This is a genomic window from Pseudomonas salicis, assembly GCF_057128705.1.
In genome coordinates this window covers 120414-220182 of the sequence record NZ_JBSKHU010000010.1, presented here as the reverse complement: position 1 = coordinate 220182, position 99769 = coordinate 120414, and the positions used below count along the sequence as shown (strand labels likewise).

At 58.6% G+C, this 99769-nt stretch carries 106 protein-coding genes and 4 tRNA genes (1 of these 110 running past the window's edge); 79 read left to right on the top strand and 31 right to left on the bottom strand.

The window, feature by feature from the left end; genetic code table 11:
• The first annotated feature begins 165 nt into the window (after window positions 1-165).
• The 47 genes from birA to bfr all read left to right on the top strand — a co-directional run bounded on the left by birA (window position 166) and on the right by bfr (window position 33330).
• Window positions 166-1125, top strand: a complete 960-nt coding sequence (gene birA, locus ACWKWE_RS28920; RefSeq protein ID WP_166598566.1) for a bifunctional biotin--[acetyl-CoA-carboxylase] ligase/biotin operon repressor BirA — start codon at window positions 166-168, stop codon at window positions 1123-1125.
• Window positions 1126-1182: 57 nt separating this feature from the next.
• Window positions 1183-1620, top strand: a complete 438-nt coding sequence (locus ACWKWE_RS28915; RefSeq protein ID WP_256665500.1) for a hypothetical protein — start codon at window positions 1183-1185, stop codon at window positions 1618-1620.
• Between the two features lie 141 nt (window positions 1621-1761).
• A tRNA-Tyr gene (locus tag ACWKWE_RS28910) sits at window positions 1762-1846 on the top strand.
• A 25-nt stretch (window positions 1847-1871) separates the two neighbouring features.
• Window positions 1872-1945 (top strand) — tRNA-Gly (locus tag ACWKWE_RS28905).
• Window positions 1946-1972: 27 nt separating this feature from the next.
• Window positions 1973-2048, top strand: a tRNA-Thr gene (locus ACWKWE_RS28900).
• Window positions 2049-2227: 179 nt separating this feature from the next.
• Window positions 2228-2303 (top strand) — tRNA-Trp (locus tag ACWKWE_RS28895).
• A 46-nt stretch (window positions 2304-2349) separates the two neighbouring features.
• A complete protein-coding gene (gene secE / locus ACWKWE_RS28890) occupies window positions 2350-2718 on the top strand; it encodes a preprotein translocase subunit SecE (protein ID WP_166598565.1) in 369 nt (122 codons plus the stop codon).
• Between the two features lie 9 nt (window positions 2719-2727).
• Window positions 2728-3261 (top strand): transcription termination/antitermination protein NusG, encoded by a 534-nt coding sequence (gene nusG, locus ACWKWE_RS28885; RefSeq protein ID WP_166598564.1) that lies wholly within the window; start codon window positions 2728-2730, stop codon window positions 3259-3261.
• Window positions 3262-3380: 119 nt separating this feature from the next.
• Window positions 3381-3812, top strand: a complete 432-nt coding sequence (rplK, locus tag ACWKWE_RS28880; protein WP_020290713.1) for a 50S ribosomal protein L11 — start codon at window positions 3381-3383, stop codon at window positions 3810-3812.
• Window positions 3812-4507, top strand: a complete 696-nt coding sequence (gene rplA, locus ACWKWE_RS28875; protein ID WP_341961587.1) for a 50S ribosomal protein L1 — start codon at window positions 3812-3814, stop codon at window positions 4505-4507. Before rplK ends, rplA begins: the two co-directional genes overlap by 1 nt.
• A 199-nt stretch (window positions 4508-4706) precedes the next feature.
• Complete coding sequence (rplJ, locus tag ACWKWE_RS28870; RefSeq protein WP_081569202.1) at window positions 4707-5207, top strand: 50S ribosomal protein L10; 501 nt, start codon at window positions 4707-4709, stop codon at window positions 5205-5207.
• Window positions 5208-5285: 78 nt separating this feature from the next.
• Window positions 5286-5651: a 50S ribosomal protein L7/L12 gene (gene rplL / locus ACWKWE_RS28865; protein ID WP_166598562.1), complete on the top strand. Its 366-nt coding sequence runs from the start codon at window positions 5286-5288 to the stop codon at window positions 5649-5651.
• A gap of 220 nt (window positions 5652-5871) precedes the next feature.
• Window positions 5872-9945, top strand: coding sequence for a DNA-directed RNA polymerase subunit beta (rpoB, locus tag ACWKWE_RS28860; RefSeq protein ID WP_166598561.1), 4074 nt, complete (start codon window positions 5872-5874; stop codon window positions 9943-9945).
• Between the two features lie 63 nt (window positions 9946-10008).
• Window positions 10009-14208 (top strand): DNA-directed RNA polymerase subunit beta', encoded by a 4200-nt coding sequence (rpoC, locus tag ACWKWE_RS28855; protein ID WP_166598560.1) that lies wholly within the window; start codon window positions 10009-10011, stop codon window positions 14206-14208.
• A 204-nt stretch (window positions 14209-14412) separates the two neighbouring features.
• Window positions 14413-14784, top strand: coding sequence for a 30S ribosomal protein S12 (gene rpsL, locus ACWKWE_RS28850; RefSeq protein WP_003186084.1), 372 nt, complete (start codon window positions 14413-14415; stop codon window positions 14782-14784).
• Window positions 14785-14896: 112 nt separating this feature from the next.
• Window positions 14897-15370, top strand: a complete 474-nt coding sequence (gene rpsG, locus ACWKWE_RS28845) for a 30S ribosomal protein S7 (protein ID WP_007970418.1) — start codon at window positions 14897-14899, stop codon at window positions 15368-15370.
• A 30-nt stretch (window positions 15371-15400) separates the two neighbouring features.
• Entirely contained in the window at window positions 15401-17530 is a 2130-nt protein-coding gene (gene fusA / locus ACWKWE_RS28840) for an elongation factor G (protein WP_166598559.1), read from the top strand.
• A gap of 31 nt (window positions 17531-17561) precedes the next feature.
• The gene (gene tuf, locus ACWKWE_RS28835; RefSeq protein WP_166598558.1) at window positions 17562-18755 is read left to right on the top strand and encodes an elongation factor Tu; all 1194 of its coding nucleotides are present in this window, start codon (window positions 17562-17564) and stop codon (window positions 18753-18755) included.
• A 141-nt stretch (window positions 18756-18896) separates the two neighbouring features.
• Window positions 18897-19208, top strand: a complete 312-nt coding sequence (rpsJ, locus tag ACWKWE_RS28830; protein ID WP_003186070.1) for a 30S ribosomal protein S10 — start codon at window positions 18897-18899, stop codon at window positions 19206-19208.
• Window positions 19209-19289: 81 nt separating this feature from the next.
• Window positions 19290-19925 carry a 50S ribosomal protein L3 gene (gene rplC / locus ACWKWE_RS28825; protein WP_166598557.1) on the top strand — a complete coding sequence of 212 codons (636 nt, stop codon included), beginning with the start codon at window positions 19290-19292 and terminating at the stop codon, window positions 19923-19925.
• A 12-nt stretch (window positions 19926-19937) separates the two neighbouring features.
• Window positions 19938-20540, top strand: coding sequence for a 50S ribosomal protein L4 (gene rplD / locus ACWKWE_RS28820; protein ID WP_037017717.1), 603 nt, complete (start codon window positions 19938-19940; stop codon window positions 20538-20540).
• On the top strand, window positions 20537-20836 hold the full coding sequence (gene rplW / locus ACWKWE_RS28815) for a 50S ribosomal protein L23 (protein ID WP_008374165.1): 300 nt from the start codon (window positions 20537-20539) through the stop codon (window positions 20834-20836). The genes rplD and rplW overlap by 4 nt, the downstream gene beginning before the upstream one ends.
• Window positions 20837-20850: 14 nt before the next feature.
• Window positions 20851-21675, top strand: coding sequence for a 50S ribosomal protein L2 (gene rplB, locus ACWKWE_RS28810; RefSeq protein ID WP_166598556.1), 825 nt, complete (start codon window positions 20851-20853; stop codon window positions 21673-21675).
• A 16-nt stretch (window positions 21676-21691) separates the two neighbouring features.
• Window positions 21692-21967, top strand: a complete 276-nt coding sequence (gene rpsS, locus ACWKWE_RS28805; protein WP_002555486.1) for a 30S ribosomal protein S19 — start codon at window positions 21692-21694, stop codon at window positions 21965-21967.
• A 13-nt stretch (window positions 21968-21980) separates the two neighbouring features.
• A complete protein-coding gene (rplV, locus tag ACWKWE_RS28800; protein ID WP_003103908.1) occupies window positions 21981-22313 on the top strand; it encodes a 50S ribosomal protein L22 in 333 nt (110 codons plus the stop codon).
• Between the two features lie 13 nt (window positions 22314-22326).
• Window positions 22327-23013: a 30S ribosomal protein S3 gene (rpsC, locus tag ACWKWE_RS28795; protein ID WP_008065719.1), complete on the top strand. Its 687-nt coding sequence runs from the start codon at window positions 22327-22329 to the stop codon at window positions 23011-23013.
• A gap of 12 nt (window positions 23014-23025) precedes the next feature.
• Window positions 23026-23439 (top strand): 50S ribosomal protein L16, encoded by a 414-nt coding sequence (rplP, locus tag ACWKWE_RS28790; RefSeq protein ID WP_003228729.1) that lies wholly within the window; start codon window positions 23026-23028, stop codon window positions 23437-23439.
• Window positions 23439-23630: a 50S ribosomal protein L29 gene (rpmC, locus tag ACWKWE_RS28785; protein WP_002555481.1), complete on the top strand. Its 192-nt coding sequence runs from the start codon at window positions 23439-23441 to the stop codon at window positions 23628-23630. The genes rplP and rpmC overlap by 1 nt, the downstream gene beginning before the upstream one ends.
• Before the next feature lie 2 nt (window positions 23631-23632).
• The gene (rpsQ, locus tag ACWKWE_RS28780) at window positions 23633-23899 is read left to right on the top strand and encodes a 30S ribosomal protein S17 (RefSeq protein WP_003194644.1); all 267 of its coding nucleotides are present in this window, start codon (window positions 23633-23635) and stop codon (window positions 23897-23899) included.
• 23 nt (window positions 23900-23922) lie between these two features.
• Entirely contained in the window at window positions 23923-24291 is a 369-nt protein-coding gene (rplN, locus tag ACWKWE_RS28775; RefSeq protein ID WP_002555479.1) for a 50S ribosomal protein L14, read from the top strand.
• Window positions 24292-24302: 11 nt separating this feature from the next.
• On the top strand, window positions 24303-24617 hold the full coding sequence (gene rplX / locus ACWKWE_RS28770) for a 50S ribosomal protein L24 (RefSeq protein WP_002555478.1): 315 nt from the start codon (window positions 24303-24305) through the stop codon (window positions 24615-24617).
• 20 nt (window positions 24618-24637) lie between these two features.
• A complete protein-coding gene (gene rplE / locus ACWKWE_RS28765; RefSeq protein ID WP_037017720.1) occupies window positions 24638-25177 on the top strand; it encodes a 50S ribosomal protein L5 in 540 nt (179 codons plus the stop codon).
• Between the two features lie 13 nt (window positions 25178-25190).
• Window positions 25191-25496 (top strand): 30S ribosomal protein S14, encoded by a 306-nt coding sequence (gene rpsN / locus ACWKWE_RS28760; protein WP_003228726.1) that lies wholly within the window; start codon window positions 25191-25193, stop codon window positions 25494-25496.
• A gap of 213 nt (window positions 25497-25709) precedes the next feature.
• Complete coding sequence (gene rpsH, locus ACWKWE_RS28755; RefSeq protein WP_020290698.1) at window positions 25710-26102, top strand: 30S ribosomal protein S8; 393 nt, start codon at window positions 25710-25712, stop codon at window positions 26100-26102.
• 13 nt (window positions 26103-26115) lie between these two features.
• The gene (gene rplF, locus ACWKWE_RS28750; protein ID WP_074758964.1) at window positions 26116-26649 is read left to right on the top strand and encodes a 50S ribosomal protein L6; all 534 of its coding nucleotides are present in this window, start codon (window positions 26116-26118) and stop codon (window positions 26647-26649) included.
• A gap of 10 nt (window positions 26650-26659) precedes the next feature.
• Window positions 26660-27010, top strand: a complete 351-nt coding sequence (rplR, locus tag ACWKWE_RS28745; RefSeq protein ID WP_037017727.1) for a 50S ribosomal protein L18 — start codon at window positions 26660-26662, stop codon at window positions 27008-27010.
• A gap of 3 nt (window positions 27011-27013) precedes the next feature.
• Window positions 27014-27514 carry a 30S ribosomal protein S5 gene (gene rpsE / locus ACWKWE_RS28740; RefSeq protein WP_093468883.1) on the top strand — a complete coding sequence of 167 codons (501 nt, stop codon included), beginning with the start codon at window positions 27014-27016 and terminating at the stop codon, window positions 27512-27514.
• A gap of 2 nt (window positions 27515-27516) precedes the next feature.
• Entirely contained in the window at window positions 27517-27693 is a 177-nt protein-coding gene (gene rpmD, locus ACWKWE_RS28735; RefSeq protein WP_093468886.1) for a 50S ribosomal protein L30, read from the top strand.
• A gap of 3 nt (window positions 27694-27696) precedes the next feature.
• On the top strand, window positions 27697-28128 hold the full coding sequence (gene rplO, locus ACWKWE_RS28730; RefSeq protein ID WP_037017733.1) for a 50S ribosomal protein L15: 432 nt from the start codon (window positions 27697-27699) through the stop codon (window positions 28126-28128).
• Complete coding sequence (gene secY / locus ACWKWE_RS28725; RefSeq protein ID WP_062384496.1) at window positions 28129-29460, top strand: preprotein translocase subunit SecY; 1332 nt, start codon at window positions 28129-28131, stop codon at window positions 29458-29460.
• 28 nt (window positions 29461-29488) lie between these two features.
• Entirely contained in the window at window positions 29489-29605 is a 117-nt protein-coding gene (rpmJ, locus tag ACWKWE_RS28720) for a 50S ribosomal protein L36 (RefSeq protein WP_002555468.1), read from the top strand.
• 131 nt (window positions 29606-29736) lie between these two features.
• Entirely contained in the window at window positions 29737-30093 is a 357-nt protein-coding gene (gene rpsM, locus ACWKWE_RS28715; protein WP_004883692.1) for a 30S ribosomal protein S13, read from the top strand.
• 30 nt (window positions 30094-30123) lie between these two features.
• The gene (gene rpsK / locus ACWKWE_RS28710; protein WP_002555466.1) at window positions 30124-30513 is read left to right on the top strand and encodes a 30S ribosomal protein S11; all 390 of its coding nucleotides are present in this window, start codon (window positions 30124-30126) and stop codon (window positions 30511-30513) included.
• A gap of 18 nt (window positions 30514-30531) precedes the next feature.
• On the top strand, window positions 30532-31152 hold the full coding sequence (gene rpsD, locus ACWKWE_RS28705) for a 30S ribosomal protein S4 (protein ID WP_002555465.1): 621 nt from the start codon (window positions 30532-30534) through the stop codon (window positions 31150-31152).
• 22 nt (window positions 31153-31174) lie between these two features.
• Window positions 31175-32176: a DNA-directed RNA polymerase subunit alpha gene (locus ACWKWE_RS28700; protein ID WP_007970428.1), complete on the top strand. Its 1002-nt coding sequence runs from the start codon at window positions 31175-31177 to the stop codon at window positions 32174-32176.
• Between the two features lie 42 nt (window positions 32177-32218).
• A complete protein-coding gene (rplQ, locus tag ACWKWE_RS28695) occupies window positions 32219-32605 on the top strand; it encodes a 50S ribosomal protein L17 (protein WP_166598553.1) in 387 nt (128 codons plus the stop codon).
• A 260-nt stretch (window positions 32606-32865) separates the two neighbouring features.
• Window positions 32866-33330 (top strand): bacterioferritin, encoded by a 465-nt coding sequence (gene bfr / locus ACWKWE_RS28690; RefSeq protein WP_166598552.1) that lies wholly within the window; start codon window positions 32866-32868, stop codon window positions 33328-33330.
• 67 nt (window positions 33331-33397) lie between these two features.
• Here the strand turns inward: bfr and uvrA are convergent, their stop codons facing one another.
• Window positions 33398-36232, bottom strand: coding sequence for an excinuclease ABC subunit UvrA (gene uvrA / locus ACWKWE_RS28685; protein ID WP_166598551.1), 2835 nt, complete (start codon window positions 36230-36232; stop codon window positions 33398-33400).
• Window positions 36233-36419: 187 nt separating this feature from the next.
• Here uvrA and ACWKWE_RS28680 point away from each other — a divergent pair, with 187 nt between their 5' ends.
• Both ACWKWE_RS28680 and ssb read left to right on the top strand, forming a co-directional pair.
• A complete protein-coding gene (locus ACWKWE_RS28680; protein WP_483852450.1) occupies window positions 36420-37814 on the top strand; it encodes an MFS transporter in 1395 nt (464 codons plus the stop codon).
• Window positions 37815-37823: 9 nt separating this feature from the next.
• Window positions 37824-38351, top strand: coding sequence for a single-stranded DNA-binding protein (ssb, locus tag ACWKWE_RS28675; protein WP_483852449.1), 528 nt, complete (start codon window positions 37824-37826; stop codon window positions 38349-38351).
• A gap of 91 nt (window positions 38352-38442) precedes the next feature.
• Here the strand turns inward: ssb and ACWKWE_RS28670 are convergent, their stop codons facing one another.
• Both ACWKWE_RS28670 and ACWKWE_RS28665 read right to left on the bottom strand, forming a co-directional pair.
• Window positions 38443-38919, bottom strand: coding sequence for a nuclear transport factor 2 family protein (locus ACWKWE_RS28670; RefSeq protein WP_341961655.1), 477 nt, complete (start codon window positions 38917-38919; stop codon window positions 38443-38445).
• A gap of 53 nt (window positions 38920-38972) precedes the next feature.
• Window positions 38973-39551: a TetR/AcrR family transcriptional regulator gene (locus ACWKWE_RS28665; RefSeq protein WP_483852452.1), complete on the bottom strand. Its 579-nt coding sequence runs from the start codon at window positions 39549-39551 to the stop codon at window positions 38973-38975.
• A 188-nt stretch (window positions 39552-39739) separates the two neighbouring features.
• Here ACWKWE_RS28665 and ACWKWE_RS28660 point away from each other — a divergent pair, with 188 nt between their 5' ends.
• Window positions 39740-41896, top strand: a complete 2157-nt coding sequence (locus ACWKWE_RS28660; protein WP_483852448.1) for a mechanosensitive ion channel family protein — start codon at window positions 39740-39742, stop codon at window positions 41894-41896.
• A 6-nt stretch (window positions 41897-41902) separates the two neighbouring features.
• On the opposite strand, the gene ACWKWE_RS28655 is transcribed toward ACWKWE_RS28660, so the two are convergent.
• Window positions 41903-46207, bottom strand: coding sequence for a DEAD/DEAH box helicase (locus ACWKWE_RS28655; RefSeq protein ID WP_483852447.1), 4305 nt, complete (start codon window positions 46205-46207; stop codon window positions 41903-41905).
• A gap of 160 nt (window positions 46208-46367) precedes the next feature.
• Here ACWKWE_RS28655 and ACWKWE_RS28650 point away from each other — a divergent pair, with 160 nt between their 5' ends.
• The gene (locus tag ACWKWE_RS28650) at window positions 46368-47252 is read left to right on the top strand and encodes a sugar nucleotide-binding protein (protein ID WP_166597421.1); all 885 of its coding nucleotides are present in this window, start codon (window positions 46368-46370) and stop codon (window positions 47250-47252) included.
• A complete protein-coding gene (locus tag ACWKWE_RS28645; RefSeq protein WP_483852446.1) occupies window positions 47245-48174 on the top strand; it encodes an NAD-dependent epimerase/dehydratase family protein in 930 nt (309 codons plus the stop codon). The genes ACWKWE_RS28650 and ACWKWE_RS28645 overlap by 8 nt, the downstream gene beginning before the upstream one ends.
• Before the next feature lie 68 nt (window positions 48175-48242).
• Here the strand turns inward: ACWKWE_RS28645 and ACWKWE_RS28640 are convergent, their stop codons facing one another.
• The 5 genes from ACWKWE_RS28640 to ACWKWE_RS28620 form a co-directional block, all read right to left on the bottom strand.
• Window positions 48243-48929, bottom strand: a complete 687-nt coding sequence (locus ACWKWE_RS28640) for an OmpW family outer membrane protein (RefSeq protein ID WP_483852445.1) — start codon at window positions 48927-48929, stop codon at window positions 48243-48245.
• Window positions 48930-49188: 259 nt separating this feature from the next.
• Window positions 49189-49710 carry a DUF3299 domain-containing protein gene (locus tag ACWKWE_RS28635; RefSeq protein ID WP_166597424.1) on the bottom strand — a complete coding sequence of 174 codons (522 nt, stop codon included), beginning with the start codon at window positions 49708-49710 and terminating at the stop codon, window positions 49189-49191.
• 10 nt (window positions 49711-49720) lie between these two features.
• Window positions 49721-50986: an ABC transporter permease gene (locus ACWKWE_RS28630; protein WP_483852444.1), complete on the bottom strand. Its 1266-nt coding sequence runs from the start codon at window positions 50984-50986 to the stop codon at window positions 49721-49723.
• A gap of 1 nt (window position 50987) precedes the next feature.
• Complete coding sequence (locus ACWKWE_RS28625) at window positions 50988-51698, bottom strand: ABC transporter ATP-binding protein (protein ID WP_483852443.1); 711 nt, start codon at window positions 51696-51698, stop codon at window positions 50988-50990.
• A 63-nt stretch (window positions 51699-51761) separates the two neighbouring features.
• Window positions 51762-52337, bottom strand: a complete 576-nt coding sequence (locus ACWKWE_RS28620; RefSeq protein WP_341961673.1) for a DUF2796 domain-containing protein — start codon at window positions 52335-52337, stop codon at window positions 51762-51764.
• A gap of 247 nt (window positions 52338-52584) precedes the next feature.
• Here ACWKWE_RS28620 and ACWKWE_RS28615 point away from each other — a divergent pair, with 247 nt between their 5' ends.
• A complete protein-coding gene (locus tag ACWKWE_RS28615; RefSeq protein WP_483852442.1) occupies window positions 52585-52938 on the top strand; it encodes a hypothetical protein in 354 nt (117 codons plus the stop codon).
• Window positions 52939-53102: 164 nt separating this feature from the next.
• Here the strand turns inward: ACWKWE_RS28615 and trxA are convergent, their stop codons facing one another.
• The 3 genes from trxA to ACWKWE_RS28600 form a co-directional block, all read right to left on the bottom strand.
• Entirely contained in the window at window positions 53103-53975 is an 873-nt protein-coding gene (gene trxA / locus ACWKWE_RS28610) for a thioredoxin (RefSeq protein WP_166597429.1), read from the bottom strand.
• 111 nt (window positions 53976-54086) lie between these two features.
• Window positions 54087-54740: a class I SAM-dependent methyltransferase gene (locus ACWKWE_RS28605; RefSeq protein WP_483852441.1), complete on the bottom strand. Its 654-nt coding sequence runs from the start codon at window positions 54738-54740 to the stop codon at window positions 54087-54089.
• The gene (locus ACWKWE_RS28600) at window positions 54737-55189 is read right to left on the bottom strand and encodes a YbaY family lipoprotein (RefSeq protein ID WP_166597431.1); all 453 of its coding nucleotides are present in this window, start codon (window positions 55187-55189) and stop codon (window positions 54737-54739) included. The genes ACWKWE_RS28605 and ACWKWE_RS28600 overlap by 4 nt, the downstream gene beginning before the upstream one ends.
• Before the next feature lie 163 nt (window positions 55190-55352).
• Between ACWKWE_RS28600 and nrdR the strand changes: the two genes are divergently transcribed.
• The 12 genes from nrdR to ACWKWE_RS28540 all read left to right on the top strand — a co-directional run bounded on the left by nrdR (window position 55353) and on the right by ACWKWE_RS28540 (window position 64126).
• A complete protein-coding gene (nrdR, locus tag ACWKWE_RS28595; protein WP_065988433.1) occupies window positions 55353-55817 on the top strand; it encodes a transcriptional regulator NrdR in 465 nt (154 codons plus the stop codon).
• Between the two features lie 2 nt (window positions 55818-55819).
• On the top strand, window positions 55820-56959 hold the full coding sequence (gene ribD, locus ACWKWE_RS28590) for a bifunctional diaminohydroxyphosphoribosylaminopyrimidine deaminase/5-amino-6-(5-phosphoribosylamino)uracil reductase RibD (RefSeq protein ID WP_483852440.1): 1140 nt from the start codon (window positions 55820-55822) through the stop codon (window positions 56957-56959).
• 46 nt (window positions 56960-57005) lie between these two features.
• A complete protein-coding gene (locus tag ACWKWE_RS28585; RefSeq protein WP_166597433.1) occupies window positions 57006-57677 on the top strand; it encodes a riboflavin synthase in 672 nt (223 codons plus the stop codon).
• A gap of 16 nt (window positions 57678-57693) precedes the next feature.
• Window positions 57694-58785: a bifunctional 3,4-dihydroxy-2-butanone-4-phosphate synthase/GTP cyclohydrolase II gene (gene ribBA, locus ACWKWE_RS28580; RefSeq protein WP_483852439.1), complete on the top strand. Its 1092-nt coding sequence runs from the start codon at window positions 57694-57696 to the stop codon at window positions 58783-58785.
• A 112-nt stretch (window positions 58786-58897) separates the two neighbouring features.
• On the top strand, window positions 58898-59374 hold the full coding sequence (gene ribH, locus ACWKWE_RS28575) for a 6,7-dimethyl-8-ribityllumazine synthase (RefSeq protein WP_074756916.1): 477 nt from the start codon (window positions 58898-58900) through the stop codon (window positions 59372-59374).
• Window positions 59371-59871 (top strand): transcription antitermination factor NusB, encoded by a 501-nt coding sequence (gene nusB / locus ACWKWE_RS28570; RefSeq protein WP_483852438.1) that lies wholly within the window; start codon window positions 59371-59373, stop codon window positions 59869-59871. Before ribH ends, nusB begins: the two co-directional genes overlap by 4 nt.
• Before the next feature lie 36 nt (window positions 59872-59907).
• Complete coding sequence (gene thiL, locus ACWKWE_RS28565) at window positions 59908-60873, top strand: thiamine-phosphate kinase (protein ID WP_166597436.1); 966 nt, start codon at window positions 59908-59910, stop codon at window positions 60871-60873.
• A complete protein-coding gene (locus ACWKWE_RS28560; RefSeq protein WP_166597437.1) occupies window positions 60870-61379 on the top strand; it encodes a phosphatidylglycerophosphatase A in 510 nt (169 codons plus the stop codon). Before thiL ends, ACWKWE_RS28560 begins: the two co-directional genes overlap by 4 nt.
• A gap of 10 nt (window positions 61380-61389) precedes the next feature.
• Window positions 61390-62193, top strand: a complete 804-nt coding sequence (locus tag ACWKWE_RS28555) for a substrate-binding periplasmic protein (RefSeq protein WP_483852437.1) — start codon at window positions 61390-61392, stop codon at window positions 62191-62193.
• Window positions 62194-62304: 111 nt separating this feature from the next.
• Complete coding sequence (gene ribA, locus ACWKWE_RS28550; RefSeq protein WP_483852436.1) at window positions 62305-62922, top strand: GTP cyclohydrolase II; 618 nt, start codon at window positions 62305-62307, stop codon at window positions 62920-62922.
• Window positions 62919-63341 carry an MFS transporter gene (locus ACWKWE_RS28545; RefSeq protein ID WP_166597439.1) on the top strand — a complete coding sequence of 141 codons (423 nt, stop codon included), beginning with the start codon at window positions 62919-62921 and terminating at the stop codon, window positions 63339-63341. Before ribA ends, ACWKWE_RS28545 begins: the two co-directional genes overlap by 4 nt.
• Entirely contained in the window at window positions 63341-64126 is a 786-nt protein-coding gene (locus ACWKWE_RS28540) for a cobalamin-binding protein (RefSeq protein ID WP_483852435.1), read from the top strand. Before ACWKWE_RS28545 ends, ACWKWE_RS28540 begins: the two co-directional genes overlap by 1 nt.
• 87 nt (window positions 64127-64213) lie before the next feature.
• Here ACWKWE_RS28540 and ACWKWE_RS28535 read toward each other — a convergent pair whose 3' ends face one another.
• From ACWKWE_RS28535 to ACWKWE_RS28515, 5 genes are all read right to left on the bottom strand, one after another.
• On the bottom strand, window positions 64214-66097 hold the full coding sequence (locus ACWKWE_RS28535; RefSeq protein ID WP_483852434.1) for a TonB-dependent receptor domain-containing protein: 1884 nt from the start codon (window positions 66095-66097) through the stop codon (window positions 64214-64216).
• A gap of 166 nt (window positions 66098-66263) precedes the next feature.
• Window positions 66264-68153, bottom strand: a complete 1890-nt coding sequence (dxs, locus tag ACWKWE_RS28530; protein WP_483852433.1) for a 1-deoxy-D-xylulose-5-phosphate synthase — start codon at window positions 68151-68153, stop codon at window positions 66264-66266.
• 207 nt (window positions 68154-68360) lie between these two features.
• Complete coding sequence (gene ispA / locus ACWKWE_RS28525) at window positions 68361-69248, bottom strand: (2E,6E)-farnesyl diphosphate synthase (protein WP_166597443.1); 888 nt, start codon at window positions 69246-69248, stop codon at window positions 68361-68363.
• Window positions 69245-69487, bottom strand: coding sequence for an exodeoxyribonuclease VII small subunit (locus tag ACWKWE_RS28520; RefSeq protein WP_062384761.1), 243 nt, complete (start codon window positions 69485-69487; stop codon window positions 69245-69247). Before ACWKWE_RS28520 ends, ispA begins: the two co-directional genes overlap by 4 nt.
• 429 nt (window positions 69488-69916) lie before the next feature.
• Window positions 69917-70924 (bottom strand): zinc-binding alcohol dehydrogenase family protein, encoded by a 1008-nt coding sequence (locus tag ACWKWE_RS28515; RefSeq protein ID WP_483852432.1) that lies wholly within the window; start codon window positions 70922-70924, stop codon window positions 69917-69919.
• 114 nt (window positions 70925-71038) lie between these two features.
• On the opposite strand from ACWKWE_RS28515, the gene ACWKWE_RS28510 reads away from it, so the two are divergent.
• On the top strand, window positions 71039-71944 hold the full coding sequence (locus tag ACWKWE_RS28510; RefSeq protein WP_166597445.1) for a LysR family transcriptional regulator: 906 nt from the start codon (window positions 71039-71041) through the stop codon (window positions 71942-71944).
• Window positions 71945-72113: 169 nt separating this feature from the next.
• On the opposite strand, the gene ACWKWE_RS28505 is transcribed toward ACWKWE_RS28510, so the two are convergent.
• The gene (locus ACWKWE_RS28505; RefSeq protein WP_483852431.1) at window positions 72114-73898 is read right to left on the bottom strand and encodes an IlvD/Edd family dehydratase; all 1785 of its coding nucleotides are present in this window, start codon (window positions 73896-73898) and stop codon (window positions 72114-72116) included.
• Between the two features lie 66 nt (window positions 73899-73964).
• On the bottom strand, window positions 73965-75146 hold the full coding sequence (locus ACWKWE_RS28500; RefSeq protein ID WP_483852430.1) for a fumarylacetoacetate hydrolase family protein: 1182 nt from the start codon (window positions 75144-75146) through the stop codon (window positions 73965-73967).
• A 120-nt stretch (window positions 75147-75266) separates the two neighbouring features.
• Between ACWKWE_RS28500 and ACWKWE_RS28495 the strand changes: the two genes are divergently transcribed.
• From ACWKWE_RS28495 to ACWKWE_RS28470, 6 genes are all read left to right on the top strand, one after another.
• The gene (locus tag ACWKWE_RS28495; RefSeq protein ID WP_483852429.1) at window positions 75267-76208 is read left to right on the top strand and encodes a LysR family transcriptional regulator; all 942 of its coding nucleotides are present in this window, start codon (window positions 75267-75269) and stop codon (window positions 76206-76208) included.
• Between the two features lie 132 nt (window positions 76209-76340).
• Window positions 76341-77726: an MFS transporter gene (locus tag ACWKWE_RS28490; protein ID WP_483852428.1), complete on the top strand. Its 1386-nt coding sequence runs from the start codon at window positions 76341-76343 to the stop codon at window positions 77724-77726.
• Between the two features lie 290 nt (window positions 77727-78016).
• Window positions 78017-78769, top strand: coding sequence for a maleate cis-trans isomerase family protein (locus ACWKWE_RS28485; RefSeq protein ID WP_166597450.1), 753 nt, complete (start codon window positions 78017-78019; stop codon window positions 78767-78769).
• 56 nt (window positions 78770-78825) lie between these two features.
• Window positions 78826-79722, top strand: coding sequence for a LysR family transcriptional regulator (locus tag ACWKWE_RS28480; protein WP_483852427.1), 897 nt, complete (start codon window positions 78826-78828; stop codon window positions 79720-79722).
• Between the two features lie 166 nt (window positions 79723-79888).
• Entirely contained in the window at window positions 79889-80152 is a 264-nt protein-coding gene (locus tag ACWKWE_RS28475) for a helix-turn-helix domain-containing protein (protein ID WP_483852426.1), read from the top strand.
• Entirely contained in the window at window positions 80149-81492 is a 1344-nt protein-coding gene (locus ACWKWE_RS28470) for a type II toxin-antitoxin system HipA family toxin (RefSeq protein WP_483852425.1), read from the top strand. Before ACWKWE_RS28475 ends, ACWKWE_RS28470 begins: the two co-directional genes overlap by 4 nt.
• Window positions 81493-81560: 68 nt before the next feature.
• Here ACWKWE_RS28470 and yiaY read toward each other — a convergent pair whose 3' ends face one another.
• The 8 genes from yiaY to exaC all read right to left on the bottom strand — a co-directional run bounded on the left by yiaY (window position 81561) and on the right by exaC (window position 89634).
• On the bottom strand, window positions 81561-82709 hold the full coding sequence (gene yiaY / locus ACWKWE_RS28465; RefSeq protein WP_341961713.1) for an L-threonine dehydrogenase: 1149 nt from the start codon (window positions 82707-82709) through the stop codon (window positions 81561-81563).
• Window positions 82710-82921: 212 nt separating this feature from the next.
• On the bottom strand, window positions 82922-83383 hold the full coding sequence (locus ACWKWE_RS28460) for a YccF domain-containing protein (protein WP_166597455.1): 462 nt from the start codon (window positions 83381-83383) through the stop codon (window positions 82922-82924).
• 375 nt (window positions 83384-83758) lie between these two features.
• Entirely contained in the window at window positions 83759-84484 is a 726-nt protein-coding gene (locus ACWKWE_RS28455; protein ID WP_483852424.1) for a LexA family transcriptional regulator, read from the bottom strand.
• Between the two features lie 441 nt (window positions 84485-84925).
• Complete coding sequence (ppa, locus tag ACWKWE_RS28450) at window positions 84926-85453, bottom strand: inorganic diphosphatase (RefSeq protein WP_166597457.1); 528 nt, start codon at window positions 85451-85453, stop codon at window positions 84926-84928.
• 148 nt (window positions 85454-85601) lie between these two features.
• Window positions 85602-86393, bottom strand: coding sequence for a M90 family metallopeptidase (locus ACWKWE_RS28445; protein ID WP_483852423.1), 792 nt, complete (start codon window positions 86391-86393; stop codon window positions 85602-85604).
• 3 nt (window positions 86394-86396) lie between these two features.
• Window positions 86397-87044 carry a DedA family protein gene (locus tag ACWKWE_RS28440; protein ID WP_166597459.1) on the bottom strand — a complete coding sequence of 216 codons (648 nt, stop codon included), beginning with the start codon at window positions 87042-87044 and terminating at the stop codon, window positions 86397-86399.
• A 324-nt stretch (window positions 87045-87368) separates the two neighbouring features.
• Window positions 87369-87821, bottom strand: coding sequence for a GNAT family N-acetyltransferase (locus tag ACWKWE_RS28435; protein WP_166597460.1), 453 nt, complete (start codon window positions 87819-87821; stop codon window positions 87369-87371).
• A gap of 292 nt (window positions 87822-88113) precedes the next feature.
• Complete coding sequence (gene exaC / locus ACWKWE_RS28430; protein WP_166597461.1) at window positions 88114-89634, bottom strand: acetaldehyde dehydrogenase ExaC; 1521 nt, start codon at window positions 89632-89634, stop codon at window positions 88114-88116.
• 297 nt (window positions 89635-89931) lie between these two features.
• Here exaC and ACWKWE_RS28425 point away from each other — a divergent pair, with 297 nt between their 5' ends.
• The 4 genes from ACWKWE_RS28425 (at window position 89932) to ACWKWE_RS28410 (ending at window position 94311) form a co-directional block, all read left to right on the top strand.
• Window positions 89932-91851 carry a sigma-54-dependent Fis family transcriptional regulator gene (locus ACWKWE_RS28425; RefSeq protein WP_483852422.1) on the top strand — a complete coding sequence of 640 codons (1920 nt, stop codon included), beginning with the start codon at window positions 89932-89934 and terminating at the stop codon, window positions 91849-91851.
• Between the two features lie 201 nt (window positions 91852-92052).
• Window positions 92053-93402, top strand: coding sequence for a UDP-N-acetylmuramate:L-alanyl-gamma-D-glutamyl-meso-diaminopimelate ligase (gene mpl / locus ACWKWE_RS28420; protein ID WP_483852421.1), 1350 nt, complete (start codon window positions 92053-92055; stop codon window positions 93400-93402).
• Window positions 93399-94028, top strand: coding sequence for a flavin prenyltransferase UbiX (gene ubiX / locus ACWKWE_RS28415; RefSeq protein ID WP_166597464.1), 630 nt, complete (start codon window positions 93399-93401; stop codon window positions 94026-94028). The genes mpl and ubiX overlap by 4 nt, the downstream gene beginning before the upstream one ends.
• Window positions 94021-94311 (top strand): YceK/YidQ family lipoprotein, encoded by a 291-nt coding sequence (locus tag ACWKWE_RS28410; protein WP_166597465.1) that lies wholly within the window; start codon window positions 94021-94023, stop codon window positions 94309-94311. Before ubiX ends, ACWKWE_RS28410 begins: the two co-directional genes overlap by 8 nt.
• Before the next feature lie 162 nt (window positions 94312-94473).
• Here ACWKWE_RS28410 and ACWKWE_RS28405 read toward each other — a convergent pair whose 3' ends face one another.
• The 3 genes from ACWKWE_RS28405 to ACWKWE_RS28395 all read right to left on the bottom strand — a co-directional run bounded on the left by ACWKWE_RS28405 (window position 94474) and on the right by ACWKWE_RS28395 (window position 97518).
• Window positions 94474-95115, bottom strand: coding sequence for an oxidoreductase (locus ACWKWE_RS28405; protein ID WP_166597466.1), 642 nt, complete (start codon window positions 95113-95115; stop codon window positions 94474-94476).
• A gap of 112 nt (window positions 95116-95227) precedes the next feature.
• Entirely contained in the window at window positions 95228-96922 is a 1695-nt protein-coding gene (locus ACWKWE_RS28400) for a C13 family peptidase (protein ID WP_483852420.1), read from the bottom strand.
• 140 nt (window positions 96923-97062) lie between these two features.
• A complete protein-coding gene (locus ACWKWE_RS28395; protein WP_166597468.1) occupies window positions 97063-97518 on the bottom strand; it encodes a MaoC family dehydratase in 456 nt (151 codons plus the stop codon).
• Window positions 97519-97833: 315 nt separating this feature from the next.
• On the opposite strand from ACWKWE_RS28395, the gene ACWKWE_RS28390 reads away from it, so the two are divergent.
• Genes ACWKWE_RS28390 through ACWKWE_RS28380 form a run of 3 tightly spaced genes read left to right on the top strand, consistent with a single transcriptional unit; the run spans window position 97834 to window position 99524 of the window.
• Entirely contained in the window at window positions 97834-98196 is a 363-nt protein-coding gene (locus ACWKWE_RS28390; RefSeq protein WP_166597469.1) for a CidA/LrgA family protein, read from the top strand.
• On the top strand, window positions 98193-98909 hold the full coding sequence (locus ACWKWE_RS28385; RefSeq protein WP_483852419.1) for an LrgB family protein: 717 nt from the start codon (window positions 98193-98195) through the stop codon (window positions 98907-98909). The genes ACWKWE_RS28390 and ACWKWE_RS28385 overlap by 4 nt, the downstream gene beginning before the upstream one ends.
• A gap of 24 nt (window positions 98910-98933) precedes the next feature.
• The gene (locus ACWKWE_RS28380; RefSeq protein WP_341961733.1) at window positions 98934-99524 is read left to right on the top strand and encodes an LON peptidase substrate-binding domain-containing protein; all 591 of its coding nucleotides are present in this window, start codon (window positions 98934-98936) and stop codon (window positions 99522-99524) included.
• Window positions 99525-99642: 118 nt separating this feature from the next.
• Here the strand turns inward: ACWKWE_RS28380 and ACWKWE_RS28375 are convergent, their stop codons facing one another.
• Window positions 99643-99769, bottom strand: the final stretch of a protein-coding gene (locus ACWKWE_RS28375) for a bifunctional DedA family/phosphatase PAP2 family protein (protein WP_483852418.1). Its footprint extends 1190 nt past the window's final position; 127 of the gene's 1317 nt are visible here — the last part of the coding sequence; its start codon lies off the right edge, out of view; it ends in the stop codon at window positions 99643-99645.

Sequence of the window (99769 nt, the reverse complement as noted above, 5' to 3'; positions counted from 1 at the left end):
TAGGTCATCGTCAAGATTAAATTCCAGAACCCCATTTGCGAAAGCAGATGGGGTTTTGTTTTTGCGCGCGGAAAAACATCTCAACAGACCAGGTCGCGATTTGGCTTCTATGCATTGATGGTGCGCGCGGATATTATGCGTCCCTCATTGCAAGGCGTATGACAAATGCAGACGTTGTTGAGGCTTCTGGGGGATGGTGCGTTCCATTCTGGTGAAGACTTGGGGCAAGTGCTCGGGGTTAGTCGCAGCGCCGTATGGAAAAAGCTCCAGCAGCTGCAAGTCGAAACAGGAATCGAGATTCATAAGGTGCGCGGTCGGGGATATCGCTTGGCTAGACCCATTTCCCTATTGAACATGAAATGGCTCAATGACAATCAGGGTGTCGCTGGCTGGGATATTCGAGTCTACGAAACCATCGATTCTACGAACGCGGAAGCCATGCGGCTGGTGGCTCAAGGGGTGTCTTTGCCTTTGCTAGTTCTAGCGGAGCAACAGACAGCAGGGCGCGGGCGGCGCGGGCGCAAGTGGGTCAGTCCTTTCGCCCAAAATCTCTATTACAGTTTGGCGCTACGGGTTGAGGGTGGGATGCGGCAATTAGAGGGCTTAAGTCTCCTTGTGGGCCTTGCCGTCTTGAAAATGCTCCGGGAAATGGGAGTTGAAGACGCTGGGCTAAAATGGCCCAACGATATTTTGGTAGGGCGACAAAAGCTCGCCGGTGTTTTGCTGGAGCTCACTGGTGATCCAGCTGATGTTTGTCATGTCGTGGTTGGCATTGGTATCAACGTCAATATGCAGTCTTCCGATCAGGTCGACCAGTCCTGGACTTCCATGGCGCTTGAGGCGGGGGTGGATATGGATCGCAACCAAGTTGTAGCCCGCTTGAGTGTGGCCCTGGCCGAATATCTGGAGGCGCATAGTGAGAAAGGCTTTGGCGCTTTTAGAGATGAGTGGGAGCGCAATCATTTGTGGCAAAACAAACCTGTGACATTGCTTTCGGGTCCAAACGCCATTGAGGGTACGGTGCTTGGGGTGGATGCGGTTGGCGGGCTCCGGTTGCGAGTGGGCGAGGATGTTCGCGTATTTAGCGGTGGGGAGTTGAGTCTGAGACTGCGTGAGCAGTCCTAGGTAAGGCCGTAGTGCGGATGACAGCTGTCCTGGCATCTGAGGGTTTGTGAGGTCGTCATGCGGTGGGTATTTTTGCTGTTGGTTATGTTGAACGCATTTTATTACGTGTGGCATCGACAGGAGGCTCCTCTCAGGCCCAAGGAGATCACGCCCCTGTCCCTCTATAAGGGCGCTCAGCAGGATATTCGACTCCTCAGCGAATCTGGAGCGGGTCGGCTGGAGGGGGGCACGAAAGCGGTGGGCGCCCAATGTATCTACTTGGGGGGTGGGGTCTCGCAAGGTGATGCCAGGACAATGGAGCAGCGACTAACGAGCCTTGATATACAGACCCAATTTGGTCGGTGGCAGGACGATTCGGGAGAGGTGTTTTGGTTGAAAGTAGCTCCTGAAAGTAGGCGTCTTGTGGATGATGTGCTGGTAGGAAGGTTAAGGCAGGATTTTCAGCAGTTAAAAAGTAAAATAATGTCGTGCGAAGGCATTGCAACTACAGAATAGTTTGCATAGAATGGCGCCCGCTTCGCAGTGCAAGACAAGTTGGAATGCACGCGAAGCTTGAGTCAGCGTTTGTAACCTCAAGATTTTATTGAGAAAAAGGTTGACAGAAGGTCGGCATCATATAGAATGTCGGCTCGCTTAGGAGGGGTTCCCGAGCGGCCAAAGGGATCAGACTGTAAATCTGACGTCTACGACTTCGAAGGTTCGAATCCTTCCCCCTCCACCAAATTTGAGCGTAAGCAGCAAGCTCAGCGGGTATAGTTTAGTGGTAGAACCTCAGCCTTCCAAGCTGATGATGCGGGTTCGATTCCCGCTACCCGCTCCAGGTTTTGTTGGTTGTGCAACGTGGTTTGCTCTTGTAGCTCAGTTGGTAGAGCACACCCTTGGTAAGGGTGAGGTCAGCGGTTCAAATCCGCTCAAGAGCTCCATTACTAAGGCAGATATGAAAGTATCTGCCTTTGTTTTAGGTGTCGCGAGTCGCCTGGTTTCGTTGTATTCAGGTGGCAGGTGAAGGCCTGCGGTTGTTTGATGAGTCAAAAAGGTTCGTCGAATAGCTGTTGAAATCTTCTTGTCAGGTCCGCATAATGGTCGGCCTGATTTTGCTTTTAGGTCAGTAGCTCAATTGGCAGAGCGACGGTCTCCAAAACCGTAGGTTGGGGGTTCGATTCCCTCCTGACCTGCCAGATTCGGTTCAACGTGTCTGGCTTTCTTTTCACAGGATTTTAGTAGATGAATCCAAAGGCTGAAGCCCAAGACTCCCGTTTTGATCTCGTAAAGTGGCTCGTCGTAGTCCTTTTGGTCGTTGTGGGTGTCGTCGGAAATCAATACTACTCGGCGCAGCCAATCCTGTATCGCGTGCTCGCTCTGCTCGTAATTGCTGCTGCTGCTGCTTATGTAGGGCTGCAGACGGGTAAGGGCAAAGCTTTCTTCGTGTTGGCCAAGGAAGCTCGCGCTGAGATTCGTAAAGTCGTATGGCCTACTCGTCAAGAAACCACTCAGACTACCCTAATCGTGGTGGCTGTGGTTTTGGTTATGGCGCTGCTGTTGTGGGGGCTCGACTCCCTGCTCGGCTGGCTTGTTTCCTTGATCGTCGGCTAAGGGTGTCCCGTGGCTAAGCGTTGGTACGTAGTGCATGCCTACTCGGGTTACGAGAAGCATGTTATGCGCTCTCTGGTCGAGCGTGTAAAGCTGGCAGGCATGGAAGATGGTTTTGGCGAGATTCTGGTCCCTACTGAAGAAGTGGTAGAGATGCGTAACGGCCAGAAGCGCAAAAGCGAACGTAAATTCTTCCCTGGTTATGTGCTTGTTCAGATGGACATGAATGAGGGTACTTGGCACTTGGTCAAGGATACTCCGCGTGTCATGGGCTTCATTGGTGGGACGGCTGATAAGCCAGCCCCAATTACCGATAAAGAAGCCGAAGCGATACTGCGTCGTGTGGCCGATGGCAGCGACAAGCCTAAGCCGAAGACTCTGTTTGAGCCGGGTGAAGTTGTTCGCGTGACCGACGGTCCGTTCGCGGACTTCAATGGTACGGTTGAAGAAGTTAACTACGAAAAGAGCCGGATCCACGTGGCTGTGCTCATTTTCGGTCGCTCCACTCCGGTGGAGCTCGAGTTCAGCCAGGTCGAAAAGGCATAGCTGAGCTGGAAATCCCATACCCCGCAGCCCTGGGCTGTGGGGTTTTGTCGTCACTGGGATAAACGCGCAAGTAACCGGGGAGCCTTTCGAGGCGTTTGAACCCGTAATTGGAGTGCCTCATGGCCAAGAAGATTACCGCTTACATCAAGCTTCAAGTGAAAGCCGCTCAGGCTAACCCAAGCCCACCTGTTGGTCCTGCTCTGGGTCAGCACGGTGTGAACATCATGGAATTCTGCAAGGCCTTCAACGCCCGTACTCAGGGTCTTGAACCAGGTCTGCCGACTCCAGTGATCATCACTGTATACAGCGACCGTAGCTTCACTTTCGAAACCAAAAGCACACCTGCTTCGGTTCTGCTGAAAAAAGCAGCTGGTCTGACCAGCGGTTCGGCTCGCCCGAACACCGTCAAAGTTGGCACTGTTACCCGTGCTCAGCTGGAAGATATCGCGAAAGCTAAAAACGCGGATCTGACTGCTGCTGACATGGAAGCAGCCGTGCGCACTATCGCCGGTTCTGCTCGTAGCATGGGCCTTAACGTGGAGGGTGTGTAATGGCTAAGCTGACCAAACGCCAAAAGGCAATCGCTTCGAAAGTTGAAGCTGGCAAGTCCTATAGCTTCAACGACGCGGCAGCTCTGCTGACCGAACTGTCCACCGTAAAATTCAGCGAGTCCGTTGACGTTGCTGTAAACCTCGGTGTTGACCCACGTAAATCTGACCAGGTTGTTCGTAGCGCTACTGTGCTGCCACACGGCACTGGCAAGACCGTTCGTGTAGCAGTGTTCACCCAGGGTCCAGCGGCTGAAGCTGCGCTGGCAGCGGGCGCTGATCGCGTTGGTATGGACGATTTGGCTGCTGAAATGAAAGGCGGCGACCTGAACTATGACGTCGTGATTGCCTCCCCGGATGCAATGCGTGTTGTAGGTCAGTTGGGTCAGATCCTCGGTCCACGTGGTCTGATGCCTAACCCGAAAGTTGGTACTGTAACTCCAGATGTCGCCACTGCGGTTAAAAACGCCAAGGCGGGTCAGGTTCGTTATCGCACTGACAAAAACGGCATCATCCACACCTCCGTTGGCAAAGTCGGCTTTGATGCGGACAAGCTGCGTGAGAACGTTGAAGCACTGATCGCAGACCTGAAGCGTATCAAGCCAGCTTCCTCGAAAGGTATCTATGTCAAGCGCGTTACCCTGAGCACCACTATGGGCCCAGGTTTGGTCATCGATCAAGGTTCGTTGAACGCGTAAGACCGCCAAGGTGCAGGGAACTGCGCCTTAGCAAAAAAATTGGGGTCCCTGCCTGGCGGGGGCTATCCAAGACCGTAGGCGACGCAAGTCTTAAACCACAAGCCTACGCAGATGGTGCTCCCGGTTCCTTACCGAATCAGACACCAAAACGACATCCGGCTCCGGCCAGATGAAACGGTAACAAGCAGGAGTTAAACCCGTGGCAATTAAACTCGAAGACAAGAAGGCCATCGTCGCTGAAGTCAACGAGGCTGCCAAAGTCGCTCTGTCTGCTGTCGTGGCTGATGCCCGTGGCGTGACAGTAGGCGCGATGACCGGACTCCGTAAAGAGGCTCGTGAAGCTGGCGTATACGTACGTGTTGTACGTAACACCCTGCTCAAGCGCGCTGTTGCTGACACTGAATACAGTGTCCTCAACGACGCGTTCACTGGCCCGACCTTGATCGCTTTCTCCAACGAACACCCAGGCGCTGCTGCCCGTTTGTTCAAAGAGTTCGCCAAAGGTCAGGACAAGTTCGAGATCAAGGCAGCTGCGTTTGAGGGCAAGTTCCTCGCAGCTAATCAGATCGACGTACTGGCAACCTTGCCGACCCGTAACGAAGCAATTTCTCAGCTGATGAGCGTGATTCAAGGCGCTACCAGCAAATTGGCTCGTACTCTGGCGGCAGTTCGCGAACAGAAAGAAGCTGCAGCAGCCTAAGGGCTCGCACTCTCTCTCGCGTATTTTTGTTTATTTCGAAGGCCGCTTAGGCCCTCACACAATTCAGGAATTAGAGTCATGTCTATCTCTCAAGACGATATCCTCAACGCCGTAGCTGAAATGTCCGTTCTGCAGGTTGTTGAGCTGATCAAAGCTTTTGAAGAAAAATTCGGCGTTAGCGCTGCTGCTGCATCGGCTGGTCCAGCTGCTGCTGCCGCTGTTGTTGAAGAGCAAACCGAATTCAACGTCATGCTGACCGAAGCTGGCGAGAAGAAAGTCAACGTCATTAAAGCTGTCCGTGAGCTGACCGGTCTGGGCCTGAAAGAAGCCAAGGCAGTAGTTGACGGCGCTCCAGCCATTGTTCTGGAAGCAGTAGCAAAAGACGCTGCTGACAAAGCCAAAGCAACTCTGGAAGAAGCAGGCGCTAAAGTCGAGCTGAAGTAAGCATCGACCTTGCGTCTCCAGCCCAAGCGTTGAGCGAAAGGCTGATGGCTGGTGGCTTCTGCCACCGGCCTTTTTCCGTTATTGGCATCCGATCAGATCGGCGCCACTAACGTGCTTCAACCACCTCGAACGGTGGCGCAAACCATGGGGTTTGCACGATTTTCTGGTCGCTCCCGTCGGGGGAGGCCAAACAAGCAGGTGACCAAGCTGGGGAACGCTGATGGCTTACTCATATACTGAGAAAAAACGTATCCGCAAGGACTTTAGCAAGTTGCCGGACGTCATGGATGTGCCTTACCTCCTGGCCATCCAGCTGGATTCGTATCGTGAATTCCTGCAAGCGGGAGCGACTAAAGATCAGTTCCGCGACGTGGGCCTGCATGCGGCCTTCAAATCCGTTTTCCCGATCATCAGCTACTCCGGCAATGCTGCTTTGGAGTACGTCGGTTATCGTCTGGGCGAACCGGCTTTTGATGTCAAGGAATGCGTTCTGCGCGGTGTGACGTACGCAGTACCGTTGCGGGTAAAAGTGCGCCTGATCATTTTCGACAAAGAATCGTCGAACAAAGCGATCAAGGACATCAAAGAGCAAGAAGTCTATATGGGTGAAATCCCCCTGATGACTGAAAACGGTACCTTCGTTATCAATGGTACCGAGCGTGTTATCGTTTCCCAACTGCACCGTTCGCCAGGCGTGTTCTTTGACCACGACCGCGGCAAGACGCACAGTTCTGGCAAGCTGCTGTACTCCGCACGCATCATTCCTTATCGTGGTTCCTGGCTGGACTTCGAGTTCGATCCCAAGGACTGTGTATTCGTCCGTATCGACCGTCGCCGTAAGCTTCCTGCTTCGGTTTTGCTCCGCGCTCTTGGCTACACCACTGAAGAAGTGCTGGACGCTTTCTATACCACCAACGTTTTCCACGTACAGGGCGAATCCCTGAGCCTGGAGTTGGTGCCTCAGCGTCTACGTGGTGAGATTGCCGTTCTGGACATCCTGGATGACAAGGGCAAGGTCATCGTCGAGCAAGGCCGTCGTATTACTGCGCGGCACATCAACCAGTTGGAAAAAGCCGGCATCAAAGCGCTGGAAGTTCCGCTCGACTACGTCATTGGCCGCACCACTGCCAAGGCGATCGTGCACCCGGCCACCGGCGAAATCATTGCCGAGTGCAACACCGAGCTGAACCCTGAAATCTTGGCCAAAATTGCCAAGGCGCAGGTTGTCCGTATCGAAACGTTGTATACCAATGACATCGACTGCGGTCCGTTCATCTCCGATACGCTGAAGATTGATTCGACTGGCAACCAGCTGGAAGCGTTGGTCGAAATCTATCGCATGATGCGTCCAGGCGAGCCGCCGACCAAGGATGCAGCCGAAACGCTGTTCAACAACCTGTTCTTCAGTCCAGAGCGTTACGATCTGTCTGCTGTAGGTCGTATGAAGTTCAACCGTCGTATCGGTCGTACCGAGATCGAAGGGTCGGGCGTGCTGTGTAAAGAAGATATCGTTGCGGTCCTCAAGACCCTGGTCGATATCCGTAACGGCAAAGGCATCGTCGATGACATCGACCACCTGGGTAACCGTCGGGTCCGTTGCGTCGGTGAGATGGCCGAAAACCAGTTCCGCGTAGGTCTGGTGCGTGTTGAGCGTGCAGTCAAAGAGCGTCTGTCGATGGCGGAGAGCGAAGGCCTGATGCCTCAGGACCTGATCAACGCCAAGCCGGTCGCCGCTGCGGTCAAGGAGTTCTTCGGTTCCAGTCAGCTGTCGCAGTTCATGGACCAGAACAACCCACTGTCCGAAATCACCCACAAGCGCCGGGTTTCTGCACTGGGCCCTGGTGGTCTGACACGTGAGCGCGCGGGCTTTGAAGTTCGTGACGTACACCCGACCCACTATGGTCGCGTTTGCCCGATTGAAACTCCGGAAGGCCCGAACATCGGTCTGATCAACTCGTTGGCAGCCTATGCCCGCACCAACCAGTACGGCTTCCTGGAAAGCCCGTACCGTGTGGTGAAAGAAGGTCTGGTGACTGACGAGATCGTCTTCCTGTCCGCTATTGAAGAGGCCGATCATGTGATCGCGCAGGCTTCGGCGACCATGAACGACAAAGGTCACCTGATCGACGAACTGGTAGCTGTTCGTCACTTGAACGAGTTCACCGTCAAGGCGCCGGAAGACGTCACTTTGATGGACGTTTCGCCGAAGCAGGTCGTTTCGGTTGCAGCCTCGCTGATTCCGTTCCTCGAGCACGACGACGCCAACCGTGCGTTGATGGGCTCGAACATGCAGCGTCAGGCTGTACCAACACTGCGTGCCGACAAGCCGCTGGTAGGTACTGGCATGGAGCGCAACGTTGCCCGCGACTCCGGCGTTTGTGTCGTGGCTCGTCGGGGCGGCGTGATCGACTCTGTTGATGCCAGCCGTATCGTGGTTCGTGTTGCCGATGACGAAGTTGAGCCGGGAGAAGCCGGTGTCGATATCTACAACCTGACCAAATACACACGCTCGAACCAGAACACCTGCATCAACCAGCGTCCGCTGGTGAGCAAGGGTGACCGCGTCCAGCGTAGCGACATCATGGCTGACGGGCCGTCCACCGATATGGGTGAACTGGCTCTGGGTCAGAACATGCGCATCGCGTTCATGGCATGGAACGGCTTCAACTTCGAAGACTCCATCTGCCTGTCTGAGCGTGTTGTTCAGGAAGATCGCTTCACCACGATCCACATCCAGGAACTGACCTGTGTGGCGCGTGACACCAAGCTTGGTCCAGAGGAAATCACCGCTGACATCCCGAACGTGGGTGAAGCAGCGCTGAACAAGCTTGACGAAGCCGGTATCGTTTACGTAGGTGCTGAAGTTGGCGCAGGCGACATTCTCGTCGGTAAGGTCACTCCGAAAGGCGAGACCCAGCTGACTCCGGAAGAGAAACTGCTGCGCGCGATCTTCGGTGAGAAAGCGAGCGACGTTAAAGACACTTCCCTTCGCGTACCGACCGGTACCAAAGGTACTGTCATCGATGTTCAGGTGTTCACCCGTGACGGCGTTGAGCGTGATGCTCGTGCATTGTCCATCGAGAAGAGCCAGCTGGACGAGATCCGCAAGGATCTGAACGAAGAGTTCCGCATCGTTGAAGGTGCAACCTTCGAGCGTCTGCGTCAGGCGCTGGTTGGTCGTTCTGTCGAAGGTGGTGCTGGCCTGAAGAAAGGTCAGGAAATCACCAACGAAGTCCTCGACGGTCTCGAGCATGGGCAGTGGTTCAAACTACGCATGGTTGAAGACGCGCTGAATGAGCAACTCGAAAAAGCTCAGGCTTATATCGTTGATCGTCGTCGTCTGCTGGACGACAAGTTCGAAGATAAGAAGCGCAAGCTGCAACAGGGCGATGACCTGGCTCCGGGTGTGCTCAAAATCGTCAAGGTTTACCTTGCCATTCGTCGCCGCATTCAGCCGGGCGACAAAATGGCCGGTCGTCACGGTAACAAGGGTGTGGTCTCCGTGATCATGCCGGTTGAAGACATGCCGCACGATGCCAATGGCACACCGGTGGATATCGTCCTTAACCCGTTGGGTGTACCTTCGCGTATGAACGTTGGTCAGATTCTCGAAACTCACCTGGGCCTCGCGGCCAAAGGTCTGGGCGAGAAGATCAACCGTATGCTCGAGGAGCAGCGTAAAGTCGTTGAGTTGCGCAAGTTCCTGAACGAGATCTACAACGAGATCGGCGGCCGTCAGGAAAATCTGGACGACCTGTCTGATCAAGAAGTTCTGGATCTGGCGAAGAACCTGCGTGGCGGCGTTCCGATGGCAACTCCGGTATTCGACGGTGCCAAGGAAAGCGAAATCAAGGCGATGCTGCGCCTGGCGGACATGCCGGACAGTGGCCAAATGCAACTGTTCGACGGTCGCACCGGCAACAAATTTGAGCGTCCGGTAACTGTTGGCTACATGTACATGCTGAAGCTGAACCACTTGGTGGACGACAAGATGCACGCGCGTTCCACTGGTTCTTACAGCCTGGTTACCCAGCAGCCGCTGGGTGGTAAGGCACAGTTCGGTGGTCAGCGTTTCGGGGAGATGGAGGTCTGGGCGCTGGAAGCATACGGCGCGGCATACACTCTGCAAGAAATGCTCACAGTGAAGTCGGACGATGTGAACGGTCGTACCAAGATGTACAAAAACATCGTGGACGGCGATCACCGTATGGAGCCGGGCATGCCCGAGTCCTTCAACGTGTTGATCAAAGAAATCCGTTCGCTCGGTATCGATATCGATCTGGAAACCGAATAACACGTGACGCGAATCGAGAGTGGGTCGGTATGACCACTCTCTGCTCCGCCAGGAGGAAAGGCCTTGAAAGACCTACTGAATTTGCTGAAAAACCAGGGTCAAGTCGAAGAGTTCGACGCCATCCGTATCGGGTTGGCATCGCCTGAGATGATCCGTTCGTGGTCGTTCGGTGAAGTTAAAAAGCCGGAAACCATCAACTACCGTACGTTCAAGCCTGAGCGCGACGGCCTGTTCTGCGCCAAGATCTTTGGCCCGGTCAAGGATTACGAGTGCCTGTGCGGTAAGTACAAGCGCTTGAAGCATCGTGGCGTGATCTGCGAGAAGTGTGGCGTTGAAGTTGCACTGGCCAAGGTTCGTCGTGAGCGCATGGCTCACATCGAACTGGCATCGCCGGTTGCTCACATCTGGTTCCTGAAATCGCTGCCGTCCCGTATCGGCCTGCTGATGGACATGACCCTGCGTGATATCGAACGCGTTCTCTACTTCGAGAGCTACGTCGTTATTGATCCAGGCATGACCACTCTTGAAAAAGGTCAGCTGCTGAACGACGAACAGTACTTCGAAGCTCTCGAAGAGTTCGGTGACGACTTCGACGCCCGCATGGGTGCTGAGGCTGTCCGCGAACTGCTGCACGCTATCGATCTGGAGCACGAGATTGGCCGTCTGCGCGAAGAAATTCCGCAAACCAACTCCGAAACCAAGATCAAGAAGCTGTCCAAGCGCCTGAAGTTGATGGAAGCCTTCCAGGGTTCCGGCAACCTGCCTGAGTGGATGGTGTTGACCGTTCTGCCGGTTCTGCCGCCAGATCTGCGTCCACTGGTCCCGCTGGATGGCGGTCGCTTTGCGACTTCCGACCTCAACGATCTGTACCGTCGAGTGATCAACCGTAACAACCGTTTGAAGCGCCTGCTGGATCTGTCCGCTCCGGACATCATCGTGCGCAACGAAAAACGTATGCTGCAGGAAGCAGTGGATGCGCTGCTCGACAACGGTCGTCGCGGTCGCGCCATTACCGGTTCGAACAAGCGTCCTCTGAAATCCCTGGCCGACATGATCAAGGGTAAACAAGGTCGTTTCCGTCAGAACTTGCTCGGTAAGCGTGTTGACTACTCGGGTCGTTCGGTAATTACCGTAGGTCCGACCCTGCGTCTGCACCAGTGCGGCCTGCCGAAGAAAATGGCTCTCGAGCTGTTCAAGCCGTTCATTTTCGGCAAGCTGGAAATGCGTGGTCTGGCGACCACCATCAAAGCCGCCAAGAAAATGGTCGAGCGTGAACTGCCAGAGGTCTGGGACGTTCTTGCAGAAGTGATTCGCGAACACCCAGTGCTGCTCAACCGTGCACCGACCCTTCACCGTTTGGGTATCCAGGCGTTTGAGCCAGTGTTGATCGAAGGTAAGGCAATCCAGCTGCACCCGCTGGTTTGTGCGGCATACAACGCCGACTTCGACGGTGACCAGATGGCTGTTCACGTACCGCTCACGCTGGAAGCCCAGCTGGAAGCGCGTGCGTTGATGATGTCCACCAACAACATTCTGTCGCCAGCGAACGGTGAGCCAATCATCGTTCCGTCTCAGGACGTTGTATTGGGTCTGTATTACATGACCCGAGAGGCGATCAATGCTAAGGGCGAGGGCCGCGTATTCGCGGACCTGCAAGAAGTCGATCGCGTATTCCGCGCCGGCGAAGCCGCTCTGCACGCGAAAATCAAGGTTCGTATCAACGAGACAGTCAATGACCGCGATGGTGGTAGCGTCAAGAACACTCGTATCGTCGACACGACTGTCGGACGTGCGCTGCTGTTCCAGGTGGTTCCGCCGGGTCTGTCGTACGACGTCGTCAACCAGCCGATGAAGAAAAAGGCGATCTCAAAACTGATCAACCAATGCTACCGCGTGGTTGGTCTGAAAGAGACCGTGATCTTCGCTGACCAGTTGATGTACACCGGTTTTGCCTATTCGACGATTTCGGGTGTCTCGATCGGCGTTAACGACTTCGTTATCCCGGATGAGAAAGCTCGCATCATCGATGCTGCGACCGAAGAAGTTAAAGAAATCGAAAGCCAGTATGCGTCCGGCCTGGTTACTCAGGGCGAGAAGTACAACAAGGTGATCGACCTTTGGTCCAAGGCGAACGACGAAGTCTCCAAGGCGATGATGTCCAACCTCTCGAAAGAGAAGGTTGTCGACCGTCACGGCGAGACTGTGGACCAAGAGTCCTTCAACTCGATGTACATGATGGCTGACTCGGGTGCGCGGGGTTCCGCAGCCCAGATTCGCCAGTTGGCCGGTATGCGTGGTCTGATGGCCAAGCCAGATGGCTCGATCATCGAGACGCCAATTACAGCGAACTTCCGTGAAGGTCTGAGCGTACTGCAGTACTTCATCTCGACTCACGGTGCTCGTAAAGGTCTCGCGGATACCGCGTTGAAAACCGCTAACTCCGGTTACCTGACACGTCGTTTGGTAGACGTAGCGCAAGACTTGGTTGTCACCGAAGTCGATTGCGGTACGGAGCAAGGTCTGCTCATGACGCCGCACATTGAAGGCGGCGACGTTGTCGAGCCTTTGGGTGAGCGCGTACTGGGTCGTGTAATTGCGCGTGACGTGTTCAAGCCGGGTACTGAGGACGTTATCGTTCCGGCTGGCACGCTGGTGGACGAGAAGTGGGTTGAATTCATCGAGCTGAACAGCATCGACGAAGTCATCGTGCGCTCGCCAATCAGCTGCGAAACTCGTTACGGTATTTGCGCGAAGTGCTACGGCCGTGATCTTGCACGTGGTCACCAGGTAAACATTGGTGAAGCTGTCGGTGTAATCGCCGCTCAGTCGATCGGCGAGCCAGGTACACAGCTGACCATGCGTACGTTCCACATCGGTGGTGCGGCCAGTCGTACTTCTGCAGCCGACAGCGTTCAGGTCAAAAACGGCGGTATTGTCCGCCTGCATAACCTGAAGCATGTTGAGCGTCTGGATGGCAACCTGGTGGCGGTATCGCGTTCCGGCGAGCTTGCCATTGCTGACGAGTTTGGTCGTGAGCGTGAACGCTACAAACTGCCTTACGGTGCAGTAATTTCGGTGAAAGAAGGTGACAAGGTTGACGCTGGCTCGATCGTAGCCAAGTGGGACCCGCACACTCACCCGATCGTTACCGAAATGAAAGGTACCGTGACCTACGTGGGCATGGAAGAAGGTATTACGATCAAGCGCCAGACCGACGAACTGACCGGTTTGACCAACATCGAAGTACTGGATGCCAAAGACCGTCCGGCAGCGGGCAAAGACATTCGTCCTGCGGTCAAGATGGTGGGTGTCGACGGTAAGGATCTGTTGCTGCCGGGTACCGACGTTCCGGCTCAGTACTTCCTGCCTGCGAACGCTTTGGTCGGCGTCGCGGACGGCGCTCAAGTGGGAGTGGGTGATGTTATTGCCCGTATCCCACAAGAGACTTCCAAGACTCGTGACATCACCGGTGGTCTGCCACGCGTTGCGGACTTGTTCGAAGCGCGTCGTCCGAAAGAAGCGTCGATCCTGGCAGAGGTCAGCGGTACGATCGCGTTCGGTAAAGAGACTAAAGGTAAGCGTCGCCTGGTCATCACTCCGAATGACGGTAGTGATCCGTACGAAGAGTTGATTCCGAAGTGGCGTCACCTGAACGTCTTTGAAGGTGAGCAAGTTAACCGCGGTGAGGTTATCTCCGACGGTCCTAGCGATCCACACGATATCCTGCGCTTGCTGGGTGTCAGTGCGCTGGCGAAGTACATCGTCAACGAGATTCAGGATGTTTACCGTCTGCAGGGCGTGAAGATCAACGACAAGCACATCGAAACGATTCTTCGTCAGATGCTGCGTAAAGTCGAGATCAGCGAGTCGGGCGATTCAAGCTTCATCAAGGGTGACCAGATGGAGTTGACGCACGTATTGGTCGAGAACGAGCGACTGGCGCAGGACGAGAAATTCATTTCGAAATTCACTCGTGTGCTGCTCGGTATTACCAAGGCATCGCTGTCTACCGAATCGTTCATCTCGGCGGCTTCCTTCCAGGAAACCACTCGCGTTCTGACCGAGGCAGCGGTAACTGGCAAGCGCGATTACCTGCGCGGCCTGAAAGAAAACGTGGTGGTGGGGCGTCTGATCCCGGCCGGTACCGGTTTGGCCTATCACAGCGAGCGTAAGCGCCGTCGTGATGCTGACAAGCCGTTGCGCGTGAGTGCGAGCGAAGTTGAAGCCGCGCTGACCGAAGCGTTGAACTCAAGCAGTAATTGAGAGTAGGGCCCTGATTTTCATGTCCGCCCATCACTGACAGGCTGTTGCTGTGAGGGCGGGTGGTCATGAGGTCGGGGCTTTGTCTTGACTGGGGGAAGGATCGTCTTTAGACTCTTGTACCCCTAAATCTGGCGGGACGAATGTCCTGCCATTTTGCTTTTCTTGTAAGACAATAGCGTCGCAAGACAACAGTGGAGCTAGTAGATGGCAACTATCAACCAGCTGGTACGTCAGCCGCGTAAGCGTATCGTCGAGAAATCCGACGTGCCTGCGCTGCAGAACTGCCCGCAACGTCGTGGCGTGTGCACTCGCGTGTACACCACTACGCCGAAAAAACCTAACTCGGCACTGCGTAAAGTATGCCGTGTGCGTCTGACCAACGGTTTCGAGGTTTCCTCGTACATCGGTGGTGAAGGCCACAACCTGCAAGAGCACAGCGTCGTCCTGATTCGTGGCGGCCGTGTAAAAGACTTGCCAGGTGTTCGTTACCACACCGTTCGCGGTTCGTTGGATACCTCCGGTGTTAAGGGTCGTAACCAGGGTCGTTCGAAATACGGTACCAAGCGTCCGAAGTAATTCGGCCGTCTTGCAGTTGTTCATAAATTTTATTGTGTCGATAAGAGTAAGGTCGGGCGATGCATTTCCTGCGCTGTCCCGAGCGAACCTGAAGACCGTTTGAGGGCTTATCATGCCAAGACGTCGCGTAGCAGCAAAACGTGAGATTCTTGACGATCCGAAGTACGGGTCGCAGATTCTCGCCAAGTTCATGAACCACGTAATGGAAAGCGGTAAAAAAGCCGTTGCCGAACGTATCGTTTACGGTGCCCTGGACACAGTCAAGGCTCGTAAGGCTGGTACCGATCCCCTGGAACTCTTCGAAAAAGCACTCGACGCCATCGCTCCGCTGGTCGAAGTGAAGTCGCGCCGCGTTGGTGGTGCTACTTACCAGGTTCCGGTCGAAGTTCGTCCATCCCGTCGTAATGCTCTGGCAATGCGTTGGCTGGTAGACTTCGCGCGCAAGCGCGGTGAGAAGTCTATGGCTCTGCGTTTGGCTGGCGAACTGTTGGACGCCGCCGAGGGCAAAGGTGCTGCGGTCAAGAAGCGTGAAGACGTGCACCGTATGGCTGAAGCCAACAAGGCTTTCTCGCACTACCGCTTCTAATCTCAGCGTCACTATTTTTGCGAGGGCTTTATGGCTCGTACTACTCCGATTAACCGCTACCGTAACATTGGTATCGTGGCTCACGTGGATGCTGGTAAAACCACCACCACCGAGCGCGTCCTTTTTTACACCGGCGTGAACCACAAAATGGGCGAGGTGCATGATGGCGCCGCGACCATGGACTGGATGGTGCAGGAGCAGGAGCGTGGTATTACCATTACTTCTGCTGCCACCACTGCTTTCTGGCAGGGTTCTGTCAAGCAGCATAAAGACCGCTATCGCTTCAACATCATCGATACCCCGGGCCACGTTGACTTCACCATCGAAGTAGAGCGCTCGCTGCGCGTACTCGACGGCGCGGTCGTTGTGTTCTGTGGTACTTCGGGTGTTGAGCCACAGTCGGAAACTGTATGGCGTCAAGCCAACAAGTACGGCGTCCCGCGTCTTGTTTATGTCAACAAGATGGACCGCGCCGGTGCAAACTTCCTGCGCGTCGTCGACCAGATCAAGAAGCGCCTGGGCCACACCCCGGTGCCGATTCAGCTGGCAATCGGTTCGGAAGACAACTTCCAGGGCCAGATCGATCTGATGACCATGGAAGCGGTTTACTGGGATGACGCCGACAAGGGTATGACTCCTCGTCGCGAAGCTATCCCTGCCGAGCTGCAAGAGTTGGCCGAAGAGTGGCGCAGCAACATGGTTGAGGCGGCTGCCGAGGCCAATGAAGACTTGATGAACAAGTACCTGGAAGGCGAAGAGCTGACTCTCGAAGAGATCAAGGCCGCTCTGCGTCAGCGTACTATTGCCGGTGAAATCGTTCTGGCAGTTTGCGGTTCTTCGTTCAAGAACAAAGGTGTTCCGCTGGTTCTGGACGCCGTCGTCGACTACCTGCCAGCACCTGTCGAGATTCCTGCGATCAAGGGTATCAACCCGGACGATAAGGAACTGGACAAGGACGATCCGGCTATTCGTCACGACGAGCGTCATGCAGACGACAACGAGCCGTTCTCGGCTCTGGCGTTCAAGATCGCGACCGACCCGTTCGTGGGTTCGATCACCTTCGTGCGCGTCTACTCGGGTGCTCTGAACTCCGGTGACTCGGTTCTGAACTCGGTGAAAGGCAAGAAAGAGCGTGTGGGCCGTATGGTTCAGATGCATGCCAACACCCGTGAAGAAATCAAGGAAGTACTGGCTGGTGACATCGCTGCCTTGATCGGCATGAAAGATGTAACCACTGGTGAAACCCTTTGCGCACTGGATAAGCCGATTATCCTTGAGCGTATGGACTTCCCTGAGCCAGTGATCTCGGTTGCTGTTGAGCCGAAGACCAAAGACGACCAGGAAAAAATGGGTATCGCTCTGAGCAAGCTGGCTCAGGAAGACCCTTCTTTCCGTGTCAAAACCGACGAAGAGACTGGTCAAACGATCATCTCGGGCATGGGTGAGTTGCACCTGGACATCCTGGTAGACCGGATGCGCCGTGAGTTCAACGTCGAAGCCAACATCGGTAAACCGCAGGTTTCTTACCGTGAGAAGATCACTAAGAACTGCGAGATCGAAGGCAAGTTCGTTCGTCAGTCCGGCGGTCGTGGCCAGTTTGGTCACTGCTGGATCCGTTTTGCACCTGCTGACGAAGGTCAGGAAGGTCTGCAATTCGTAAACGAAGTGGTTGGTGGTGTTGTTCCTAAGGAATACATTCCTGCCATCCAGAAAGGCATTGAAGAGCAGATGAAGAACGGTGTTGTTGCCGGCTATCCGCTCATCGGCCTGAAGGCTACCGTCTTTGACGGTTCTTACCACGACGTCGACTCCAACGAGATGGCGTTCAAGGTGGCTGCCTCCATGGCGACCAAGCAACTTGCCTCCAAAGGTGGCGGTGTGGTGCTTGAGCCGATCATGAAGGTAGAAGTTGTAACACCTGAGGACTACATGGGTGACGTGATGGGTGACCTGAACCGTCGTCGCGGCATGATCCAAGGTATGGAAGATACGGTTTCCGGCAAGGTTATCCGCGCCGAGGTTCCGTTGGGTGAAATGTTCGGTTACGCGACCGACGTTCGTTCCATGTCTCAGGGTCGCGCAAGCTACTCCATGGAATTCTCCAAATACTCCGAAGCTCCGTCGAATATCGTCGAAGCTCTCGTTAAAAAACAAGGCTGATTCAGCCCCTTTAGGCTAGGAGTTCACTGTCGTGGCTAAAGAAAAATTTGAACGTAACAAACCGCACGTCAACGTCGGCACCATCGGTCACGTCGACCACGGTAAAACCACTCTGACCGCTGCTCTGACCCGTGTTTGCTCCGAAGTTTTCGGTTCGGCTCGCGTTGACTTCGACAAGATCGACAGCGCTCCAGAAGAGAAGGCTCGTGGTATCACCATCAACACTGCACACGTAGAGTACGACTCGCATGCTCGTCACTACGCGCACGTTGACTGCCCGGGTCACGCTGACTACGTAAAAAACATGATCACCGGTGCTGCCCAGATGGACGGCGCGATCCTGGTTTGCTCGGCCGCCGATGGTCCGATGCCGCAAACTCGTGAGCACATCCTGCTGTCCCGTCAGGTTGGCGTTCCGTACATCGTGGTCTTCCTGAACAAGGCTGACCTGGTAGACGACGCTGAGCTGCTGGAACTGGTTGAAATGGAAGTCCGCGATCTGCTGACTACCTATGACTTCCCAGGCGACGACACTCCGATCATCATCGGTTCTGCTCGTATGGCTCTGGAAGGTCTGGACGACAATGAGATGGGCACCACTGCCGTCAAGAAGCTGGTAGAGACTCTGGACAGCTACATCCCAGAACCAGTTCGTGCTATCGACAAGCCGTTCCTGATGCCAATCGAAGACGTATTCTCGATCTCGGGTCGCGGGACTGTTGTGACCGGTCGTGTTGAGCGTGGCATCGTTCGCATCCAGGAAGAAGTCGAGATCGTGGGTCTGCGTGAGACCACCAAGACGACTTGCACCGGCGTTGAAATGTTCCGCAAGCTGCTGGACGAAGGTCGTGCTGGCGAGAACTGCGGCGTTCTGCTGCGCGGCACCAAGCGTGACGACGTTGAGCGTGGTCAGGTTCTGGTCAAGCCAGGCAGCGTCAAGCCTCACACTCAGTTCGAAGCTGAAATCTACGTTCTGAGCAAGGAAGAAGGCGGTCGTCACACCCCGTTCTTCAAAGGCTACCGTCCACAGTTCTACTTCCGTACTACCGACGTAACTGGTAGCTGCGAACTGCCGGAAGGCACCGAAATGGTTATGCCAGGTGACAACGTTAAAGTTTCCGTCACTCTGATCAAGCCAATCGCAATGGAAGACGGCCTGCGTTTCGCCATCCGTGAAGGCGGTCGTACCGTCGGCGCTGGTGTCGTAGCCAAAATCATCGCCTAAGCGTTGATTTGCCAAAAAAGCCCCCGCCTTGCGGGGGCTTTTTTATTGGGTTGACACCCTGATTGCTCGTCTATAGAATTGCGCCTCCTTTTAACGGGCGTATTGCGCTCGCTGGGAATAGCAGCCGGAGTCTGAAATCCAATGCAAAATCAGCAAATCCGTATCAGGTTGAAGGCTTTTGACCATCGCCTGATCGACCAATCCACCCAGGAAATCGTGGAAACCGCGAAACGTACTGGTGCTCAAGTGCGTGGTCCAATTCCACTGCCTACCCGTAAAGAGCGGTTCACCGTTCTGGTTTCTCCGCACGTCAACAAAGACGCGCGCGACCAGTACGAGATCCGTACTCATAAGCGTGTCCTGGACATCGTCCAGCCAACGGATAAAACCGTTGATGCACTTATGAAGCTTGATCTTGCGGCAGGTGTGGAAGTGCAGATCAGCCTCGGCTAAGACTCGGGTCTTAGTCGTGTAACGCTCTGAAATGGGCGGCCATAGCGGGTGAAAGCCCCGTACACTTATGAGGTTTACAACATGACTATTGGTGTAGTCGGTCGAAAAGCGGGCATGACTCGTATTTTCACCGAAGAAGGTGTCTCCATTCCGGTCACGGTCATTGAGATCGAGCCGAATCGCGTCACCCAGTTCAAAACCGAAGAAAGCGATGGCTATCGCGCAGTGCAAGTCACTGTCGGTGAGCGTCGTGCTTCGCGCGTGACTGCTGCTCAAGCAGGTCACTTCGCTAAAGCGAACGTTGCCGCAGGTCGCACCGTTCTGGAATTCCGTCTTGAAGAAGGCGAGTACCAGGCTGGTGATCTGATCAATGCAGAAATCTTCGCCGCTGGTCAACTGGTCGATGTGACCGGTCAGTCCAAGGGTAAGGGTTTCGCAGGTACTATCAAGCGCCACAATTTCCGTGGTCAAGATAATACTCACGGTAACTCCGTTTCCCACCGCGTCCCGGGCTCTATCGGCCAGTGCCAGACTCCTGGTCGTGTATTCAAGGGCAAAAAAATGTCCGGTCATATGGGCGCTGAGCGCGTGACCGTGCAGTCCCTGGAAGTAGTGCGTGTGGACGCTGAACGCAATCTGTTGTTGGTCAAGGGCGCTGTTCCTGGCGCTACTGGCGGCAACCTGGTTGTACGTCCAGCAGCCAAGGCTCGCGGTTAAGGGGAAGCTGACATGCAATTAAATGTAAATGACGCTCAAGCGATCGAAGTTTCCGAACTGACATTCGGCGGCGAGTTCAACGAGACGCTGGTTCACCAAGCAGTCGTGGCCTACATGGCTGGCGGCCGTCAAGGTAGCAAGCAGCAAAAGACCCGTTCCGACGTTTCCGGTGGCGGCAAGCGCCCATGGCGTCAGAAGGGTACTGGCCGTGCTCGTGCCGGTACTATCCGTAGCCCAATCTGGCGTGGCGGCGGTACCACATTCGCAGCACGTCCTCAGGACCACTCTCAGAAGCTCAACAAGAAGATGTATCGCGCAGCACTGCGCTCCATCCTCGCTGAGCTGGTTCGTACTGATCGTCTGGTCGTGGTTCAGGATTTCGCCGTTGAATCGCCGAAAACCAAAGACCTGCTGGGCAAGCTGAACGACATGAGCCTGACCGACGTATTGATCGTGTCGGATGCTGTTGATCAGAACCTGTACCTGGCTGCTCGCAACCTGCCACACGTTGATGTACGTGATGTGCAAGGTTCCGATCCAGTTAGTCTGATCGCATACGACAAAGTGTTGATCACTGTGTCGGCCGTGAAGAAATTCGAGGAGCTGCTGGGATGAACCAGGAACGCGTATTTAAAGTTCTGCTTGGCCCGCACGTTTCCGAGAAGGCTACGGTTCTGGCAGACAAGAAAGGTCAGTTCGTTTTCAAGGTTGCTACTGATGCAACCAAGCTGGAAATCAAGAAGGCCGTCGAAAGCCTGTTCAGCGTGAAAGTAGAGCGCGTCACTACCCTGAATGTTCTGGGTAAGACCAAACGCACTGCTCGCGGTCTGGGCAAGCGTAATGACTGGAAGAAGGCGGTTATCTCCCTTCAGCCAGGCCAAGATCTCGATTTCAGCAGCAGTGCTGAGTAAGGAAGGGGTGCATCATGGCAATCGTTAAATGCAAACCGACTTCCCCTGGCCGCCGTTTTGTGGTCAAGGTGGTCAACAAGGAGCTGCACAAAGGCGCTCCTCACGCACCGCTGCTCGAGAAAAAATCGAAGTCTGGTGGTCGTAACAACAATGGCCGCATCACTACTCGTCACGTAGGTGGTGGTCATAAGCAGCATTATCGTCTGGTCGACTTCCGTCGCAACGACAAGGATGGCATCGCTGCCACCGTCGAGCGCATTGAATACGATCCAAACCGTACTGCTCACATCGCACTGCTGCTGTACGCAGACGGCGAGCGTCGTTACATCATCGCGCCTAAAGGCGTGAGTGCTGGCGACCAGCTGATTGCAGGTGCCTTGGCTCCAATCAAGCCGGGCAACGCTCTGCAACTGCGTAACATCCCAGTTGGTTCCACCGTTCACGGTATCGAACTGAAACCTGGTAAAGGCGCTCAAATCGCGCGTTCCGCTGGTGCTTCGGCTCAGTTGGTCGCTCGTGAAGGTGTCTACGTGACTCTGCGTCTTCGCTCCGGTGAAATGCGTAAAGTCCTGTCCGAATGCCGTGCAACTCTCGGTGAGGTTTCCAACTCCGAGCACAGCCTGCGTTCGCTGGGTAAAGCTGGTGCCAAGCGCTGGCGTGGCGTTCGCCCAACCGTTCGTGGTGTTGCCATGAACCCGGTTGACCACCCACATGGTGGTGGTGAAGGTCGTACCTCTGGTGGTCGTCATCCGGTATCGCCGTGGGGCTTCCCGACTAAGGGCGCGAAGACTCGTGGTAATAAGCGTACCGACAAAATGATCGTCCGTCGTCGCAAGTAAATAGAGGGATACGACAGTGCCACGTTCTCTGAAAAAAGGTCCTTTTATTGATCTTCACCTACTGAAGAAGATCGAAGTGGCGGCGGAAAAGAACGATCGCAAACCGGTTAAGACCTGGTCGCGTCGTTCGATGATCCTGCCACAAATGGTCGGTTTGACCATTGCTGTGCATAACGGTCGTCAGCATGTTCCTGTTCTCGTGAACGAAGACATGGTCGGCCACAAACTGGGCGAGTTTGCCGGTACCCGCACTTATCGTGGGCACGTGGCAGACAAGAAAGCCAAGCGTTAAGGGGTAAGGAACGATGGAAGTAGCCGCTAAGTTGTCGGGCGCTCGAATCTCCGCCCAGAAAGCCCGCTTGGTCGCCGACCAGATCCGCGGGAAGAAGGTGGGCGAAGCGCTCAACCTGTTGGCTTTCAGCAGTAAGAAAGCCGCCGAGATCATGAAAAAAGTGCTGGAGTCGGCCGTAGCCAACGCCGAGCATAACGAAGGCGCAGACGTTGATGACCTCAAGGTCTCCACCGTTTTCGTCAACGAAGGGCGTTCGCTGAAGCGCATCATGCCACGTGCCAAAGGCCGTGCTGATCGCATCGTCAAGCGGTCTTGCCATATCACTGTCAAGGTTGCTGACAAGTAACGGAGTCGAAGAGATGGGTCAGAAAGTACATCCCATTGGCATTCGCCTGGGAATCGTCAAGGAGCACACCTCCGTCTGGTACGCAGACGGTCGGACTTATGCGGACTATTTGCTCGCAGATCTGAAGGTGCGTGAGTATCTCCAAGACAAACTAAAAAGCGCGTCCGTTAGCCGTATCGATATCCATCGTCCGGCTCAAACTGCACGCATCACCATCCACACCGCTCGTCCAGGTATCGTTATCGGGAAGAAAGGTGAAGATGTTGAGAAACTGCGTCAGGACCTGACCAAGCAAATGGGTGTGCCTGTGCACATCAATATCGAAGAGATCCGCAAGCCGGAGCTCGACGGTATGCTGGTTGCTCAGAGCGTAGCTCAGCAGCTGGAGCGTCGTGTGATGTTCCGTCGCGCCATGAAACGCGCCGTACAGAACGCCATGCGCATTGGTGCCAAAGGCATCAAAATCCAAGTGAGCGGTCGTCTCGGCGGTGCTGAAATCGCACGTACTGAATGGTATCGCGAAGGTCGTGTGCCACTGCACACCCTGCGTGCCGACATCGACTATGCCAACTACGAAGCTCACACCACTTACGGTGTGATCGGTGTCAAGGTTTGGATCTTCAAAGGCGAAGTAATTGGTGGTCGCCAAGAAGAACTGAAACCACAAGCACCAGCGCCTCGTAAAAAAGCTGCTAAGTAAGGGGTACGCCAAATGTTGCAACCAAAGCGTACGAAGTTCCGCAAGCAGATGACCGGCCACAACCGTGGTCTGGCGCTGCGCGGTAGCAAAGTCAGCTTCGGCGAGTTCGCGCTGAAGTCTGTTGCTCGTGGTCGTCTCACCGCTCGTCAGATCGAGTCAGCGCGTCGTGCTCTGACCCGTCACGTAAAACGTGGCGGCAAGATCTGGATCCGTGTATTCCCGGACAAGCCTATTTCCAAAAAGCCCCTCGAAGTTCGGATGGGTAAAGGTAAGGGTAACGTCGAATACTGGGTTGCCCAGATTCAGCCAGGCAAAGTCCTGTATGAAATCGAGGGTGTTTCCGAAGAGTTGGCGCGTGAGGCTTTCGCCCTGGCTGCTGCAAAGCTGCCGCTCGCCACCTCCTTTGTTAAGCGGACGGTGATGTGATGAAAGCGAATGAACTTCGTGAAAAATCAGCACAGCAACTGAACGAGCAACTGCTCGGCTTGCTGCGCGACCAGTTCAATCTGCGTATGCAGAAAGCAACTGGCCAGTTGGGGCAGTCTCACCTGCTCTCGCAAGTTAAGCGTGACATCGCTCGCGTGAAGACTGTGCTCAACCAGCAGGCAGGTAAGTAATCATGGCTGAAGCCGAAAAAACCGTCCGTACGCTGACTGGCCGTGTCGTCAGCGACAAGATGGACAAGACCATCACCGTACTGATTGAGCGTCGCGTAAAGCACCCTATCTACGGTAAATACGTTAAGCGTTCGACTAAGCTGCACGCGCACGACGAAACCAATCAATGCCACATCGGCGACAAGGTCACTATTCGTGAAACTCGTCCGATGGCCAAGACTAAATCTTGGGCGCTGGTTGATGTTCTCGAACGCGCTGTGGAAGTCTAAGGGCTAGGGGTCGGAGAAATTATATGATTCAGACTCAATCCATGCTCGATGTGGCCGATAACAGCGGCGCTCGCCGCGTTATGTGCATCAAGGTGCTTGGTGGCTCTCATCGTCGTTACGCTGGTATCGGTGACATCATCAAAGTGACCGTCAAGGAAGCAATTCCGCGCGGTAAGGTGAAAAAAGGCCAAGTGATGACTGCTGTTGTAGTCCGCACTCGCCACGGTGTTCGTCGTGCAGACGGCTCCATCATCCGCTTCGATGGCAACGCTGCTGTTCTGTTGAACAACAAGCAAGAGCCGATCGGCACCCGTATCTTTGGGCCAGTGACCCGTGAACTTCGTACTGAGAAGTTCATGAAGATCGTCTCGCTCGCCCCAGAAGTGCTGTAAGGAGATCCGACATGCAAAAGATTCGTCGTGACGACGAGATCATCGTGATCGCCGGCAAAGACAAAGGTAAGCGCGGTAAGGTGCTCAAGGTTCTCGCTGACGACCGTTTGGTCGTTGGTGGGATTAACCTGGTGAAGCGTCATACCAAGCCTAACCCGATGTCGGGCGTACAGGGCGGTATCGTCGAGAAAGAAGCGCCACTGCACGCTTCCAACGTCGCCATTTTCAACGGCGCAACCAACAAGGCTGACCGCGTTGGTTTCAAAGTTGAAGACGGCAAAAAAATTCGTGTCTTCAAGTCGACCCAAAAAGCGGTTGATGCTTGAACACTGCTAGGTAGAAGACCATGGCACGACTGAAAGAGATTTACTGGAAGGAAATCGCACCGAAGCTTAAGGAAGAACTTAAGCTGTCGAACGTGATGGAAGTTCCACGCGTAACAAAGATCACCCTGAACATGGGTCTCGGCGAAGCAATCGGCGACAAAAAAGTCATCGAGCATGCTGTTGCTGACCTGGAAAAGATCACCGGCCAGAAAGTCGTTGTGACCTACGCTCGTAAATCCATCGCTGGCTTCAAAGTCCGCGAAGGCTGGCCGATCGGCGTCAAAGTGACTCTGCGCCGTGAGCGTATGTATGAATTCCTGGATCGTCTGCTGTCGATCTCCCTGCCTCGGGTTCGCGACTTCCGCGGCCTGAATGCCAAGTCCTTCGATGGTCGTGGCAACTACAGCATGGGTGTGAAAGAGCAGATCATTTTCCCGGAAATCGACTACGACAAGATCGATGCCCTGCGCGGTCTGGACATTACCCTGACCACCACTGCTCGTACGGACGAAGAAGGTCGCGCATTGCTGCGTGCTTTCAAGTTCCCGTTCCGCAACTGATTGGAGTAGGACCATGGCCAAGAAGAGCATGAAAAACCGTGAGCTGAAGCGTCAGCTCACCGTTGCCAAGTACGCCACCAAGCGTGCAGCACTGAAAGCAATCATCGTCGATCTGAACGCAAGTCCAGAAGCGCGTTGGGAAGCTACCGTAGCGCTGCAGAAGCAACCACGTGACGCAAGCGCATCGCGCATGCGTAACCGTTGCCGCCTGACTGGTCGTCCGCACGGCGTTTACCGCAAGTTCGGCCTCGGCCGTAACAAGCTGCGTGAAGCTGCAATGCGTGGTGACGTACCAGGTCTGGTTAAAGCCAGCTGGTAAGCCGAACTTCTCGTGTTATGCGGGCAGGTTTCTTCGGAAACCGACCGGCGTAACACTTGAATTGGAATCAAGCCCCTTTTGGGGCTTGATTCGTTTCTGGCGTACGTCTAGAATTGCCGGCTCGCCAGAGCCCGTGTCCTCACGTGGCCGCGTTTTTTTGGCGACAAGCAGTAGCCGTAAGGCTAATTATTTTGTATTAGGAGCGTCTAGCCCATGAGTATGCAGGACCCGTTAGCGGACATGCTAACTCGTATCCGTAATGCCCAGATGGCCGAAAAGCCCGTCGTAAGCATGCCATCCTCCACTTTGAAGGTGGCTGTAGCCAAAGTCCTGAAGGACGAAGGTTACATTGCGGGTTATCAGATCAGCAGCGAAACCAAGCCCTTGCTGTCTATCGAGCTGAAATATTTCGAAGGCCGTCCGGTTATCGAAGAAGTCAAGCGCGTTAGTCGTCCAGGCCTGCGTCAGTACAAGTCCGTCGATGATCTGCCAAAAGTTCGTGGCGGTCTCGGTGTGTCTATCGTCTCCACCAACAAAGGTGTGATGACGGATCGTGCTGCGCGCGCTGCCGGTGTCGGCGGCGAAGTGCTTTGCACAGTGTTCTAAGGGGGGGATAAGCATGTCACGCGTAGCTAAGAACCCCGTTAAGTTGCCAGCAGGCGTCGAAGTTAAACTCGTCGGTCAGCAGCTTTCGGTGAAGGGTGCAAAAGGCACTCTGGACCTGAACATTCATTCGTCCGTTGAAATTGTTGAAGAAGCTGGTGAGCTGCGTTTTGCTGCTCGTAACGGCGATCAACAGACTCGCGCAATGGCCGGTACCACTCGTGCGTTGGTAAACAACATGGTCCAAGGCGTAAGCCAAGGCTTCGAGCGTAAGCTCCAGCTGGTCGGTGTTGGTTACAAAGCGCAAGCAAAAGGCACGGTGCTGAACCTGGCCCTTGGCTTCTCGCACCCAGTGGACTACGAATTGCCAGCAGGCATCACCGCTGAGACTCCCAACCAAACCGATATCTTCATCCGTGGTATCGACAAGCAGTTGGTTGGTCAAGTGGCCGCTGAGATCCGCGACTTCCGCCGTCCAGAGCCATACAAAGGCAAAGGCGTGCGTTACGCGGACGAAGTCGTCCGTCGTAAAGAAGCCAAGAAGAAGTAGGGCATAGCAAATGACCGTCAAAAAAGTTACCCGACTGCGTCGCGCTCGCAAAGCACGCCTGAAAATGCACGAACTCGAAGTCGTGCGTCTCTGCGTGTACCGCTCTTCGCAGCACATTTATGCCCAGGTCATTTCGGCCGACGGCAGCAAAGTCCTGGCAAATGCCTCGACTTTGGACAAAGAACTGCGTGATGGCGCCACTGGCAACATCGACGCGGCCACTAAAGTTGGCCAGCTGATCGCTGAGCGTGCGAAAGCCGCCGGTGTATCGCAAGTGGCTTTTGATCGTTCCGGCTTCAAGTACCACGGTCGCGTCAAGGCGCTGGCTGATGCTGCTCGTGAAGGCGGGCTGGAGTTCTAAGTTATGGCAAATAACGACCAAAAACGCGACGAAGGCTACATCGAGAAGCTGGTTCAAGTTAATCGCGTAGCAAAAACCGTAAAAGGCGGCCGTATCTTCACTTTCACCGCGTTGACCGTGGTGGGTGATGGTAAGGGCCGTGTTGGCTTCGGCCGTGGCAAGTCGCGTGAAGTGCCTGCTGCGATCCAGAAGGCAATGGAAGCTGCTCGCCGCAACATGATCCAAGTTGATCTGAACGGCACCACTCTGCAGTACGCCATGAAGTCCGCTCACGGCGCTTCGAAGGTTTACATGCAGCCTGCTTCTGAAGGTACTGGCATCATCGCCGGCGGCGCAATGCGTGCTGTCCTGGAAGTTGCTGGCGTTCAGAACGTTCTGGCCAAATGCTACGGTTCGACCAACCCGGTCAACGTTGTACACGCAACGTTCAAGGGTTTGAAGGCCATGCAGTCTCCTGAGTCCATCGCTGCCAAGCGCGGCTTGAACGTTGAGGAGATCATCTGATCATGGCTACCGTTAAAGTTACTTTGATCAAAAGCATGACCGGCCGCATCCCTAACCACAAACTGTGCGTTAAGGGTCTGGGTCTGCGTCGCATCGGTCACACTGTAGAAGTCGCTGATACCCCGGAAAACCGTGGGATGATCAACAAGGCTTACTACATGCTGCGAGTCGAGGGTTAATCGATGAAACTCAATGATCTGAGTCCTGCGCCGGGTTCCCGTCGCGAGAAGCATCGTCCGGGCCGTGGTATCGGTAGTGGTTTGGGTAAGACTGGTGGCCGCGGCCACAAAGGTCAGACCTCCCGCTCCGGTGGCACCATCGCTCCGGGCTTCGAAGGCGGCCAACAGCCGTTGCATCGTCGTCTGCCTAAGTTCGGCTTCGTCTCTTTGAAGGCTATGGATCGTGCAGAAGTTCGCACCTCCGAGCTGGCTAAAGTGGAAGGCGTCGTAACTGTGCAGTCCCTGAAGGATGCCAACGTGATCAACCAAAACGTACAGCGCGTGAAAATCATGCTGTCCGGTGAGGTTACTCGCGCGGTCACCCTCAAAGGTATCGCAGCCACCAAAGGTGCGCGTGCGGCTATCGAAGCAGCTGGCGGCAAATTCGAGGAATAAATGGCTAAGCAAGGTGCTCTCTCAGCGCTCAGCAAAAGCGGCGGGTTGTCCGAGCTCTGGGCTCGTCTGCGTTTTCTGTTCCTGGCGATTATCGTCTATCGGATCGGTGCGCATATCCCAGTTCCAGGTATCAACCCTGACCGGCTGGCGGACCTGTTTCGACAGAATGAGGGGACCATTCTTAGCTTGTTCAACATGTTTTCCGGTGGTGCGCTGGAGCGCATGAGCATCTTTGCGTTGGGAATCATGCCGTACATTTCGGCGTCGATCATCATGCAGCTCATGACCGCTGTCAGCCCACAGCTGGAGCAGTTGAAGAAGGAAGGTGAGGCTGGTCGTCGTAAGATCAGCCAATACACCCGCTATGGCACCGTTGTACTGGCCCTGGTTCAAGCTATTGGCATGTCCATTGGCTTGGCGGGTCAGGGCGTCGCTTTTTCTGCAGATATCGGCTTCCACTTCGTGGCGGTTACCACCTTCGTGGCGGGTGCCTTGTTCATGATGTGGCTGGGCGAGCAGATCACAGAGCGCGGTGTTGGTAACGGTATCTCGATGTTGATTTTTTCGGGTATCGTCGCCGGTCTTCCGAGGGCTATCGGGCAGTCTTTCGAGTCTGCACGTCAGGGTGATATCAACATTTTCGCTCTGGTCGCCATCGGTTTGCTGGCAGTAGCGATCATCGGTTTCGTGGTGTTCATTGAGCGTGGTCAGCGTCGTATCGCTGTTCACTACGCCAAGCGTCAGCAGGGCCGTAAGGTCTTCGCAGCGCAGACCAGCCACTTGCCGCTGAAAGTGAACATGGCTGGTGTAATTCCGGCCATTTTCGCGAGCAGCATCTTGCTGTTTCCGGCTTCGTTGGGTGCCTGGTTCGGTCAGTCTGAAGGTATGGGCTGGTTGCAGGACATCTCGCAGTCGATCGCTCCTGGTCAGCCGTTGAATATTCTGCTGTTTAGTGCAGGGATTATTTTCTTCTGCTTCTTCTATACGGCGTTGATGTTCAATCCGAAAGACGTAGCGGAAAACCTGAAGAAGTCCGGTGCCTTTATTCCGGGTATCCGTCCTGGTGAGCAGTCGGCACGCTATATCGATGGCGTTTTGACTCGTCTGACCATGTTCGGTGCTCTATATATGATGGCCGTGTGCTTGTTGCCCCAGTTTCTGGTGGTGGCTGCAAACGTGCCGTTCTACCTTGGCGGGACCTCGTTGCTGATCGTGGTCGTGGTTGTGATGGACTTCATGTCCCAAGTGCAATCTCACCTCGTTTCGCACCAGTATGAATCCCTGATGAAGAAAGCCAACCTGAAGGGCTACGGCAGCGGCATGCTGCGCTGAAGCACCCATAAGGTTCGAGGAGTTGGTGATGAAAGTTCGTGCATCGGTGAAAAAGCTGTGCCGCAACTGCAAGATTATTCGCCGCGAAGGTGTTGTTCGAGTAATTTGCAGCGCGGAACCACGTCACAAGCAGCGCCAAGGCTGAGTGTGATCTGTGCTAAAAGCCCAGCAGCTAGTGCGCTGCTGGGTTGATTATTTGTTATTACAGCGATATTATCTCGCGCCCTATTTCTTGGCTTCCGGGGCGTAGGTAGCTGTCAATTGGAGTCCCACTGAATGGCCCGTATTGCAGGCGTTAACATTCCAGATAACAAGCATACTGTTATCTCGCTGACCTACATCTATGGTGTTGGTCGCACGACTGCACAGAAAATCTGTGCTACCACCGGGGTTAACCCGGCGGCGAAGATCAAAGATCTGAGCGATGAGCAGATTGAACAGCTGCGTGGCGAAGTCGCGAAGTTCACCACTGAAGGTGACCTGCGTCGCGAAATCAACATGAAAATCAAGCGCTTGATGGATCTCGGTTGCTACCGCGGTCTGCGTCATCGTCGCGGTCTTCCAGTACGCGGTCAGCGTACCAAGACCAACGCGCGTACCCGTAAAGGTCCGCGTAAGCCGATCCGCAAGTAATCGCCCCAGCGAATCGACAGGAATTAAATCATGGCAAAACCTGCTGCTCGTCCTCGTAAAAAAGTTAAAAAGACAGTGGTTGATGGCATCGCCCACATCCATGCTTCTTTTAACAACACCATCGTGACCATCACCGACCGTCAAGGTAACGCTCTTTCCTGGGCTACCTCCGGTGGTTCGGGTTTCCGCGGTTCCCGCAAGTCCACCCCGTTCGCTGCTCAAGTAGCTGCTGAGCGTGCTGGTCAAGCTGCGCTGGAATACGGCCTGAAAAACCTCGACGTTAACGTCAAAGGTCCAGGTCCAGGTCGTGAATCTGCTGTCCGTGCTTTGAACGGCTGTGGCTACAAGATCGCCAGCATCACCGACGTGACGCCAATCCCGCACAACGGGTGCCGTCCGCCGAAGAAGCGCCGCGTGTAATCCAGGAGATTGTAAAGAATGGCTCGTTACATTGGTCCAAAATGCAAACTCGCTCGTCGCGAAGGCACCGATCTCTTCCTGAAGAGCGGCGTGCGCGCTATCGAATCGAAGTGCAACATTGAAGCAGCACCTGGTATCCACGGTCAGCGCCGCGGTCGCCAGTCCGACTACGGCACCCAGCTGCGTGAAAAGCAGAAAGTCCGTCGTATCTATGGCGTTCTCGAGCGTCAGTTCAGCGGTTACTACAAAGAAGCTGCCGGCAAGAAAGGCGCTACTGGTGAGAACCTGCTGCAACTGCTCGAATGCCGTCTGGACAACGTCGTATACCGTATGGGTTTCGGTTCTACTCGTGCCGAATCTCGTCAGCTGGTATCGCACAAGTCGGTTAGCGTAAACGGTAAAACCGTTAACGTTCCGTCCTACCAGGTTCGTGCTGGTGACGTAGTAGCTATTCGCGAAAAAGCGAAAAACCAACTGCGTATCGTCCAGGCTCTCGATCTGTGTGCCCAACGTGGCCGCGTAGAATGGGTAGAAGTAGACACTGAGAAAAAATCTGGCGTCTTCAAAAACGTTCCAGCTCGCAGTGATCTGTCCGCCGACATCAACGAAAGCCTGATTGTCGAGCTCTACTCCAAGTAAGGGCTAGAAAATAGGTGCATCCATGCAGATTTCGGTAAATGAGTTCCTGACACCCCGTCACATTGATGTACAGGTTGTCAGTCCAACCCGCGCCAAAATCACTCTCGAGCCTCTCGAGCGTGGTTTCGGCCATACCCTGGGCAACGCGCTGCGCCGCATCTTGTTGTCCTCCATGCCCGGCTGTGCAGTAGTCGAGGCCGAGATTGACGGTGTACTTCATGAGTACAGCGCCATCGAAGGTGTACAGGAAGATGTCATTGAAATCCTGTTGAACCTTAAAGGTCTGGCTATCAAGCTGCACGGTCGAGACGAAGTTACGCTGACCTTGTCGAAGAAGGGTTCGGGGGTGGTTACCGCTGCCGATATTCAGCTGGATCATGATGTCGAGATCGTCAACCCCGATCACGTAATCGCTAACCTGGCGTCTAACGGCGCCCTGAACATGAAGCTCGTTGTAGCTCGTGGTCGCGGTTATGAACCAGCAGACTCGCGTCAGAGCGACGAAGACGAAAGCCGCAGCATTGGTCGCTTGCAGCTCGACTCCTCGTTCAGCCCGGTACGTCGTATCGCATACGTGGTGGAAAACGCCCGTGTCGAACAGCGTACCAACCTGGACAAACTGGTTATCGATCTGGAAACCAACGGTACTCTGGACCCTGAAGAGGCAATCCGTCGCGCTGCAACCATTCTGCAACAGCAGTTGGCTGCGTTCGTCGACCTCAAAGGTGACAGCGAACCTGTTGTAGTCGAACAGGAAGACGAGATCGATCCGATCCTGCTTCGTCCGGTTGACGATTTGGAACTGACCGTACGTTCGGCCAACTGCCTTAAGGCGGAGAACATTTACTACATCGGTGATCTGATCCAGCGCACTGAAGTGGAACTGTTGAAGACTCCGAACCTGGGCAAGAAATCCTTGACCGAAATCAAGGACGTTCTGGCTTCTCGTGGTCTCTCCCTCGGCATGCGCCTCGACAACTGGCCGCCTGCAAGTCTTAAGAAGGACGACAAGGCGACTGCCTGATCGTCGTAATCACCGAACGTTGTGTTTGGTAAGGAATGAACCATGCGTCATCGTAAAAGTGGACGTCACCTGAGCCGTACCAGCTCTCACCGCAAGGCCATGTTTCAAAACATGGCGGTGTCGCTGTTCGAGCACGAGCTGATCAAAACTACCCTGCCGAAAGCCAAGGAACTGCGCCGCGTTGCCGAGCCGCTGATCACTTTGGCCAAGATCGACAGCGTTGCTAACCGCCGTCTGGCTTTCGACCGTACTCGTTCGAAAGAAATCGTCGGTAAGCTGTTCAACGATCTGGGCAAGCGCTATGCGACCCGTGAGGGTGGCTACCTGCGTATCCTGAAGTGCGGTTTCCGCGCTGGCGACAATGCGCCTATGGCGTACGTCGAGCTGGTTGATCGTCCAGTCGGTGGCTCTGTAGAAGCTGCTGAGTAAGACATCAGTCTTCACAAAAAACCGGGCCTAGTGCCCGGTTTTTTGTTGCCTGTCATTTAGTTAAATACAACGCGTTATCAGTTGAGCGCCAGGTTATTGCGCTGATTCTTAGTGATAAAGAGAACTCACCTCATTTACCCATGTTTTCGGCACCAAATGTCACGTATTCGGTGATTTTCTTCGGTTTTCTGCTTCTTGAAAGGTGACCTGTCGCCAATGTTGGTCCAAACTATCGACTTTCATGAAGGAGATTCACGGCGATGCAAGGCCACCCGGACGTCATCGATTACCTCAACACGCTGCTGACCGGCGAATTGGCTGCACGCGACCAATATTTCGTCCATTCGCGGATGTATGAGGATTGGGGTTTCACCAAGCTCTACGAGCGTATCAATCATGAAATGGAAGAAGAGGCACAACACGCTGATGCGTTAATGCGTCGTATTTTGATGCTTGAAGGAACGCCGCGCATGCGGCCGGACGATCTGGACGTGGGTACTACCGTGCCTGAAATGCTCGCCAGCGATCTTCGTCTCGAATATAAGGTCCGCGCAGCATTGTGCAAAGGTATCGCGCTCTGTGAGCAGCATAAGGACTACGTGAGTCGTGACATCTTGCGTGTTCAACTGGCCGATACTGAAGAAGATCACACCTACTGGCTCGAAAAGCAGATGGGTCTGATCAAATCCATCGGGCTGGAAAACTACCTGCAATCGCAGTTCTGATTCATCAGCTTAAAAAAGCCCCTGTCATGATCGCCATGATAGGGGCTTTTTCGTTTTTACACGGTGATCAGGCGCGATCACGTTCGAGTAAAGGTTTGAGGTAATGCCCGGTGTAAGACTGTTTCATTTCCGCGACTTGTTCTGGAGTACCGGTGGCAATGATTTGCCCGCCTTTGGAGCCGCCTTCCGGTCCCAGGTCGACCAGCCAGTCCGCGGTTTTGATCACGTCCAGATTATGCTCAATCACGACGACGGTGTTGCCGTGGTCCCGCAGGCGGTGCAAGACGTCCAACAGTTGTTGAATGTCTGCGAAGTGCAAACCTGTAGTGGGCTCGTCAAGGATGTAGAGGGTTTTGCCGGTATCTCGTTTGGACAGCTCGCGCGATAGCTTCACTCGCTGCGCTTCACCACCAGACAGCGTGGTGGCCGATTGACCGAGCTTGATATACGAGAGCCCGACATCCATCAACGTCTGCAGCTTGCGCGCCAATGCCGGAACAGCATCGAAGAACGTGCGCGCTTCCTCGATAGTCATTTCCAGCACTTCGTGGATGCTTTTGCCCTTGTATTTGATCTCAAGGGTCTCACGGTTATAGCGCTTGCTCTTGCACACGTCGCACGGCACGTAGATGTCTGGCAGGAAGTGCATTTCGACCTTGATCAGCCCGTCGCCCTGACAGGCTTCGCACCGGCCGCCTTTGACGTTGAACGAGAAGCGGCCCGGTCCGTAGCCCCGAGAGCGAGATTCAGGAACGCCGGAGAACAGCTCGCGAATCGGGGTGAACAGGCCCGTGTAGGTGGCGGGGTTCGAACGCGGCGTCCGGCCGATTGGGCTCTGATCGATGTCTACCACTTTGTCCAGGTGCTGAAGGCCATCGATGCTGTCGTGCGTAGCGGCCTCCAGCGTCGTCGCCCCGTTCAACGCAGTTGCGCTGAGCGGGAACAGCGTGTTGTTGATCAGCGTCGATTTGCCTGATCCGGAAACGCCCGTGACGCATGTCAGCAAGCCGATCGGGATTTCCAGATCGACATTACGCAGGTTATTCCCGCGCGCGCCTTTTAGTTTGAGAGACAGCTTCTTGTTACGCGGGGTGCGCTTCGCCGGTACCTCGATCTTGACGCGACCTGACAGGTATTTACCGGTGAGCGAGTCCGGGTGGGACATGACCTCTTCTGGCGTGCCCTCCGCGACGATATTGCCGCCGTGCACGCCAGCTCCGGGTCCAATGTCCACCACATAATCGGCGAGGCGGATGGCATCTTCGTCATGCTCAACCACGATCACGGTGTTGCCGATGTCACGAAGGTGACGGAGCGTGTCCAGCAGCCTGTCGTTGTCGCGTTGGTGCAGGCCAATGGAGGGTTCGTCAAGGATGTACATCACCCCCACGAGGCCCGCGCCGATCTGGCTGGCAAGGCGAATACGCTGAGCTTCACCGCCCGACAGGGTGTCGGCGCTGCGGTCCAGCGTCAGGTAATCCAGGCCCACGTTCACGAGGAACTGCAACCGCTCGCGGATCTCTTTGAGAATCTTGTCCGCAATCTCGCCACGACGTCCTGTCAGCTTTAGTTCGCCAAAGTATTCAGTGGCGTCACCGATAGGCAGGTTGGTGACGGCCGGGAGCGTTTTTTCGCCCACCCAAACGTGCCGAGCCTCACGACGCAGTCGCGTCCCTCGGCAATCCGGGCAAGGTTGAGTGCTGAGGAATTTCGCCAGTTCTTCGCGCACAGTGGCGGATTCGGTTTCGCGATAGCGACGCTCAAGGTTAGGCACGATCCCTTCGAAGGGGTGAGCGCGCTTGACGATGTCGCCACGGTCATTCAGGTAGCGGAAGTCGACGTTCTGGCTCCCGCTGCCGTTGAGCAGGACTTTTTGGAGATCGGCTGGCAGTTCCTTGAACGGCACTTCCAAACTGAAACCGTAATGACTCGCTAAAGACCCGAGCATCTGGAAATAGTAAACGTTGCGTCGGTCCCAACCACGTATCGCGCCTTCGGCCAACGTCAGTTCGCTATTCACCAGTCGTTTGATATCGAAGAACTGCTTCACACCCAGGCCATCGCAGGTCGGACAGGCGCCCGCCGGGTTGTTGAAGGAGAACAGCTTGGGTTCCAGCTCGCTGATGGCGTGTCCACAGATGGGGCAGGCAAACCGCGCGGAGAAAATCATCTCTTCGCCGGGTTCATCGTCCATCGGTGCGACCAGCGCGATGCCGTCGGCCAGTTTTAGTGCTGTTTCAAACGACTCGGCCAGACGTTGTTGCAGGTCGGCACGGACCTTGAAACGGTCGACGACGACGTCAATGGAGTGCTTCTTCTGTTTATCCAGTTTCGGCAGCTCGTCGAGTTCGCACAGCTTGCCGTTGACCCGTGCACGAACGAAGCCCTGAGCGCGCAGTTCTTCGAATACCGCCAAATGCTCGCCTTTGCGCTCGCGCACAACCGGGGCGAGCAACATCAGCTTGGCGCCCTCTGGCTCCGCAAGCACCAGATCGACCATCTGACTGACGGTCTGCGCTTCCAGCGGGATGTCGTGGTCCGGGCAGCGTGGTGTGCCGACGCGGGCATATAGCAAGCGCAGGTAGTCGTAGATTTCGGTGATGGTGCCCACGGTCGAACGCGGGTTGTGGGATGTGGACTTCTGCTCAATCGAAATCGCAGGCGAGAGGCCTTCGATGGTGTCAACGTCAGGCTTTTCCATCATCGACAGGAACTGGCGCGCGTACGCCGAAAGCGACTCGACGTAGCGGCGTTGGCCTTCGGCGTACAGCGTGTCGAATGCCAGCGACGACTTACCGGAACCAGAAAGGCCGGTAATGACGATCAGCTTGTCGCGGGGCAGGGTGAGGTCGATGTTTTTCAGGTTGTGGGTTCGTGCCCCACGAATCAGGATCTTGTCCAAGGTGGCCTCGCACGGCGGGCGTAAAACGCTGGAGTATACGGCCAAATACTGGATGGATGCACACTATTGAGCAGTCGGCCTACGTACAGGGGAAAAAGAAAATTCCCGCGATGCGCGGCAAAGCGTCGTATGTGCTGTACATCGATGGGACTGGTAGAATCGCCGCCGGTTCACATGAGGTTCTTCCATGCACGATTCTCACAGCGAGCGCATGAGTGGCAGCGAAACCCGCGCAGCGGGCGGTCTGGCGCTGGTGTTCGCGTTCCGTATGCTTGGCATGTTCATGGTGCTGCCGGTCCTGGCGACCTACGGTATGGACCTGGCAGGCGCAAGCCCGACGCTCATTGGTCTGGCGATTGGCGCATACGGCCTGACCCAGGCCGTACTGCAGATTCCATTCGGCATCATCTCCGACCGCATCGGCCGTCGCCCGGTGATTTATCTGGGGCTGGTGGTGTTTGCGCTCGGTAGCGTACTGGCTGCACAGTCCATGTCGATCTGGGGCGTTATCGCCGGGCGCGTTCTTCAAGGCGCGGGTGCTATCTCAGCCGCAGTCATGGCGCTGTTGTCCGATCTGACTCGTGAACAGCATCGCACGAAGGCGATGGCGATGATCGGGATGACGATTGGCGTGTCGTTCGCCATCGCGATGGTGGTCGGGCCGATCCTGACCAGTGCCTTTGGGCTTTCAGGTTTGTTCCTGGCGACAGGGGCCATGGCATTGATCGGTATCGTGATCGTCGCGTTTGTGGTGCCCAAATCCACCGTGACGCTGCAACACCGCGAATCTGGCCTCGCTCGTCAAGCCTTGGGCGCGACGCTCCGACATCCTGACTTGCTGCGCCTGGATTTGGGTATCTTCGCGTTGCACGCGATGCTCATGTCCAGTTTCGTCGCGTTGCCGCTGGCGTTGGTCGAAAAAGCGGGCTTGCCCAAAGAACAGCACTGGTGGGTCTACCTGACCGCGTTGCTCATTTCTTTCTTCGCGATGATCCCGTTCATCATCTACGGCGAGAAGAAGCGTCAGATGAAGCGTATCTTGCTCGGCGCGGTCTCCGTGCTGATGCTCACTGAACTATTCTTCTGGGAGTTCGGCAATACGCTTAGGGCGTTGGTCATCGGGACAGTGGTGTTTTTCACCGCATTTAATCTGCTGGAAGCGTCGCTGCCTTCTCTGATCAGCAAGGTCTCTCCGGCGGGCGGCAAAGGCACTGCGATGGGGATTTACTCCACCAGTCAGTTCCTCGGCTCGGCGGCGGGTGGCATCCTCGGCGGCTGGCTGTTTCAGCACGGTGGGTTGGGTGTGGTCTTCTTGGGAGGCGCAGCGCTGGCCGCCATTTGGCTCGCTTTTGCTGTTACCATGCGCGAGCCTCCGTACGTAACCAGCCTTCGCTTGCCGTTGTCGCCCGAGGCTCAACGCGACACAGGCCTTGCCGATCGCGTGTTGGCCGTACGTGGAGTAACAGATGCAGTAGTGGTAGCCGATGAGGCTGCCATCTATATCAAATTTGACAAAGAACTGTTGGATCGGGCGTCTTTCGACGAAGTGGTCAATCCAGCGTCGGAAACGGTTGAAGCCTAGGAGAACGTTATGGCCCGTGGGGTTAACAAAGTCATATTGGTCGGTACATGCGGCCAGGATCCCGAAGTTCGCTACTTGCCTAACGGTAACGCTGTGACCAACCTGAGTCTGGCCACCAGCGAGCAATGGACCGACAAGCAAACCGGTCAGAAAGTCGAAAAGACCGAATGGCACCGCGTTTCGATGTTCGGCAAGGTCGCAGAGATCGCCGGCGAGTACCTGCGTAAAGGTTCGCAGGTCTACATCGAAGGCAAACTGCAAACCCGCGAGTGGGAAAAAGACGGCATCAAGCGTTACACCACTGAAATCGTCGTGGACATGCAAGGCACCATGCAACTGCTCGGCGGCCGTCCACAGGGCGATGCTCAACAAGGTCAAGGCGGTGGTGGCTATCAGAATTCCGCACCTCGTCCACAACAATCGCGTCCACAGGCTGCTCCACCACAACAGCCACAGCGCGAATCGCGTCCAGCTCCGCAGCAAGCGCCACAACCGGCTCCTGACTTCGACAGCTTTGATGACGATATTCCGTTCTGATCCATCCGAATCAAACGCAATAACGCATTAGAACGAAAGCCCCCGTACAGCTCAGCTGTCGGGGGCTTTGTTGTTTCATCGGCGTTGGCGTTTACAGCCCCAGTTCTGTCAGCCCCGGATGGTCATCCGGACGGCGTCCCAGCGGCCACAAGAACTTGCGCTCGGATTCCTTGATTGGCATGTCGTTGATGCACGCGAAGCGGCGGTGCATCAGGCCGTCTTCGTTGAACTCCCAATTCTCGTTGCCGTAGGAGCGGAACCAGTTGCCGGAGTCGTCGTGCCACTCGTAGGCGTAACGCACGGCAATGCGGTTGTCGGTAAAAGCCCACAGCTCTTTGATCAAACGATAGTCCAGCTCCTTTTTCCATTTGCGGGTAAGGAAGGCCTTGGCCTCTTCGCGATTGGTCGCGAACTCGGCGCGGTTACGCCATTGGGTGTCGAGGGTGTAGGCCAACGAGACTTTTTCAGGATCGCGGCTGTTCCAGCCATCTTCGGCGAGGCGAATCTTTTGAATCGCCGATTCGCGGGTGAACGGGGGAAGCGGCGGGCGAGTTTGGGCAGTGGACATGGCAGAGCCTCCAGGCAAGTTGGATAGATCAGTGGGTGGAGCGTTCTCGAAGCTCAGGCCTCTTGGGGCAAGGCCTGTTTCAGCAACAGCTGCGCAACATCTCTTGCGCTGTCGGCGGCGCTGTAGTCGCCCATGACGCGGGCCATGGTGATGGCGCCTTCCATCAGTATCAGCAACTGCCGGGCGAGTGCTGACGGTTGCTCAATGTTCAGTTGCTCGGTCAGTTCTAGCGTGTAATCCAGCAATTTCTGTTTGTGCAGCTTGGCGATCAGGCGAATGGGGTCGTTTGGATCACCGATTTCCCCTGACGTATTTATGAACGCGCAGCCGTGAAACCCTTTCGATTCAAACCAGCCTTTGAGCACGTTGAACATGTTCAGGATGCGCGCCTGCGGGGTGTCCGCCTTGTCCGATTCGGTTCTGAACCACTGCATCCAGCGCACATCGCGGGCATTGAGCGCCGCGGCGGCGACCTCGTCTTTGGTCGCGAAATAACGGTAGATGCTTTTACGGGCGACGCCGGAAGTCTTCACCAGAAGATCCATGCCCATAGCGTGAATCCCGTTCTGATAGATGAGCTGCTCGGCGGTCGCGAGAATTTTGTCGCGTGTGTCGATGGTCGTCGTATTCATGGGATTTAAGGTAGAACGATCGTTCTCCATCGTCAAGTGCGTTTATGAAAAGGATGTTTTCCGTTGGTCGGGCGAAGCTCAAAGCGGATGAAGGTTGCCGACCGCGCCGAACTTGCGCGGCGAATTTCGATCAGTTTCTGTGGGCCTTGATTTCGCCGTCCCTCATGACCGAAGGAGTGACCTGCGTTTTGTCGAATTTCAAATCTGTCCTGCTGCTGTGTCTGACGATCTGTCTCGGCAGCCTCAACGCGCACGCAGCCAGTGCGCCTCCCACGAGCACCGCCCAGTCAACCGCGCCAGCTGATGCAGCACCCGCAGCCGAACCCCCTAAACCAGAGATTCTGGTGAAGGGCGGATTACTCGGCGTCATCAGCACCAGTATCGACAGCGTCCAGGACAAGCTGGACCTGGACGGCCATTTGCTCGACTCCTGGCGTTTGCGTGCCGACCGCGCGGCTGATGAACTGGGGGCGCTGGTCAACAAGCCGTCTTCCCGCTCGCCTTGGGCAATTGCGGGAGACTTCTTGATCCTGTCGGTGGTCTGGATCGGCGCATTCCTGATCTTGAACCGAATCGGCACGTTCATCGTCAATCGCGTGTCGCGGCATCGGCTGCTGACCCGGCGAGAGCGTGTGCAAGGCGTGCTGAGTTACGTGCTGCCCTTCACGATTCCGGCTCTGATCTCTCTACCGCTGACGCTTTACGTGAGTCATTTCATGCAACTGTCGATTGGCCGGGCGCTGGCGTTGTGTCTGGCGTATTCGACGAGCAGCGGCATTTTCTCCACGTCGGTGCTGATGTCGGTGATCGTGCTCTTCAACTCGGGGCACAAACGCCCGGCGGTTCGCATCATTCGTCACTACGCGCCGCATCCGCTGTTCATCATCGGGTTCTTCGCGGCTTTGAGTGACGCGCTGACCAGCCCACAGATCTCCCGCCAGATCGGTGGCAACGTTACGACCAGCGTCGCAGCGTTTACTGGGCTGATGGCGTCGATCATGTTTTGCATCGTGGTGATTCGCATGCGCCGCCCCGTGGCCCATCTGATCCGCAACCGTCCATTGAGTGCACGGCTGTCGCGACCGGCGTTGCAGCAAACGTTGAAGATTTTTTCGAGCCTATGGCACCTGCCTATTTTGCTGATGATTCTGGTCTCGGGCGTCAACCTGATCGGCGCAGGCGAGGACAGCCAGGAAGCCCTGCGTTGCGCCTTGCTCACGACCGTTTTGCTGATCGGCACGGTGTTTCTCAGCACATTGTTCCAACACATGTTCAAGCCTGCGGAGGAGCGCAGCTCAAGGGTTTACAAGGAGCGTTTGCTGAGCCTGTTGCACGCTGTGCTGCGCATTGCGCTGGCGATTGGGTTCATTGAATTGTTGGGCCGGATTTGGGGTTTTTCGCTGTTCGAATTCGCGCAACGGAATGCGCTGGGCAAAGTAATCAGTGATTCCCTCAGCAGCATCGGGCTGATCTTTCTGGTGACCTGGCTGCTGTGGGTGGTGATGGACACTGCAATTCAGGAAGCCCTCAAGCCGCCGACCAGCACGCGTTCGTCCCGTCAGCCAAGTACGCGGGTCAAGACGATCCTGCCGCTGCTGCGCAACGCGATCAAAATCATTCTGGTGGTGATCTGCACAATCACGACCATGGCCAACCTCGGGATCAACGTCGCGCCGCTGCTCGCGGGTGCCGGGGTGGTCGGTCTCGCCATCGGTTTCGGTTCGCAGCAATTGGTGCAGGACGTGATCACCGGTCTGTTCATCATCATCGAAGACACCATTTCCATCGGCGACTGGGTGGTGCTGGATTCCGGCCACGCGGGCACCGTGGAAAGTCTGACTATCCGCACGCTGCGTTTGCGCGACGGCAAGGGGTTCGTGCATTCGGTGCCGTTCGGTCAGATCAAGGCGGTGACCAACCAGTCTCGCCAGTTCGCTTACGCGTTCTTCTCGTTCCAGTTCACCTACGATTCGGATGTGGATTCTGCGACCTCGCTGATTCGCGAAGCCGGGCAGGCAATCACCGATGATTTCCTGCTGGCCAGCAAGCTGCAAGGGCCGCTGGAAGTGTTCGGGCTGGATCGCATGGACATGAACGGGATCGTGATCACGGCGCAGTTCCGCACGTCGTCGGGCGGGCAGTATGCGGTCAGTCGCGCATTCAACGACAAACTCAAGCGCCTTGTGGATAAGTCCACAGACGTGCGATTTGCGCAAACTTATCCACAACTGGTGATGAGCCCGCACAACGGCCAGTATTCGCAGATGGAGGACGGCGACGAGCAGCAAGCGTTGCCGGGCAAGACGACGATCGTTAACAAAGACGGGTCGCAGAGCCCGGTGTGACCGCGATTATCTAAACAACCGGTCCCGGACCTGCAACATCATCCCGGCGTCCAGTTCGCCCCAGTATTGCGGCTTGCCCGCCACGACCGCCGCGATGGGAACCCCGTCGCGGTAGACCAGCCGGTTGCCGACCACTGCCGCGACTTTCGGCCCTGGCAACAGCGTGCCCGCCAGGTTCAGCGGATCGACGCCGCTGACCCCGATCAAACTGCCATCCAATGGGCGTTTGCGGACCTCCCGCAGCAGGGGAATCGCTTCGGGCAGCGCGAATTGCTCGCCCGCCAACCCCGCAATGAAGCGGCCGCCTCGAATATCCCCTCGCGCCTCCAGCCGGTGAAACGTGCGCAGTAACTCCCGCCAGCTTGGCAGCCAATCGGCTTCACGCTCCAACAGGCGCCAGAACACCACGCCATAGCGGCGCAGCAGGGTCATGGCGATGTGTTCGAGGGTTTCGCTGTCCAACCGTTGCGAAGCGTTGGCGGGTGCCCGACGCAGCAAAGCCCATCGCCCGGCATCGTCCATCCCGCCGATGAACGCCCCGCGATGACGTCGACTGGTGTGCGCTGCGCGTTTGCTGGCTGGGGTAATCAGGGCGCGCAGCCCAGCGAAGCTGTCGGCGTTGACCAACCCTGCACCCACCAGTTCCTGGAGCGCGTTTTCCAGTTCGGTGCGCAGCAGATGGGCTTCGGTTGTGAGTTCATCGAAAAACATCGCGCCTTGGGTCGACAGCACTTCGTGAACCCGTTGCGCCCGCAGTGACAATTCGGTGGGCGCGGGTTGCTCGGTCAGGCCGCTCCACAGTCGAACCTGTGGGCGCGGCAGCAGCACAATCGGCGTGCTGCGCAACGCAGCGGCGCCGACCTTGTTGCGATTTGTCAGACGCATCCACACCACCTTGCCGGACCGGCACAAGTCATCCAGCCAGCTCTGGGAATAATCCTTCAGTCGTGCGGGAAGAATATCGCTGTCCCATGCGCCAGCCGCCGCTGAAAACCCTTCGAGTTGATCGACCACTTCCGGCAGCGCGGCTTTGCCCTGACTCTGAGTGGAGAGAGACAAATGCTGCCAGTCGAACAGAAAACGCATGAAATCCTGCAGCGACACCGGTTCGATTTCCCGGCGCAGGCGCTTGACCGTGTAGCGATGAATGCGCGACAGCAAATGCCGTTCGCACCACTGTTCGTCGCGGGCGCCGGGGCTGAAGCGACCGCGAAGGACATACCCTTCGTTTTCCAGCTGCGCCAGCGCCCGGGCGACGTCAGCTTCGGGCAGCGCGAGCGGTTCAGCGATGGCGGATAAGCTCATTGGGCCAAAACCACTGAGCCGTGCGCGAACGACCTCGACTTTCGCGTCGTCCTCATTCCACGGCTCGTCGAACCCTGTCAGCGCTGCTAATGGCGGGTGCATCTCTGCGGTGGGGTAAACCGTTTGCAGGCAGGTGAGGCGTTCCAACGCAATCCACAACGCTTGATCGGGCGTGACTTGCAAACGGGTGGCGCGACCCGAGCGAGCGAGGCTCTCCAGCCATTTCATCCAGTCTTTCTGATCCCGGGCTTCGGGGCCGCTGACACAGCCCAAGGTCATCAACGCTTCGTGCATTTCGTCGATGTTTTGCGGCTGCGGCCAGGCTTCTTCGGCCACCGCGGCGATGGCATCGGCGTCGAGCGCTCCCAGGTCATCGGCGGATTCCGGGTCGCTCCAGCGTCGATTCAGCACGGCTTGGGTGCGGCGCTCTTCAAGGGGCGCGTCGTCCAGAAAGGTGTAGGGCTTGGCGTTGAGAATTTCCGCCGCCAGCGGGGAGGGTGCAGGCAGGTCGCGGGCGATCAGGCGCACGTCGCCTGATTCCATGCGGCGGAGCAGATTCAGCCAGCCTTCGGCGTCCATGGCTTCGTGCAGGCAGTCGTCCAGCGTTTGCTCGACCAGTGGGTGCTCCGGGACGTCCCGTTCGCCGACGAGGTTTTCCAGGCAGGCGATCTGATCCGGAAACACCGTGGCGATGAGGTCTTCGCTCTTCATGCGTTGCAGTTGCGGCGCGACTTTTCGACCGCCCGCGTAACGAGGCAACGCCAGGGCCACTCCCGCATTCCAGCGCCAACGCACGCCGAACAACGGGGCATCGAGCACGGCCTGTACCAGGATGTGCTCGGCGCTGCTGGAATGCAGGTAGCGCCAGACTTCGTCGAGCGCAAAGCTGTGGCTGGTCGAGAGCGACAGCACGATGGCGTCTTCGCTGGCGGCGGCCTGCAATTCGAAGTTGAAGGTGCGGCAGAAACGCTTGCGCAGGGCCAGCCCCCACGCACGGTTCAGGCGGCTGCCGAACGGCGTGTGAATCACCAACTGAGTGCCGCCGGATTCGTCGAAGAAACGCTCCATTACCAGCGTGTCTTGCGACGGCAATGCGCCCAACGCCGCGTGCGCTCGCGCCAGGTACTCGACCAGTTGTTCGGCACTGTCCGCGCCGAGGCCCAACGTGTTCATCAGCCATTCGATGCATGGCCTGAGCTGGCCGGGGTGTTCGCTGAGCCGCTGATCGATGTCAGCCTGCAAGCGGGCCACGGCAAACGACAGCTCATCGCTGCGTCCCGGCGCTTCGCCCAGCCAGAACGGGATGTTCGGCGGCACCCCTTGCGCGTCCTCGACCCGCACGCGGCCGGACTCGATGCGCAGAATGCGATACGACGTGTTGCCCAGCTGGAAAATATCGCCCGCGATGCTCTCGACCGCGAAGTCCTCGTTGACCGTGCCGATGTTCAGCGCCTGGGGTTCGAGAATCACGCTGTAGTCGGCGTTGTCCGGAATCGTCCCGCCGTTGGTGACGGCCGTGAGCTTGCTGCCCCGTCGTCCGCGCAGGGTGTGGGTCACCGCGTCGCGATGCAGATACGCGGCCCGCACGCCCTGACGCCCGCTGTAGCCTTCGGCGAGCATGCTCAGCAGCGCTTGATAGTGCCGCTCATCGAGGTCGGCGTAGGGTGATGCCTTGCGAAACATCGCGAGCAGCGCCTGTTCATCCCATTCCTGGCAACTGACCTCGGCGATGATCTGCTGCGCCAGCACGTCCAGCGGCGCGCGGGGAATCTGCAAGGTGTCGAGTTCGCCGCGACGTACGCAATCCAGCAACGAAGCGCATTCGATCAGGTCGTCGCGAGAAATGGCGAACAGACGGCCTTTCGGCGTACCGCCCACGTGGTGACCGGAACGGCCAACCCGTTGCAGAAACGCCGCAATAGAGCGGGGCGAGCTGATCTGACACACCAGATCGACGTCGCCGATGTCGATACCCAACTCCAGCGAGGCCGTGGCGATCAGCACTTGCAAATCGCCGCGCTTGAGCCGTTGTTCAGCGTCCAGGCGCTGCTCTTTGGCGAGACTGCCGTGGTGCGCGGCCACGGCCTCTTTGCCAAGGCGCTCGCTCAAATGGCGAGCCATGCGTTCGGCCAGCCGCCGGGTGTTGACGAAAATCAGCGTGGTGCGGTGGTCGCGAGCGAGTTCGGCGAGGCGGTCATACACCAGTTGCCAGACGTCGTTGGCCATGACGGCGGTCAGCGGCACGGGCGGCACTTCAATTGCCAGGTCACGGGGGCGGGCGTGGCCGATATCGACAATGGCACACGGCCGACTGATCGGGTCGCTGCCCACCAGAAAACGCGACACGCGCTCGATGGGTTTTTGCGTGGCAGACAGCCCGATGCGCAGCAAGGGTTTTTCGCACAGCGCCTGCAAGCGCTCCAGGCTCAGCGCTAGATGGCTGCCGCGTTTGCTGGCGGCGATGGCGTGGATTTCATCGACGATCACCGTTTGCGTGTTCGACAGCATGCGGCGGCCCGAATCGGAACCCAGCAACACGTACAGCGATTCAGGTGTGGTCACCAAAATGTGCGGCGCGGTCTTGCGCATCGCGTTGCGTTCTTTTTGCTGCGTGTCCCCGGTGCGCACGGCGGTGCGGATGCGCAACTCTGGCAGCCCTTGCTGTTTGAGCTGTTCGGTGATGCCCGATAACGGGTTTTGCAGGTTTATCTGAATGTCGTTGGACAGGGCTTTCAGGGGCGAAACGTAGACCACGAAGGTCTGATCCGGCAGTTGGCCGCCCATGTCCAGCCCTTGATGCACCAGATCGTCGATCACCGCGAGAAAGGCAGTGAGCGTCTTGCCTGAACCGGTGGGCGCGGCGATCAGGGTCGATTGGCGCCGCTTGATCAGCGGCCACGCCTGCGCCTGCGCTGCGGTCACGGCGGGAAATGTCTGGCTGAACCACGCGCTGACCGCCGGGTGAAAGGCGTCGAGCACCGGATCGAGAGTCTGGGGAAGATTCATGCATGAATTTATGCGGGCGCAGGCGAGCAGATGCAAGGGCCGGTGATCGGTGAGGTCGGCGGAGCACGGGTTGGGACTTACCCGCCCAACGTGTTATGTTTGCGACCGTTTTTTCACCTATCTTCATAACTTGAATTCCAAGACTGAGCCTGCTGACTCTATGCGAATGCGCCTTATGCTGTTGGGCGGCGGGAATGCCCTTGGGCAGGCGTTGATTCGTCTGGGTGCCGAGGAAGACATTGGCTTCCTCGCACCGCGTCCACCGCAAGACGGTTGGGACGCGGCAAGCCTGACGCAACTGCTCGATGACACCCGCCCGGATGCCTTGATCAATCTTGCCTATTACTTCGACTGGTTTCAGGCGGAGAGCGTGAGTGCGGAGAGGCTGGACACCCAGGAACGCTCCGTCGAGCGTCTGGCTGAGCTGTGCCAACATCACAACATCGTGCTGGTTCAACCTTCCAGCTACCGGGTGTTCGATGGCTCGCGCGCGACCGCCTACAGCGAGAAAGACGAACCCGTGCCATTGGGCTCTCGTGGCCAGGCGCTGTGGCGGATCGAACAGAGCGTGCGCGCGACCTGCCCACAACATGTGCTGGTGCGTTTCGGCTGGTTGCTCGATGACAGCGCCGAGGGCGTGCTCGGGCGGTTTTTGAGCCGTGCTGAAACCCCTGATGAATTGCTGCTTGCCGATGATCGCCGTGGCAATCCGACGCCGGTCGATGACGCGGCGCGGGTGATCATTTCAGTGCTGAAACAGCTGGATTGCGCGGCACCGCTGTGGGGCACCTATCACTACGCCGGTCACGAGGCGACCACGCCGCTGGCGTTGGGGCAGGCGATTCTCACCGAAGCCCGGTTGATGAAGCCGCTGGCCATCGAAGCACCGACCGCCCAGGCCCACGCCGCCAGCCCGGATGCCGCCGAAGAGCCGCAGAACGCGGTGCTGGCGTGCAAGAAAATCCTTCACACCTTTGGTATCAAGCCCCGCGCATGGCGTGCCGGTTTGCCCAGCTTATTGGACCGCTACTACCGTCATGTCTGATGCTCCTGTCCTCATCACCGGCGGCGCCGGTTTCATCGGTTCGCACCTGGTCGATGCCCTGCTCGCCAAGGGTTACGCCGTGCGCGTGCTCGACGATTTGTCAGCCGGTAAACGCAGCAACCTGCCGCTGGACAACCCACGGGTCGAATTGATCGAGGGCGATGTCGCCGATGCCGCCCTGGTTGCGCGCGCGGCGATGGGGTGCCAAGCGGTTGCGCATCTGGCGGCCGTGGCGTCGGTGCAGGCGTCGGTGGACGATCCGGTCCGGACGCATCAGAGCAATTTCATCGGCACGTTGAACGTCTGTGAGGCCATGCGCCAGGCGGGCATCAAGCGTGTGGTGTTCGCGTCCAGCGCGGCGGTGTACGGCAACAACGGCGAAGGCGAGGCAATTACCGAAGACACGGCGAAAGCCCCGCTGACCCCTTACGCGTCCGATAAACTGGCCAGTGAGTATTACTTCGATTTCTATCGTCGCCAGCACGGTCTGGAGCCAGTGGTATTTCGCTTCTTCAACATCTTCGGGCCGCGTCAGGACCCGTCGTCGCCGTATTCGGGTGTGATCAGCATCTTCGCCGAGCGCGCCGTGAAGGGCCTGCCGATTTCAGTGTTTGGCGATGGCGAGCAGACCCGGGATTTTTTCTACGTCGAAGACTTGGTCGATCTTGTGGTGCAAGGGTTCGAATTGCCGGTGGTGGGCGAGGGCGCAGTCAACGTGGGCCTGAACGCAACGACGTCGCTGAACGAGCTGCTGGCGGCTTTCGGCGAAGTGGTAGGCAGTTTGCCGCCCGTGACCTATTTGCCTGCGCGCTCGGGGGACATCAAGCACTCCCGCGCTGACAATCAGCGTTTGCTCGAACGCTTCAAGGTGCTTGAGCCGACGCCGTTGAATGTCGGGCTGGCGCGGTTGTTGGGGCGCTGAATCGCAGGCAGCAAAAAGGCACCGATGAGGTGCCTTTTTTGTGCGCGACGCTTCAGGTCAGTGGGGCGTCAGAATTTGTAACCCACACCTACCATGTACACCCACGGGTCGATGTCCACGTCCACTTTGGTTTTGCCGACGCTCAGGGCCGATGGCCCGTCGACACTGGCTTTGGTGTCGATGTCGATGTACCAGACCGAAGCGTTCAGCATGATCTTGTCGGTCAGCATGTAGTCCATGCCGATCTGACCGGCCAGCCCGACCGAGTCCTTGAGTTTCAGGTTGCTGAAGCCCTGGTCCTTGCGATCACCGGCCAGGTCGGTGTCGAAGAATTTGGTGTAGTTCAGACCGACGCCGACGTAGGGCTGGAATTTCGACGACGCTTCCATCGGGTAGTACTGCAGCGACAGGGTGGGCGGCAGTTGCTTCACGTCTGCCAGCTTGCCGTCGAGGCCAGGGCCGAGGCCTTTCACGCCGATGGTGTGGCTGAACGGTGTCGCGGCCAGCAGTTCCAGACCGACATGATCGGTGAGCATGTAGGCGAACGTCAGGCCCAGTTGGGTCGAGTTGTCAGCGGTTGCCTTGGTGCCCGCGACCTTGGTGCCATCGAGCTTCAGGTTACCGCTGTCTTCGTTGGGCACCACCCGCGCCGCGCCCGCGCGCACGATGAAATCGCCCGCCTCATGGGCGTCGGCGACGACCGGGGTACACAGGGCGAGCGCAAGGACGGATGCGCCGAGCAGGGACTTGTTCATGGGGGCTCCAGAAGGGCATTGAAAAGGGATGCCCCCATGTTACGAACAGTACAGATTCGGATTTTTGATGCAGCTCAATGAAAAGTTGATCGATCGGACAATGGACGAATTTGTAGGAGCGTGGCTTGTCCCGCGATCGGCTGCAAAGCAGTCGCAGATTCTCCAAGCACGGTGCTTCAGGATTAACGCGTATTCAGGTTTTAGGACGACTCCGTCGTCCATCGCGGGACAAGCCACGCTCCTACACGCAGGGGGACAATCACTGATCCGGCAGCTCGTAGATCAGGATCTTGTCCGCTTCCATCTGGTACCCGGCATCGGCCAGTTCGCTGGTGGTAGATTTGACCTGCATCGGGCCTTCGATCCAATAGGGTTGGTACAGCTCGTCGACTTTCACGCCCAGTTCGCTGGTGACGTGGACGATCTGGTTCGGCGGCGGGGGCGGGACGTGGATGCAGGCGCCGAAATACGGCACCAGCAGAAACTCCGTCACGCGGCCTTCTTCACTCACTTCCAGCGGCACGATGTACCCTGGCAAGCGCACCATTTGCCCGTCGAGGGATTTCACCACCGGGGCGTGGGGCGCCAGTTGGTGCGCGGCGGGGGCGGATTCCATCGCCAGGGTGTCGGCCATCTTCGACAGGTCGTGGATCGGCGCCGTGACCAGTTTTACCGGTGGCGCATCGGCCGGGATCATCTCCTGCCACGTCAAAACCCGCAGGTCTTGCGCCCACGACGACGTGGCGACCAGCAACGACAACAACACCCACAACCTGCGCATCAGAACGTCCTCATAAGCGAATCGACAGACCGTCCGCCAGCGACTGGCGATAGGCGCGCCAGGCCGGCACGACGCCCATCAGCAGCGCAGCGCCAAGAATGCCGCCCAGCAGCGTCCATTCATACGCAGTCGGCAGCGACAGTGGCAAGTACAGACCGTAATTGGCCTGCACGTAACCCTGAGCCGACGCGATCCCGATGTACAGCAGCGCCAGACCGCTGACCGCCCCGGCGAAGGCCAGCGCAAAGGCTTCGAGGATCAACAGGCTCGCGACATGCCAGGGACGTGCCCCCACCGAACGCAGGATCGCCATCTCCCGACGGCGCTCGTTGAGGCTGGTGAGAATCGCGGTCAGCATGCCGATCAGACCGGTCAACACCACGAACAGCGAGATCATGAACAACGCCTTTTCAGCGGTGCCCATCAGGCTCCACAACTCCTGCAACGCTACGCCCGGCAAGATCGCCAGCATCGGCTCGCCACGGAAATCATTGATCTCCCGTTGCAACGCGAAGGTGGAAATCTTGCTGTTCAGCCCGAGCATGAACGCGGTGATGGCCGTGGGCGTGAGGTCCATGTTGCGTGCCTGATCCGCGCTGATCCGACCTGCTCCTTGAGCGGGCACGCCGTTGTGCCAGTCGATGTGGATCGCCTCCATGCCGCCAAGACTGATGTGCAGCGTACGGTCCACGGGCGTGCCGGTGCGCTTGAGAATCCCGACCACGGTGAACGGCTTGTCATCGTGTTTGACGAGGCTTACCACCGCCACGCCATGGGCCAGGACCAGCTTGTCGCCGAGCTTGTAATGCAGCGCATTGGCGACTTCGGCCCCCAGCACCACTTCGAACGGGTCGGTGGCGAACGGTCGGCCCTCGGCCATTTCCAGGTGCTGCTGGCGCCCGTACTGGTAATGCTCGAAATACGATTCGTTGGTGCCCATCACTCGATAGCCGCGATGGCTGTCGCCGAGGGAAATCGGGATCGCCCACTTCACCTGCTTGCTGTTGGCGAAGTGCTGGAAGCTGTCCCAGCGGATGTTGTTGGTGGCGTCACCGATGCGGAACACCGAATACAGCAGCAGGTTCACCGAGCCGGAACGTGCGCCGACGATCAGGTCTGTGCCGCTGATGGTGCTGGCGAAGCTGGCGCGGGCTTCGGTGCGCACCCGTTCCACGGCCAGCAGCAGGCAGACCGACAAGGCAATGGCGAAGGCCGTGAGAAACGCGGTGAAGCGGCGGTTGGCGAGACTGGCCAGCGCCAGGCGAAGAAGATACATCTCAAACCTCGGGAGCGACGGCGGCGTGGTTGAGTTCGGCCAGCGACAGGTTGCGGTCGAACAGCGGCGCCAGGCTCTGGTCATGGCTGACGAACAACAGGCTGGCACCCGCCTCGCGGCATTCGGCGAACAGCAGTTGAATGAACGCCTCGCGAGCGTCGGCGTCCAGCGCCGAGGTCGGCTCGTCGGCGATCACCAGCTCAGGTTGGCCAATCAAGGCCCGTGCGGCAGCGACCCGTTGTTGCTGGCCGATGGACAGCGAATCGGCACGACGTTCGAGCAGTTGCGGGTCTTTCAAGCCCAGGTGCGCGAGCAGCGTGGCGGCAGCTTTATCGACGCTGCCATGGCGTTGAGTTGCACGCTGGGCACGCAGCTTTGAAAAGTGGCAGGGCAGTTCGACGTTTTCCCGCACCGAGAGAAACGGCAGCAGGTTGAACTGCTGAAAAATGTAGCCGGTGTGATCGACACGAAAGCGGTCGCGGGCGCCTGCCGAAAGCTGCGTCAACTCCTGGCCGAGCAGGCGAATGCTGCCGCGATTGGGTTTCTGCACGCCGCCGAGCAGGCCGAGCAAGGTGGTCTTCCCGCTGCCGCTGGGGCCTTTGAGAAACAGCGTTTCGCCCGGTTCCAAGCGGAAGGCCGGGATGTCCAGCAGCGGCGCGTGTCCTGGCCAGGCGAAGCCCAGTTCGGACAGTTCAATAAGTGCTTGAGTCATGGCCTGAGTCACGTTGGAAAGTGAACGGCCGGGAAAACCCCGGTCGCAGGTGCAGGCGCAGGTTTAGAACTTGACGACCGGGTTGCTGGGACGCACTTCGGCGCCCATCTGACGTTTCGGCGTCACCAGCTGGACCTGAATGGTCTGGGTGGCGGGGAAGCTCTGGAACAGTTGCGTCAGGTCGAGTTTGTTCAGCACGGCGGGCACGCTGCATGTGAACTGGTAATGGCCGTGAATCTCGCTGTGTTCGTGTTCATGCTCGTCCGCATCACCGTCGTCGTGATCGTCGTCCTTGTCACCGAACAGCGGGCTTTCAAGCTTGGCTTTCGTAACGGTGCAGCCTGCGGCTTCCGGAATGCTGAACAGGCCGTGAGGCTTGAGCAAGGTTTCCCGGGCGAGCGCCAGTTTCATCTTGTCGGCGTCGGTGGTGGCGGGGTGTTCGAACCCGACGATGTTCATCGCCGGGCTGTCCAGTTCCAGCTCCAGCGTGCGGCCATCCAGCGCCATGTCCAGACGCGCCACACCGTGCACATGCGCGCCGAGGCTGCCGTGTTCATGATCGTGGTCATGCTCGTCAGCGGCGTGGGCGATGGACAGGGGAAGCAGCGCGAAGGGCAAAGCGAGTAGCAGACGACGCATGAGGAGGGCTCCGGGAGGGGGTCGAAATTTGTTATGTGATCTTATAACAATGTTTCGTAGCGTTTCTTAACTTTTTCAAGCGCTGCAGATAACTGTAGGAGTGAGCTTGCTCGCGATAGCGTTCTGGCTGATACATAAATGCCAGTCGGTAGACCGCAATCGCGAGCAAGCTCACTCCTACAGGGGTGGGTGCAACGCTTCAGGTCCTGTGGGACCATGCCCCGCAGAAAACCAGAGGACACACACCATGCTGAGAATCCGTGGAACCGTCGGCGATTTGCCGGTGGACCTGACTGTGGAAATGGACGACAGCGATTGGGCAAAGTTGGGTATTCAACTGGGCGTGCAATCGGCAGAGCAAAAGCCGGACAGCGCGACGGCTGCCAAACCTCCAGCCAGCCGCAACGACGCTGTTTGGGACATCGCGCAGGATTTGCTGCGCAAGGCCGGGCACATGAGCGGGCCGGATCTGCTGGGGCAGTTGGAGGGTTTGGCGGGAAGTACGGCAGCAGGCAAGCGCCTGATGGTGCGCATGCGCCACAGTTCCAGCGTCAGAGTCGAAAGTCATGGCGATGCGCCGGAGTATCACTGGGTGGAGTAATACTCGGCGCCGACGCTCCTCACCGGTGGGAGCGAATTCATTCGCGAAAAATCGTACATCCGACGGATATAGGCGGGATGTACTGGCCTCTCGTGAATGAATTCGCTCCTACAGCCCAAGGCCGGCATGCCAGAGCAGGGCGTGGCAGGCGTCAAATCGCTGCGTCAGTACAACGCAGCGAACAACTTGCGACGATAGGTCGTGACCAGCGGATGATCGTTGCCCAGCAGGTCGAACACCTGCAGCAGCGTCTTGTGCGGCTGGCCTTCGTTGTAGCTGCGGTTGCGGGTGAACAGCTTGAGCAAACCGTCCAGGGCCGCATCGTATTGCTGGCGAGAGAGTTGCTGGATCGCCAGCTGGTACGCCGCTTCGTCGTCCTGCGGGTTTTGCGCCAGACGGGTTTTCAGGTCGGCGGCGTCCGGCAGGGTTTTCGCTTCGCCGAGGAACGTCAGTTGAGCCTTCGCACCGGCCAATGCGGCCTTGTGGTCATCGCCTTTCACGGCGTCCAGCACGGCACGGGCTTCGGTCAGTTCACCGCGCTCAGCCAGGCAGCGGGCGTACAGAATCAGCGCGGCCGCGTTGGTGTTGTCTTCGGTGAGGATGGTTTGCAGCACCGCCTCGGCTTCCGCGAAGTGACTCTCGGCGAACATCGCCTGAGCGGTTTCCAGCGGATCGGCAGCAGCCGGTGGCGGCAGCTTCACATGAGGTTCGAGCAACTTGCGGATTTCGGATTCAGGCTGCGCACCGGCAAACCCGTCCACCGGCTGGCCATCCTTGAACAGCACCACGGTCGGCAGGCTGCGAATACCGAAGCGGCCTACGATGTCCTGCTCGGCATCGCAATCGACCTTGGCCAGCAGCAACTCGCCCTGATAGCTCTCGGCGATCTGTTTCAACAGCGGCATCAGCACCTTGCACGGCGCGCACCACTCGGCCCAGAAATCCACCAGCACAGGCTTGTGAAAGGAATTCTCGATGACCAACTGATCGAAAGTGGCAGTGGTCGCATCGAAGATGTACGGCGTGTCCTGGCTCATCGCAAGTCCCGAAAGTAAGGCTTAATGGCGGCAACTATAAAGGGCTGGGGAGATTGTCGGAAGCGCGACAGCAGATACCAGTCAGGCATGCGCGCTCCTACAAGACGGTGATCATCTCCGGGCGTGATACAGACTCACCTTGCGAAACTCCCAAGGCTCGGCCAGATCCGGCAGGGTCAGCGCGTCTAGGATGCCGAGACGTTGGTAAGCCGGATGCTGAAAATCCCTCACCCGCGAATCAGCCACCAGCGCTTGCTTGCCACGGCTCAAAAACTGATCCAGTAGGGGCAGGTTGGCGCGGTCGTACAGCACGTCAGCCACCAGAATCAGATCGAAGCGGTCCTCCTCGGCGAAGAAGTCCGTCGAATAGCTCAGCGTCACACCGTTGAGCTGCGCATTGGCCTGGCATGCCTCAATGGCGATAGGGTCAAGATCGCAGGCCACCACTTCCAGCGCTCCGGCCATCACCGCCGCAATCCCCGCCACACCCGAACCTGCGCCGAAATCCAGCACACGCTTGCCCTCGACCCATTCCGGGTGTTCCGCCAGAAAACGCGCGAGTGCCAGGCCGCTGGCCCAGCAGAAACTCCAGTAAGGCGGGTCTTCCAGAATGCGGCGGGTTTCGTCCGGGTTGAAGGCGCGGTCCATGTTGTCCGCGTCGATCAGCCACAGTTTCAGGTCTGTGCCCGGCAACGGCTCGGCGACCAAACGGGCATCGCCCAGCAGTTCGCTCAATGCGCCTTGCAGATGAGCCGGTGGCGTCATGGCATCTTGAAGAGTTGCAGCTGACCGACCGATTGGGTCTCAGGCCTGGCGATCAACACCGATGGCAGGTGCAGGATCAACTGGCCGGATTGGCTGGCCCGACCGCGCAGCTCAACCCGCGCACCCTGTGGAAACGCCTCCGGGTTGAAGCGCAGTTGAAACGGCAGCGACTGATTGTTGCCGGTGAGCTTGGTGCTGCTCAGCAATTTCTGCGGGCGATTGCGCTCGTCAATGACCAGCAACGCCAACTCGACCTCCGCCCCAGCGGGCACGCCCAGCAATTGACCGCTGATTTCGCGCTGATACGGCAGCAGTGGCCCAGGGCCCTCCGGCAACTTGATCGCGTTGGGCGCCGGTTTGGCGGGTGCGGCAGGCTTGGGGGGCTCAGTGGAGCTACAGGCGGCAAGCAGACCGAGCAGGCTGATGACAGCAAGCGAACGTAGCGACATGAACAGCTCCAGCAAAAACAGAATACGGGTGGAAAGACGCAGTATCGCCGAGGCTGACCGATTTCGCTGCACCGAATGCGCGTCTGTATACCTCAAACCCCGAGACTTGTCTTGCGGGCGGGATGCGCTACCATGGCCCTCCCTTTTTTTGTTGCCTGCCACCATGCACTGTCCCTTTTGCGGTGCCAACGACACCAAAGTCATTGACTCGCGCCTCGTTGCCGAAGGCGACCAAGTTCGCCGCCGCCGTGAATGCGTCGCCTGCGAAGAACGTTTCACCACGTTCGAAACCGCCGAACTCGTTCTGCCTCGTCTGATCAAGCAGGACGGCAGCCGTCAGCCCTTCGATGAAGAAAAACTGCGCGCCGGCATGCAGCGTGCGCTGGAGAAGCGCCCCGTCAGCGTCGAACGACTGGAAGCGGCCCTGGCCCACATCAAGAGCAAGTTGCGCGCCACCGGTGAGCGCGAGGTCAAATCGCTGATCGTCGGTGAGCTGGTGATGGGCGAGCTGCAAAAACTCGACGAGGTGGCCTACATCCGGTTTGCGTCGGTGTATCGGCGTTTTCAGGACCTCAACGAATTCCGCGAAGAAATCGACCGACTGGCCCGCGAGCCGGTGAAAGAGTGAGCATGTCCTCTACAGAGCAAAGCGTGCTCGACGCCTTTTACATGGCGCGGGCGCTGGAACTGGCGCGCAAGGGCGTCTACTCGACCCACCCCAACCCTCGTGTGGGCTGCGTGATCGTACGTGACGGCGAGGTCGTGGGCGAAGGCTGGCACGTGCGTGCGGACGAACCTCATGCCGAAGTCCACGCGCTCCGGCAGGCGGGCGACAAAGCCAAAGGCGGCACCGCCTACGTCACCCTCGAACCCTGCAGCCATCACGGACGCACCCCACCGTGCGCCGATGCGCTGGTCAACGCAGGTGTCGGTCGCGTGGTCGCAGCGATGCAAGACCCCAATCCCGATGTCGCCGGACGCGGCCTGTTGCGTCTGATGAGCGCCGGTATCGCCGTGCAGAGCGGCGTGCTGGAGGGCGAGGCGCGGGCAATTAACAAGGGCTTCCTCAAACGCATGGAACATGGCCTGCCGTACGTGCGGGTCAAGCTGGCGATGAGCCTTGACGGCCGCACGGCGATGGCCAGCGGCGAGAGCCAATGGATCACCGGGCCGGAAGCGCGCTCGGCAGTGCAGCGTCTGCGGGCGGAATCCAGCGTGGTCCTGACTGGCGCCGACACAGTGCTGGCCGACGACGCCCGCCTGACCGTGCGCCCGGACGAACTGGGCCTCAATGCTGAGCTGACCGCACTGGCCGTGGCCCGTCCGCCGTTGCGCGTGTTGGTCGATGGTCGCCTGCGAGTGCCCCTTGACGCGCCGTTTTTTCAGGCGGGCAACGCGCTGGTCGCGACCTGTGCAGCTGCTTCGGCTCGCGGGCGTTACCAGGATCAGGGCCACGAACTGCTCGCACTGCCGAGCAGTGGCGGCCATGTCGATCTGCGCAAGCTGCTGGTCGAACTGGTCGGGCGCGGCGTCAACGACGTGCTCGTTGAGGCCGGGCCGAGGCTGGCAGGCGCGTTCACGCGACTCGGGCTGGTCGATGAATTCCAGATTTTCGTGGCGGGCAAGTTCATGGGTTCTTCCGCACGGCCTTTGCTGGACCTGCCGCTGGCGCAGATGAGTGAGGCACTGGAGCTGAAAATCGTCGAAATGCGCGCCGTGGGCAATGACTGGCGAGTCATTGCGATACCTGCGCACGGCCCGAGCGTATAATCCCCCGCCATCGTCTTAACGCTGGCTCTGTTCTCCTGGAGGACCCATGTTTACCGGCATCATCGAATCCATCGGCAGCATCCGCGCCCTGACTCCTAAAGGCGGCGATGTCCGCGTTTATGTTGAGACCGGCAAACTCGACCTTTCCGACGTCAAGCTTGGCGACAGCATTGCGGTAAACGGCGTCTGCCTGACCGCCGTTGAACTGCCGGGCGACGGTTTCTGGGCTGACGTCAGCCGCGAAACCCTGGACGTCACTGCGTTCATCGACCTGAAAACCGGCAGCCGGGTCAACCTGGAAAAAGCCCTGACCCCGACCACCCGACTGGGCGGCCACCTCGTCAGCGGCCACGTCGACGGCGTCGGCGAAGTGCTGTCCCGCGAAGAAAACGCCCGTGCGATCCAGTTCCGCATGCGCGCCCCTCGCGAGTTGGCCAAGTACATCTCGCACAAAGGTTCGATCACCGTCGATGGCACCAGCCTGACCGTGAACGCCGTCAATGGCGCTGAATTCGAACTGACCATCGTGCCGCACACGCTGGCCGAAACCATCATGGGCGACTACCGTCCGGGCCGTAAGATCAACCTTGAGGTGGACCTGTTGGCGCGTTACCTGGAGCGCTTGCTGCTCGGTGACAAGGCCGCCGACCCGACGCCCGCGCAGGGCGGCACCATTACTGAAAGCTTTCTGGCCGCCAACGGCTACCTCAAATCCTGAATGAAGGGGGTGCCGCGTGGCGCTCAATAGCATCGAAGAACTGGTTGAAGACATTCGCCAAGGCAAGATGGTCATCCTCATGGATGACGAAGACCGCGAAAACGAAGGCGATCTGATCATGGCCTCCGAGTGCGTCAAGGCCGAGCACATCAACTTCATGGCGCGTTATGCCCGTGGTCTGATCTGCATGCCAATGACCCGCGAGCGCTGCGAAACCCTGAAATTGCCGTTGATGGCACCGCGCAACGGCTCAGGTTTCGGCACCAAGTTCACCGTTTCCATCGAAGCCGCCGAAGGCGTGACCACTGGCATCTCCGCCGCCGACCGCGCGCGCACCGTGCAGGCCGCTGCCGCGAAGGACGCCAAGGCCGACGACATCGTCAGCCCCGGCCACATTTTCCCGCTGATGGCGCAATCCGGTGGCACGCTGTCACGCGCCGGTCACACCGAAGCCGCGTGCGACCTGGCGCGCATGGCCGGTTTCGAGCCGACCGGCGTGATCTGCGAAGTGATGAACGACGACGGCACCATGTCCCGTCGCGCTGAACTCGAAGCCTTCGCGGCCGAACACAACATCAAGATCGGCACCATCGCCGACCTGATCCATTACCGGATGATCCACGAACGTACCGTTCAGCGGATTGCCGAGCAGCCGCTCGACACCGAACAGGGCCACTTCAACCTGGTCACCTACCGTGATTCGGTCGAGGGCGACGTTCACCTGGCGCTGACCCTGGGCAAGATTTGCGCAGAAGAGCCGACGCTGGTGCGCGTTCACAACATGGACCCACTGCGCGACCTGCTGATGGTCAAACAGCCTGGTCGCTGGAGCCTGCGCGCCGCCATGGCCGCAGTTGCCGAGGCCGGCAGCGGCGTGGTGCTGCTGCTCGGTCACCCGCTCGACGGCGAAGCCGTGCTGGCCCATGTGCGGGAAACTGCGGGCGCTGCGCCGGTGAAAACACCGACCACCTACAGCACAGTGGGTGCCGGTTCGCAGATCCTTCGCGACCTGGGCGTACGCAAAATGCGCCTGATGAGTTCGCCAATGAAGTTCAACGCGATATCCGGTTTCGATCTGGAAGTTGTAGAATACGTGCCCTCCGAATAACACCGGCGGGCTTTTATGCCCGCAGTGATCGATTCGTGGCCTAAAATCCCTGAAAGCGCGCGCCTGATGCGCGCTTTCTTGCTCTTTAATACGAAACACGAGACTCAGCCGAATGACCCTGAAGACCATCGAAGGTACCTTCATCGCCCCCCAAGGTCGCTATGCCCTGGTGGTTGGCCGCTTTAACAGCTTCGTCGTGGAAAGCCTGGTGAGCGGTGCCGTTGATGCCCTGGTTCGCCATGGCGTGAGCGAAAGCGACATCACCATCATCCGTGCACCGGGCGCGTTCGAAATCCCGCTGGTCGTGCAGAAAGTCGCTCAACGCAGCGAGTTCTCCGCCATCATCGCTCTGGGCGCTGTCATTCGTGGCGGCACCCCGCACTTCGAATACGTCGCAGGCGAATGCACCAAGGGCCTGGCCCAAGTCTCCATGGAATTCGGTGTGCCGGTCGCCTTTGGTGTGCTGACCGTCGACTCCATCGAACAAGCCATCGAGCGTTCCGGCACCAAGGCCGGTAACAAAGGCGCGGAAGCTGCCCTGTCCGCCATCGAGATGGTCAGCCTGTTGGCGCAGTTGGAGGCCAAGTGATTAACGACGACAGCGATCGCTTCAACCCACGCGATCCGCGCCCAGCGGACGCCGGCAAGCCATCGAAAAGCGAAAAGCGCCGTGCTGCCCGTCAATTGGCGACTCAAGCGCTGTACCAGTTGCACATGGCCAAGCAGTCGTTGAACGAAATCGAAGCGCAGTTCCGCGTCGATAACGATTTCACCGACGTCGATGGCGCTTACTTCCGCGAAATCCTGCACGGGGTTCCGGCGAAGAAAGACCAGATCGACACCGCGCTGGCGCCATGCCTGGACCTGAGTATCGACGAGCTGGACCCGGTTGAACTGGCCGTTCTGCGCCTGTCCACCTGGGAACTGATGGAACGTATCGACGTACCATATCGCGTGGTCATCAACGAAGGCATTGAGCTGGCAAAAGTCTACGGTTCGACCGACGGCCACAAGTTCGTCAACGGCGTGCTCGACAAGCTGGCTCCGCGTCTGCGCGAAGCCGAAGTGAAGGCTCACAAGCGCTGAGGCGTCTGGATTTCCAGAACCTCTGCGTTTGACGCCATGGGCGAGTTCGAGCTGATCCGCAATTACTTCGCCGCCGCGCCCTGCGCGCAGCCCGGTGAAGGCGTTGCATTGGGGATCGGCGACGACTGCGCCCTGTTGTCGGTGGCCCCTGGCGAACAGCTGGCGGTGTCCACCGACACGCTGGTCGCCGGGGTGCACTTCCCCGACGTCTGCGATCCTTTCCTTTTGGGCCAGCGTGCCCTCGGTGTTTCTGCCAGCGATCTGGCCGCCATGGGCGCCAAGCCCCTCGCTTTTACCCTTGCCCTGACATTGCCCGAGGTTTCCGCCGCCTGGCTGGAAGCGTTCGCCCGTGGGCTAAATGAAATGGCCCAAGGCTGCTCGATGCGCCTGATTGGTGGCGACACCACCAAAGGGCCGCTCAGCCTGACCGTGACGGTGTTCGGCTCGGTTCCGGTGGGCGAGGCGCTGACGCGTGGCGGCGCCCGGCCGGGGGATGTGCTGTGTGTTGGCGGGCCATTGGGCGACGGGGCCGGCGCGCTGCCACTGGTGTTGAACCAGCGCAGCACCGAGGCGTCTACCACACAGGCTTTGCTGGCCCGCTACTGGTCGCCGCAACCGCAGCTTGAACTGGGCGTGGCGTTGCGCGGCAAGGCGACCTCGGCGCTGGACATCTCCGACGGATTGCTCGCTGATTGCGGGCACATTGCGTTGGCATCGGGCGTACGCTTGCTGATCGAGCGGGACAAGGTGCCGATGTCTGACGCGCTGCTGGCCTTTTTCGGCGCAGACGAAGCGTTGAATGCCGCCCTCAGTGGGGGCGATGACTACAGACTGGCGTTCACACTCCCGGCATCATGGCTGGCTACCCTTGTCGATGCGGGTTGGCCTGTCTTCGTGATCGGTCGCGTGGTCGAGGGCCAAGGCGTGGCGCTTATCGACGAACAGGGGCAGGACGTCACTCCGTTGACTCGGGGTTACCAACATTTTCGGGAGACACGGTGACAGATCATCCTAATCAGGTCCCGGCGGAAAACGTTCCGCCGTCGGTGTGGACCAATCCCTGGCATTTCCTGGCGTTCGGTTTCGGCTCCGGCACCTTGCCCAAGGCGCCGGGGACCTGGGGTTCCATGGTCGCCGTGCCGTTCATTCCGCTGTGGCAGATGCTCCCGGACTGGGGCTACTGGCTGATGCTCGGCATCACCATGCTGTTCGGCTTCTGGCTGTGCGGCAAGGTGGCCGACGATCTGCGCGTACACGACCATGAAGGCATCGTCTGGGACGAAATGGTCGGCATGTGGATCACCCTGTGGCTGGTGCCCGAAGGCTGGGTCTGGCTGCTGGTGGGTTTTCTGGTGTTCCGGTTTTTCGACATCCTCAAACCGTGGCCCATCCACTGGATCGACAAACACGTGCACGGCGGTGTCGGCATCATGCTGGACGATGTCCTGGCCGGTGTTTTTGCGTGGTTGGCGATGCAGGGTCTAGTCTGGGTGTGGGGCGTCATATAGGAAACGGTTCATGGGTCGCGTGGGGATGAAATGGCTGCTGTGCCTGTCGATGCTGATGCTCGGCTTCGCGGTGGCTGCGAATCCTGTCCGTGCTGACACGCTGCCCGACGTTTCTGAGGAGAAACCCGCCGATATTGTTCTGGTCAGCGAACACTGGAACGACTACACCGAAGCCAACGGCACGGGGCTTGGGTGGGACCTGATGCGCGAACTGTTCGAACCTGCCGGGATCAAGGTCGAGCCGCGCACCGAACCCTACACCCGTGCAGTCGGGCTGGTGCAGCGGGGCGAAGCGGATGCGTGGGTCGGGGCCTACAAGAACGAGGTCGAGGGTACGCTGTACCCCAAATGGCACTACGATACCGACGAGATCTACGCGCTGGGCCTGGCCTCCAATCCCGCGCCGACCCTCAAGACGCTCGGCAGTTACCGACTGGCCTGGGTGCGCGGTTACCAGTTCCAGAAGTACTTACCCCATGTCGAGCATTTCAACGAGGTCGCCCGCCGTGAGCACATCCTGTCGATGCTGGACCACAGCCGTGCCGATCTCTACATCGACGCCAAGCCGGAAATTGACTTCATTCTGAAGCAGACCCGAGAGCCGCAGCGATTTCGTACGACGTATCTGACCGACATCCCGTTGTATTTAAGCTTCGCTGATAACTCGCGAGGCCGTTTCCTACGAGACCTGTTTGATCAGCGCATGGCGCAACTGGTGCAGTCCGGAAAGCTGCGGCCTATCTTCGCACGTTGGAAACAGCCCTATCCGTTCGAAGCGGGTGATGGTCTCAGCAAGGCGAAGCGTGGGCAATGATCAAACTTCCTGATCTGAATGGCCGACAATTCGACCTAAGCGTCTGCCGGAACCTGCTGTTACAATGCCGCCTTGCTAATTTCCAGTCCTCATACTGATCAGGAGCACACGGTGCCCGTCGTATTTGTCGCGGCTTCCAAGCTGCCTACCCCTTTTGCCACTTTCAAAATGAACGGCTTTCTCGAAGAGGAAACCGGTCGCGAACACATCGTTCTCAGCCTCGGTGACGTATCGGACGGCGCTCCGGTGTTGGGTCGCGTGCACTCCGAATGCCTCACCGGCGACGCGCTGTTCAGTCAGCGTTGCGATTGCGGTTCTCAACTCGAAGCGGCCCTGCGTGCCATTGCCTCTGAAGGCCGTGGCGTTCTGCTGTACTTGCGTCAGGAAGGACGCGGTATCGGCCTGATGAACAAGATTCGTGCGTATGAATTGCAGGACGGCGGTGCCGATACGGTCGAAGCCAACGAGCGGCTGGGTTTTGCGGCCGATCAGCGTGACTACGCGATCTGCCTGCCGATGCTGGAGCATCTGGGCGTGAAATCGCTGCGTCTGATGACCAACAATCCACGCAAGGTCAAGGCGCTGACAGACATGGGCATTACCGTCGCCGAGCGTGTCCCGCTGCACACTGGCCACAACCCGCACAACAAACTGTACCTGGCCACAAAGGCAGGCAAACTCGGCCACATGATGGGCAATGAGCACCAAAGTGAGGTCGATCCGGCGTGACACGGAATAACGTGCGCCGTCGTCTGGCGCTGGCGTGGTGGCGGCAACTGGCATTGACGCTGGGGCCGCTGCTCGTTGTCTGTGTGTTTTTTGGTGGTGATGAGGCGGACAGTCCTTCGGTTTTCGCCTTGCCGTTGTTCGTCGCAGGCATCGCCTCGATGTTCGTCAGCCTCAAACCGTTCGGTGTCTACAAGCGTTCGCTGATCTCCACCGGCAAAGCCCTCGATACGCCCGAAGAACCGGCTGCATGGCTCAGGCTTGCGGCCGACCGGCGCATGGCGTTCCTCGCCGCCGGGTTGCCTGCGTGGATCGCGGCAGTGGCCGTGTTCGCCAACCTCGAAGCGGTGGCACTGGCGCTATTGGCGCTGTCCAGCGTCGTGCTTCTGTACCTCTATCGCATTCCTCGTCAGTTGGCCTGATGCGCCGCTTCATCGCCTGTCTGCTGTTGCTGGCGGCCTGCCCTGTCAGCGCTGCCCAGCGGGTCATTAGCCTGGCGCCTTCGTTGACTGAAATCGTCATTGAACTGGACGCTGCCGATCTGTTGGTGGGCGTACAGGACGGCGGAGAACGCCCGTTGGCTGTCGCGGCGCTGCCTTCAGTGGGCCGCTACGGGCAGCTGGAAATGGAGCAGTTGCTCAGCTTGCGCCCGGATCTGTTGTTGCTGTGGCCGGGGAGTGTCAGCGCGGCTCAGCGTGATCAGTTGCAGCGCCTGAGCATTCCCACTTTCACCGCCGAGCCTCACACGCTGGATCAACTCGCCGATCAGATCGAGCAGATTGGCGAGCGTCTGGGGCGTGCGGAGCGGGGGAGGCAAGTGGCGACAGCGTTTCGTCAGCGATTGACTGACCTGAGAACGCGTTATCACCGGGACACGCCGGTGAGTGTGTTCTATCAGGTGTGGGATCAGCCGCTGTACACCGTGGGCGGCGAGCAGATCATCAGCGATGCACTGAAGGTGTGCGGAGCGAAGAATGTGTTCGACGACCTGAAGCAGCCTGCGCCGCAGGTCAGCCTCGAAGCCGTTTTGCAGCGCAGCCCTGGAGTCGTCGTTGCAGGCTCGACATCGCAGCTCGCGATGTGGAAAGCCTGGCCTTCGCTGAAAGCCCGCTTTGTGGTGGTGCCAGACAAAGGCATCGAACGACCGAGCGGGCAGATGGTGGAAGCGGTGCAGAAACTGTGCGAAACCCTCTCGCCCGACCGTTGAACGCACAGTGTTGATTCTGCCCGAAGGGCGTACGGCCATCTCGCAATTTCGCTTCTGCCCGAAGGCCGTGGGAGCGTTGTTCGTTAGCTAAAGCTCCGGCGTCCACGTCACGCCGAACATCCATGTCCGGCCTTCTTCGCGATAGCCATAATTGCTGCCGTCAAAGCTGTACAGCGTGCGGCTGTAGCGTTTGTCGAGCGCGTTATCCAGCTTGAATTCCAGCTTCACGTCGCGGCTGGCCTTCCAACTGCTGCGCAGGCCTAACAGGGCGTAGCCGCCGATGTCCTGGGTGTTGGCCTCGTCGTTGTAGCTGCTGCTCACCGCCCGCCAACTTGCGCCAACGCCGAGACGGTCGAACTGACGGTCGAGGTCCAGGTTCAGCGTTCGGCGCGCACGGCGATTGAGGGTGTGGCCGGTGTCGCGATCTTCCGGGTCGATGATCGAAGCGCCGAGCTTGCCCGTCCAGCCGAACAGTTGTTGCTCCAGCGACGCCTCAAATCCGTTGATTCGCGCCGAGCCGATGTTCTGCGGGGTGAAGTCGGCATCCAGTGCGATGGCGTCTTTGAGGTCCGTACGGTACAGCGACGCTTCCAGTTTGCGGGTCTCGCTCAACCGGCTGCGCCATTGCACCTCGTAGCTTTTCGAGTGCTCGGGCTTGAGGTTCGGGTTACTGAAACCGGGGTAATACAGGTCGTTGAACGTCGGCGCCCGAAAGCCTTCGGTGTAGGAAAAAAGCACGTCATTGGCGTCGTTGAGCGGGATCGTCAGCGCGCCGCTCCATGTGTTCTGGCTGCCGAATTGCTGGTTCTTGTCGTGACGCAGCCCCAGCTCAGTGGAAAACCCGTCGCCTTTGAAGCGGTGTTGAACGAACACGGCGCGGTTCCAGCGGCTGTCTTCGTCGAACGCCGTGCTGCTGTTGACGCGATCCTCATACCCGTCCGCGCCGAGCATCAGGCTGTTGCGGTCGTCGAGGGTCAGGTCGTTCTGCCAGTTCACCGAATCGCGGTAGGTGTTAAAGACGTAATGATCGTCGCTGAGCTTGTCGGCAGTCTTCTCGCGATTTTCGCTGTGGCCCACTTCGAGACGGGTTTTCCAGCGCTCGTTAATCCGTGCATCCAGGTACGTACCCAAGCTGCTCAACTCGAAATCGCTGTACTGCTGTTGCCCGACGCTGTTGAAAGTGACCGGGTCGAACAGACCGAACGGGTTGTCGAATTCGGTCTTGCCCTTGTTATCCAGCACGTTAACGCCGATTTCCACGTCATCGTTCAGCCAGTGGCTGAGGTTCAGGCTGTAGGACTTATTACGGTAGGCGTCGTGATCAGCGTCACTGGCGAAGGACGGGCCAGTGCGGTCGATGCCGTTGGTCTCGTCAAGGCTGGTGCTCAGGTTGAAATGGGTGCGCTCATCGCCGCCGGACAGCCCCAGACTGTTCTGCGACGTGCCGCGATTGCCGAAACCCGTGTGCAACCGCGCTTGCAGGCCTTGTTCGGCGCCGCGTCGGGTGAAGATCTGGATCACGCCGCCAATGGCATCCGCTCCGTAGACCACCGAACGTGAACCGCGTAGCACTTCCACCCGTTCGATCTGGTCGACGTTGAGGTATTGCAGCGCGCTATCCGCAGACGTGGCGTTGGCAATGCGCTGGCCATCGACCAGCACCAGACTCTGCGCGGCCTTGGTCCCGCGAATGTAAATCCCCGGCAGACTGCCGCGCCCACCGCTCTGCGCCACCTGCACACCGGGCACCCGGTTCAGCAGGTCAGTGACGCTGGTGGGTTGCAGGCGTTCGATGTCGGCTCGTGTGAACACCGTGTTCGCCGCCGTGCTGGCGTCGCGCTGCTCGACTTGGCGATTGGCGCTGATGAGCACGTCGGGGAGTTTCAGGGCGTCTTCGCGGTTGGGGGTATCGGCGAAGGCGTGGGCGGATGGCAGCAGAGATAGAAGGAGAGCGACGCGAGAGAAATTCATGTTATTTCGAGGGCAAAGTCTGTGGGAGCGAATTCATTCGCGAGAGGCCAGTACAGGCGACGCATCTCCATCGACAGAGATACCGCATCGCGAATGAATTCGCTCCCACAGATCATCTGGCATCCTGAATTAGCAGGGTGTCAGATGACCGGGGAGCGTATGGCGTTTAGATTTTGGCCAGACGTGCATTGATCGACGCTTCGATTCCGTCGGCGTCCAGCCCGCATTCCGCGAGCATCTGCGCCGGTTTGGCGTGTTCGACGTAGCTGTCCGGCAGGCCCAGGTGAAGCACAGACTTGAGAATGTTCTCCCGTGCCAGGAACTCGCTCACCGCCGCGCCCGCGCCACCCATGATGGCGTTCTCTTCGATAGTCACCAGCAGGTCGTGATGGGCTGCCATTTCGCGGACCAGTGCCTCGTCCAGCGGTTTGACGAAACGCATGTCGACCACCGTGGCGTCGATTTTTTCCGCAACGACCAATGCCTCGGCCAGTTGCACGCCGAACACCAGCATGGCGACTTTGCTGCCTTGACGGCGGACGATGCCCTTGCCGATTTCAAGCGGCTCCAGGCCGTTGTCGATCACGGCATTCGGGCCAGTGCCGCGTGGATAGCGCACCGCCGCAGGGCCGTTGAACAGGTGGCCGGTGCTGAGCATTTTGCGCAGTTCGTTCTCGTCGCTCGGCGTCATCACCAGCATGCCGGGGATGCAGCGCAGGTACGACAGATCGAAGCTGCCTGCGTGGGTCGGGCCGTCTTCGCCCACCAGACCGGCGCGGTCGATGGCGAACAACACGTCGAGGTTCTGCACCGCCACGTCGTGGATCAGTTGATCGTATCCGCGTTGCAGGAAGGTCGAATAAATCGCCACGACGGGCTTGGCGCCTTCGCAGGCCATGCCTGCCGCCAGCGTCACCGCATGCTGCTCGGCGATGGCCACGTCGAAATACCGCTCCGGGAAGCGCTCGCTGAATTCGACCAGGTCCGAGCCTTCTTTCATGGCCGGGGTGATGCCGACCAGACGCTCATCTGCGGCAGCCATGTCGCACAACCACTGACCAAACACACCGGAATACTTCGGCCCGCTGGCCTTTTTCGGCGCGGCTGGGGCGTTGACCGGGTCGAGCTTGGTGATCGCGTGATAGCCGATCGGATCGACCTCGGCCGGGGCGAACCCCTTGCCCTTTTTGGTGACCACATGCAGGAACTGCGGGCCTTTGAGGTCACGCATGTTGCGCAGGGTGGCGATCAGCGTCGGCAGGTCGTGACCGTCGATAGGGCCGATGTAATTCCAGCCCAGCTCTTCGAACAGGGTGCCGGGAACCAGCATGCCCTTGGCGTACTCTTCGGTGCGGCGGGCGATTTCCCACGCGCCGGGCAGACGCGACAGCACTTTCTTGCTGCCTTCGCGCATGCTGGCGTAGGTGCGGCTGGACAGAATCTTCGCCAGGTAATTCGACAGCCCGCCGACGTTGCGCGAGATCGACATGTCGTTGTCGTTGAGGATCACCAACATATCGGCGTTGACTTCAGGGGCGTGGTTCAACGCCTCAAAGGCCATGCCCGCCGTCAGCGCGCCGTCACCGATCACGGCGATGGCCTTGCGACCGTTGCCTTGCAGGCGATTGGCAACGGCCATGCCAAGCGCGGCGCTGATGGAGGTGCTGGAGTGACCGACGCCAAAGGTGTCGTACTCGCTTTCGCTGCGACGCGGGAAGGCGGCCACACCGCCTTTCTGGCGCAAGGTCGACATCTGCTCGCGGCGACCGGTGAGGATCTTGTGCGGGTACGCCTGATGGCCAACGTCCCAGACCAGCCGGTCGTCGGGGGTGTCGAAGACGTAGTGCAGGGCCACGGTCAGCTCAATGACGCCAAGGCCGGCACCGAAGTGCCCGCCGGTCTGGCCAACGGTGTAGAGCAGCTCCAGGCGCAGTTCGTCAGCCAGGGCTTCGAGCTCGGCTTCACCTAACCGGCGCAGGCCGTCCGGCGTCACTGCCTTGTCGAGCAGTGGCGTGGACGGGCGCTCGCGGGGAATCTCTTTGAACGTCGTGGGCATCAGGCGAATCGTTATAAGTAAAAGAGGCGGCAGTTTACCTGATGCATCGCGAGCTGCCCATGAAACGCAATCGATGGGTGCTCAAATCGGCAGGTTCAAACGGCACATCCCGCTGTAGCCGCGTGGCTTGCTGGCGGTCATGTCCGCAGGATCGCTGCCGCTGGCATACCGTGCTGCCGCAGGGTGGCGTGTTTGGCGGATAGCCTGTCAGTTACGACGTTCAACGATATAGCGCGCCAACGCGCGCAATGGCTCGGCGGCCGCGTCGAAAGGTCGCAGCGCCACCAGCGCCTGATCGCGGAGTTCCAGCGCGTAATGTTTGGCTTCTTCCAGGCCCAACAGCGCAGGGTAGGTCGGCTTGTCGCGAGCGATGTCGGCGCCCTGGCGCTTGCCGAGGGTCGCGGTATCGCTTTCGACGTCGAGAATGTCGTCCTGCACCTGAAACGCCAGGCCGATGGCGCGGGCGTAGATTTGCAGCGAGTCGAGTTGCACCTGGCTGGCATGACCGCTGGCCAGCGCACCGAGACGAACGCTCGCTTCGATCAGCGCCCCGGTTTTATGCCGGTGCATGATTTCCAGCGCGGTCTGGTCCAGCTTGAGGCCGACGGAGCCAAGGTCGATGGCCTGTCCGCCAACCATGCCCGCCGGGCCTGCGGCGTGGGCGAGGGTGGCGACCATTTTCAAACGGGTCTCTGCGTCTTGCGGAGTGAGTTTGCCGTCGCTCAACACGCTGAACGCCAGGCTTTGCAGGCCGTCACCGGCGAGGATGGCACAGGCTTCGTCGAACGCTTTGTGAGTGGTCGGCAGGCCGCGACGCAGATCGTCGTCGTCCATGGCGGGCAGGTCGTCGTGCACCAGCGAATACGCGTGGATCAGCTCGACGGCACAAGCTGCGCCGTTAGCGTGTTCGGCGTTGCCGCCCAGCGCTTCACAGGCTGCGTACACCAGCAGCGGGCGCACGCGCTTGCCGCCATTGGTGACGCTGTAGCGCATGGCTTCGTAAAGACGGTTCAGCTCAGGAGAGGGGGCGTTGAACAGGCTGTCCAGCGCCGCATTGACGCGTGCCTGACTGAGTGCCTGATACTCGGCAATCATTCTGGCTGTTCCGCGTCGAAGGGTTCCTCGGCCAGTTCGCCATCGCGTTCCAGCAACACTTGCACCTTCTGCTCGGCTTGCGCCAGCGCGCTCTGACACTCGCGGGTCAGACGGATGCCTTGTTCGAAAGCGGTCAACGAGTCTTCCAGCGACAGCTCGCCGTTCTCCAGACGCTCAACCAGCGTTTGCAAATCCGTGAGGGACTGTTCGAAATCCAGTGCAGCTTTCTTGCGGGCCATGGCGGCTATCCCGGTAGACGTTAAACCGGCGCGACACTAGCAGAGCGAGGGCATTGGGGCAAATGAGAGGTGCCGGGCGGAGGGCGTTCAGCGCCGGTCTATTGCCGCGACAATTACGCGATATGAGCATGCCACCGAGCATTGTGGGCGCCGACATTGTAGCGGTAGCAGCATGGATTGCCGGTGATGGCGTGCTTGAGATCGTCGTCGCCAGTAAGCCGTGCGCTGATACCCCTGTGGGAGCGAATTTATTCGCGAAGGAGCGTCCGGGCGATGGAGATGTGCCGCCTGTACCGGCTTTTCGCGAATGAATTCGCTCCCTCAGTTGGAGGGTGATCGCCCTGCAGCATGGCCTGCCGGTGGTGGCCTGTTTGAGGCGGCCACCGCCGAAAACCATGCTGCCACAGCGGATGCCCTCCGAACGAGGGCTTAAAAACCTTCGAGAACGATCTTGCCCTTGGCTTTGCCGCTTTCGATCACGGCGTGGGCGCGGCGCAGGTTTTCGGCATTGATGGTGCCGAAGTGCTCGCCCAGCGTGGTTTTCAGCACGCCTTGGTCGATCAGGCTCGAAACCCGGTCAAGCAGTTCGTGCTGGGCGATCATATCTGGCGTTTCGAACAGCGACCGGGTGAACATCAACTCCCAGTGCAACGACAGCGCTTTGCGCTTCATCGGCATCACATCGAGGGCTTTCGGGTCGTCAATCAGCGCCAGTTTCCCCTGCGGGCGCAGTGCCTCGATCAGTTGTGGAAAGTAACTGTCAGTGTGGGTGAGGCTGGCGACATGGCTGACCTGGCCGACGCCGATTTTCTCCAGTTGCGCCACCAGCGGCTGGCTGTGATCAATCACGTGATGGGCGCCGAGGTCTTTGACCCATTCCTGGGTTTCCGGGCGCGACGCGGTACCGATCACGGTCAATTTGGTCAATTGACGCGCCAGTTGCACAAGGATCGAACCCACACCGCCGCCCGCGCCGATGATCAACAGGCTGTCGCCTTCGCCCCCGCCTTCTTTCACGCCCAGACGGTCGAACAGCAGTTCCCACGCGGTGATCGACGTCAGCGGCAGTGCGGCGGCGTGGGCGTTGTCGATACTTTTCGGTTTGCGACCGACGATGCGCTCGTCCACCAAATGGAATTCGCTGTAGTTGCCGGGCCGGGCGATGGAACCCGCGTAGAACACCTCGTCACCTGCCTTGAACAGCGTGACGTCGCTGCCGGTTTCCCGCACGACGCCAACGGCATCCCAGCCGACGACTTTCGGTTCGGTGGTCGCTGAACCTGCGCGGACTTTGGTGTCCACCGGATTCACGGACAGGGCGCGCACTTCCACCAGCAGGTCCCGTGGGCCGGGGACAGGTTTAGGCAGGTCCATGTCCATCAGCGATTTCGGGTCTTTGATGGGCAGGCCGTGTTGGGTAAAGGCGATGGCTTTCATGGCGGTCTCTTAATGAATGCAAATGAATGTTCAGGTCGATGGGCGCATCTTGTTCTTCTCTACCGAAAAGAAAAACCGGCACACTCCACCAACACTTTCACAGCTGGAGTGAAAATGATCCGCATCGACGATCTGACGCTGTTCGTTCGAACTGCCGCGCTGGGCAGTTTTTCCAACGCGGCACGGGAGGTTGATCTGCTGCCAGGGCAAGTGGCGGCGGCGATCAAACGCCTGGAACGCGAACTGGACATTCGCCTGTTCGCCCGTTCGACCCGCAGCCTGCGCCTCACGGCAGAGGGCGAGCAATACCTGCCGACCGCGCGAACGGTGCTCGATGCGTTGAAAGAAGGGCGCGAAAAACTGCGCCGCGAAAGCGCCGAGCTGCAAGGCACGCTGCAAGTGTCCATGCCATCGGATCTGGGGCGCAACGTGATGCTGGAATGGCTGACCGGGTTTCGTCGGCAACATCCTTCGTTGAACCTGCGCCTCTTCGTCTCCGATCAAGTGGCCGATATTTTCCGCGATCCGGTGGACGTGGCGATTCGCAGCGGCGTGATCGAAGACGCCAATTACATCGCGCTGCCGCTGGCCCCCTGGAATCGCCGTGTATTGGTGGCCTCCCCCGATTATCTGGCGCGCAAGGGGCGGCCTGCGGCGTCCGATGATCTGCTGCAGCACGACTGCCTGCTGTACATCATTCATGGCCGGGTTTATGACAAATGGCCGGTGGGCGGGCGGGTGTTCACGGTCGCGGGGCCGCTGCTGACCGACGATGCCGATCTGGTTCGTCGTTGGGCGGTGGCGGGCGAGGGCATCGCTTATAAATCGTGGGTCGATGTGCGCGAGGATGTGCTGGCGGGAAGATTGGAGCTGCTGTTGCCGGATTACCATGGCGAACCAGCGCCGCTGAATTTCGTTTATCCCCATCGTCAGCAATATTCCCCGGCGGTGCAGCAGTTGTATTCGATGTTGAAGAGCCGGTTTGCGGAGTCTGAAAGCGGGTTGCCGACGTTGTTGTAAGCGCAGTGCTCATGTTGTCACTGGGCAAACACGGACTTCCTGTAGGAGCGAATTCATTCGCGAAGGGGTCGCACGCTCAATGCCTTTCGGCGGCCTGATCCATCTTTCACGAATGCATTCGATCCCACAGGTTTTGCCTTTCCACGCGATCAGGGTGTCAGCGAGCAAGTCAATGGGAATGCCGTGGCTCGCCGCTTCTGGCAATTACCCTCAAGTGCAACGTCGCGGGTTCCAGACAGCCGCCTGTGGACAACTGCCCCACCAGCTGACGATACAGCTCCTGCCAAGGTGTCTGCGAGGCAGGCATTTTCGGCTCGAAGCGCGCGCGGCGCTCGGCCATTTCTTCGTCGCTGACCAATACGTTCACGCTGCGATTGTTCAGGTCCACGCGCAGCCGGTCATTGGTTTTCAACAGCGCCAAGCCGCCGCCCACCGCTGCTTCAGGCGACATGTTCAGGATGGAAGGGCTGGCCGAAGTGCCGCTCTGGCGGCCATCTCCCAGGCACGGCAAGGAGTCGATGCCGCGCTTGATCAGTTCGGCGGGAGGGGCCATGTTCACCACCTCGGCACTCCCCGGATAGCCCACGGTGCCTGCGCCACGAATCACCAAAATGCAGCGCTCATCGATTTCAAGCGCCGGGTCATTGATACGCTCGTGGTAGTCCTCTGGCCCTTCGAAGACGATGGCGCGCGCTTCGAAGCTGTTCTCTGCGCCCGGCTCGGACAGATACGTCTTGCGAAACGCTTCGCCGACCACCGACATCTTCATGATCGCGCTGTCGAAGAAATTGCCGCTCAACACGATGAAGCCCGCACGGTGCTTGAGTGGATCGTCGTAGGGGCGAATCACGTCGGCGTCGTGGGCGAGGGTGTTACGCACGATCTCGCCAATGGTTTTGCCCGACACCGAGCCACAGTCCTCATGCAGTTTTCCGGCTTTTTGCAGTTCGTGCATCACTGCCGGTACGCCGCCCGCACGATGGAACCCTTCGCCCAGGTATTTCCCCGCCGGCATGCAGTTCACCAATAGCGGAATGTCCTCACCGATGCGCTGCCAGTCATCCAGACTCAATTCGACCCCCATGTGGCGAGCGATGGCGATCAGGTGCGGCGGGCAGTTGCTCGATGCGCCCAGCGCTGAGGCCACGGCAATCGCGTTTTCAAAAGCTTCACGGGTCATGATCTGCGAAGGCCGCACGTCTTCACGCACCAGGTCGCAGATGCGTTTGCCCGTGAGGTAGGCCATCTGGCCCCGCTCGCGATAAGGAGCCGGAATGCTCGCGCAGCCAGGCAACGACATGCCCAGCGCTTCGGCCAGCGCGTTCATCGACAGCGCCGTCCCCATGGTGTTGCAGTGACCCACCGATGGCGACGCGGCGGTGGTCATTTCCATGAAGCCTTCGTAGTTGATCTCGCCCGCCGACAGCAGATTGCGCGCATGCCAGAGCACGGTGCCAGAGCCGATCAACTCGCCCTTGTGACGGCCGTCGAGCATGGGTCCGCCAGACAAGACGATTGCCGGGAGGTCAGTGGTGGCTGCGGCCATCAGGCAGGCCGGGGTGGTTTTGTCGCAGCCGGTGGTCAGCACGACTCCGTCCAGCGGATAGCCATGGAGGATTTCAACGAGGCCTAAATACGCAAGATTGCGGTCCAGCGCTGCCGTGGGGCGGCGGGTCTGCTCGGCCATTGGGTGCACCGGGAATTCCATCGGGATACCGCCCGCGTCTCGAATCCCCGCCTTCACCCGTTGCGCGAGTTCCAGATGATGACGATTGCAAGGGGCCAGATCACTGCCGGTTTGTGCGATGCCAATGATTGGGCGTCCGGATTGCAGTTCTTCCCGGGTCAAACCGTAATTCATGTAACGCTCGACGTAGAGCGCCGTCATGTCGGCGTGGGAGGGGTCATCGAACCATTGCTGGCTGCGCAGGGGGCGTTTGGGTGATTCGGACATGGTTCGGGCTTCTCTTGTCATTGGAATATCTGGCAACACGACTGCAGCATGACGTCAGCGCGCGAATTAACGCGACAGTAATCCCCGCGCCGCCAGGTTGTGAAACAGCGCGCCGACCCCGAACGTCCACGGCGTTGCGTGGCTGCTGTGGGTGACTTCGTTATGCAGGCCGCCGAGCAACCGGCTGCTGATGCTGACCTGATCCAACAATTTGTGGGTAAAACCACTGCCGACGGTATCCCGGTCTTCGGTCGGGGCGAACAGGGTGCCGAGAAACAGCAGGAAACCGTCCGGGTACTGGTGATTCGCGTTGAGGGTCTGGGCCGCGATGTCTTCCGGGTCGCGGCTGATCTGCGACATGGAACTGGAGCCCTTGAGAACGTAGCCGTCTTCACCTTTGACGCGCAGGTCGACCTCGCAATGGCGCACGTCGTCCATCGAAAACGTCTCGTCAAACAATCGAATGAACGGGCCGATCGCGCAGGACGCGTTGTTGTCCTTGGCTTTGCTGAGCAGCAATGCGCTGCGACCTTCGAAGTCACGCAAATTGACGTCGTTGCCGAGGGTTGCGCCATGAATTTGCCCGCGACTGTTCACCGCCAGCACCACTTCAGGCTCTGGATTGTTCCATTCCGATTTCGGATGAATGCCGATTTGGCTGCCGCTGGCCACGGATGCCAATACGGGCGCTTTCGTGAAAATCTCGGCATCAGGGCCGATGCCGACCTCCAGGTATTGCGACCACATTTTCTGCTCGATCAGCAGTGCTTTGAGGGTTTTTGCCTGATCGGAGCCTGGCCTGATGTTGCACAAGTTATCGCCGATGGCGCCTTGCACGATTGCCCTTACGCTTTCGGCCTTGGCCGGGTCGCCCGCAGCCTGTTCTTCAATGACGCGCTCAATCATGCTGGCGGCAAACGTCACACCCGCGGCCTTGATCACCTGCAAGTCGGCCGGTGCCAGCAGAAAGGCTTTGTCGAGGTCAGGGGTGGCGGTGGAATTGGCGAGCAGGTCTTCGAGGCTGGCAATCAACCTGCCTTGGGTTTCGCGCACCGCCTGGAGGGGGGATTGCGCCTCTAACAACTCGCTCAACGTGGCGAAGCGTTCGGACAGATCGAACACCCCGTCACTGCGCAAAACCACGGGTGAGGGTCCGCTGACCTTGCCGGGCACCCAGGCCCGACCAATCAATGTGCCACTGAGGCCATCAGCAGGCAGCGTGTTCTCGGGAGTCAGTTGAATAGGCATGGCAGTCCTCGAAGGTTCTTGTGCTTTTGCTACCGACCCTAATCAGCGACGGCGATAAACTCCAATGACATCTGCTCAATTATCGATAACACTGGGTTATCAAAAATTGAGGCTGCTCCCATGTCCGATCTGTCCTTTCAGACAGTCTGTAACTGGCTCAAATTCAAGCATCTGGTGTTGATCGACACCTTGGCGCGGACCCGTAACATGCACGCCGCCGCCTTGCACATGAACCTCAGCCAACCTGCCGTCAGCAAGATGCTCCGTGAAATCGAGCGGTTGCTGGGATTCGATCTCTTCGAGCGCCTGCCGCGCAACATGCCGCCCACTGCGTTGGGTGAACACGTCGTGCGTTACGCGCAAATTGCGTTGAATGACGCGAACAAGTTCGTTGACCAGATCAGCAGCCTGCGCGAAGGCGGTCACGGGTTTCTGAAGGTGGGCGCGATCTTCGCTGCCACCGCCGTCGTGCTGCCCAGCGCGATCGTGCAGTTGAAGCAGCGCTGGCCCTTGCTCTCAATCGAGATCGTGGAACAGACCAGCGACCACCTGATGGAAATGCTCGACGACAAGAAGCTTGACTTGGCCGTGGCTCGATACACCAACGAGAACCAACAGCAAGTGTATGACTTCAAGGCATTGGCGCCCGAGCCTTTCTGCATGGTCGTCAACAGTCAGCATCCGCTGAACGCGTTGAAAGAAACGCCACTTGAGGAACTGGGCAATTGGCCCTGGATTCTCTACCCGGTGGGCACGCCGATCCGGGCGCGAATGGAGCAGGCCTTTGCCAAGGCGGGTATCGCGCTGCCGAAAAACACCATCGACACCATTTCGATGCAGACCTTCCTTCAAGTGCTGCAATCGGGGCCGATGATCGCCATGTTGCCAGCGCCGATGGCTCAGCCCCATCTGGAAAGCGGCCTGCTGAAGGTGCTGAACACTCCTTTGAAGCTGGCGCCGCAGGACTACGGAATCCTGACCCGCAAAGGTGAACCGCTGCTCGGCGCTGCGTCAGAGTTTGCCGAAATCCTGCTGGCGCATACGAAGAATGCTCGGGCGTGATTCGATAACCTCGGGTTATCGATCAATGGAAACATCTCATTATTCTTCATCTGTCGGTTGTCAGTACCATCCGCTCGTGTCTTGACCCCCATAACAACAATACAGGCGCGTTCAGTGCCTGGAGGTCCCACCATGGCAACCGCATCCGCTCGCCTGCCCGAATCCTCGGGCGCCGAACAAGCCAGCTTCGAAGATCGCACTTACCGGAAAGTCATTCTGCGCATCCTTCCCGTCCTGCTGCTGTGCTACATGGCGGCGTACCTCGATCGTGTGAACATCGGCTTCGCCAAGCTGGACATGCTCAACGACCTGCAATTCAGCAACACGATCTATGCATTGGGCGCGAGCATCTTCTTCTGGGGCTATTTCATCTTCGAAGTGCCGAGCAACCTCTTGCTGCATCGCTTCGGCGCACGGTTCTGGATCGCTCGGATCATGCTCAGTTGGGCCATCGTTTCAATGGCCGTTGCCTTCACGGTGCCATTGGCGAAGTTTTTCCATATCGAGTCGGAAACCATGTTCTACGTGCTGCGTTTTCTGCTCGGCATATGTGAGGCAGGTTTCTTTCCCGGCGTCATCCTTTACCTCAACTATTGGTTTCCGACCCGTCGTCAAAGCCGAGTAATGTCCGGCTTCCTGATGGCCATGCCGATCAGTCTGACACTGGGCGGGGTGATTTCCGGCTGGCTGATGACTCGCATGCAAGGTGTGCAGGGTATGGCGGGCTGGCAATGGCTGTTGATCATCGAAGGCATTCCGTCGGTGATCATGGCCTTTGTAGTGCTGGCTTTCATGGCCAACAACATCGACGCCGCCAAATGGCTGTCCCCGCAAGAGAAGGCAATGCTCAAGGCCAACCTGCAGACCGATAGCACAGGTAAAGCGTCGAGCTTGCGCGAAGTGTTTTTCAACGGTCGGGTCTGGTTGCTGGTGCTGATTCTGCTGACCTTCAACACAGGTTTCTATGGCCTGGCGTTCTGGATGCCATCGATCATCAAGAGCGCTGGCATCTCCAACCCACTGGACATCGGCCTGCTGACGGCCATTCCCTACGGCATCGCCGTGATTGCCATGACCCTCAATGCGCGTCATTCCAACAAGACCGGTGAGCGTCGGCTGCACGCGGCGATTCCCGCGATCATCGGTGGCATCGGGCTGATCCTCAGCGCGTATTTCGCCAACAACGTCGTGCTGTCGATTGTCTTCCTCAGTGTGTCGGCGTCCGGCGTGCTGAGCCTGATGCCGATCTACTGGACGCTGCCCGGCACGGTGCTGTCAGGTGTCGCGGCCGCTGCGGGCATTGGCATGATCAACGCCATCGGCAATCTCTCGGGCTTCACCGGTTCGATGATTACGGCCGTTGCCGAGAACCTGACAGGCAACATCAACAACGGCACCTACGTGCTGGGGGCCTGCCTGTTCGTCAGCGCGGGCCTGATCCTGTCAATTCCCAAAGCCATGCTGGGCAACCACAAAACCGAGGCAGCGCAGCCTGTCGGTGAACTCTCCAACGCCTGACATCAACCTTGGACTTTTCTGACGCCTCTCTTTCTGTGGGAGTGAATTCATTCGCGATAGGGGCGTTGGGGCGATGCATACCTGTTGCCTGGTCATCTTTCGCGAATGAATTCGCTCCCACAGGGGCATAGGGTTCGGCCCGAAATCTGTGGCGCGCCACTGCACACCTCATCCACCTGCCATCGCCATCCGCGATGGCAGGCTCGCCAATGCCTGATATACGCCCCCACTCTGCACTCCTAACATCGGTCGCCTACCCGGTCGTTGCCGGCGAACTGAAAGGAGAACCCATGAAAAACTTTCGAATCGGCCAAATCGTTCCCAGCTCCAACACCACCATGGAAACCGAAATTCCGGCGATGCTGACCTCGCGTTACGGTCTGTTTCCGGAAGAGCATTTCACCTTCCACTCTTCGCGCATGCGCATGATGCACGTCAGCCCTGAAGAGCTGAAAAAGATGGACATCGACAGCGACCGTTGCGCGCTGGAGCTGAGCGATGCGCGGGTGGACGTCATGGCTTATGCCTGTCTGGTGGCGATCATGTGCCAGGGCGCGGGCTATCACAAAGTCTCGCAGGAGCGTCTGGGCAAAACCGTTGTCGGCAACAAGTCCAACGCCCCGGTGCTCAGCTCGGCGGGCGCTTTGATCGACAGCCTCAACCTGCTCAATTACAAGAAAATCTCGATCATCACCCCGTACATGAAGCCCCTGACCCAACAGGTCATCGACTACATCGAAGCGGCGGGCATTGAAGTGGTCGATTCCATCAGCCTGGAAGTGTCCGACAACCTCGAAGTCGGTCGTCTGGACCCGATGAACCTGGTGGCCCACGCCGACAAGCTCAACATCGGACAAGCCGATGGCGTCGTTCTGTCGTGCTGCGTACAAATGCCGTCGCTGCCTGCGATTCAGGTCGTACAGGATCGTCTCGACAAGCCGGTGCTGTCGGCGTCCGTCGCCACGGTCTACCAGATTCTGAAAAGCCTCGGCCTCAAGGCCCAAGTGCCGAACGCCGGCCATCTGCTGTCGGGCCAGTTCTGACCCACGACATGACGAGGTACTATGGCGGCCACGCAGGCCAACGCCCGGTACCTCTCATGAAGCTCGACCCCGTTTCGCTGCGCCTTTTCGTCAGTGTCGTCGAAGAAGGCACCATCGCGGCCGCCGCCCAGCGTGAACACATCGCTGCGGCTGCGGTGAGCAAGCGACTCAGCGAACTGGAAGAACTGCTCGACTCCAGACTGCTCAACCGCACCAACAAAGGCATCACCCCCACCGACGCGGGGCTGTCGCTGCTGTTCATGGCCCGCAGCGCGCTGAACAACCTCAACGAAATCGTCGTGCAAATGCGCGACTACTCCCACGGGCGGCGCGGCTCGGTCAGCGTTTTGGCCAACATCTCGGCCATCACCCAATTCATGCCCGGCCTGATCAAATCCTTCATGGCCAACTACCCGCTGATCAACATCAGCCTTGAAGAACAGCAAAGCCTGGCCATCACCAAGGCAGTCGCCGAAAACCGCGCCGACATCGGCATCTTCACCCGGCTGCCACACGGCGCCGACATCGAAGTCTTTCCGTTTCGCACTGACCGCCTGGTCCTGCTCGTGCCCAACGACCACCCTTTGGCCGAGCTCGAAACCGTCAGCTTCAACGACACCCTCGACCACCCTTACGTCACTCTGCGCAGCGGCACCCACCTCAACTTCCAACTGATCAAAGCTGCCAATGATCTCGGCCGCTCCCTGAAAATTCGCATGGAAGTCTCCAGCTACGACGCGCTCTGCCTGATGGTTCAGGCGGGTGTCGGCATCGGCATCATGCCCGAGGGCAGTGTCGGGATTTACAAACTCGATGGTGCAAAGGCGGTGCGTCTGGATGAAGCGTGGGCGAGTCGTGAATTGAGCGTTTGCGTGCGGTCGAGAGAAGGACTGTCGACAGCGGCAGGGCTGTTTCTCAAGCACATACTAAAAGCCGAACCGCAGGCGGATTGATGCTCATGGGCTACAAAAAACCGTCTTCTTATTGAGTTGGATGCTCGTGGGCTACAGCCTCAGCTTCTTCGGTTTGCATTCGGATCACGCCTTTGTCTTGAATTGTTGTGTCTCATGGGCTACAAAAGTAGGCATTCCTACGTTTTTGGTGCTTGGGGGCTACAACGTGTCCACTCTTTTCGATATCGCCGAAATGCTCAAGCACGCGCGCAGTCAGGCGCGACTGAGCCAGGAAGCCATCGCCAACCGAGCGGGCGTGTCGCGCTCGACCGTGGCCCGCATGGAAACCCTGGCTAAAGGCGATATGAGCGTTTCAGCGTTAGTCCGCCTGCTCGAAGCAGCAGGGTATGACTTGAAACTGGTGAGGGCCGGTCATCAACGGACGGTTGAGGACATCTTGGCGGAGCAGCGTTCAGGGGCGTTCGAATGATGCGACTGGATGTGCATGTCGGCGCCAATAAGGTCGCCCAGCTTTATCGCGAGCGCGACGAGTATGTTCTCCACTACCTGCCGGGCACCTCCGTTGCAGATTTTGTGAGCCTTGCCCTGCCGGTTCGGGAGGCGCCGTGGCGCTGGCCGCGCGATCTGTTTCCATTCTTCCGGCAAAACCTGCCTGAAGGGTATCTTCTCGGCGTCATTCGGGAAGAGTTTGGGCCGCTTCTGGATGGCACCGATCTGTCCTTGCTCGCTGTCATTGGCGGTGCGGGCATCGGGCGCGTCACGGTGACCCCGGAAGGCGTAGCGCCTGGCGTGGAAATGGCCCCACTGGAAATCGAACAGCTGTTGAAAGCGGAGAACACGACCGAGCATTTCGCAGGGCTGGTTCGACGCTACGCCCGAGCAGCGGTCTCTGGCGTGGTCCCAAAATTCATCGCCCATGACGTCGAGCCGACTGACGTCCCGCTCGGAAAACCGACGATTCGTACGGGCTTTCACATCATCAAGGGCTCGGACGACACCACGCCTTATCTGGGTTTCAACGAGTTCTACACGATGAAGGTGCTTGCGCGGCTACAGGCCGTGCCGGTCGCCACGTGCCGAATGTCCGACGATGGCCGCGTTTTGGTCGTGGACCGTTTCGATGTCGACCAGCAAGGGCGTCCGCTTTACGGTGTGGAAGATGCCTGCGGCCTTCTTGGCCTGCCGCCCCATGAAAAATACGCAACCACTACCGAGCGGGTGTGGAACGCCACTCGACCTTATATCCCCAGCGAACGAATGCGGGATGCGCGGGAGCATTTTGGTTGGCAGATCCTGACCAATTACGTCGTTCGCAATGCTGATTGCCACGCTAAAAACATCGCGCTTTATTACACCTCTCGGGACGACGTGACCTACACGCCAATCTATGACCTCGTCACCACTCAGGCCTATCCCCGTTTCGCGACCAATCCGCCAGGGCTGCCTGTGGGCGGGCGTCAGACCTGGACACCGGGGCGGACGCTGGAGGTTTTTTTCAACAGTGTTCTGGGCATCCCACCTAGGCAATATGCGGCGATGGTCGAGCAGCTTTGCGAGTCTGCTGTTGAGGTGGGTAAAGAGCTGATCCAGGCGTCGAAAAATGAACCTGCCTGGCGGGACGTCGCCAAGCACATGGTTCATGCGTGGAACGAAGGTATGGAAACATTGCGTAGCGCGAAATCTGCGCCGCATCTGCGAGGACTGGATGCCGCAATCAGCGAGGCGGAATTTTCAGGGCCGCGCGCCGCAGAGAGTGGTCGCGTTCAAATCGGGCGTTCGGAATTGCTGGCACCCCGGCGACCCAAATAGCTTGCACGAGCACCATGTAAAGAATGAATAAGGGGCCCATACGGACCCCTTATCAGTGCATCGGCTGCTTACATCGCCGTGCGGAAGATCTCTTCGATCTGGTCCTGGTTCGCCGGGCGTGGGTTGGTGAAGCCACAGGCATCCTTCATGGCGTTGGCCGCCAGAGTAGGGATGTCGTCGGCCTTGGCGCCCAGTTCGCCCAGACCACCCGGAATGCCGATGTCGCCCGACAGTTTGCGGATCGCCGCGATGGCCGCGGCGGCACCGGCTTCGTTGTCCAGACGCTGCGTGTCAACGCCCATGGCCGTGGCCACATCTTTCAGGCGCGCCGGGCAGACGCTGGCGTTGAAGCTTTCCACGTGCGGCAGCAGCACCGCGTTGCACACGCCGTGGGGCAGGTCGTAGAAGCCGCCCAACTGGTGCGCCATCGCGTGCACATAACCCAGCGACGCGTTATTGAACGCCATCCCCGCGAGGAACTGCGCGTACGCCATGTTTTCCCGTGCGGGCATGTCGCTGCCGTTGGCGACGGCGGTGCGCAGGTTGGCAGAAATCAGCTCGACGGCTTTCAGCGCGCAGGCGTCGGTGATCGGCGTTGCCGCCGTCGAGACGTAGGCTTCGATCGCGTGAGTCAGTGCGTCCATGCCCGTCGCGGCGGTCAGGCCTTTCGGCATCGCGGCCATCAGCGACGGGTCGTTCACGGACAGAAGGGGTGTGACGTTGCGGTCAACGATGGCCATTTTTACGTGGCGGGTTTCGTCGGTGATGATGCAGAAACGGGTCATCTCACTGGCCGTACCGGCCGTGGTATTGATCGCGATCAAGGGCATCTGGGGCTTGGCAGATTGATCGACGCCTTCGTAATCGCTGATTTCCCCGCCGTTGGCCGCGACCAGCGCGATGCCTTTGGCGCAGTCATGGGGCGAGCCGCCACCGAGGGAAATGATGAAGTCCGCGCCGCAGAGCTTCAGTTGCTCCAGGCCTTTCTCCACGTTGCTGACCGTCGGGTTGGGCTTGGCGCCGTCGAAGATCGTGGCATTGATGTCCTGCTGTTGCAGCAGCCCGGCCACCTTCGCCGCGACCCCTGCCTTGGCCAGCCCGGCGTCGGTCACGATCAATGCGTGACGAAACCCATACTTGCGGATCGCGTCTGTCGCCTCGTCGAGACTGCCGATGCCCATCATGTTCACAGACGGAATGAAGAATGTGCTGCTCATTGATTAATCCTCTTCTTATGGTTATTTGGCCGGGAGGCCGGAGGTCCACTCATCAAGTGAGGGTCATCCTAGGAGCATGAAGAGGGGGGCTAAATGGTTCTTTAGGGGGCAGGAGTGGGGGTCTTTGGTCGTAGTGGCGGTTTGGGTAAGGCGCCGGGCAGGCAAGTGTTGTGAGAGAAGGGAGCGGTCAGATACCGCCCCCGCCAGGCCACTTACGCGCCAGCTCGCAACACTCTCACCGACTCTTCAGCATTCGCCTTCCTCGCCATCTCGGCAACTTCCTTGGCTACGATGGTCTTCCCGATCGGTGCGAGAGCGATGCCAGCCAGTTTCAAATGCTGAATTCCGAAGGGGATGCCGATGATGGTGATGAAGCACGCGAGAGCCGACATCACATGCCCCAATGCCAGCCACAATCCACCGAGGACAAACCAGACGATGTTGCCCAGCAGGCCAAGGCCGCCGGTGCCAATGTCGTCTTTCAGGTGCAGTTCTTTGCGGCTGATGGCTTCTTTGCCAAACGGGAAGAAGGAAAACTGGCCGATCACAAAGCAGGCTCTGCCCCATGGGATGCCGATGATAGTTACAAAGGCGAGGACGCCGATGATCCACCAGGCCAGGCCCATGAAAAGACCACCGAGAATGAACCACAGAAAGTTGCCGATAGCGCGCATTGCTTACTCCTTGTTTGAGAACTCAGTCCATTGAGATACAGCGGGGACGGAAGGCTAGCACGGTGCATGCATCTGGAAAAGCTGCTGAAACGTGCAAAGTCCCAGTAAGCGGGCATTAAAAAGCCGGCTTGTGGCCGGCTTCTCGGTGACAGGTTTGGTTAGTTTTTGGCTATCCGCACCCATCCGCAAAAGTGCGCGCTGCGTGCAGGCGCTTGTCAGGTAGACGAGGCGTCGCACAGGGCGGCGTCTGGTCGATCACCCATTAGCGGGTAGCCGATGGGTGTTGAAACGAAGGCGTGCAGGATACTCACTCTTGCTCCGTCTGCCCAGTCCTGGTGCGCTGCCATGAGTCTTTCAGGCGCCGCTTTTTATCCGTCAGGGCAAGGTGGCGGGGTGGCGGCGGTTGTTGAGGGTGGACCACCAGAAGATCCAGCCGAGAATGTGGATGTGTTGGTCCTGTATCTGTTCGGCGCTGAAGATTTCATCGGGGTATTCGCTGGCGTTGTGGCTGCGCAGTCGCAGGCCACCGCCGGGAAGACGATAGAGGTATTTCACCCTGAGCATGCCGTCGTGTTCGAGGGCGTAAATTTCGCCGTCGATGACGTTAATGCGGCCGCGGTCTACGCCGATGAGCGAGCCGTCCTGAATCTTGTCGGCCATGCTGTTGCCGACCATGGCGACGCAGATGGCGTTATGCAGTTGGACGTCCATGGCATCGAGAACGCGGCGCGCCAAGCGCACTTCGTGACCATGGATTTCGCCGATGCTGGTCTGGCCGGGGGGCTGTGTCACGAGTTCGCTGTAGAATGGCATGTCCAGTTCATCGCGAGCACCTGTGCGTTCGGGCCGTGTTTTAGTTGGGACGTTCAGTCCGATGTTGCTGCAGTCTTCTCCGGGGTGTTTTGGACCTTCGCCGCTGCGCAGCCAGCGAACGTTGACGCTGAGCAGTTCGGCCACTTCTTCCATGCGCGCCATGGGGATGCCGCGTTTGAACCAGTTGTTCACGTGTTGCGGCGTTACCTTGCGGTTGGCGGCGAAGTCCGTTGCGGAGAGATGGCACTCCCGCAGAAGTACGCGTAGTCGATCACCTGATGTATTCATGGTGCAAAGTTTACGTGCGGTTCAAGTTTGTTTAAATGAACGAAGTGTTCAAATGCGCAGGCAGTCAAAGAGTTTGGGGATTATTTAAGTTATGACATCTGACTGTTTCTGTAGGGGGATTCATTCACTGTTTTGCAGTGGCTCAACAATGCCTGGAGAGCCTGAGTAGCGCGGCTCAGGGCTGTTCGGCCGAAAGCGTACGGAATAGAGCCGCAACTTCGAACATTCTTGAAAACTCTGTTGCCGAAAAGAGGCGTGCCGTTTGATGCGCTAAACAAAATGTTTGAAGGGCCAACGTTTTAAACATTTTTGTCGGCCGGACGGACGAAAAAAACAGAAAAAGACAAATATTGAGACACCGGGAGCGGCGTAGCGAGTATCGCGAGAAGGAAGTTGTTGCCACCTTCGAAGCGGCAGGCGCTTCGGAGGTGGCGAACCGGATCAGCCTTTGTAGGCAGCGACCGATTTGGTGATGGCTTCACGAGCGGCGTCTGCGCCTGCCCAGCCTTCGATCTTGACCCATTTGCCTTTTTCGAGATCTTTGTAGTTCGCGAAGAAGTGCTCGATCTGTTGGATCAGCAGCGGTGGCAGGTCGGTGTATTCCTTCACGTCGACGTACAGCTGGGACAGCTTGTCGTGTGGGACTGCGATGACCTTGGCATCGCCGCCGCCGTCGTCGGTCATGTTCAGCACGCCGACTGGACGGGCGCGGATGACCGAGCCTGGCGCAACCGGGTAAGGGGTCACGACCAGCACGTCGAGGGGGTCACCGTCATCCGCCAATGTGTTCGGAATGAAACCGTAGTTGGCCGGGTAAAACATCGGGGTGGCCATGAAACGGTCAACGAACAGAGCGTCGCTTTCTTTGTCGATTTCGTATTTGATCGGCGCGTGGTTAGCCGGGATCTCGATTGCGACGTAGATGTCATTCGGCACGTCTTTACCGGCCGGAATCTTGCTGTAGCTCATTGGGCTTTGCCCCTCTTGGTTGACCATTCAGAATCTGGCGTCCAGCGCCAAAAGTGGCCCGGATTATAGGCACATTCCGGAAGCGATGCCACGCGTGGCGGGCGTCTTCCGGACGTTGTGACAAGCCTGATAGACCGGCGTTTGCGACTTAAGTGCCAGCTGAAAGCGCCATAAGTCGTACCAGAGGGTCCTGCCGATAGAAGGCCTTGAGTTGGGCGTAGACCTCGGGGTAGGCCTCAACCAGCAAGTCCGGCGCACTGAAGAAGTATTCGCTGGTGACGGCAAAAAACTCGGCAGGGTTTTCGGCCGCGTAAGGGTCAATGGCGGTTTCCGTGTCCGGGTTGGCGTCCAGCTGGCGGTTCATGTCATCAAACGCAGCTTGCATCACGCGCGCCCAGTCGGCGACGCGCATGTCGTTGTGCAGCGGCGGATGACCGTTGGCTTCGCCGTTGAGCATGTCGAGCTTGTGTGCCAGTTCGTGGATGACCAGGTTGTAGGCCTCCCAGCCGCCACTCGACAGCACGCCCGGCCATGCAAGAATCACCGGGCCTTGCGACCAGGCTTCGCCGCTGTGTTCGCCATCCCACTCGTGTTCAATGCCGCTGGCGTCGCGATGCCGCTGCGGGCTGATGAAATCGTCGCCATACAGGACGATTTCGTGAAACCCCTGATACCAGTTCAAATCCCCCAACGCCAGCAGTGGCAACTGCGCCTGCGCAGCCAGGAACAGGCGCGACTCATCGTCCAGCTCGACGCCTTCCAGCGCGGTGAGGTGTTTGGCGTGGAGAAACAGCACGCAGCTGTCGAGCAGGTAACGATCCTCTTCAGCGGTCAGGCCATCAAGGATCGGCAAGCGCTGACGGACCCGGCCCCACAGGCCCGGGTCGATCGGGTTCCGCGCCAGCGTGCGACGTTTGAGCCAGCCGCCCAATGACCACATGGTTTAGCGCGCGGCGGCGGAATTGCCCCGGCGGCTGCGGATCAGGCCAATGATCATCGGCAGCAGCGAGATCAGGATGATCGCGAGCACCAGCAGGGTCAGGTTTTTCTTGATGAAGGGGATGTTGCCGAAGAAATAGCCCAGCGTGACCAGGCTGCCGACCCAGAGGATCGAACCCAGCACGCTGAATCCCAGGAAACGGAAATAGTGCATTTTGCCCAGGCCTGCGACGAAGGGGGCAAAAGTGCGGATGATCGGCAGGAACCGCGCAAGGGTTACGGTCTTGCCGCCATGGCGTTCGTAGAATTCGTGTGTCTTGGTCAGATAGTCGCGGCGGAAAATCTTCGAGTTAGGGTTCTTGAACAGTTTGTCGCCGACCGTGCGGCCGATCACGTAGTTGGTGCTGTCGCCGATGATCGCAGCCGCCATCAGCAGGCAGGCCAGCAGAACAGGGTCCAGGCCGCCACCCGCTGCAACGGCGCCAGCGATGAACAGCAGTGAATCGCCCGGCAAGAATGGGGTGACCACAAGGCCCGTCTCACAAAAAATCACCAGGAACAGGATCGCGTAGACCCAAGTCCCGTAGTTGGTCACCAGCATGTCGAGGTAGACGTCGAGATGAAGAATGAGGTCAAGCGGGTTGAAATCCATGTACGGCACCTGATTGAGAGACCCGGACCGGGTCACGTGCGAGGTCGATAAGTACTGCTGATGTGGGGCGGCATTATAGAGGGAAGAAACGGGATGTTGCCGAGCGCCTTATGCAGATCGAAACATTTGGTAGCGATGGGATATGAGGCCCTGTAGGAGTGAGCTTGCTCGCGATGGCGGTTTACCGGCTACTGCACTTCAATCTGACAGATCGCAATCGCGAGCAAGCTCACTCCTACAGAGATAAGAGGCGGTGAGCCTTCGGAGAAGGTCCATTCACGCCACTGCCGGCAAGCCGGACTGCTACAGGGGCAGCACAACCCTTCAATTAATCGGCAAGGTGTAGTTCTTGAACTGCGTGTCTTCCTTGAAACCGATCGACTCGTACACCTTTTGCGCCACTTCGTTGTTCGCGCTGGTGGACACGCGCATGCGCACAGCTTGGGTTTCCCGGGCCATTTTCTTGGCTTTTTGCATCAGGTGATCGGCGACCAACTGACGGCGGGCGTCTTCGGCGACGTAGATGTCATTCAAGATCCAGACGCGTTTGAGGGACAGGGAGGAATAACTCGGGTACAGCTGACAGAAGCCCAGCAGCTTGCTGTCGTCATCATCTGGCAGCGCGAGGTAAATCACCGACTCGTCGCGGCTCAGGCGTTTTTGCAGAAAGTCGCGGGAGGAATCGGGGAAGGGGTGTTCGCCGTAAAACTCGCGGTATTTGACGAACAACGGGGTCAACAGGTCCAGGTGCTCCAGGGTGGCTTGGATGATCCGCATGGTTGGGCCTCAGCTTCATTTGCAATTCATGAAAGGGGGAGGACGCGCCTGGCACGGGGACAGACGATTTGGACTGTGCCTAAGCGGTTTAGAAAGCGCAATCCAAAAGCGGGAGTGGGCGGGGCCCATAGATCCCTGTGGGAGCGAATTCATTCGCGAAAAATTGTTTGGCCGATGGAGGTTTATCGACTGTACCGCCCTTTCGCGAATGAATTCGCTCCCACAGGAGAGTGACGCGGCGGGATAAAAAACGGCCTCAGAAGAGGCCGTCATTTGAAGCGCTATCGCCGAATCAGAAGAAGCCCAGCGGGTTGATGTCGTAGCTCACCAGCAGGTTTTTGGTCTGTTGGTAGTGCTCAAGCGCGACTTTGTGGGTCTCGCGGCCGACGCCGGATTTTTTGTAACCACCGAACGCCGCGTGCGCCGGGTACAGGTGGTAGCAGTTGGTCCACACGCGACCGGCCTTGATGGCGCGGCCGACGCGGTAGGCGCGGTTGATGTCGCGGGTCCACACGCCAGCGCCCAGGCCAAACTCAGTGTCGTTGGCGATGGCAATGGCTTCTTCTTCATCCTTGAAGGTGGTCACGCTGACCACTGGGCCAAAGATTTCTTCCTGGAACACGCGCATGGCGTTGTTGCCTTTGAGCAGCGTCGGCTGGATGTAGTAGCCGGTCGCAAGCGAGCCTTCCAGCTTCTCGACCTTACCGCCGGTCAACAACTCGGCACCTTCGCCCTGAGCGATTTCGAGGTAAGAAAGGATCTTGTCGAACTGCTGCTGCGACGCCTGTGCACCGACCATGGTCTCGGTGTCCAGCGGGTCGCCACGTTTGATCTTCAGGACCTTCTTCATCACCACTTCCATGAACTGCGGGTAGATCGACTCCTGAACCAGGCAGCGGGAAGGGCAGGTGCAGACTTCGCCCTGGTTGAAGAACGCCAGCACCACGCCTTCAGCGGCTTTGTCGATGAATTCCGGTTCGGCCTTCATCACGTCTTCGAAATAGATGTTTGGCGATTTGCCGCCCAGCTCCACGGTGGACGGGATGATGCTGTCTGCCGCCAGTTTCATGATGTGCGAACCCACTGGCGTCGAGCCAGTGAAGGCAATTTTGGCAATGCGTTTGCTGCTGGCCAGGGCTTCACCGGCTTCGCGGCCATAGCCTTGCACCACGTTGAGCACGCCTTTTGGCAGCAGGTCGCCGATCAGCTCCATCAGCACCGCGATGCCCAGCGGGGTTTGCTCGGCAGGCTTGAGCACGATGCAGTTACCGGCGGCCAGGGCTGGCGCGAGTTTCCAGGCGGCCATCAGCAGCGGGAAGTTCCACGGGATGATCTGACCGACCACGCCCAGCGGTTCATGAATATGGTAGGCCACGGTGTTGCCGTCGATTTCAGCAGCGGTGCCTTCTTGCGCACGCAGAACGCCCGCGAAATAACGGAAGTGGTCGACCGCCAGCGGGATGTCGGCGTTGAGGGTTTCGCGCACGGCCTTGCCGTTGTCCCAGGTTTCGGTCACGGCCAGCAGTTCGAGGTTCTGCTCGATGCGGTCGGCGATTTTCAGCAGGGTCAGCGAGCGTTCCTGAACGGACGTCTTGCCCCACGCATCGGCCGCGGCGTGGGCGGCATCCAGGGCTTTGTCGATGTCTTCGGCAGTGGAGCGAGGAAAGGTTGCGATCAGCTTGCCGGTGATGGGCGAGGTGTTTTCAAAGTACTGGCCTTTGACCGGCGGCACGAATTCGCCACCGATGTAATTGCCGTATTGGGACTTGAAGGTAACGATCGAGCCTTCAGTACCGGGATGGGCATAACGCATGGTGAATATCTCCTTGCTCTTGTGATTGTGTGGGGATAACGCGCTGCTTGCGCTTATGGAAAGCGTAGAGCAAAGCGCGGGCCATTGCCGTCTGGTGCCCGGTTTATAAGGGTTTGGTCGGAAAATCAGTGGCTTGGTGGCGCTTCCTGTTTCGATTGCGGCACAGCATGCGTGACACTTTGTATCGAATGTGGGACAGCCGAGGGGTTTGCGCCTTTGGAAGCATTGCAATGGCTTCGGGCGAGGAGGATGCTGGTTCGCAACTCCCCAAGCGCTCACCTTGGAAGAAGAATAAAAATGCACAGCAATCATTTCGCTCGCCACGCCCAGCAAGTTCTGACAGTCGCCCAAGGCAAATCCCACCATCGTTACGGCCCTGGCGCCGACCCCTCCATCGCCCGCTCTTGGGTACGTTGCCTTGAGGACTATCACCTCGATCCTGCTCAGGCGATGGCGCCGACGGTGCTTGAGCACGCCCGTGTGCTGGAAAGTCGCGAGCGTTTGCAGCAGGTGCTGACCATCGCGGGCGGCGAGATGAACAGCCTGCATCAGCAACTCTCGGGCGGTAATGCCGTGCTGCTGACTGATGCGCGGGGCGTGATCCTCAATTGCGTGACCGAGCCGGGCGAGCGCAAGATTTTCGAGCGTGCAGGCCTTTGGCTCGGGGCGGACTGGAGCGAAGCGCGAGAAGGCACCAACGGCATCGGCACCTGTCTGGTGGAGCGGCAGTCGGTGACCATTCATCGCGACGAGCATTTCCGCGGTCGTCACACCGGCCTGACCTGCTCCGCCAGCCCGGTGTTCGATCCCCATGGCGAATTGCTCGCTGTTCTCGACGTTTCGTCAGCGCGGCACGACGTCTCGCGACAAAGCCAATTTCACACCATGGCGCTGGTGAACCTGTCCGCGAAGATGATTGAAGGCAATTATTTCCTGCGCCATTTCGATGGTCAGTGGCTGCTGCGTTTTCATTTGCAGGCCGGATCGGTCGGGCTGTTCAGTGAAGGTCTGCTGGCGTTCGATGGCGAGGGACGGGTCAGCGCGTTGAATCAGAGTGCCTTGAACCTGTTGAGTCTGGCCCGTACCGATCTGATCGGTCAGCCGGTGGAGGCGCTGTTCGATTGTTCTCTCGACGAACTGATGAGCCGTGCGGCACCCGATGCGGCGGCCAGTTGGCCGTTGCGTACGCGGGATGGGCGCGGATTCTTCGCCGTGTTGCGTGGGCAATCTCGGCCTGAGCTGAAAGTGCTGTCGGCGCCTGTTGTGGACAAAGCCGTCGCGCAACCTGCATTGAGCGGAATTTGTCTGGGAGACGAAGGGCTGCGAACTCACTTTCGTCGGGCATTGAAGGTCTTCGAACGGGACGTGCCGCTGTTGATCAATGGCGAAACCGGCTCCGGCAAAGAGGCGTTTGCGAAGACGGTGCATCAGGCGAGTCAGCGTTCGGACAAACCTTTCGTGGCATTGAACTGCGCAGCGATCCCGGAAAGCCTGATCGAAAGCGAGCTGTTCGGGTATCGCGGCGGCACCTTCACCGGGGCACGCAAGGAAGGCATGCGCGGCAAGCTGCAGCAGGCGGATGGCGGCACGCTGTTTCTCGATGAAATTGGCGATATGCCCGTGGCGCTGCAAACGCGCCTGCTGAGGGTGCTGGAAGATCGGCTGGTGGTGCCAATTGGCGGCGAGCCGCAGCCTGTCGATGTAAGAATCATCAGCGCCACCCACCGGAATCTGCTGGGGCGCGTGGAAGACGGCAGCTTTCGAGAAGACCTTTATTACCGCCTGAACGGCCTGGAAATCACCTTGCCGTCTTTGCGTGAACGGAGTGACAAAGCACAGTTGCTCGATTTCTTGCTGGAAGAAGAGGCGGGCGGTCATCCGGTTCAGATAGAGGCCGAGGCGAGGGAGGCTCTGCTGGGCTTCAGCTGGCCAGGCAACGTGCGGCAAATGCGCAATGTGTTGAGGACGTTGGCGGCGTTGTGCGAAGACGATGTCATTGGCTTTGAAGATCTGCCTGCGGTCATTCGGCAAGCCGTTGTACAAACGAAGGCTGAAACTGACGACACCCCCGAATCTCCGCTGGACTGCGCCGAGCGTTCAGCCCTCATCGCCACCCTCGAAGCCCAACGCTGGCACATGACCCACGCGGCGCAGGAGCTGGGCGTGAGCCGCAATACCCTATATAGAAAGCTGCGCAAGCATGGGATCTCACGTTAGCGAGGCGTACAACAAACCACTGTGGGAGCGAATTCATTCGCGAGACGTCGGCACAAACGACGGGGGTTCATCGGCGGCCATATCGCATCGCAAATGAATTCGGCCCGGATATGTGTTCGGCGATCCTCTCGCGATTCAATTGCCCCGTGCGCGCTGCCCACCTTCTACGCTAACCTGCGCCCATGTTTTAAGAGGTTGGTCATGCACATTCATATTCTGGGTATTTGCGGCACGTTCATGGGGTCGCTGGCGGTGCTCGCCAAGGATCTGGGCCATAAAGTCACGGGCTCCGACGCCAACGTCTATCCGCCGATGAGCACACAGCTCGAAGCGCAGGGCATCGAGTTGATGCAGGGTTACGACCCTTCCCACCTCGATCCCGCGCCGGATCTGGTGGTGGTCGGCAACGCCATGTCGCGGGGCAACCCGGCTGTGGAATACGTTCTGAACAAGGGTCTGCCGTACGTTTCCGGCCCGCAATGGCTGGCTGATCACGTGCTGCGCGGTCGCTGGGTGTTGGCGGTTGCCGGCACCCACGGCAAGACCACCACCAGCAGCATGCTCGCCTGGGTGCTGGAACACGCGGGTATGGCGCCAGGCTTTTTGATTGGTGGCGTCCCGCAGAATTTTTCGGTGTCCGCTCGTCTGGGTGACACGCCGTTTTTCGTGGTCGAAGCCGACGAATACGACAGCGCCTTCTTCGACAAACGCTCAAAGTTTGTCCACTACGGCCCGCGCACCGCGATCCTCAATAATCTTGAGTTCGATCACGCTGACATCTTCCCGGATTTGCCGGCCATCGAGCGTCAATTTCACCACTTGGTGCGCACGATCCCGAGCGAAGGCTTGGTTATTCATCCGACCACTGAGCCAGCCCTCGAACGTGTGATCAAGATGGGCTGCTGGACGCCGGTGCAAACCACCGGGCAGGGCGGTCAATGGCAGGCGAAGCTGCTCAGCGAAGACGGCTCAAAATTCGAAGTGCTATTCGAAGGTGTCGCGCAAGGCGTGGTCGATTGGGGCATGACCGGTCAGCACAACGTGGCGAATGCCTTGGCGACCTTGGCCGCTGCGCGCCACGTCGGCGTCGTGCCGCAGCAAGGCGTCGAGGCGTTGAGCGCGTTCAAGAGCGTGAAGCGCCGCATGGAGAAAGTCGCCGAAGTGCGCGGCATCACCATTTATGACGACTTCGCTCACCACCCGACCGCCATCGCCACCACGCTGGACGGCCTGCGCAAGAAAGTCGGCGACGCGCCGATCATCGCCATCGTCGAGCCGCGCTCCAACTCCATGAAGCTTGGCGCGCATCGCGAAGGCTTGCCAGAAAGCGTCGATCAGGCTAATCAGGTGGTCTGGTACGCCCCCGCCAACCTCGGCTGGGACTTGGCGGCGACTGCTGCGCTGTGCACAACCCCGTCGGTCGTCTGCGACACGCTGGAAGCGATCATCGAGCGCGTGAAGAGCCAGGCTCAGCCCGGCACTCACGTGGTGATCATGAGCAACGGCGGCTTCGGCGGGCTGCACGGCAAACTGGCCGAGGCGCTGAAATGAGCGGCCCGGAACGCATCACGCTGGCCATGACGGGCGCGTCCGGCGCGCAATATGGTCTGCGTTTGCTGGACTGTCTGGTGCGCGAAGACCGCGAAGTGCACTTCCTGATTTCCAAGGCCGCGCAGTTGGTGATGGCGACTGAAACCGACGTCACGCTGCCGCCCAAGCCGCAAATGATGCAGGCGTTCCTGACCGAATACACCGGCGCGGCCGACGGTCAGATTCGCGTGTATGGCAAGGAAGACTGGATGTCGCCGGTGGCGTCTGGCTCGGGTTCGCCTGCTGCGATGGTCGTGGTGCCGTGTTCGACCGGCACGTTGTCGGCCATCGCCACCGGCGCCTGCAACAACCTGATCGAACGCGCGGCCGACGTGACGCTGAAGGAACGTCGCCAACTGATTCTAGTGCCTCGCGAGGCGCCGTTTTCCAGCATTCACCTGGAGAACATGCTCAAGCTGTCGAACATGGGCGCGGTGATTCTTCCTGCGTCGCCTGGCTTCTATCACCAGCCGCAGACAATCGATGATCTGGTGGATTTCGTAGTGGCGCGGATTCTCAATCTGCTGAACATTCCTCAAGACATGCTGCCGCGTTGGGGCGAGCATCACTTTGGCGCCGATGAATAAGAAACTGTTTGTCCTCACCCTCGGGTTGGTCATGGCCACCGGTTGCTCGACCGTTCGCACGCTGGACGCCAATCAACCGGGTGCGCCGGTGGTGTATTCCGGCACTCGGCTGGACCTGTACGCGATTAAAGGCGGGTGCTGCGAAAAGGACCGGTTCGGCGCCGAAGCCCCGGAATACCCGATGCTGGACCTGCCCGGCAGTGCGTTGCTGGACACCGTGCTGTTGCCGTTGTCCGTGCTGACGGCGCTGGGCGTGGGGTATGGGGCGACAGGGGGGCTGTAGATGTCGCGACACTGTAGGAGCGTGGCTTGTCCCGCGATCGGGTGCGAAGCAGTCGTAAACCCTACGAACTCGTTGTGTCAGACACACCTCGTTTGCTGGATACGCGACTGCTTTGCAGCCGATCGCGGGACAAGCCACGCTCCTACGGGGTAAGTGGCCTGATTACTTCCCTAGCCTTCGCAATTCATCCGACTCCACAATCCGCACGCCATCCTGTTCTTCCAGCGCCAGACGCCACAGCGCGCGAGCCAGATTGCACGCTTCGATGCCGCCGTATTTGCCCGGAATCAACTTGGCGATGGGCGCCGCCAGTTGTTCCACCAGACGCTGATCCTCACGTTCGCCAATTAACAGCGAAGGGCGGGCGATGGTCAGTTGCGGCCAGTCCTGGTCCTTGAGCGCTTCCTCCATTTCGCCCTTTACGCGGCTGTAGAAAATGCTCGATTCAGGGTCGGCATTTACCGCGCTGATCACCAGCAAATGGCGTGCGCCGAGTTCGCGGGCGCGTTTGCCGAAAGCGACGACCATGTCCATGTCTACCGCGCGGAACGCGTCTTGCGAACCGGCTTGCTTGATCGTGCTGCCCAGGCAGCAGAAGGCGATATCGACCCGGCCGCCCAATTGGGCCAGCAGCGAGGTGAAATCACCGACAGGGTTTTCTAAGTGGGGATGCTCAGCCAGCGGTCTGCGGCTGGGGGCCAATACACGGCTGACAGTGGGTTCGGCGAGCAGACGGTCGAGCAAGTGTTCCCCCGTCAAACCCGTCGCTCCGGCAAGCAGGATGTGTTGCGGCGTCAAGTACATGGTCGTTCTCCCTTGATACGCCACAAGCATAGGCGCTCTAACGGAACAGACTGCGCAGCGACCGGGCTGGTTTCACAAAAGCCGTGAAATATTCATCCAGACTGCCTGACCGTTAACGTTTGACAGTGTTCAACGCCCGCTCTGCCTGGCTTTTGCGCAGCTTCTGCCAGTGGGCGATGACGCCTTTTGGCGCCCAGATCTGCGGTTCGGAGGCTTCGAAGTTTTCTTCGATTTCCCGCTGCGCGACGATGGCTTTGGCGCTGTCGAAGGCATGTTGCAAATCGTCGGTTTCCACCAATGCCTTGCCGAACAACGCTTCGCCGAAGTACGTGAAATCGGCCTCTTCCGAGCAGCCAAACGACACGCGATCTTCCCGTGAGGCTGTGATGACCATGGTTTTGTCGTCTTTGATCGCGGGGATGAAGCCGCCGGAATAGCAGGCCGACACGACAACCACCTTGTCGCGATTCTTCAACGGGGCCAGGAGCCCTGCCATTTCGTTCGCAGGCAAGTCCGACAGCTCCAGTCGCGGCTGATCCAGCACCAGTTCGTGCTCGTGGGTGCCGTGGCTGGTGAGGTAAATGAAGATCAAGTCTTCAGGGCCGCTGCGCTGCGCGAGGGTTTGCACGGCGCGGGAGATGTTCTCGCGGGTGGCCATTGGACGGTCGGCCATGTGGTCGCGGTGGTTGACCAGCTCGATCTGCCCAAATGCGCCGAAGCGGGAGGCCAGCAGTTTGTTGACGTAATCGGCTTCGCGCATGAACACGCTCTGCTTCCCGTCACCGCCCACCACCAGGCTGTACAGCTCGACGGCAGGTGTCGAGGCCGGAACCGCCGCCAGGGTTTTGTCCAAAAGCGGGCCTTGGGCCAGCAATCCCGTTTCCAGAGGATCGGGCAGCAGCTTGCCCATGGCATCGCGCACGCGCTGGCCGTTGGACCAGATGCCGCTTTGTACACTGCCGTCCGCCGAGGTCAGCACGCCTGAGCCTTGGTAGTTGTCGTTGTCGAATCGGCCCACGTAGACGCTGCCGTCAGGGAGCTGCAAACGGCCTTCGCCCGCGAAACGCCAATTTTGAAACTGCCCCTGATAGTTGGTGCCGTCAGCGCCGATCAACTCGCCCTTGCCCGAAAAGGCGCCATCCTTGAACTGCCCGGACCACACGTCACCATCGGCGTTTTCGTAGCGGCCGCGTCCGTTCAATTGGTTGTCGTGGAAGCCACCGACGTACTGGTCGCCATCGGCGCTGGTGAAGTTGCCGACGCCCTGCAACTGACCGTTGACGAACTTGCCGCTGAACTGATTCCCGGCGGCATCGCTACGCTGGCCTTCGCCGTTGGGTTTACCGTGGGCGAATTCGCCTTGATATTCGCTGCCGTCTTCCAGCACGAGATGACCCGGCCCGTCGTACAGGTCGGCCTTGAACTGACCGCGATAGCTCATGCCGTGCTCTTTGAGCGTGCCTTCGCCGTCACGGCGCCCCAGTTTGTAGCCGCCAACGTAGCTGCCCGCGCTGGTGGTCAACTGACCCGGACCTTGAAACAGACCATCCTGAAAGCCGCCTTTATAGACGTCGCCGTTGCTGGCGTGCCACTCGCCCTGGCCGTTCCACTGACCGTTCCTGAACTCCCCGGCGTACCAACTGCCGTTCGGGTAGTCGATGCGGCCCTTGCCTTGCAATACGCCATTGATCACCTCGCCGCGATAGCGACCGCCATCGGGCAGGCGTGCGTCAGGCGGCAATATCGATTCGCCGTCACCGCATGCGGTAATCAGAAGGGTCAGTGCCAGGGGGGCAAGCGCGCGCATGGTAAATCCCGAAAAAGAGGTATTTCGGCGTGATCGGACCGCGAACTTGTGTCCAGTCGCTCACACAGCCGCGCCGAGTATGCCGCAGCCGGGAAGCGTCATGAAACAGTCAGTTACGACTGTTTCATGTTTTATGAGGTTTATACGAAGCAGAGCGACAGCGGTTCAGCGATGAAGGCGGGCTTGTCCTGACCTTCGATTTCCAGCGTTGCGGTGGCTTTGAGCAGCCATTGGCCGGGCTTCTTCTCGGTGACTTCAGCGAGGCTAACTTTTAGACGAACGCGCGAGTCGACTTTCACTGGCTGAATGAACCGAACGCTGTCCAGCCCATAGTTCACCGCCATTTTCATGCCTTCGGGCATCACCAGCAGCGACTCCATCAGTTTCGGCATCAGCGAGAGTGAGAGGAAACCGTGGGCGATGGTCGACCCAAACGGCGTCTGCGCGGCCTTGACCGGATCGACATGAATGAACTGAAAGTCGCCAGTGGCTTCGGCGAACAGGTTGATGCGCGCCTGGTCGATCAGCAGCCAGTCGGAACTTCCCAGTTCCTTGCCTTCATAGTCTTTCAGTTCTGCAACAGGTACATAGGGCATCGATACTCTCCTTGTGGATCGGTGGTGTTTTTCAATCTGACGCGGCGACCGGCGCTTTTATTGCTTCACTCTCTAAGCGTCGCAGCTGATTTTGTAGGAGTGAGCTTGCTCGCGATGGCCGTCCGGTTGTGAAGCATCCGTCGAAAGATGTTCCGTTATCGCGAGCAAGCTCACTCCTACAGGGATGCTGTGCTCCGGGCTAAAGATCAGCACGCCGCCCGAGGTTGGTCAAGAATCCTGCACCCCGCGAATACCGTCTCATAGGCCGGTGTGCGGCGTGCTTATAATGTTGCCGCGAATTGGCTGGAGTTTTTTATGTTGTTGAGAGGCCTGACATGGCTGGTGCTGTTCCAGTTGGTGGGAACCGCGTTGAATCATTTGTTTCTGTCGATACTGCCGGGTCCGATCATCGGTCTGGTGCTGTTGATGACTTACCTGATGATCCGGGGTGAGGTCAGCGAACCCATCAGTCTCGCCGCCAGTAGTCTGCTGCGCTATTTGCCTTTGTTGCTGGTGCCGCCCGCCGTGGGCGTCATGGTCTACGCCAGTCAGATCGCTGACGATTTCTGGGCCATTGTAGGGTCACTGGTGTTGTCGTTAATGATCTCGCTCACGTTTGCGGGCTGGCTGATGCAGAAACTCATTGACCGCCAGTCCGCGCGCCGGGAGCCATCATGAGTCTGGATTGGCAAGGCGCCTGGCTGTCAGTGATTCACCACCCGCTGTTCGGCATCGCGATCACCCTGGGGGCCTATCAGCTGGTGCTGGCGGGTTATGAGAAAACCCGCTGGGTCTTTTTGCAGCCGGTGCTGGTGTCGATGATCGTTGTCATCGGCGTGCTGGTCGGTTGCGGCCTGGAATACGTTGAATACCGTAAAAGCACTGAAATCCTCAGCATCCTGCTCGGCCCCGCCACGGTGGCGCTGGCGGTGCCGTTGTACTTGAATCTGCGGCGGATTCGGCAGTTGTTCTGGCCGGTCTTGACTACGCTGGTGATTGGCGGCGTGGTGGCGACCGGTTTGTGCCTGATGATCGGGTGGGGGCTGGGCGCCAATCACATGATCCTGATGACCATGGCGCCGAAGTCGGTCACCTCGCCGATCGCCATGCTGGTGGCCGAGCAGATCGGCGGCGTGGCGGCGCTGGCAGCGGTTTTCGTGTTGATCACCGGCGTCATTGGAGGCATATTCGGCCCGGGCCTGCTGACCCTCGCGGGCGTGCACAGCCCTGAAGCGAGGGGCATGGCGTTGGGGCTGACGGCGCATGCGGTTGGCACCTCGGCCGCATTGCAGGAAGGCGAAGAGTGCGGGGCCTTTGCGGCGCTCGCCATGAGTTTGATGGGTGTCGCCACGGCGCTGTTCCTGCCGCTGGCGGTGTCTCTGGTTGCTTGAAGATGGGTGCTTGAGGATAGATCTATGTCGTTGCCGCTGTTTCCGCTGAACGCCGTGCTCTTTCCGGGGTGTGTACTCGATTTGCAGATTTTCGAGGCGCGCTACCTGGACATGATCAGCCGCTGCATGAAGCAGGGTGAAGGCTTCGGCGTGGTGTGCATCACCGAGGGCAGTGAAGTCGGTGACGTGCCTGAAGGATTCTCGCAGGTCGGTTGCGAAGCACTGGTGACTGACTTTCAACAGCAGGACAACGGCTTGCTGGGCATTCGCGTAGTGGGCGGTCGACGTTTCCGCGTTGTCAGCGCCGAGGCCCAGCGCGACAACCTGTTGTTGGCGGACGTCGAGTGGCTGGAAGAGCCCCAGGACAAGCCGTTGCAGGAAGAAGATGACGATCTGGTCGCGTTGCTGGCCGCTCTGGCCGAACATCCGATGGTGGCGGCATTGAACATGGGGCTCACGGCCAGTGGGCAGCAATCATTGTCGAACCAGTTGGCGTACCTGCTGCCGTTCGCGGAAGAAGACAAGATCGAACTGCTGGAAATAGACGACGCCGAAGAGCGGCTCGACGCGATTCAGGACCTGCTCGATGAGATGCAGGGGGATATGCAAGCCTGACTTGCATGCACTCCCCTGTGGGAGTGAGCTTGCTCGCGATGACGGCAGGTCATTCAATACATCTGTGCCTGCCACACCTGATCGCGAGCAAGCTCACTCCTACATGTTCAGCGGTGCGTCAGTATTCGTACCTGACCAACCCATGGGTCAGCGAATGCGCCGCAAACCCACCTAACACCAGGACTATCGCTGGCAATATCAACCACCACACCCGCAACGGCAGCGCAGGCAACGACTGTTTGTTC

Coding starts and splice junctions, on each gene's coding strand:
- birA (WP_166598566.1), top strand. CDS start 166: ATGCAGACGTTGTTGAGGCTTCTGGGGGATGGTGCGTTCCATTCTGGT.
- ACWKWE_RS28915 (WP_256665500.1), top strand. CDS start 1,183: ATGCGGTGGGTATTTTTGCTGTTGGTTATGTTGAACGCATTTTATTAC.
- secE (WP_166598565.1), top strand. CDS start 2,350: ATGAATCCAAAGGCTGAAGCCCAAGACTCCCGTTTTGATCTCGTAAAG.
- rplK (WP_020290713.1), top strand. CDS start 3,381: ATGGCCAAGAAGATTACCGCTTACATCAAGCTTCAAGTGAAAGCCGCT.
- rplA (WP_341961587.1), top strand. CDS start 3,812: ATGGCTAAGCTGACCAAACGCCAAAAGGCAATCGCTTCGAAAGTTGAA.
- rplL (WP_166598562.1), top strand. CDS start 5,286: ATGTCTATCTCTCAAGACGATATCCTCAACGCCGTAGCTGAAATGTCC.
- rpoB (WP_166598561.1), top strand. CDS start 5,872: ATGGCTTACTCATATACTGAGAAAAAACGTATCCGCAAGGACTTTAGC.
- rpsL (WP_003186084.1), top strand. CDS start 14,413: ATGGCAACTATCAACCAGCTGGTACGTCAGCCGCGTAAGCGTATCGTC.
- rpsG (WP_007970418.1), top strand. CDS start 14,897: ATGCCAAGACGTCGCGTAGCAGCAAAACGTGAGATTCTTGACGATCCG.
- fusA (WP_166598559.1), top strand. CDS start 15,401: ATGGCTCGTACTACTCCGATTAACCGCTACCGTAACATTGGTATCGTG.
- rpsJ (WP_003186070.1), top strand. CDS start 18,897: ATGCAAAATCAGCAAATCCGTATCAGGTTGAAGGCTTTTGACCATCGC.
- rplC (WP_166598557.1), top strand. CDS start 19,290: ATGACTATTGGTGTAGTCGGTCGAAAAGCGGGCATGACTCGTATTTTC.
- rplD (WP_037017717.1), top strand. CDS start 19,938: ATGCAATTAAATGTAAATGACGCTCAAGCGATCGAAGTTTCCGAACTG.
- rplW (WP_008374165.1), top strand. CDS start 20,537: ATGAACCAGGAACGCGTATTTAAAGTTCTGCTTGGCCCGCACGTTTCC.
- rplB (WP_166598556.1), top strand. CDS start 20,851: ATGGCAATCGTTAAATGCAAACCGACTTCCCCTGGCCGCCGTTTTGTG.
- rplV (WP_003103908.1), top strand. CDS start 21,981: ATGGAAGTAGCCGCTAAGTTGTCGGGCGCTCGAATCTCCGCCCAGAAA.
- rpsC (WP_008065719.1), top strand. CDS start 22,327: ATGGGTCAGAAAGTACATCCCATTGGCATTCGCCTGGGAATCGTCAAG.
- rplP (WP_003228729.1), top strand. CDS start 23,026: ATGTTGCAACCAAAGCGTACGAAGTTCCGCAAGCAGATGACCGGCCAC.
- rpmC (WP_002555481.1), top strand. CDS start 23,439: ATGAAAGCGAATGAACTTCGTGAAAAATCAGCACAGCAACTGAACGAG.
- rpsQ (WP_003194644.1), top strand. CDS start 23,633: ATGGCTGAAGCCGAAAAAACCGTCCGTACGCTGACTGGCCGTGTCGTC.
- rplN (WP_002555479.1), top strand. CDS start 23,923: ATGATTCAGACTCAATCCATGCTCGATGTGGCCGATAACAGCGGCGCT.
- rplX (WP_002555478.1), top strand. CDS start 24,303: ATGCAAAAGATTCGTCGTGACGACGAGATCATCGTGATCGCCGGCAAA.
- rplE (WP_037017720.1), top strand. CDS start 24,638: ATGGCACGACTGAAAGAGATTTACTGGAAGGAAATCGCACCGAAGCTT.
- rpsN (WP_003228726.1), top strand. CDS start 25,191: ATGGCCAAGAAGAGCATGAAAAACCGTGAGCTGAAGCGTCAGCTCACC.
- rpsH (WP_020290698.1), top strand. CDS start 25,710: ATGAGTATGCAGGACCCGTTAGCGGACATGCTAACTCGTATCCGTAAT.
- rplF (WP_074758964.1), top strand. CDS start 26,116: ATGTCACGCGTAGCTAAGAACCCCGTTAAGTTGCCAGCAGGCGTCGAA.
- rplR (WP_037017727.1), top strand. CDS start 26,660: ATGACCGTCAAAAAAGTTACCCGACTGCGTCGCGCTCGCAAAGCACGC.
- rpsE (WP_093468883.1), top strand. CDS start 27,014: ATGGCAAATAACGACCAAAAACGCGACGAAGGCTACATCGAGAAGCTG.
- rpmD (WP_093468886.1), top strand. CDS start 27,517: ATGGCTACCGTTAAAGTTACTTTGATCAAAAGCATGACCGGCCGCATC.
- rplO (WP_037017733.1), top strand. CDS start 27,697: ATGAAACTCAATGATCTGAGTCCTGCGCCGGGTTCCCGTCGCGAGAAG.
- secY (WP_062384496.1), top strand. CDS start 28,129: ATGGCTAAGCAAGGTGCTCTCTCAGCGCTCAGCAAAAGCGGCGGGTTG.
- rpmJ (WP_002555468.1), top strand. CDS start 29,489: ATGAAAGTTCGTGCATCGGTGAAAAAGCTGTGCCGCAACTGCAAGATT.
- rpsM (WP_004883692.1), top strand. CDS start 29,737: ATGGCCCGTATTGCAGGCGTTAACATTCCAGATAACAAGCATACTGTT.
- rpsK (WP_002555466.1), top strand. CDS start 30,124: ATGGCAAAACCTGCTGCTCGTCCTCGTAAAAAAGTTAAAAAGACAGTG.
- rpsD (WP_002555465.1), top strand. CDS start 30,532: ATGGCTCGTTACATTGGTCCAAAATGCAAACTCGCTCGTCGCGAAGGC.
- ACWKWE_RS28700 (WP_007970428.1), top strand. CDS start 31,175: ATGCAGATTTCGGTAAATGAGTTCCTGACACCCCGTCACATTGATGTA.
- rplQ (WP_166598553.1), top strand. CDS start 32,219: ATGCGTCATCGTAAAAGTGGACGTCACCTGAGCCGTACCAGCTCTCAC.
- bfr (WP_166598552.1), top strand. CDS start 32,866: ATGCAAGGCCACCCGGACGTCATCGATTACCTCAACACGCTGCTGACC.
- ACWKWE_RS28680 (WP_483852450.1), top strand. CDS start 36,420: ATGCACGATTCTCACAGCGAGCGCATGAGTGGCAGCGAAACCCGCGCA.
- ssb (WP_483852449.1), top strand. CDS start 37,824: ATGGCCCGTGGGGTTAACAAAGTCATATTGGTCGGTACATGCGGCCAG.
- ACWKWE_RS28670 (WP_341961655.1), bottom strand. CDS start 38,919: ATGTCCACTGCCCAAACTCGCCCGCCGCTTCCCCCGTTCACCCGCGAA.
- ACWKWE_RS28665 (WP_483852452.1), bottom strand. CDS start 39,551: ATGAATACGACGACCATCGACACACGCGACAAAATTCTCGCGACCGCC.
- ACWKWE_RS28655 (WP_483852447.1), bottom strand. CDS start 46,207: ATGAATCTTCCCCAGACTCTCGATCCGGTGCTCGACGCCTTTCACCCG.
- ACWKWE_RS28650 (WP_166597421.1), top strand. CDS start 46,368: ATGCGAATGCGCCTTATGCTGTTGGGCGGCGGGAATGCCCTTGGGCAG.
- ACWKWE_RS28645 (WP_483852446.1), top strand. CDS start 47,245: ATGTCTGATGCTCCTGTCCTCATCACCGGCGGCGCCGGTTTCATCGGT.
- ACWKWE_RS28640 (WP_483852445.1), bottom strand. CDS start 48,929: ATGAACAAGTCCCTGCTCGGCGCATCCGTCCTTGCGCTCGCCCTGTGT.
- ACWKWE_RS28635 (WP_166597424.1), bottom strand. CDS start 49,710: ATGCGCAGGTTGTGGGTGTTGTTGTCGTTGCTGGTCGCCACGTCGTCG.
- ACWKWE_RS28630 (WP_483852444.1), bottom strand. CDS start 50,986: ATGTATCTTCTTCGCCTGGCGCTGGCCAGTCTCGCCAACCGCCGCTTC.
- ACWKWE_RS28625 (WP_483852443.1), bottom strand. CDS start 51,698: ATGACTCAAGCACTTATTGAACTGTCCGAACTGGGCTTCGCCTGGCCA.
- ACWKWE_RS28620 (WP_341961673.1), bottom strand. CDS start 52,337: ATGCGTCGTCTGCTACTCGCTTTGCCCTTCGCGCTGCTTCCCCTGTCC.
- ACWKWE_RS28615 (WP_483852442.1), top strand. CDS start 52,585: ATGCTGAGAATCCGTGGAACCGTCGGCGATTTGCCGGTGGACCTGACT.
- trxA (WP_166597429.1), bottom strand. CDS start 53,975: ATGAGCCAGGACACGCCGTACATCTTCGATGCGACCACTGCCACTTTC.
- ACWKWE_RS28605 (WP_483852441.1), bottom strand. CDS start 54,740: ATGACGCCACCGGCTCATCTGCAAGGCGCATTGAGCGAACTGCTGGGC.
- ACWKWE_RS28600 (WP_166597431.1), bottom strand. CDS start 55,189: ATGTCGCTACGTTCGCTTGCTGTCATCAGCCTGCTCGGTCTGCTTGCC.
- nrdR (WP_065988433.1), top strand. CDS start 55,353: ATGCACTGTCCCTTTTGCGGTGCCAACGACACCAAAGTCATTGACTCG.
- ribD (WP_483852440.1), top strand. CDS start 55,820: ATGTCCTCTACAGAGCAAAGCGTGCTCGACGCCTTTTACATGGCGCGG.
- ACWKWE_RS28585 (WP_166597433.1), top strand. CDS start 57,006: ATGTTTACCGGCATCATCGAATCCATCGGCAGCATCCGCGCCCTGACT.
- ribH (WP_074756916.1), top strand. CDS start 58,898: ATGACCCTGAAGACCATCGAAGGTACCTTCATCGCCCCCCAAGGTCGC.
- thiL (WP_166597436.1), top strand. CDS start 59,908: ATGGGCGAGTTCGAGCTGATCCGCAATTACTTCGCCGCCGCGCCCTGC.
- ACWKWE_RS28555 (WP_483852437.1), top strand. CDS start 61,390: ATGGGTCGCGTGGGGATGAAATGGCTGCTGTGCCTGTCGATGCTGATG.
- ACWKWE_RS28540 (WP_483852435.1), top strand. CDS start 63,341: ATGCGCCGCTTCATCGCCTGTCTGCTGTTGCTGGCGGCCTGCCCTGTC.
- ACWKWE_RS28535 (WP_483852434.1), bottom strand. CDS start 66,097: ATGAATTTCTCTCGCGTCGCTCTCCTTCTATCTCTGCTGCCATCCGCC.
- dxs (WP_483852433.1), bottom strand. CDS start 68,153: ATGCCCACGACGTTCAAAGAGATTCCCCGCGAGCGCCCGTCCACGCCA.
- ispA (WP_166597443.1), bottom strand. CDS start 69,248: ATGATTGCCGAGTATCAGGCACTCAGTCAGGCACGCGTCAATGCGGCG.
- ACWKWE_RS28520 (WP_062384761.1), bottom strand. CDS start 69,487: ATGGCCCGCAAGAAAGCTGCACTGGATTTCGAACAGTCCCTCACGGAT.
- ACWKWE_RS28515 (WP_483852432.1), bottom strand. CDS start 70,924: ATGAAAGCCATCGCCTTTACCCAACACGGCCTGCCCATCAAAGACCCG.
- ACWKWE_RS28510 (WP_166597445.1), top strand. CDS start 71,039: ATGATCCGCATCGACGATCTGACGCTGTTCGTTCGAACTGCCGCGCTG.
- ACWKWE_RS28505 (WP_483852431.1), bottom strand. CDS start 73,898: ATGTCCGAATCACCCAAACGCCCCCTGCGCAGCCAGCAATGGTTCGAT.
- ACWKWE_RS28500 (WP_483852430.1), bottom strand. CDS start 75,146: ATGCCTATTCAACTGACTCCCGAGAACACGCTGCCTGCTGATGGCCTC.
- ACWKWE_RS28495 (WP_483852429.1), top strand. CDS start 75,267: ATGTCCGATCTGTCCTTTCAGACAGTCTGTAACTGGCTCAAATTCAAG.
- ACWKWE_RS28490 (WP_483852428.1), top strand. CDS start 76,341: ATGGCAACCGCATCCGCTCGCCTGCCCGAATCCTCGGGCGCCGAACAA.
- ACWKWE_RS28485 (WP_166597450.1), top strand. CDS start 78,017: ATGAAAAACTTTCGAATCGGCCAAATCGTTCCCAGCTCCAACACCACC.
- ACWKWE_RS28480 (WP_483852427.1), top strand. CDS start 78,826: ATGAAGCTCGACCCCGTTTCGCTGCGCCTTTTCGTCAGTGTCGTCGAA.
- ACWKWE_RS28470 (WP_483852425.1), top strand. CDS start 80,149: ATGATGCGACTGGATGTGCATGTCGGCGCCAATAAGGTCGCCCAGCTT.
- yiaY (WP_341961713.1), bottom strand. CDS start 82,709: ATGAGCAGCACATTCTTCATTCCGTCTGTGAACATGATGGGCATCGGC.
- ACWKWE_RS28460 (WP_166597455.1), bottom strand. CDS start 83,383: ATGCGCGCTATCGGCAACTTTCTGTGGTTCATTCTCGGTGGTCTTTTC.
- ACWKWE_RS28455 (WP_483852424.1), bottom strand. CDS start 84,484: ATGAATACATCAGGTGATCGACTACGCGTACTTCTGCGGGAGTGCCAT.
- ppa (WP_166597457.1), bottom strand. CDS start 85,453: ATGAGCTACAGCAAGATTCCGGCCGGTAAAGACGTGCCGAATGACATC.
- ACWKWE_RS28445 (WP_483852423.1), bottom strand. CDS start 86,393: ATGTGGTCATTGGGCGGCTGGCTCAAACGTCGCACGCTGGCGCGGAAC.
- ACWKWE_RS28440 (WP_166597459.1), bottom strand. CDS start 87,044: ATGGATTTCAACCCGCTTGACCTCATTCTTCATCTCGACGTCTACCTC.
- ACWKWE_RS28435 (WP_166597460.1), bottom strand. CDS start 87,821: ATGCGGATCATCCAAGCCACCCTGGAGCACCTGGACCTGTTGACCCCG.
- exaC (WP_166597461.1), bottom strand. CDS start 89,634: ATGCGTTATGCCCATCCCGGTACTGAAGGCTCGATCGTTACCTTCAAG.
- ACWKWE_RS28425 (WP_483852422.1), top strand. CDS start 89,932: ATGCACAGCAATCATTTCGCTCGCCACGCCCAGCAAGTTCTGACAGTC.
- mpl (WP_483852421.1), top strand. CDS start 92,053: ATGCACATTCATATTCTGGGTATTTGCGGCACGTTCATGGGGTCGCTG.
- ubiX (WP_166597464.1), top strand. CDS start 93,399: ATGAGCGGCCCGGAACGCATCACGCTGGCCATGACGGGCGCGTCCGGC.
- ACWKWE_RS28410 (WP_166597465.1), top strand. CDS start 94,021: ATGAATAAGAAACTGTTTGTCCTCACCCTCGGGTTGGTCATGGCCACC.
- ACWKWE_RS28405 (WP_166597466.1), bottom strand. CDS start 95,115: ATGTACTTGACGCCGCAACACATCCTGCTTGCCGGAGCGACGGGTTTG.
- ACWKWE_RS28400 (WP_483852420.1), bottom strand. CDS start 96,922: ATGCGCGCGCTTGCCCCCCTGGCACTGACCCTTCTGATTACCGCATGC.
- ACWKWE_RS28395 (WP_166597468.1), bottom strand. CDS start 97,518: ATGCCCTATGTACCTGTTGCAGAACTGAAAGACTATGAAGGCAAGGAA.
- ACWKWE_RS28390 (WP_166597469.1), top strand. CDS start 97,834: ATGTTGTTGAGAGGCCTGACATGGCTGGTGCTGTTCCAGTTGGTGGGA.
- ACWKWE_RS28385 (WP_483852419.1), top strand. CDS start 98,193: ATGAGTCTGGATTGGCAAGGCGCCTGGCTGTCAGTGATTCACCACCCG.
- ACWKWE_RS28380 (WP_341961733.1), top strand. CDS start 98,934: ATGTCGTTGCCGCTGTTTCCGCTGAACGCCGTGCTCTTTCCGGGGTGT.